Genomic DNA, 111,069 nt, shown 5'->3' on the forward strand with positions numbered 1-111,069 from the left:
GTTGTACACCGCGCCGAAGACGGCCATGAAGAGCAGCCCGAGTGCGTAGAGCCGGACCAGCAGCGGGTTGCGCAGGTGCCGGCCGACCGTGCGGGCCAGGGCACGGGTGTCCACCGGGGCCGGGGCGAAGTGCCGGGCGGCCGGGATCAGCAGCCGGAAGGCGAGCACCGCGGACAGGGCCAGGGCGGCCGAGGCGGCGAGGCCCCAGCGCCAGCCGAAACCGGCCGCGACCCAGCCGGAGAGCAGCCGGCCGCCCATGCCGCCGATGCTGTTGCCCGCCACGTACAGGCCCATCGCGGAGGCCAGTGCGGACGGGTGGACCTCCTCTGCGAGGTAGGCCATCGCAGTGGCGGGCAGCCCGGCGAGCGCGGCACCCTGGAGGGCGCGCAGCACGACCAGGGTGGTGAGGTCCGGGGCGAACGGCAGCGCCAGCGCGAGCACGGAGGCGGCCAGCACGGAGGCGGTCATCACCGCGGTCCGGCCGTACCGGTCGGAGAGCGCGCTGGCCGGGAGCAGGGCGAGCGCGAGGCCGAGGGTGGCGGCGGAGGCCGTCCAGCTGGCCTGGCCCGGGGTGAGGTCGAGATCGGCCGAGAGGATCGGCAGCAGGCCCTGCGTGGAGTAGAGGAGGACGAAGGTCGCGATGCCGGCGGCGAAGAGCGCGAGGTTGGCGCGGCGGAAGGCGCGCTGCCCGGGGCGGAGCCTGCCGTCGGCGGCGGTGGTGCCCGGCAGCGGCCGGGTGAGACCCGCCGGCCGCGTGTGCGGGGACGGCTGGATGCGGGCGGCGGCGGTGTGCGGGGACGGCTGGGTCAGGGCATCCGGAGTGACCACGGATGCCCCGGTACTTGAGGGCTGCATGGCTCCGACGTTAGGCCCGTCGCGGTTGATGCGTCCAATGCATGAACAGCCGATAATGCATACCGGAGTGCATGAGTAGAGGTCGGCGAGGGGGAAGGTGGCGCGGAGATGGCCGAGGGTGGACCGGAGCCCGAGCTTCCGCACCGGTTGGCCGAGTTGGGGCCGGAGCTGCCGGCCGCCCGACTCGCCCCCGGGCTGGCTCAGTTCGCGGCCGTGGCGCGGCTGGAGCACGTGACGCAGGCGGCCGCGCTGCTGGGCATGCCGCAGCCGACGCTGTCGCGTTCGGTGGCCCGGTTGGAGGCGGAGCTGGGGGTGGACCTGCTGGCCCGTCAGGGCCGGACCGTCCGGCTGACCCGGGCCGGCCGGCTGCTGCTGGCCTCGGTGGAGCGGGCGCTGGCCGAGGTCGAGCGCGGTACGGAGGCGGCCCGGGCGGAGGCGGACCCGGCCACCGGGCGGGTGGCGTTCGGCTTCCTCCACACCATGGGGACGGACGCCGTCCCGGCGCTGCTGCGCGACTTCCGGGCTGCGTACCCGCAGGTGCGGTTCCAACTGGTGCAGGACTACGTCGGCGCGATGCTGGAACGGCTGCGCGCCGGAGAGCTGGACCTCTGCCTGGTCGCGCCGGTGCCGGACGACGATCCTGCGCTGGTGGCACGGCGGTTGGACGAGCAGCGGCTGCACCTGGTGGTGCCGGCCGACCACCGGCTGGCCGGCCGGCGCCGGATCCGGCTGGCCGAGGTGGCCGAGGATCCGTTCGTCGGGCTGGAGCGCGGTTACGGGCTGCGGGCGATCACCGACGGGTTCTGTGAGGAAGCCGGGTTCGCGCCGCGGATCGCCTTCGAGGGGGAGGAGGCGGAGACGCTGCGCGGCCTGGTCGCGGCCGGGCTGGGAGTGGCGCTGCTGCCGCCCGCGCTGGTGCCGCGGCCCGGGGTGGTGGAGCTGGAGGTCACGGCGCCGCGCACCCGGCGGGCGATCGGCCTGGCCTGGGCGGCGGGCCGGCCGGCGACTCCGCCGGTGGCGGCGTTCCGGGACTTCGTCCTGTCGCGGCGGGGGCGGCTGCTGGAGCACGACTGAGCGGGGTGGGGCCGGGGCGCTCCGGGGGTGGGGCCGGGGTGGCAGCCACTCCGGCGCGGGGAGCGGCCGGAAGCGGTGACTGCGCGCGGCTTCGGCTGCGGCGCAACCGCCCGGCGGCCGGACTACCGGCCGGTAGGCCGGCCGGTAGCGAGCGGGTTCGTCCGATCGGTGGAATTACCGGTGCACATTGGCCGAACCCTCCGTGTGGACGGTGGCCTGTCTACGCGCGTAGGAGCTACACTCCCGCAATGGAGAAGCAGATCCCTGTCACCACCGCGGGCACCGGCCCCCGGATCCCCACCCCCGAGCAGATCGTCCGCGCCCCCAAGGTGCTGCTGCACGACCACCTGGACGGCGGGCTGCGCCCCGAGACCGTGGTCGAGCTGGCCGCCGCGGTCGGCTACGAGGGCCTGCCCACCACCGACCCGAAGGAACTCGGCGAGTGGTTCCGCGAGGCCGCCGACTCCGGCTCGCTGGTCCGCTACCTGGAGACCTTCGCGCACACCTGCGCGGTCATGCAGACCCGCGAGGCGCTGATCAAGGTCGCCGCCGACTGCGCCGAGGACCTGGCCGCCGACGGTGTCGTCTACGCCGAGGTCCGCTACGCCCCCGAGCAGCACCTGGAGGGCGGTCTGACCCTGGACGAGGTCGTCGAGGCCGTCCAGGAGGGCTTCCGCCTCGGTGAGCGCAACGCGCGCGACGCCGGCCACCGCATCCGCGTCGGCACCCTGATCACCGCGATGCGGCACGCCGCCCGCTCGCAGGAGATCGCCGAGCTGGCCAACCGCCACCGCGACAGCGGCGTGGTCGGGTTCGACATCGCGGGCGCCGAGGCCGGCTACCCCCCCACCCGCCACCAGGCCGCCTTCGACTACCTCAAGGGCGAGAACAACCACTTCACCATCCACGCCGGTGAGGCCTTCGGCCTGCCGTCGATCTGGGAGGCCCTGCAGTGCTGCGGCGCCGACCGGCTCGGCCACGGCGTGCGGATCGTCGACGACATCACCGTCAACGAGGACGGCAGCGTCGAGCTCGGCCGACTGGCCGCGTACGTGCGCGACAAGCGCATCCCGCTGGAGATGTGCCCCACCTCCAACCTCCAGACCGCCGCGGCCACGTCGTACGCCGAGCACCCGATCGGGCTGCTCAGCCGGCTGAAGTTCCGGGTGACGGTCAACACCGACAACCGCCTGATGAGCGGCACCAGCATGAGCCGGGAGTTCGGCCACCTGGTGGACGCCTTCGGCTACACCCTGGGCGACATGGAGTGGTTCACGGTCAACGCGATGAAGTCGGCGTTCCTGCCGTTCGACGAGCGGCTGGCGATGATCAACGACGTGATCAAGCCGGGCTACGCCGAGCTCAAGGCGGAGTGGCTGTTCAGCAGCGGCTCCTGAGGTCGTGCGGTGGCCGGTGCCGGAGGGCGTCGGCCCACGCCGACCCGAACGCCTGGACGGATGAACGCCGTTTTACCGCAGGTGAGTTGGCGTTCATCCGACTACCCACTCGTGTGGGTTAACCCCCTTTGATCCTCGTGCGATCCACTCACTACGGTGTGCCAGTCATCGCCGACCGGTCGTGACGGCGGAACCCGCCGTCCGGCCGTGGACGTCGGCCACCGACGAGGATCCAAGGGGACGAACATGAAGCAGGCCAAGCTCAAGGCCGCAGGCACTGCCGCGCTGGGTCTCGCCATCGCGGCGGTCGGCGCCGGCAGCGCCTCGGCCGACCCGGTCGCCGCCGGTGGCCTCGGGTCTCCCGCCGGCCTGGTGAGCAACCCGGCCGTGACCGGTGCGGTCGTCGACACCGCGGGCAAGCTGCCCGGCGGCGACAAGGTGACCGGCACCCTGGGCACCCTCGCCCCCACCGCGGGCCAGGCCACGGCCTCCGCTCCGATGGCCGACGCGGCTCCCCGGGCCGCCGTGCCGAGCGTGCCGGGCCTGGACAAGACCCCGCTCGGCGGGCTGACCGGCGCCCTCCCGCTCCCGGGCATCGGCGGCTGACGCGTTCCGCCTCGTACGGCGGGCCGCCCGCACCCCGGTGATCCCGGGGACGCGGGTGGCCCGCCGTCGTTGTCGGGGGCTGTGCAGCCCCCGCGGTCACGGCTCCTGGGGGAGCAGCAGCCAGAGCGCCAGGTAGATCAGGAACTGGGGGCCGGGCAGCAGGCAGGAGGCGAGGAAGATGATCCGGACGGTCCACGGGGACAGGCCGAAGCGCTCGGCGATCCCGGCGCAGACGCCGGCGATGACGCGGTTGTGGCGGGGGCGGGCGAGGCGGCTCATGGCGTTCTCCGTGTCGTAGCGCCTGGGGCCGGTCTCTCCGGCTGGCGTACTTCCATGGTCCGCCGTCGCGGCCGCCGAATCCTCAGCCTGGACGGCGATCCCGCCCCGGAGCTCCCTCACCGGGAAGACGGACGTGCTCTCGGGGTTCACCTCAGGGACGCCCCGGAGACGACTGCGGGAGGCGGGCCGCCCCGGCCGGTTGCGGGGGAGGGCTTCCGGGAGAGCGGGAACTCGGAGGGGCCGACTTCCCGTGCACAGCCCGCGCTGCACAGGGGCGCTTGCCTCTGCCCCTGGGGCAGGGGACAGAGTGGCGTCATGCACGAGGACTTGATCGGCATCGGGGAGCTCGCGGCCCGAACCGGGCTGAGCCACAAGGCGCTGCGGCTGTACGGGGACCGGGGGCTGCTGCCGCCCGCGTACGTCGATCCGCGGACCGGGTTCCGCCGCTACCTCCGGGAGCAGGTGGAGCGGGCCCGCCGGATCGCGCTGCTGCGCGCCGCAGGGATGCCGCTGGCGCTGGTCGCGGAGGTGCTCGACCCGGGAGGCGCCGAGTCCGTCCGGCTGCTCGACGCCTACTGGCGCGGGGAGCAGTCCGTGCACGAGGCCCGCCGGGAGGCGGTGGGCTATGCCCGAGCGGTGCTGGACGGAAGGAATCCCCGCATGTACGAGATGGCCGAACGCGACGTGCCCGAGCAGAAGGTGCTGTTCGTCCGGCGTCACGTCACCGCCGAGGGTCTGCTCGACTTCCTCGGTGAGGCGACGGATACGATCTTCGCGCACATGCGGACGACCGACGCCTGCCTGTCCGGACCGCTCTTCGCCGTCTACCACGGCATCGTGAGCGACGACTCGGACGGCCCGGTCGAGGTCTGCGTCCCGACGGCGAGCGCGGTGGAGCCGGCGGGGGAGATCGGGGTCCGGATCGAGCCCGCGCACCGCGAGGCGTACACGGAACTGGGCAAGGAGCGGCGGGACTTCGCGACGATGGTCGGCGTGCACGACGCGGTGCTCACCTGGATCCGCGAGCAGGGGTACGAGCGCGTCGGGGCCTCGCGCGAGGTGTACTACCCGAACTGGGAGACGGCCGGGGAGGGCGAGCACGTGGCGGACGTCGCCGGGGTGTTCACCGTCCCGGGCACGCAGGCCTGAGCCTCCGCGCAGCAGGGGGGCGTGCGTGCCAGGGGGGCCGAGCCGATGGCGGCTCGGCCCTCCGGAGGCGTTGAGCGGGGGCAGACTAGGGGCCGGCGAGCCGAACCGTGGATGGCAAGGATGCAACCGGAGGGCCGGCCGTGTGATCGGCGCCGACTTCCTAGGCGGGGTTGAGGCGGGCGGGGTGCCAGTCGGTGTTCCGGCCGGCGGCCTCGCGGTGGGCGATTCGCTGGACGGCGGTGAGCAGGCGGTAGAGGTTGAGGGTGGCGTCGGAGTGGTCGGCCTCGAAGCCGAGGCGGTGGACGAAGGCTTCGAGCTGTCGCCAGTCGAAGTCGTCGGGCGCGGGCGGCACGGGTGTGCCGCCCGTGTGGGCGTTGAAGGCGGCGGCCACGGCGTAGTGCGTGGCGGCGAGGGCGTTGGGGAGGAGGGGGTCGGGCATGGGTGTGCTGCCTTTGGGAGGGACCGTCAGCCGGGAGGGGTGTCACTGTCGTCGGGCCGGTGCACCTTGAGGGCGGTCACGACACCGAGGGCGACGATGAGGACCGCGAGCGCGAGAAGGGCGATGAAGGCGGTGGCGACGAGGAAGGTGCCGGTGCCGGTCCTCATCGGGTGATGCCGATGACGCGGTGGCCGAGGTGGGCGGCGAGGGTGTGGAGGAGGTCGTGGGCCTGGTCGCGGGTGAGGGGGAGCGCGAGGTGTTCACCCGAGGCGGCGTGGACGTCGAGGTCGACGGCGAAGCGGAGTTGGAGGGCGGCGTCGGGGACGTGCTCGACGGCGAGGTAGGCGGCGGTGGTCCGCTCGGTGTGGACCGCCTCGGTGGCGAGGGGGGTCAGGGCGCCCATGCCTGTGACCTCCGCGTGGGCGTCCGGCGGCGGTCGTGGCTCACGCGGCCGCGTCCAGCTCGAACCAGACGGATTTGCCGTTCTTGCGCGGGTCAGCGCCGAACCGGTGGGTGAGTGAGCGGACCAAGTGCAGTCCACGACCGGAGAGTTCGTACGGGCTGGAGGAGGCGCGGGGCTCGGGGAAGACGGGGCTGTCGTCCGTGACCGAGACCCGGAGGGTGCGGTTGAGGAGCAGGACGACGACGAGGGGCGCCTGACTGCCGGCGTGCTTCCACGCGTTGACGAAGAGTTCGTGCAAGGCGAGTTCGGCGTCGGCGATGGTGTCCGGCGGCCAGTTGGAGAGCGCGAGGGCCTCCCGCAGCTCGTGGCGGGCGGAGGACCAGTCGGGAGGGTTGAAGGCGCGCACGAAGAACCTCCGGGGGAGGAATAGGAGTTCGCGACGGGGGCGTGACCGTGAGCCAGGCCGCACATGGCTGCTCTGCGGCGCCCGGACAGGCATTACTGACGCTCCGTCGCGTGATCGATGCAACACTGAGAGTAGGGGGCTGGTAGGCATCGATGCAACCCAAGTTTCATCGTTGTTGGAACCTGAGGCGTCGAGGTGGCGTCGCGGTTGTTCTGTGCGAAACACTGCCCTGACAAGGAGGAGTCAGCGTGGGGTTCAGGGGCGGAATCAGTCAGCGGCAGCGCCGATTTGGCGATGAACTGCGCCGACTGCGGACAGAGGCCGGCTACTCCGCTCCGGAAGCGGGCGCGCTGGTGGGTATGAAGGGTCCGGCTGTCAGCCATACCGAGGCTGGGCGGATCAGTCTCAACGCAGAACGCCTGGAAGTGTGGCTGGACGCGTACGGCTGCACCGACCCCGTCTATCGGGCCAAGCTCGCCGACATGGCGCGTAGTACTGGCAAGGGCTGGTGGACGGACTTCGCCGATCGAGTTCCAGCGTTGTCACTCGACCTTGCGGAGGCGGAGGCGAGTGCGGCCGTCATCGACAACTACGAGACCTTCTATCTCCCTGGCTACCTTCAGCTACCCGCCTACGCGGAAGCCATCTACGAAGATTCCCACCACAACCGGAAGCTGGATGTAACCGCTGAGGTCGAGTTCCGATTGAAGCGGCAGCGGATTCTCACTGACATGCCGCGCCGGGAATTCCGGTTCGTGATTCACGAGACAGCCTTGCGCATGAGGTTCCCTGGTGATGCTGTGATGAGGGCACAGATGCTCCACCTGCTCGAAGTCTCGGAGCTGCCCAACGTCACCATTCAAGTTCTGCCGTTCACCGCAGCGAAGAAGCCACCTCACACCGGCCAGTTCCTGCTGCTCGCACCGGGAGCGGAAGAGCTCTCCACTGTCGTGGTCGATCATCCGAGCCACACCGAGTACCTCGGCGACCAGCACTCGATCGTGACGTATAGCCGGACCTTCAATCAGCTGAGCAACCTCGCACTGCCGCCCGTCGACACCAACCAGTCGATGGTTACGCTTTCTTCGCCTCGTGACTCCTGGGGACTCATCCGGCACCTTCTCTATCTGCTGCAGACCTGAAAGGCTTCACGATGTCCGAACTCCGCTGGCAGAAGTCGTCATTCAGCGGCTCCAACGAGGGCGGCAGCTGCGTCGAACTCGCCCTCGGTGCCGGCGACCTGCGCCACCTCCGCGAGTCGGACGACCCGAACGCCATCGTCACGACCAGCGCCTCGAAGCTCCGAGTCTTCATCCTCGGAGTGAAGGCCGGCGAGTTCGACCACCTGATCTGAGGGCAGTATCCAAGCAAGACGAGGCGGGGCGGCCACCGGCCGCCCCGCCTCGTCTTCACATCCTCAGCTGCGCAGCGACCAGCTGTGCGCCGGGTCGTCCAACCACATTCGGTGCTCCTCGCCGTTCACGGTGAGGCCGAAGCGTTCCGGGCCGGGACGCCCGTGCCCCTGCCACCACTGGTACGCCTCTTCGGCCTCATTCCACAGCCGCCGTGAGCCGTGCTGCCACACCGTGTATCGATCGGCCCGTTCCTCGCCGTGCCAGTCCACCGCGGCCCACGACGTACAGCCGGTCGTCGCGAGCCACAGCCGACGCCGCACGCCTTCCACGTTCGGGTCGTCGTGCCAGACGTACCAGACGTTGCCGAGCCGGTGGCCGATGGTGAAGTCGCTCGTCCATTCCCTCCCGGCCACGAGCCGGGGATCAAGGCCCGTCGACGACTCCTGAGGCCGGTGTTCGTCCCGCACCACGTCCCGGTAGATCCGCAGGTCCTTCCGCTGGGCGCGCAGGGTCATGAACGCGCTGTACGGACTGAACCGGCCCTCTGCGGTTCCGTCCTGCCGCACTGTGAGCCGGAGCAGTCCCCAGCAGATCCACGGGTTGTCCCACGGCGTGAGAATGACGCCCCCGACCCGTGTCTGCTCCAGCCAGGCCACTGGAACGCGGGTGACCGAGCAGGTCGCCGCTACCCGGTCGTACGGTGCCTGCCGCTCCCACCCCTCTTGGCCGTCCGCGCAGATCACCGTGGGCCGCAACGCGTTCGACTCCAGCGCCGCCCTCGCCCGTTCGGCGAGGGCGGCGTCGATCTCGACCGTCACCACATTGGCGTCACCCAGCCGACGGGCAAGGTAGGCCGCGGTGAGTCCGGTGCCCGTGCCGATCTCCAGCACCTTCATGCCGGCTTCGAGGTCGAGCGCTTCGAGCATGCGGAAGACCACAGACGGCGCGGAGGCGGAGGACGACGGCCACGGCTCGTCGTCCTCCGTCGGGTCCGCACCGTCGTTGACCTGGGTGACCACGGCGTCGTCCGTATACGCGGCGGCAAGCCAGGCCTCTGGTTGCGCCGACCGGTCACAGACCGCGTACCGGCCCTGCGCGTCCGGCAGCCAGACTCGCTCCGGCAGGAACCGGTGTCGCGGCGCGGCGAGTGCCGCTGCCTGCCACTCCGGGGCCACTTCGTGGCCGAGCTCGTCACGTACGCCGCGGAGCAGGCCGGGAACGCCGGCCTGCTCCGCGTGTTGCTGATCGCAAGTCACTTGTGCTTCGGCTCCGGCTTCGGCTTGCTGGTATCGGGATTGGGTGCGGACTTGCCCGGATCTCTGTTGCCCGCGTGTTTGCCCTGCCCGCCGTCGTTGGAGCCGCTTCCGCCGCCTGAGCTGCCGCCCTTGCCGGTTCCCCACGCCATGATTCGTCATCTCCCTGCGATTCGCTGGTGGTCGGTTCGACTCAGGCCGTGTGGCTCGGTCGCTGGGGCGGCATCGGCCCGGGCGGCCGGTCGGAGGGCTTGGGGCCTTCGCTGGGTGTGGTCATGGTGGATCCCTCTCGCGTGCTCGTCGATGGCTCGACACATCTGGCCATCGCCAAGCTAGGAGTCGTCCCATCGCCACCCCAACGAAGTTGCAGCAGATTGCATCGATGCGCCCCCGCGCCCGGCTTCGCTACGGTGCGCCAGGTAGTGGTCTTGACCCGCCCTCGGCAGGACGTGAACGCTGGTGGCGGAACGTGAGCCACTCGACACAAGGGAGGCGCCATGTCGCTCCGGTTCCTCGGCATCGACCCCAACTCGCAGACGGACGAATGCCCGACGATCTGGCAGGACGAGGTCACGGGTGACCTGATCATCCAGTCTTGGAAGGCTGATGAAGCAACGATCAGGGCAGCCCAGGACGTAGGCTCGATCCCGGGACACTCGACCGACATTCCGCAGCACGAGACCGTGATCCGGCTGCCCATGAACATGCTTCGGTTCATCCCACGACCGGAGGGAGAGGGAGAGAGTGCAACCGCCGGCACGTGAGGCGTTGGCCACGGCTCGGAGGTCGGCCGTTCACCTGGAGATGCGCGACAGCTACATGCGTGACGACCCTTCCTTCATCGCCTGGCAGCGAGGTCATCGGCCGGACCAGGCGGACCGGGGTTCCTGGTGGCTGTCCTGGCACGATGTGGTCAGTGCGGCCGTAGCCCGGGGCGTCACCGTGAGGCGTGCGCGCATCGTGTCCGAACCGATCAGCGACTACGTCCGGTACGAATACGACGGAACCTTCGCCAACCTGGCCGCCGGCGAACTCGTGCGCTGGTTGCCCAGGCGACAGGCACGCGATCTCGCCCTGCCGGGAATGGACTTCTGGCTCTTCGACGACGAGACGGTGCTGTTCCACCACTTCACCGGCGAGGGGCAACTCGACGCCGACGGCCGCGAGTACGTGACCGACAAGGTCCTGGCGGAACGGTGCGGCTCGGCGTTCGAATCGGTGTGGGACCGGGCCATTCCACACGAGGAGTACCGGCCGCGCTGAGCGACTGCCACCGTCATGTCCGACTCTGCCTCGTCGAGCGTGCGCCAGGCCCGCCGTGATCTCGCCGCCCGGCTCGGTGAGATCCGGCGGGAGGCAGGGCTGACCGGACGCGAACTCGCCGGGCGCTGTGGCTGGCACCCGTCGAAGTCCTCGCGGATCGAGAACGCGCGAACGGTGCCCTCACCCGAGGACGTCTTGGCGTGGTGCCGTGCCTGCGGTGCCTCCGACCGATCGCAGGACCTGGTGGCGTCACTGCGTGTGGTCGAGGGCATGTTCGTGGAATGGCGGCGAAAGGAACGCGACGGGCTGAAGCGGGTCCAGGAGGCTGTCCTACCGCTGTTCGAGCGGACGCGGCGCTTTCGGGCGTATTCGTCATGGCTGGTGCCGGGGCTGCTACAGACCCGGGCCTACACCGAGTCCGTCCTGCGGGCCGTGCAGCAGCGCAGGGTTGCGGTGGACGACGTCGAGGCCGCGGTCGAGGCACGGATGGAACGGCAGCGCGTCCTCCGCGAAGGCGATCGGCGCTTTGCCTTCCTGGTTGAGGAGTCCGTCCTGCGATCGAGCCTGGGCGGCCCTGACGTTCTGCGCGGCCAGCTCGACCACCTGCTCACGGTGGGCACGCGGCCGAACGTCAGCCTCGGTGTTGTCCCCATGAGCCCGGACCGCCTGCGGATGCCGGTGGAGGGCTTCTGGATCTACGACACCGCCCAGGTGAACGTGGAACTGGTCTCCGGCTACCTCACCATCAGCCAGCCCAGCGAGATCACCCTCTATGAGCAGGCCTTCTCCGAACTGGCCACCCAGGCGGTCCACGGTCCCGAGGCGTGGGCGCTGATCGCAGCGGCTGCTGCGGCATTGGGGTAGGCGAGGCGTAACTCCGTTGCGTGGGTTCCTGCACCCCGCCTAGCCTCTCCTGCAACGCGTTGAGGGAGACGAGTACCCCCGGGACCCGTGAGCCGAGAGAGCTGCCGGCAGCTGTGAAGGCGGTCCCGCGCCCCGGGGGGAAGACACTCCTGAGCGCGGGGAGGAAATGCCCCGCCGGTCGGCCCCCGTCATCGGGTCAGCGAACGAGGCCGCCGTTTCACCGACAGCGGCGGCGAAAGTGCGGTGGCACCGCGAGTCCCCTTCTCGCCCGCACTCCCAAGGGATCACGACGACGCCCCCGGAGGGCCGCGATGATCCACCCGACGACCGCCCGCGTCCTGGCCGCCGAACTACCCGGCCACATCGGCAAGTCCATCGAACTCTGCGGCTGGCTGCACCGCCGCCGCGCACTGAAGTCCGTCACCTTCCTGGTCCTCCGCGACCGCTCCGGGCTCGCCCAGGTGGTCACCGCAGAGGGGGAGGCCGACGTCCCGGAGGAGACAGTCCTGCGGATCCGCGGCACCGTGACCGCAAACCCGCAGGCACCGAACGGCGTCGAGCTGACCGGGCCCACCGTCGAGGTGCTCTCCAGCCTCGCTGAGGCACCGCCGTTCAGTCTCTACCGTCCGACCGTGCCCGCCACCCTGCCGGTCGTCCTCGACGGCGCGCCGGTCACCCTCCGGCACCCGCGACTTGCCGCACCGCACCGGATCTCCGCGGCCTCCGTGGCCGGCTTCCGGGCGGTGCTCGACGGGCTCGGCTTCACCGAGGTCCAGACGCCGAAGGTGGTCTCCTCGGCCACCGAGTCCGGCGCCGACGTCTTCGCCCTCGACTGGTTCGGCCGGCCCGCCTACCTCGCGCAGTCGCCGCAGTTCTTCAAGCAGGCCATGGTCGGCGTCTTCGAGCGGGTCTACGAGACCGGACCGGTCTTCCGTGCCGAACCGCACGACACCGCGCGTCACCTCGCCCAGTACACCAGCCTGGACGCCGAACTCGGTTTCATCACCGACCACCGCGACGTGATGGCCGTCGTCCGCGAGGCCGTCGCGGGCATGGTGACCGCGGTGGCGGGCCGGGTCGCCGCGGCCGTCGAGCTGCTGGACGTGGAACTGCCCGTCGTCCCGGCCGAGATCCCGCAGATCCACTTCGCCGAGGCGATGCGGCTGCTCGGTGCCGACGAGCCGGACCTCGCCCCCGCACACGAGCGGTGGCTCGGCGAGTGGGCGCTTCGCGAGTACGGCAGCGAGTTCCTCTTCGTGGTCGGCTACCCGATGCGTAAGCGCCCGTTCTACACCCACCCCGAGCCCGGCCGGCCGGCGTACTCCAACAGCTTCGACCTGCTCTTCCGGGGCCTGGAGCTGGTCACCGGCGGCCAACGGCTGCACCGGTACGAGGACTACCGTGGCGCCCTCGCCGCCCGCGGCGAGTCGCCGGAGCCGTACGCGGCGTACCTGCGTTCCTTCGCCCACGGCATGCCCCCGCACGGTGGCTTCGCCCTCGGGTTGGAGCGGTGGACGGCGCGGCTGACGGGGGCGGACAACATCCGCCGCACCACCCTCTTCCCGCGCGACCTCCACCGCCTCACACCGTGACGGAGCCCGACGCGCCCCGGCCCCAACGAGACGGGGCGCGTCGGGGCCGGGGGAGCTGTCGGCGACCGGTCAGGCGGACGGCTGCTGCGGCGCCGGCGCCTGGGCCGCGGCCTGCGGCGGGACCGCCTGACCGCCCTGCGGCGCGTTCGGGTCGTACGGCGCGGAGCCGTGGTACGGCGCGTTCGGGTTGTACGGCGCAGCGGACGGGACCGGCTGCGGGGCCGGGGTGTTGCGGGCCGCCAGGGACTTCACCGACCTGACTATCAGCACCACCGGGAGGATGAACGCCTGGAAGAACAGGCGGTACTCGCCGCCCTCGAAGACGAACGCCAGGTAGTAGGCGTAGCCGGCGAACGCGAGGCCGGCGATCACGTTGACGGCCCGCCAGCCGCCACTCAGCGAGCCGCTGACGGCCCCCAGGACGACCATGGCGAAGCCGCTGACGGCCAGCAGGACGACGTACCAGGAGAAGAGGGGCTCAGCGCTGAAGTCGAGGTTCACGGAGGTCCTGTGCTGTGAAGAAGGTGCTACTGATGGGGACGAGTGCGCACAGTATCGGAGTGCACCGACACCTGACCTCCCCTTTTCCCGCGGTACGGTCGGTGGACCGCGCGCACGGGTGCGCGGGTGGGCCCGGGACGACGGCAGGGGTGGGCGAGTGACGGACTACGAGGTGCTGCGGGTGTTCTGCGGGCCCGGCGGCGAGCACGGCAACGAGCTGGGAGTGGTGCGCGACGGCGCGTCCGTGCCCGACGAGGCGCGGCGCCAGGCCTTCGCCCGCGAACTCGGCTTCAGCGAGACGGTGTTCGTCGACGACCCCGAGCGGGGCGCGATCGACATCTACACCCCCGGCCTGCGCCTCCCCTTCGCCGGCCACCCCTGCGTCGGGGCCGCCTGGTTGCTCGGCGCGGACCGGCTCGTCACCGCGGCCGGCACCGTCCGGGTACGCCACGAGGGGGAGTTCACCCGGATCGAGGCCCGCCCGGAGTGGGCGCCCGCCCGGACGACCCGGCAGTACGGCTCGGCGGCCGAGGTGGACGCGCTGGAGGTCCCGCCCCCGGGCGAGTGGATCTACGCCTGGGCCTGGCAGGACGAGCCGGCCGGCACCGTCCGGGCGCGTGCCTTCCCCGGACGCGGGGACGGCATCGACGAGGACGAAGCCACCGGCGCCGCCGCCCTGCTGCTGACCGCCGAGCTCCAGCGGGACCTGACGATCACCCAGGGCCGCGGCTCGCAGATCGTCACGGCGCTCGGCGACGGCGGCCTCGTCGAGGTGGGCGGCCGGGTCCGGCGGGCCTGAGGGCGCAGGAGGGGGAGCGGGGAGTGCCGAGCGTGGACGTCTCGAACGCGATCAGCGGCGGCGAGTTCCAGAACGTCGTGATGGCGGACCACGCGCACGTCACCCTGGCGTCCGGCGGCGTACCCGCCGACCTGCCCGACCTGCCAGACCTGCCCGGACTCCCGCCCGTTCCAACGGGGTTCACCGGGCGCGCGACGGAGTCGGTCGAGCTGCTGGCGCTGCTCGACCCGGGGGCCGCGAGCGCCGAACCGGTCCTGGTGGCGTCGGTCGCGGGGCCGGGTGGCGTCGGCAGGACGACGCTCGCCCTGGCCGGGCTGGCCGCCACCGGCCTGCTCCGGCAGAGCCCGGAGGGCGGCCGGTGGAGCATGCACGACCTGGTGCGCGAGTACGCGGCCGGGCACGCCCGCGCGGCCGGCGACCGCTACGCGCCGCACCTGCGCGCCCTGCTGACCCACTACGCCGAGGCGCTTGAAGAGGCCCACTTCGGCCTCGACGAGGACGGCCACCCGGCCGCCGACGGCGTGGGCCGGGTGAGCGACGAGTGCTCCAACCCGCTGGCGGCGGCGCAGCTCGCCGAGTCGGTGGGCGAGTGGTCGATCGCCTTCAGGGTCGGCCACCTGCTCGCCTCCTACGGCCCGATGTACGGCGAGCGGGAGCGCCTGGAGACCGCCGCCACGACGCTCCGGGCCGCCCGGCGCCTCGGCGACCCCGACCAGGAGGCCGAGGGCTGGCACGGCCTCGGCCTGGCGCTGCAGGGGCTGGGCCGGTACCAGGAGGCCGCCGACGCACTGAGGTCCGCACTGCGCCTGTGGACCGGCCACCCGGTCTTCCGCGGCGTGGCCCTGTTCAACCTGGGCCGGGTCCTGATCGACCTCGGCGAGTTCCCCGGGGACGGCGGCGGTCGGGAGCCCGTCGAAACCGTCGAGGAGCCGTCGGAGGGGACCTGGGGCATTCCGGACCCGGTCTGGCGGTTCGCGGAGGCCGTGCGCGCCCACGAGGAGCGGCGGGCCGCCGGCAGCCCCGGCGTGAACCGCGCGGCGGCCCCCGCGGCCGGGCCTCAGCGCACGGGGGAGGAGACCGGGTCCGCGTAGACGGCCGGTGGGGCTGCGGGGGAAGGCGCCGCCGGAGCCGGGACGACCGGTGCGGGCGGCACGACCGGGCCGGCCGGGGCCGGCCGGGGGCGGTGGGCGTAACGCTGGAGCAGCGAGCGCGAGACGGGGACGACCGCCAGGTGGGTGCCGGTCACGCCGATCACCGCGAAGAGGATCCGGTCGACGTCGAGCACGTGGCCCGGCGTCCAGGAGGCGAGGAACTCCAGGGCGGTCGCCAGCAGGGCCGAGGCGCCGGTGGTGCGGAGGAAGGACGGGAACCAGCGGGCGTGGAGCCGGCCGCCGGCCAGCGGGAGCAGGACCCCGAGCGGGGCCAGGAGCAGCAGTTCACCCAGCACCTGCCAGGCGGTCGCGAAGCGGAGCGAGGCCAGCGGCGTCAGGTTGGCGTCGTAGACCCAGGCCACCGGCAACGGCCTCAGCACCAGCCAACCGGCCAGCGCCAGATGGACGGTGAGGGCGAAGAGCCCCACCAGGCGGAAGGGGCGGTGGACGCCCGTCGTCGGCCGGGTCTCGGTCCGCACGCCGGAACGCTCGTCGCGTGTCCTGGTGCCATGTCGCTGCACGGGGGGAAGGACGTGAGCCGGTGGCGCATCGGTTCCACGCCCGGCGCGAACATTCCGGCGTGCCCCCGGAACGCTGTCCGGGGGCACCCGGCGGGTTTACCGGCAGGTCGCCGTGGGCGTCGCCGTGGGCATCGCGCTGAACGCGTTGTCCGCCGGCGGGGTGGACGCCTTCGGGGTCGGCGAGAGCGTCCCCGACGGGGCCGCCGACGGCGACGGGCTCGCGCCCGCCTTGGCCGGCGGTGCGCCCTGGACGGTCGGCGCCGGCGCCGCCGGAGCGGTCGCCGAGGGCGTGGCGGGCGCGGTGGGTACGTGCACCACGGTCGGACAGGCGGTCCGGCTGGCCGGCGCGCCCGCGTCCACCGGGACGGCGGTCGGGCGGATGCCGCAGCCGGTCGCCAGCGCGAGCAGCAGCACCGCGCCCGCGGCGGGGCGCAGCAGCGGGCGGAAGGGCGTGGCGGCGCTCACTGCGCACTCTCCTCGGTGGCGGTTTCCGCCGGCGGGGGCGGCGGGGTCAGCGGCAGCGTCAGCGTGAACACCGCGCCCACCTCCCCGTTGGCGGCCGTGATCGTCCCCCCGTGGATCTGTGCGTTGGCCATCGCGATCGACAGGCCGAGCCCGCTGCCCTCCGACCGCGCCCTCCCCTTGTCGGCCTTGTAGAACCGGTCGAAGACGTGCGGCAGCACGTCCTCCGGGATGCCGGGGCCGCTGTCGGAGACCTCGACGACGACCACGTCGCCGCCCGGCTCGCCGCCCTGCTCGCGGGACTCCTCCCGGACCTTCACCCGCACCGGCGAGCCGCCGTGCTTGAGCGCGTTGCCGATCAGGTTGGCGAAGACGACGTCGAGCCGGCGCGGGTCGACCACCGCCCGGATGCCGCGCGGGGCGTCCACCTCGACCGCGTCGTACCAGGCCCGGCCGTCGATGCAGGACATGATCAGGTCGGCGATGTCCACCTCGTCGGCGACCAGCTTGGCCGTGCCGGCGTCGAAGCGGGTCACCTCCATCAGGTTCTCCACCAGGTCGGACAGGCGCCGGGTCTCACTGACCACCAGCCGGACGGCCGGCTCGATCATCGGGTCCAGCGACTCCGCCTCGTCCTCCAGGATGTCCGTCACGGCGGTCATCGCGGTCAGCGGCGTCCGCAGCTCGTGCGACATGTCGGCGACGAACCGCCGGCTCTGCGCCTCGCGCGCGCTCAGCTCCTCGACCTGCTCGTGCAGCGACTCCGCGGTCCGGTTGAACGTCCTGGCGAGGTCGGCCAGTTCGTCCGAGCCCTCGACTTCCAGCCGGGTGTCCAGGTGGCCCTCGCCGAGCCGGCGGGCGGCGTCGCCGAGGCGCTTGACCGGGCGCAGCACGGTCGCCGACGCCGCCTGGGCGAGCAGCGCCGAGCCGATCAGCGCCAGCAGCGTGGCGATCGCCAGCGACCAGCCGAGCGTGTTGAGGTCGGCCCGCTCGTTCTCCAGCGACTTGAACATGTACGCCGTCGGACCGGTGGGCACCACCTTGGTGCCGCCGATCACGAACGGCCGGCCCTCCAGGTTCTGCCGCTGCCAGTACAGGTGGTACGGGTACGGGTTGCTCTCGGTGACCTCGCGCGGCTTGGCGACCGTGTCCTGCAGCTTCGCCGGGACGTCGGCCAGCGTGAAGCCCGCCGGGTTCGACGAGGCGACGCAGTCCGGCCGCGCGGCGTCGCCGACCACCACCTGGTAGTTGAGGCCGCTGCTGGCGACGCTGGTGGCGAGCCTGACCAGGTCGTCGCAGGTCGCGTTCAGCGGCAGTTCGGAGACGTTGCGGCTGAGCGAGACGCGGAAGTCGTTGAGGGCGGTGTCCTGGGCGCGTTTGAGCACCGCGTCGCGGTTGAGCCAGTACGCGATGCCGGAGGCGGAGACGGCGGTGGTCAGGGCGACGGCGGCGAACACCGCGATCAGCCGCACCCGCAGGGAGCGCAGCCGTCGCCACGGGCCCGAGGAGAACCGGCTGGTCATCGTCTGGTGGTCAGTCACGGGAGCCTGTCGTAGCGGTAGTTCAGGAGAGCCGGGGTATCAGGGCGAGCGGGCGGTCGGCGGCGCTCATGCGGGCGGGTCCAGCCGGTAGCCGACCCCGCGCACGGTGCGGATCAGCGTCGGCGCCGAGGGGACGTCCTCGACCTTGGCCCGCAGCCGCTGAACGCACGCGTCCACCAGCCGGGAGTCGCCGAGGTAGTCGTGCTCCCAGACCAGGCGCAGCAGCTGCTGGCGGGAGAGCGCCTGACCGGGCCGGCGGCTGAGCTCCAGCAGCAGTCGCAGCTCGGTCGGGGTGAGCTGGAGGTCCTCGCCGTCCTTGGTGACGGTCATCGCCGCCCGGTCGATCACCACGCTGCCGAAGGCCGAGGAGTCCGAGCTCTCGCGCTCGCCGCGGCGCAGCACGGCCCGGATCCGGGCGTCCAGGACGCGCGGCTGGACGGGTTTGACCACGTAGTCGTCCGCACCGGACTCCAGGCCGACCACCACGTCGATGTCGTCGGACCGCGCGGTCAGCAGGATGATCGGCAGCTGGTCGGTCCGCCGGATCCGGCGGCAGACCTCGAAGCCGTCGATTCCGGGCAGCATGACGTCCAGCACGATCAGGTCCGGCCGCTGCTCCTTGAAGAGCCTCAGACCGTCCTCGCCGGAGGCGGCGGTGGCCACTTTGTGGCCCTGGCGGGTGAGGGCGAGTTCGAGGCCGGTGCGGATGGCGTCGTCGTCCTCGATCAGAAGGAGGAAAGGCACGGCCTCATTCTGGCTCACCCGGAGCGGCGAATCACCCCCCGGCACCGGTCACCGCCCGGGCGGGAACCGGAATGTTCGCCACCGGCGTCCGTGAGGGCGGGTGGGAGTGCGGGATGAAGGGCCCGGCCCTGTGACACCCCTGTGACAGTCGGCGGACAGGCCCATCACAACCGGCGGGCAGGATTTTCCATGTCGCCGCAGGACAGCGGGCCAACCGGCCGGCTGGAGGGCGGCAACAGGAACCGCTCGTACCGACCAAGGGGGCGCACGATGAACGCCACGCTTCAGACCCGGACCAACCCGGCTGTCCGCACCGCGCGTTCGTCAGCGACCACCCACCGGACCCGGTTCGAGGTCAGGACCGACGAGGCCTCCGGTGCCGTGACCGTACGGGGGTGCGCGCACAGCACCGGTGGAAACACTGCTGCCTGCCGGGTGAGCGGCGGCAGCAGGCCGGGGGAGCTTCACGGAATCGGCCGCATGGGGAGTGCGGTCGACTCCGCCAACACCCTCACGCTGCGGGGGATCCTCCCCGTCCGCGTCGAGGGCAAGGACACCCTGGGGGGGAACGGGGGAACCAGGGGGATCGGGGGGAGCGGTCTCCGGACGGTCGATTCGGGGGAATCGGCCGGCCGTGAGGCCGCGGGCGCGACGCTGCTGCGACTGAACCCCGCAGCGGCCCGTGCCACCGAGGCGGGACAGGGAGGCGCGCAGGGGGAGCACCCGGCCGTCGCGGCGGACCACGTCAACGAGTTCACCACGTACGTGCGCGAGCGCCGCGCCTCCCTGTACGCCACGGCGTACCACCTCACCGGTGACCGCTACGAGGCCGAGGACCTGCTGCAGAGCGCGCTCTTCAGCACCTACCGGGCCTGGGGCCGGATCACCGACAAGGCCGCGGTCGGGGGCTACCTCCGCCGCACCATGACCAACCTGCACATCTCCGCCTGGCGGCGCCGCAAGGTCAACGAGTACCCGACCGAGGAGCTGCCGGAGACGGCCGGCGACACCGACGCGATGGGCGGCACCGAGCTGCGCGCCGTGCTCTGGCAGGCGCTGGCCAAGCTGCCGGAGAACCAGCGGACCATGCTGGTGCTGCGGTACTACGAGGGCAAGACCGACCCGGAGATCGCCGATGTGCTCGGCATCAGCGTCGGCACGGTGAAGAGCAGCATCTGGCGCGCCCTGCGCAGGATGCGCGAGGACGAGCACCTGAACAAGTCGGGCGACACCGCCCGTGCGTTCGGTGAGCTGGTCGCGTAACGGCGACCGGCCGGCCGCGGGGGACGCGGCCACGGGAGCTCCCGTCGGGGGACGGGTAGCGGACGGTCAGCGGATCGGTGGCGCCGGCTCGGGGGAGCGGCGCCGTCGGGGGAGTCCGGCGGCCGTCCAGGAGGGACGGCGGGCCCGGTGCGGGGGAGACGCACTCGGCCCGTCGTCGTTTCGTCGTGCACGGGCCCGGCGCGAGGCCGGGGGAGCGGCGAGCGGGCGGGGTCGCCGCTCAGACCGCGGAGTACTCCGCCGCCCGGGCCGCCGCGGTGATCCGGCGCGCGGCCTCCACCCCGGCGCACGGGTACGAGCCGAGGGCCACCTGACGATCGACGATCGAGCGCTCGGCGCGCATCAGGCGCCAGCCGCGGCGCACCAGCACCGGCAGCGACTTGCGGCCCTCGCGGACGTCCCGGCGCAGTCGGCGCCAGGCGGTGGTGAGGGCGCCGTTGCGCAGGCACAGCGCGTCGCCGAGCAGGCCCTCGGCGGCGCACTCGGCGGTGATCTCGGCGGCGAAGATGCCCTCGGCGATGAACGCGGGGGCGCCGGCGAGGTCGAGCACCCGGGTGTCGATCCGGCCGTTGTGCGGGATCGAGTACACCGGGACGTCGGCGCGGCCGGTCTCGTACAGGCTGCGGATGGCGGCGACGGCCTGGTCGCGGTGCCAGGCGAGCGGGGAGTCCCAGTCCACCGCGCCGTCGGGCAGCAGCGGCAGGGTCGGGTCGTCCCCGTCCTTGTAGAAGTCGTCGAGCTGGAGCACCGGAAGGCCGCTGCGCTCGGCGAGCGAGGACTTCCCCGAACCGGAGGGGCCGGACAGCAGGACCACCCGGGCGCGGGTCGTCGGCACAGGGTTCAGCGGGGAGTCACTCACGAGACACCAGTCTGACGCATCCGGACCCGATGCCGAAACCGGGCGGATCAGCCTTTCCGAACGGCCCGGGGGTCGGTGAGGGCGGCCTGGACCAGCGGCAGGTACCGGGTGTCGACCTGGAGGTGGACCGGGTGCCCGTCCCCGGGCGGCAGGTAGGTGGTGGCGGCCCAGTCCTGGTCGTACCAGGTGTCGGGCGCGGGCTCGTGGAAGGTGCCGCCGCAGGCCAGTTCGATGTGGCCGAGGACACGCGAGCCGAAGCCGACGCCGGCGGCTCCCGGGGCGATGTGCAGCCGGCCGTTGACGTACTCGCGCCGCCAGCCGGGGCGGTCGGAGCGGGCCGAGCAGGGCACCCGGACGGGGCGCCCGGCGGCCAGCCGGCGGCGGGTGCGGGCCACGTGCAGTCTGCGCAGGAACCCGTCCGCGAACAGCGTCATCAGTTCGGCTGTGAGATCCCCCACGGCGTCCTCCCCCTCGATCGTCTCCGGTACGGACGATTCTTCCCGGGCCGGATCCGCGCCGGGATCGCCGAAAGGCGGAACCGCGCGGCGACGAAAGTCGACGGACCCGCACCAGGGGGGGGGAGAGGTGCGGGTCCGTCCAATGACCGTCCGGGCCCTGGGGGGGAGAGGGCGTTGGGGACGGCCAGTCTGTGGAGTTGTTCGGTCAGCGGGTGACGGGAACGGTCAGATCCCCATCGGGTGCCAGACCGTCTTCGTCTCCAGGAACGAGAGTAGCCGGTCGGTACCGGGCGCATTGGTCCAGTCCTGGGCGAACGGGTCCAGCTCCGGACGGACCACCCGCTTCAGGGTATCCGCGGCAGAGGCCTCCAGGACACCCGCCGCGCCGGGTCCGTCGGCGGCGATGGCCCCGGTGAGGTCCAGCGCGTTGACGTCCTGGTGCGAGGCCAGGGTCGGCGCGATGTCGACGGTACGGCCGGAGATGATGTTGACCACGCCGCCGGGGACGTCCGAGGTGGCCAGCACCTCGCCCAGCGACAGGGCCGGCAGCGGGGCGTCCGCGGCCGCCGCGACCACCACGGTGTTGCCGGTGGCGATGGCGGGCGCGATCACCGAGACCAGGCCGAGCAGCGAGTGCCCGTAGCCGGCCTGCGGGGCGACGATCCCGACCACGCCGGTCGGCTCCGGGGTGGAGAGGTTGAAGTACGGCCCGGCGACCGGGTTGGCCCCGCCCGCGATCTGGGCGACCTTGTCGGTCCAGCCCGCGTACCAGACCCAGCGGTCGATCGCCGCGTCCACCAGGGCAGCGGCCTTCTTCGGGCCGATGCCCTCGGACAGCGCCACCTCGGCGGCGAACTGCTCGCGCCGGCCCTGCAGCATCTCGGCCACCCGGTACAGCACCTGGCCGCGGTTGTACGCGGTGGTGCCGGCCCAGCCCTTGACCGCGGCGCGGGCCGCGAGCACGGCGTCGCGGGTGTCCTTGCGGGTGCCGAGCGGGGCGTTGGCGAGCCACTCGCCGTTGGAGTCCGTCACCTCGTACACCCGCCCGCTCTCGGAGCGCGGGAACTTCCCGCCGACGTACAGCTTGTAGGTCTTGAGGACGTCAAGACGCGTCACGACATCAGACATCGAGGTAGGCCTCCAGACCGTGGCGGCCACCCTCGCGGCCGTAGCCCGACTCCTTGTAGCCGCCGAACGGCGAGGTCGGGTCGAACTTGTTGAAGGTGTTGGCCCAGATCACGCCGGCCTTGAGCTTGTCGGCCATCCAGAGGATCCGCGAGCCCTTCTCCGTCCAGATGCCGGCGGAGAGGCCGTACGGGGTGTTGTTGGCCTTCGCGACCGCCTCGTCGGGGGTGCGGAAGGTCAGCACCGACAGGACCGGGCCGAAGATCTCCTCCTGGGCGATCCGGTGGGCCTGGCTGACGCCGGTGAACAGGGTCGGCTTGAACCAGAAGCCGGTGCCCGGCAGCTCGCAGGCGGGCGACCAGCGCTCGGCGCCCTCGGCCTCGCCGGCCTCGGTCAGCGCGGTGATCCGGGCCAGCTGCTCGGCGGAGTTGATCGCGCCGATGTCGGTGTTCTTGTCCAGCGGGTCGCCGACCCGCAGGGTGGCCATCCGGCGCTTCAGGGCGTCCAGCAGTTCGTCCTGCACCGACTCCTGGACCAGCAGGCGCGAGCCCGCGCAGCAGACGTGGCCCTGGTTGAAGAAGATGCCGTTGACGATGCCCTCGACCGCCTGGTCGATCGGCGCGTCGTCGAAGACGATGTTGGCGGCCTTGCCGCCCAGCTCCAGGGAGAGCTTCTTGCGGGTGCCGGCCAGCTGCTTGGCGATCGCCCGGCCGACCGGGGTGGAGCCGGTGAAGGCGACCTTGTTGACGTCCGGGTGCGCGGTGAGCGCGGCACCGGTGCGGCCGTCGCCGGTGACGATGTTGACGACGCCCTTCGGCAGGCCCGCCTGGCGGCAGATCTCGGCGAAGCGCAGCGCGGTCAGCGGGGTGGTCTCGGCCGGCTTGAGCACGACCGTGTTGCCCGTCGCCAGCGCCGGGGCGATCTTCCACGCCAGCATCAGCAGCGGGAAGTTCCACGGGATGACCTGGCCGGCCACGCCCAGCGGCTTCGGGTTCGCGCCGAAGCCGGCGTAGTCCAGCTTGTCGGCCCAGCCCGCGTAGTAGAAGAAGTGCGCGGCGACCAGCGGCAGGTCGACGTCGCGGGTCTCGCGGATCGGCTTGCCGTTGTCGATCGACTCCAGCACGGCCAGCTCGCGGCTGCGCTCCTGGATGATCCGGGCGATCCGGAACAGGTACTTGGCGCGCTCGCTGCCCGGCAGCGCCGACCAGTCGGTGAAGGCCTTGCGGGCGGCGGCGACGGCACGCTCGACGTCCTCGTCGGTGCCCTGGGCGAACTCGGCGAGCACCTGCTCGGTGGCCGGGTTGACCGTCTTCAGGGCCTCGCTGCCGGAGGAGTCGACGAACTCGCCGCCGATGAAGTGGCCGTACGAGGTGGCGATGTCACCCGCGGCGGCGGGCGACTCGGGGGCCGGGGCGTACTCGAAGAGGGCGCCGCGCTTCTCGGTCACGGGCTCCTCGGTGTTCTTCTTCTTGGCCATGGTGATCAGTCCACCGTCACGTAGTCGGGACCGGAGTACCGTCCGGTGGTCAGCTTCTGACGCTGCATCAGCAGGTCGTTGAGCAGGCTGGAGGCGCCGAAGCGGAACCAGTGCGGGGTGAGCCAGTCGTCGCCGAGCGTCTCGTTGACCATCACCAGGTACTTCATGGCGTCCTTGGTGGTCTTGATGCCGCCGGCGGGCTTCACACCGACCTGGACGCCGGTCTGCGCGCGGAAGTCGCGGACCGCCTCCAGCATCAGCAGGGTGACCGGCGGGGTCGCGTTGACGGCGACCTTGCCGGTGGAGGTCTTGATGAAGTCGGCACCCGCGAGCATCGCCAGCCACGAGGCGCGACGCACGTTGTCGTACGTCTGCAGCTCGCCGGTCTCGAAGATCACCTTGAGGTGGGCGTAGGTGCCGTCCGCGCGCTTGCACGCTTCCTTGACGGCGACGATCTCGTTGAAGACGTCGAGGTAGCGGCCGGAGAGGAAGGCGCCCCGGTCGATCACCATGTCGATCTCGTCGGCGCCCGCCGCGACCGCGTCGGCGGTGTCGGCGAGCTTCACCGGGAGGGCGGCGCGGCCGGCCGGGAAGGCGGTGGCGACGGAGGCGACCTGGATGTCGGTGCCCTGCAGCGCCGCCTTCGCGGTGGCGACCATGTCCGGATAGACACAGATGGCGGCGACGCGGGGGGTGGTCGGGTCGGTCGGGTCGGGGGTCCTGCCCTTGGTGCAGAGTGCGCGCACCTTGCCGACCGTGTCCGCGCCCTCCAGCGTGGTCAGGTCGATCATCGAGATGGCGAGGTCGATGGCGTACGCCTTCGCCGTGGTCTTGATGGAGCGGGTACCGAGAGTGGCGGCACGCGCCTCCAGGCCGACCTGGTCGACGCCGGGCAGGCCGTGCAGGAAGCGGCGGAGCGAGGCCTCGGACGCCGCGACGTCCTGGAGACCGCCGCCCGCAGCGCCTGGGGGTACCTCCCGGCCGCCAGGCTGGGGGAGGGCGTTGGCTGCAAGAGTGGACATAGTCACCAGACCAGCATATCTACGCGCGTAGTCAACCGCTAGGGCCGCGACCTTTCGATGCCGGACCGATATCTGCGAACCCCTCCCGCCCCACTCGCCCCCCCTGTGGATCGGCCGGGTCATGCGGCAGAATCGTCGGCATGACCGAATCCGACGGCAAGCCCCACCAGGGCCCTGCCGGTTCCGCCGACGAGCCCGTGTACGCCGACCGCGTGTACCGCTCCATTCCCGGGGTGATCTCCGGTGTGCTGTTGCTGGCCGTGGCCGCCTGGCTGATCGGGGACGCGGCGCTGACCGGGACCGGGAAGACGCCGTACGTGGCGCTGGCCGCCGTCCCGGTGTTCGCCTTCCCGGTGATCGCCTACACCCTGCGGCCGGCCGTGCTGGCCAACGACCGCCGGCTGGTGGTGCGCAACCCGCTGCGGACCATCACGGCGCCGTGGGCCGCGGTGGACGCGCTGCGGGCCGGGTACTCGGTCGAGCTGCTGGCGGACGGCCGGAAGTTCCAGGTCTGGGCCGTCCCGGTCTCGCTGCGCCAGCGCAAGCGGGCCAACCGCGTCCGCGACCGCGGCGGCGCCGAGCACGTGTCCCGGCTGGGCATGGTCGTGGGCAAGCAGCCCACCCCGGTGGTGGCCGGTGCGTCGGACCCGACCCGCGCCTGGTCCGACCAGGTGGTCGGCATCCTCCAGGAGATGGCCGAGCGGAACTCCTCGCGCCCCGACGCCTCCGGCCCGGTGACCGTGTCGTGGTGCTGGTGGATCATCGCGCCGACCCTGGTCGGCCTGATCGCGCTGATCACCGTGATCGCGGCCTGACCCGCAGCCGCAGCCGTCCTCGGGTCCGGTCCGACCGGTCCCGCCGCTCGCGTGGCCGGACAGGCCGGACAGCACCGAAGGGGCCCGCCTCGGGAACGGCGGGCCCCTTCGTCGTCGGCGCGGGCGAACCCCGCGGCGCCTCAGGCCTCGATGCCGGCGGCGGTGGCGAGGTCGCGCTTGATGGCGGCGAGCAGCTCGGCCGCCCGGTCGCGGGCGCCGGTCAGGTCGGCGGCGGAGGCGACCGGGAGGACGACCTCCAGGTAGCACTTCAGCTTGGGCTCGGTCCCGGACGGGCGGACCACGATCCGGGCCGAGCGGACGGCCTCCCCGGCCAGGTAGTAGCGCAGGCCGTCGGTGGGCGGCAGGTCCGGGGAGCCGGCGGTCAGGTCGTCGGCCCTGGTGACGGCGAGCCCGGCCAGCACGGTCGGCGGCTGCTCGCGCAGCGTCCGCATCGCGTCGGCGATCAGCGAGAGGTCCTGGACCCGGACGGAGAGCTGGTCCGTGGCGTGCAGGCCGTGCTCCAGCGCCAGGTCGTCCAGCAGGTCGTTCAGGGTGCGGCCGGACTGCTTGAGGGTGGCGGCCAGCTCGGCCACCAGCAGGGCGGCGGTGATGCCGTCCTTGTCGCGCACGCCCTGCGGGTCGACGCAGTAGCCGAGCGCCTCCTCGTAGCCGTAGCGCAGGCCGTCGGCGCGGGCGATCCACTTGAAGCCGGTCAGCGTCTCCGCGTAGCCCAGGCCGGCCGCCTCGGCGATCCGGCCGAGCAGGGTGGAGGAGACGATGGTGGTGGCGAACGTGCCGGCGGCCTTCTTGGCGACCAGCGCGGCGCCGAGCAGGGCGCCCACCTCGTCGCCGCGGAGCATCCGCCAGCCGGTGCCGTTGCCGGCCCCGACGGCGTTGCCGTTGGCCGGGACGGCCACCGCGCAGCGGTCGGCGTCGGGGTCGTTGGCGATGACGATGTCCGGACCGGTCGCGGCGGCGGTGCGGAAGGCGAGGTCCATCGCCCCCGGCTCCTCCGGGTTGGGGAAGGCCACGGTCGGGAAGTCCGGGTCCGGCTCGGCCTGCTCGGCGACCACCGTCGGGGCCGGGAAGCCGGCCCGGTGGAAGGCAGCCACCAGGGTGTCGCGGCCGACGCCGTGCATCGGGGTGTAGACGACGGAGAGGTCGCGCGGACTGTGCTCGTCCACGATCGACGCGGCGCGGGTCAGGTACGCCTCGACGACCTCCTCGCCGACCACCTCCCAGCCGTCCGCGGCCAGCGGGACGTCGGCGAGCGCGCCGATCGCGTCGATCTCGGCGGCGATCCCGGCGTCGGCCGGCGGCACGATCTGCGAGCCGTCGCCCAGGTAGACCTTGTAGCCGTTGTCCTGCGGCGGGTTGTGGCTGGCCGTCACGGTGACGCCGGCGGCCGCGCCCAGGTGGCGGACGGCGAAGGCGAGCACCGGGGTGGGCAGGGCGCGCGGCAGCAGTGCGGCGCGCAGGCCGGCGCCGACCACGACGGCCGCGGTGTCGCGGGCGAAGTCGTAGGACTTGTGCCGGGCGTCGTAGCCGATGACGACCAGGTCGCCCAGGTTCTCCTTCTTCACGTACGCGACCAGGCCGGCGGCGGCCCGGATCACCACCGCGCGGTTCATCCGCATCGGGCCCGCGCCCAGCTCACCGCGCAGGCCGGCGGTGCCGAACTGGAGGCGGTCGGCGAACCGCTCGGCCAGCTGGGCCCAGGCGAGCTTGCTCTCGGACTCGGCCTCCGGAGCCTCGGCGGCGGCCAGCAGCGCGGCCAGCTCAGCGCGGGTCTGCGGGTCGGGGTCCTCGGCCAGCCAGGCCCGCGCGCGGGCGAGGAGGTCGGTGGTGGGTGCCTGCGTCATGCCAGCTCCGATGGAAGAGGTTCCGCAAAGTGGTGGGGGTGCGCATGCGGACGGGGCCCGCAGGCGGGTGTGATCAGCGGATCACAGCCGCCCGCGGACCCCGTCGCTCATGATTGTGCGCCGGATCCGGGTCAGATCCGCTCAAGGACCTTCGCCAGCAGCGCGCCCATGCGCTCGGCGGAGGCCTTGCCGGCCTCCAGCACCTCGGCGTGGTTGAGCGGCTCGCCGGTGATGCCCGCGGCCAGGTTGGTGACCAGCGAGATGCCGAGCACCTCGGCGCCGGCCTCGCGGGCGGCGATGGCCTCCAGGGTGGTGGACATGCCGACCAGCTCGCCGCCGATCACCCGGGCCATGTTGACCTCGGCCGGGGTCTCGTAGTGCGGCCCGCGGAACTGCACGTAGACGGCCTCGTCCAGGGTGGAGTCGACCTCGCGGCAGAGGTCGCGCAGGCGCTTGGAGTAGAGGTCCGTCAGGTCGACGAAGTTCGCGCCGACGATCGGGGAGTCCGCGGTCAGGTTGATGTGGTCGCTGATCAGGACCGGCTGGCCGGGGACCCAGCCCTCGCGCAGACCGCCGCAGCCGTTGGTCAGCACGATGATGCCGCAGCCGGCCGCGGCGGCGGTGCGCACGCCGTGGACGACGGTGGCCACGCCGTGGCCCTCGTAGTAGTGGTTGCGGCCCAGGAAGATCAGGGCGCGCTTCTCGCCGATCTTGACCGAGCGGATCGTGCCGGCGTGGCCGGCCACGGCGGGGGCGGGGAAGCCCGGGAGTTCGGTGACCGGGAACTCCGCCACGGTCTCGCCGAGGGCGTCGGCGGCCGGCACCCAGCCGGAGCCCATCACCAGGGCGACGTCGTGGCGCTCGGCACCGGTCAGCTCGCGCAGGCGCTCGGCGGCGGCCTGGGCGGCGGCGTAGGGGTCGGCGGAGACGACCGACTGAGGAGATGCGTTCACGCATCCGAGGATAGACGGGAAATGGCTACGCGCGTAGAAGATCCGGGTGCGACGTGCCGGATCGTTACCCGGATGGCGTGAAAGTACAGCTCGGAGGGCGTGCCCGTGCAGTACGACCCGGAGCAATCTACAGCCGCTTGGCGCTCCGTAGGCCCTTGGCGTACATGCCGTTGTCGTCCAGCCGGGCGGTGCCCCCCTTGTCGCCGAAGGTCGGGCCGTCCGCCTCTTCGCGGCTGGAGATGTAGCGCGGGTGGCCGTCGGTGTCCAGGCCCAGGTAGATGCCGGTGTGGTCGAGCCGGGCGCCGGTGCGGGCGTCGATCTCGAAGAAGACCAGGTCGCCGGGGAGCAGGAGGTCGATCGAGGTGGGCCGCAGGGTGGTGTCCGAGCCGGGGGCGGTGGTCAGCGGCAGCACCGGCACGCCGGGGCCCAGCCGGGCCAGGCCGTTGGCGGTGCGCGGCAGGCCGTTGCCGGCCACGTCCTTGGAGAGCAGCGGGTAGCCGGAGCGGTAGCCGTAGACCATGCGGACGAAGCCGGAGCAGTCGAACGCGCCGTAGCGGGTCCGGTCGGGCTGCTTGGTGACCTTGTCGGCGAAGGTGTAGGCGGTGCCGAGGTAGTCGACGAAGTCGGACTGCTCCAGCCGCAGGTCGTTGCCGACCGAGCCGTTGGGGTTGAGCGGGCCGAACGAGGCGTCGCCCTTGATCCGCACGCCCTTCGCGTCCCTGCCCTCGGGCGCGCCCGCCAGGTACTGGGTGGCCACGGCGAGCACGTCGTCGGCGGTGGAACCGAGCGACTGCTGGAACCAGGTGCGGAACCAGCCCTCGTTCTCGGCGCCGGCCTTCCAGGCCTGCGGCATCAGCCGGACCCAGCTGTCGGTGACCAGGGTGGCCGTGGTGGTGCCCGGCTCGGCGAAGGTGCGGCTCGGGCCGGCCAGGACCGCGGTGCGGGCGCCGTCGGTCAGGGCGGCGACCACGTCGCCGAGCGGGTCCCGGACGATCGTCCGGTCCGGGCCGGTCAGCCGCTCGTACCGGTAGCCGGCCGCGGCCTTCGCGGTGGCCCGGCCGGCGTCCGGGGCCGGCCGGGCGGCGGCGATCAGCGGCGCGGTGCCGCCGGCCTCGGCGGGCCGGCGCTCGCGGTCGCGCAGCTGGACGGTGAGGTAGCCGCTGGTGGCCAGCAGGGTGACGGCGAGGCCGCCGCTGAGCAGGGACTTCCGGGTGATGGGCATGACGCCTCCTCCTGGAGCGGGGACGGGGTCGGGTACCGGGATCAGGTACCGGGGAGGGCACCGAGCAGCACGCCGGCGGTGAGGACCACGTAGTTGGCGAGCGTCACCGTGCTGGTGGCCATCAGGGTGGCGGCCCGGGGCTGGCGGACCAGCTGGTAGGCGATCAGGCCGGGGACGATGAAGCCCAGGGTCTGGTTGGCGTACAGGGTGGGCAGTTCGTGCTGGAGGGCCAGCATCACGGTGGCCTGGAGCAGCACACCGACCAGCACCACGGCGGCGAACAGCCGCTTGCCGTAGAGGATCACCAGCTTCTGGAGCACCCGGGTGGCGAGGAAGGTCAGCACCGTCACGCCGATCACGATGGCCACCCGCTGGAGGTCCTCGACCAGGGTGAGGGCCAGCCAGCCGGGGGTGATCATGCCGCCGGGCGAGAGGTTGGTCGTCAGGTAGCAGACGAGTGAGAAGACCAGACCGAGCGCGATGCCGATGGCGGCGATGTCGGGGGTGAGCTCGGTGGGGATCACGGCTGGTCTCCGTACGGGAAGGGCTGGCGGTGGCGGGCGGGAGCCGGTTCGAACCAGGAGTCGGGCAGCGGCTCCGGGACGTCGGCGGGCCAGGGCGGCGCGGGGCTGACGGCGTGGGAGCGGCCCCGGTGGTCGAAGCCGACGGCGGGCTCGCCGTACGCGGGGTGGGCGGGCTCGTCGTACGCGGGGTGGGCGGGCTCGTCGTACGCGAAGTGGGCGGGGGCGGGCTCGCCGTACGCGGGGTGCGCGGGGGCGTCCGGCTCGTCCGGCGCCTCGTCCGGGACCAGGCGGGCCAGCTCCTCCAGGAACAGCTCGCCCTGGCCGTGGATGTTGCCGACCGCGACCAGCGAGGAGTCCGGGCCCAGGTGGCCCAGCAGCTCGGCGGTGAGTGCCGCCGGGTCGCGCCGGTCGCCGCCGAGGTCGACCACCCGGCCCGACCAGCCGCCGGGTATGCCGTCCCGGGCGCTCCTGGTCGGGTGGCCGATCAGGAAGACCGTGTCCGGGTCGAGGTCCGGCACGATCTGCCCCATCTGGCCGTTGCGTTCGACGCGGTCCGGCCGGCAGTTGATCACCACGCTGAGCGGTCGGTGGATGGCACCGAGGCCCTCCAGCTGGCGGACGTTCATCAGGGTGGACTCGGGGTCGTTGGCGGCGAAGACGTTGGCGAACCGCAGCCGCTTGCCGTCCTCGGTGCGGTAGCGCTCGACCGAGAGCACCCCCGGGTCCGGCGGGGCCTGCCACATGCCCTGCAGGGCCGTCCGCCGTTCCACGCCGAGCAGCTCGGCGACGGCGAGGGCGATCGCGACGTTCTCCTTGAAGGTGAACCAGCTGAACCCGCGCAGCTCCTCGTCGGTGACCGACTCGGGGTCGACCACGATCAGCTCGCAGTTCCTCTTCGCGGCCTCCTCGCGCAGGATGTGCGCCCGTTCCTGCTCGGCGGTGACGCAGACGCCGCCGACCGGCATCGAGCGGGACAGCGAGCGGGCGACGTCGTCCAGGGTGGGGCCCATCTCGGCGAGGTGGTCCTCGCGGACGTTGCAGAGCACGCCGATGGTGGAGCGGATCAGCTTGGTCTGGTTGACCTCCTGGAGCGCCGGCATCACCGCCATGCACTCGATCACCAGCGCGTCCGGCCGGTAGGTCGCGGCGCGGCGGACGATGCCGATCTGCTCCACCACGTTGGCGATGCCGAACTTGCGGTAGACCGGTTCCTCGGTGGCGTCCGGGTGGATGAACCGGGCCGCGGTGCCGGTGGTCTTGGCGACCGTGACCAGCCCGCCGCCGCGCAACGCGCCCGCGCAGAGCCGGGTGATGGAGCTCTTGCCGCGGATGCCGTTGACCAGCACACGGGTGGGGATCTGCTCCAGCGCGGAGAAGTGCCGGCGCTGCTCGACGACGCCCGCCACCAGCAGGACGGCGCAGCACGCCAACAGCACGAAGTAGAGGAAGAGCACGGCGGGTCCTTATCCGTGGGATCCGTGAGCGGTCGGCGTGCGGCGAGCGGCGCGTTCCAGGTCCTGGCGGAGCAGCTCCAGGCTGCGGGCGACGGCGCCCACCTCGTCGTGGTGGACGGGGTAGAGCACGGTGCGGCGGTCCCCGGCGGCCAGCGCCTCGGCGCTCGCGGCGAGCCGGCGCAGCGGCAGGCCGACGACGACGTGGAGCCAGCCGAGGCAGAGCGCGGCCGCGGCCAGGCCGAGCACGCCGGCCAGTACGGCGCGCCGGTCGGCCCGGTTCTGGTCGAGGTGGAGCCAGGCCACGGGGGATGCGGTGACCACGGACCAGCCGAGCTTGGCGACGGTGCCGTTGCCGCCGAGCGGGGCGGCGGCCAGCACGACCGGGTCGCCTCCGGAGCGGACCACGTCGGCGGCGGCGTTCTTCCCGGCGCCGGCCAGCACCGCCCCGGCCCGGTCGTCCGGGAGCGCCCCGAAGGAGCTGTAGCCCTCGTTCGCGGCGAGCACGCGCCGGCGGTCGTCGACCAGCCAGACCCGGCCGAGGCCGGGGCGGGTGAGCAGGCTGTTCAGGAAGTCGGTCCTGAACTCGCCGATCAGCACCGGCCCCTCGGCCGGCCGGGCGTCGTCCCCCTCGGGCTCGGCGGCGGAGAGCGCCGTGCGGGCGGCGATCCGGGGCTCCTTGCCGGACGTGTTGAGCAGCAGGACGCCGCTCGCGCCGAGGGAATCCGGCCCGGTGCGGTGCGGCTCCTCGCCGACCCGGACGAGCACCTTGCCGTCGGCACCGAGGACGTAGAGCGAGCGGTACCGCTCGTGCTCGTCGAGGGTGGTGCGCAGCAGCGCCTCCGCCTTGCCGACCGAGGCGTCGGTGAGTGCGGGCGCGATGGAGCGCAGGTCGGCGTAGCCCTCGTTCAGCGCCTGGCGGATCCGGTCGGCGGCGGTGTCGGTGCGGTCCCGCTGGCCTGCCACCACCTGGGTGGGGACACGGACCGAGTCGTCGACGCCGCCGAGCAGCAGCAGCGGGCCGGACCAGCTGAGGACGACCACCGCGCACAGGGCGAGCGGCAGCGCGGTGCCCGGGCGGGCCGGGTCGAGCAGCTGGAGCCGGAGCTCCTCCAGGGCGCGGCCGATCCGGCCGGCCTCGCCGCGGCGGGGCCCGCGGACCGGTTCGTCCAGCTCGCCGCGGTTGAGCCGGCGGGCGTCCAGGAAGAGCCGGAGCAGGGGGCGCTGGAGGACGCGGACCAGGAACCAGGCGATCAGCAGCGCGACCAGCAGCAGCGCGCCGGCGGCGGTCAGGCCGAGGGCCGGATGGCGCAGGCTGCCGGGCTTGCCCTCGACGCTGCCGAGGGAGACGACGGCCAGGCCGAGCGGGGCGGCGAGGTCGTGTCCGTCGGCGGTGGCGACCGCCGCGTAGCCGGCCACCCGGCGCACGCCCTTGGCGTCCGGGGTGCCGGCCAGGCTGCCGGAGGCGGTCTCGCCGGGTGCCGGACGGGCGCGGGCGGCGCGCTGCCGGGCGAGGGCGACCAGCTGCTCGTCGGACTCGTCGGCCGGCGCGGCGCCGGTGGAGTCCAGGACGGCGCCGGTGGAGTCCAGGACCTCGATGGTCTGCTCTTTGCGGGTGGCGATGCGGGGCAGCCGCAGGTTGTCGGAGGCGACCAGCAGGGCGCGGCCGTCCGCCTCGGTGGTGACCACGGCGAAGGTGAGCAGCCGGGTGCCGGCGGTGGAGGGCACGAGCAGCGGCGCGGGCGCGGTGTCGGTGACCTTGGTGAGGTCGAGGCCGGCCAGCGGGACGGTCTCACCGCGGGCGGCGAGCAGCCGGCCGGTGTCGGGCCGGACGACCACCGTGCCGCGCCACTTGCGGTACGCCTGGCCGAGCGCGAGGAGTACGGCGTCGGGCGTGGCGGGTGCGCCGTCGTAGCGGGCGGCGGCGCGGCGCAGGTCGGTGGCGCTCTCCTGGATGCCGGCGCGGAGCGAGGCGGCGGTGTCCTCGGCGGCGTACTGGTGGGACTCGCGGACGGCCTGCGGGGTGTCGTCCACCCGGAGGCCGCCGACGGCCAGCGCGGTGATGGCGGCGACGGCCAGCAGCAGGATCAGCAGCAGCGCGATCGGCGGGCGGATGCCCCCGAGCAGCGGCATGTCGGCCCGGCGGCGATGGCGGTGCTGTCGCGGCTGGAATGTTGCCGTGCTCACGGAGGCCTCGCCATCGGTTCGGGGTGGGGGGGGGGGTGGCAGTGCGCCCCCTCCCCTGGTGCCCCGCCGTGACCTGTGGGTCAGACCCTGGTCAAACCTGAACAGGTTACGTAGCCACCTTCAATATGCTGTCTCGTTTGGGTCTCGCAACGGAGAAGCTTTGGTATCGATAGGCCATGGCCTTGGAAAGGTGACTTGCGCGATAGGTTCTGGCCCCATGGAGAGACGGGGAGCGAACCGGCCCGGCGCGCGGCGCGCGGCGGCGCTGCCGGTGGCGGCGCTGCTGGTGCTGCTGGCGCTGGCGGTCGGGCTGACGGTCGCGGCGCGCGGCTCGGGCGGGCGTCCGGCGGGGCCGGCGGCGGGCGCGGCCGTGGGCGTGCCCGATCCGGGTGGACCGCAGCCGGTCGACCTGGCGGCCGAGGTCGACGCGTACACCGCGGGCCTGGCCCCCTCCGGGCCGTACCTGGTGCCGGACGCGGCGCAGCGGCGTGCCGTCGCGGACGGCGTGCTCGCGGTCCTCGACGGGCGGCCCGACCGGGCCGGGCAGGCGCTGGCACCGGTGGGCTACCGGCTGACCGAGTTCACCGAGGCGGGCAGCGGGCGTCGGGTGGCCGAGATCGCGGAGGAGCGCCCGGAGGGCTCCGCGGACGGGCGTGGCTGGGGCCGGGTCTACCTGGACCTCTCGTCGAAGTCCGCCTGGTCGGTGCAGGTGCCGCACCCGGTCTCGGACAGCCGGACCGAGCTGATCGGGGTGGACCTCTTCCGGGCCGTGCCGGGCGGCGTGCTGGTGCTCGCCGGGGCGCACCGCCGGGCCGGCGCCGACGGCGCCTCGGATCCGGCGCACCGCGGCGACACCGTCTTCGCCGCGGTGGTCGAGACGCTGACCGGCCGCGGGCTGCCTGGCATCCAGGTGCACGGTTTCGACGAGGGCAGCCTGCCGGGGGCGGACGCGGTGGTCTCCAGCGGCGCCGGGGCGGCCGGGCCGGCCGCCGAGCTGACCGCCGACGGGTTCGGCCGGGCGGGGTTCGCCGTCTGCCGGGCCTGGCGGGAGAAGTGCGGTCAGCTGGAGGGCACCACCAACGTCGAGGGCCGGTTCGCGGCCGGGCTCGGCGTGCCGTGGCTCCACGTCGAGCTGGCCAACGCGCTGCGCACCGAGCCGGCCCGCCGCGCCCGGGTGGCCGCGGTGCTCGCCGGGACCGCGCGCGGTTGGGCGGCGGGTTCGTGAGTCCGGCCTCAGCAGGGGCGGCGGCGGAGGTCCAGGACGTAGTCGTGCGGCGCGCCCGCGCTCTCCGCCGCGTCGGCGATCAGCCCGAGGTAGCGGGCCGCGGGCAGGCCGCCCTCGTAGTCGTTGAGCACGTACGTCCACACCGGGATGTCGCCGTCCAGGGTGTGCGCGCGCAGCTTGATCTTGCGGTAGATGCCGAGCTGGACGCCCTCCCAGCGGTCCAGGCCCTCCTCGTCCACCGGCGACACGTCGTACAGCGAGACGAAGACCTGGTCCTTGCCGTCCTCGACCACGGTCGCCAGCGACCCCTCCCAGCCGAGGTGCTCGCCGCCGAAGGTGAGGCGCCAGCCGTCCAGCCACCCGGTGCCGCGCAGCGGGGAGTGCGGGGCGCGGCGGGTCATCTGCCGGGCATCGAGGTTGGTGGCATACGCGGCGTAAAGGGGCATGGGGCGAAGCCTAGACCGTCGGCCGGCGCTCCCGGGTGACCGGGCGATCGCACGGAAGCCCCGACCCCGGCGTGGCGGTGCTCGCGGCGTGCGGGACAATGGGGGGCGTGACTCGGATCGTGATCATCGGTGGCGGACCCGGCGGCTACGAGGCGGCGCTGGTCGCTGCTCAGCTCGGCGCGGAGGTGACCGTCGTCGACCGCGACGGTCTGGGCGGATCGGCGGTGCTCACGGACTGCGTGCCGTCGAAGACGCTGATCGCGACCGCGGAGGTGATGACGACCTTCGACAGCTCGTACGAGGAGCTGGGCATCATCGTCGCCGACGACACCCCGCCGCTGGAACGGCAGGCCCGGGTGGTCGGCGTGGACCTCGGCAAGGTCAACCGGCGTGTGAAGCGGCTCGCCATCGCCCAGTCCCACGACATCACCCAGTCGGTGACCCGGGCGGGCGTCACCGTGCTGCGCGGCCGCGGCCGGCTCGGCGCCGGCGGCCAGGCCGTGGACGGCTCCCGCGAGGTCCTGGTGGACGCGCCCGACGGCAGCGTCCAGTCGCTGCGCGCGGACGCCGTGCTGATCGCCACCGGCGCCCACCCCCGCGAGCTGCCGGACGCCCAGCCGGACGGCGAGCGGATCCTGACCTGGACCCAGGTGTACGACCTGGAGGAGCTGCCCCGCGAGCTGATCGTGGTCGGCTCCGGCGTCACCGGCGCCGAGTTCGCCGGCGCCTACCAGGCGATCGGCTCCAAGGTCACCCTGGTCTCCAGCCGCGACCGGGTGCTGCCGGGCGAGGACCCGGACGCCGCCGAGGTGCTGGAGGAGGTCTTCCGCCGCCGCGGCATGAACGTGATGAGCCGCTCCCGGGCCGAGGGCGCCAAGCGGGTGGGCGACCACGTCGAGGTGACCCTCTCCGACGGCACGGTGATCAAGGGCACGCACTGCCTGATGGCGGTCGGCTCGATCCCCAACACCGCGGAGATGGGCCTGGAGGAGGCCGGGGTCAAGCTCAACGACTGGGGTCAGATCCAGGTCGACCGGGTCTCCCGTACCACCGCCCCCGGCGTGTACGCGGCCGGCGACTGCACCGGCGTCTTCATGCTCGCCTCGGTGGCGGCCATGCAGGGCCGGATCGCGATGTACCACGCGCTGGGCGACGCCGTGCAGCCGCTGAACCTGAAGACCGTGGCCTCCAACGTCTTCACCGACCCGGAGATCGCCACCGTCGGCTACACCGCCGCCGACGTGAAGTGCGGCAAGATGGACGCGGTCGAGGTGAAGCTGCCGCTGCGCGGCAACCCGCGGGCGAAGATGCAGGGCATCCGGGACGGCTTCGTGAAGCTGTTCTGCCGCCCGGGCACCGGCATCGTGGTCGGCGGCGTGGTGGTCGCGCCGCGCGCCAGCGAGCTGATCCACCCGATCTCGCTCGCGGTGGACGCCAATCTGACGGTCGAACAGGTGGCCAGCGCCTTCACCGTCTACCCGTCCGTCTCCGGCTCGACCGCCGAGGCCGCCCGTCAGCTGCACATCCGGAAGCGGGCCGACGGCGAAAGCTGAGCGTCCGACGCGAAGTTGAGGGCGGCCGCCGACCGGTGGCCGCCCTTCGCGCACCCGGGGTGTCACCCGGACGGCGGGCGCAGTCCCGGGTTGCTGACGGCGCGTATTGTACGGTCACGCGCCGCTCCGGTGCGAGCAATTCCGGCTACCAGCTGCAAACGCCTGAAAGCAGACGGTCACGCAGGTTACCGTCGGTTCTGTGTTTGCTGCAGAACGTCGCCAGTTGATCCTCGAAATGGTGCGCGCCAACGGAGCCGTGTCGCTCCGCGAGCTGGCCCGCGTCGTCCAGACCTCCGAAGTGACCGTGCGCCGAGACGTGCGGGCGCTGGAGGCAGAAGGGCTCCTCGACCGCCGGCACGGCGGCGCGGTGCTCCCCGGCGGCTTCAGCCGCGAACCCGGCTACCCGCAGAAGACCCACCTCTCCGCGGCCGAGAAGAGCGCCATCGCCGACCTCGCCGCGGGCCTGGTGGAGGAGGGGGACGCCGTGGTGGTCGGCGCCGGCACCACCACCCAGGAGCTGGCCCGCCGGCTGGCCCGGGTGCCCGGCCTGACGGTGGTGACCAACTCGCTGCTGGTGGCGCAGGCGCTGGCGCACGCCAACCGGGTCGAGGTGGTGATGACCGGCGGCACCCTGCGGGGCTCCAACTACGCCCTGGTGGGCAGCGGGGCCGAGCAGTCGCTGCACGGGCTGCGGGTCTCCAAGGCGTTCATCTCCGGCAGCGGGCTGACGGCCGAGCGCGGCCTGTCGACCACGAACATGCTCTCCGCGAGCGTGGACCGGGCTCTGGTGCAGTCGGCCGCCGAGGTCATCGTCCTCGCCGACCACACCAAGCTCGGCGCGGACACCATGTTCCAGACCGTCCCGACCGAGACCATCACCCGCCTGGTCACCGACGAGCACGCCACCTCCGAGGACACCACCGCGCGCGAGCTGGACGCGCTCGCCGACTGCGGGGTGCAGATCGACCTGGCGCCGCTCGGCGCCGCCCCGGCCGGCGACGCACCGGTGCACGGCACCGGCAGCGGCCCCCTCCACCAGACCCAGCCCGGCCCGCTGGCGCGCCGCGCCGCGCCGCCGCCCGGCGGGGCCCCGCTGCCCGGCCAGCGCCGCCCCGGAACGCACGGCGGCCCCGCGGGGCCGGGCGGGCCGGTCCCGGTCCGCCTCGCCGAGCTGGGCGGCCTTCCGCGGGCCCGCTGAGCCCGGCGAGGCGGCCGGTCCGGGCACGCCGTCCGGCGAGGCGGCGCCTCCGGCGGCCCCGCGTGGCCGCCGGGGGCGCAAACGGAACCGGTCCGCACACCCACGAGGGGCGTACGGACCGGTTCGGAGCACTCGGTGCCCGTCAGGCCCGGGCCTGGACCGTTCAGTCCTTGATCTCGCAGAGCGCGGCGCCGCTGCTGACGCTCGCGCCGACCTCGGCCTTGAGGCCGACCACGGTGCCGGCCTTGTGCGCGTTCAGCGGCTGCTCCATCTTCATCGCCTCCAGGACGACGATCAGCTCGCCCTCGGCGACGACCTGACCCTCCTCGACGGCGACCTTCACGATGGTGCCCTGCATCGGCGAGGCCAGCGTGTCACCGCTGACCGCCGAGCCGGCCTTCTTGGCACCCACCCGGCGCTTGGCCTTGGCGGCGCCGCCGGTCGTGGCCGCCGGGGCGGCGGAGACGCCCAGCGAGGACGGCAGCGAGACCTCGATCCGCTTGCCCCCGACCTCGACCACGACGGTCTCGCGGCCCTCGGCCTCCTCGCCCTCGCCGGCAGCGCCCGCGAACGCCGGGATGGTGTTCTGGAACTCGGTCTCGATCCAGCGGGTGAAGACCTTGAACGGCTCGTCGCTGCCGTGCACCTCGGGCGCGAACGCCGGGTCGGTGACGACCGCCTGGTGGAACGGGATGGCGGTGGCCATGCCCTCCACCTTGAACTCGTTCAGCGCCCGCCTGGCCCGCTCCAGGGCCTGCTTGCGGTCCCGGCCGCTGACGATCAGCTTGGCGAGCAGCGAGTCCCAGGCGGGGCCGATGACCGAGCCGGTCTCCACGCCGGAGTCCAGCCGGACGCCCGGGCCGGACGGCGGGGCGAACAGCGTCACCGTGCCGGGCGCAGGCAGGAAGTTGCGGCCCGGGTCCTCGCCGTTGATGCGGAACTCGAAGGAGTGGCCGCGAACCTCCGGGTCGCCGTAGCCCAGCTCCTCGCCGTCGGCGATCCGGAACATCTCGCGGACCAGGTCGAGTCCGGTGACCTCCTCGGTGACCGGGTGCTCCACCTGCAGACGGGTGTTGACCTCCAGGAAGGAGATCGTGCCGTCGAGCGCCACCAGGAACTCACAGGTCCCGGCGCCGACGTAGCCGGCCTCCTTCAGGATGGCCTTGGACGCCCGGTACAGCTCGGCGTTCTGCTCGGGGGTGAGGAACGGCGCGGGCGCCTCCTCGACGAGCTTCTGGTGCCGGCGCTGCAGCGAGCAGTCGCGGGTCGAGACGACCACCACGTTGCCGTGCTGGTCGGCCAGGCACTGGGTCTCGACGTGGCGCGGGTTGTCCAGGTAGCGCTCGACGAAGCACTCGCCGCGCCCGAAGGCGGCGACCGCCTCGCGCACCGCGGAGTCGTACAGCTCCGGGATCTCCTCCAGGGTGCGGGCGACCTTCAGACCGCGGCCGCCGCCGCCGAAGGCCGCCTTGATGGCGACCGGCAGGCCGTGCTCCTGCGCGAAGACGACGACCTCGTCGGCGCCCGAGACCGGGTCCGGCGTGCCGGCCACCAGCGGGGCACCGGCGCGCTGCGCCACGTGCCGGGCGGTGACCTTGTCACCGAGGTCGCGGATGGCCTGCGGCGGCGGGCCGATCCAGGTGAGGCCCGCGTCGAGGACGGCCTGGGCGAAGTCGGCGTTCTCCGACAGGAAGCCGTAGCCGGGGTGGACGGCGTCCGCGCCCGAGTCGGCGGCCGCCTTCAGTACCTTGGCGATGTCCAGGTAACTGGTGCCGGGGGTGTCGCCGCCCAGCGCGTAAGCCTCGTCGGCCGCGCGGACGTGCAGCGCATCCCGGTCCGGCTCGGCGTAGACGGCGACGCTGGCGATACCGGCGTCCGAGCAGGCACGGGCGACGCGGACGGCGATTTCCCCGCGGTTGGCGATGAGCACCTTGCGCACTGTGGCTCCCTTCTTGAACCTGGTCGAGTTTATGGATTTCTGGGCGGTACCGGCGAGTAGCCCCAGCTTGTGAACTATCCCACACGCAGGGTGATGTATTCCGGGAGCCGGTCCGCGGTCGGACGGGGGTCTCTGCAGGTGGCCGCGGGTGCCGTGATCCGCACGAGGTTCGTGCGGACGGTGACGGGGCGGCGTGGCGAAGCGGTGGCCTTGGCCACACTCAGCCGGCGGGGGTCGCAGCGGGCGGCCGTTCGAGTGCCCGGGCGGTCACGTCGGCGGCGAGCTCCACCACGTCCGGCCCGTACGCCTTGGGGTTGGCGACCCGCAGCACGAGCGCGAAGGTGCCGTCCTCGCCGTACCGCCGGGCGAGCTGCCGGTGGTTGGCGGCCAGGTAGCGCACGGCGGCGTGGTTGGCGACGGCGCTCTGCCCGGCGACCAGGAAGGCCGGTCGGTTGCCGGGCGCCCGGTGCACGCGGGCGAGCAGGGCGAAGACCTGGCCGCCGGACGGCTCGGACTCGCTCTCGGACCGGAACTCCTCGCCGCCCACCGACAGGGTGAACACCGGGGCCGCCCCCGCGAGGTCCTGGTGGAACGCCACCCCGGGCAGCCAGGACGCCAGGTGGGCCGCCGTCCGGTCGTTGCTGACCGGGCCGCCCAGGCAGAACTCGGCCTTGTGGCCCAGCCCCTGGCGGACCTCGTCGTGGACGACCAGGTCGGCCTCGGCGCCGCACTCCCTGACCAGCGCGGCGATCTCCATCAGCGCGAAGACGTCGTTGCGCGAGACGCTCTTCCCGCTGGTCGAGGCGGCGTGCCGGTTCACCACGATCAGGCACTCGTTGCCCGCCGGCAGGCCGAGGAAGGAGCGGACCCGCTCCAACCGCCGTCTCCGCCGCAGGTTCTGCGCGAGCCAGCCCAGACCGGCGCTGATCGCGCTGGCCACCAGGCCCAGCAGCACGTTGAGCAGACTGTCGGTCATCCGCTCGCCCTCCTCCCCGTCGGAACGGCGGTCAGCCTAGCCGTGGTGCTCGACCGCAGCCATGGACGGTCTCCACAGCCGCTCCCGGCCCGCGTCGGGCGACCCGGACAACGGCGGGACGGCCGCGGGGTGCTACGGCGGCGGGAGCCGCCGCCCCCGCGGAGCGCGACGGTTCGGGTGCGAAGGAGGCCAAGGCCCGGCCGGCGGTCGGCCGTCAGTCCGGGAGCTCGTCAGGCCCAGAGGTCGGTGATGCGGACGCCGAGGTCGGCCAGTAGCGAGCGCAGCAGCGGCAGCGAGAGGCCGATGACGTTGCCGGGGTCGCCGTCGATGCCCTCGACGAACGGGGCCGAGCGGCCGTCCAGTGTGAACGCGCCGGCCACGTGCAGCGGCTCGCCGGAGGCCACGTAGGCGGCGATCTCGGCGTCGTCCGGGGTGCCGAAGCGGACGGTGGTGGAGGCGGTGGCCGAGGACTGCTCGCCGGTGACGGTGTCGATCACGCAGTGCCCGGTGCGCAGCACGCCGGCGCGGCCGCGCATGGACTGCCAGCGGGCCAGCGCCTCGGCGGCGTCGGCGGGCTTGCCGAGCGCCTGCCCGTCCAGCTCCAGCACTGAGTCGCAGCCGATCACCAGCTCGCCGCCGGCGAGTTCGGCGGCGACGGCCTTGGCCTTGGCCTCGGCGAGGACGAGCGCGAGCTCGGCGGGGGTGGCGGCGGTGATCGCGTCCTCGTCGACCCCGCTGACCATCACCTGCGGGTCGAGGCCCGCCTGGCGGAGCAGCCCGAGGCGGGCGGGGGAGGCGGAGGCGAGGACGAGGGCGCGGCGGTCGGTCATGCCCACCAGGGTAGGGGGTGGTGTCCGCCGGTCAGGTGAAGAAGCGGGTCACCATCAGCAGGACGGAGCCCACCAGCATGATGGCGGCCAGCACCCGGCCCGCCTGCTGCATCCGCTTCTGCATCTGCTGGGCCTCGGGTGAGGGTTCGTCGCGTGGATCTGACCAGAGCACGTTTCCAGGGTGCGCCGCGTCCGGCGCCGCCCGCCTGAGTACGCGTACTCAGGTTTCGCACGGCCCGGGGCGGGGCCCGGCGGTGCGCGGAGCGGGCAGCGGAGTGGGCAGCGGAGTGGGACGTCGGACGGGCCGACTTCCCACTCCGCGGGTGGTGCGTGGGCGGCGGCTCAGCCCGCCCAGCCCGAGGTGCGCCAGACGTTGACGCCGGGGCGCGGGGTGGCCCGCAGCCGGCGGGCGCGGTCGTTCCAGGGGGAGTCCGGGCCGGCGCCCGCGCGGCGGGCCGCCTCGGCGGCGGCCTGCGCGGCGGCGGCCCGGGACTGGACCACCGCCAGGACGGTGGCCAGCTCCTCGGGGGTCGGCTGCCCGTGCAGCACGTGGATCGGGGCCATGGCTCAATCCTCTCGCGACGGCCGCTGCTGGGTGGGGGCGATCACAGCGGGATGTTGCCGTGCTTCTTGGGCGGCAGCACCTCGCGCTTGCCGCGCAGCGCCCGCAGGCCGCGGACGATGTGCCGGCGGGTCTCGCTCGGGGCGATGACGGCGTCCACGTAGCCGCGCTCGGCCGCCAGGTAGGGGTTGAGCAGCGTGTCCTCGTAGGAGGCGATCAGCTCGGCCCGCTTCTCCTCGACGTTGCCGGCGGCCTCCGCCTCGGCGATCTCGCGCCGGTGCAGGATGTTGACCGCGCCCTGCGCGCCCATGACGGCGATCTGCGCGGTCGGCCAGGCGAGGTTGAGGTCGGCGCCCAGGTGCTTGGAGCCCATGACGTCGTACGCGCCGCCGAAGGCCTTGCGGGTGATCACGGTGATCAGCGGCACGGTGGCCTCGGCGTAGGCGTAGATCAGCTTGGCGCCGCGGCGGATGATGCCGTCCCACTCCTGCTCGGTGCCGGGCAGGAAGCCGGGCACGTCGACGAAGGTCAGCACCGGGATGTTGAAGGAGTCGCAGGTGCGGATGAACCGGGCGGCCTTCTCGCTGGCGGCGATGTCCAGGCAGCCGGCCAGGTCCATCGGCTGGTTGCCGACGATGCCGACCGAGTGGCCCTCGACCCGGCCGAAGCCGGTGATGATGTTGCCCGCGTACAGCGGCTGCGTCTCCAGGAACTCGCCGTCGTCCAGGACGTGCTCGATCACCTTGTGCATGTCGTACGGCTGGTTCGCCGAGTCCGGCACCAGGGTGTCGAGTTCGAGGTCCTCGTCGGTGACCGAGAGGTCCGCCTCCTCGGGGAAGGAGGGCGCGTCGGAGAGGTTGTTGGAGGGCAGGTACGAGAGCAGGCTCTTGACGTACTCGATCGCCTCCTTCTCGTCCGTGGCCAGGTAGTGCGCGTTCCCGGACTTGGTGTTGTGGGTGCGCGCGCCGCCCAGCTCCTCCATGCCGACGTCCTCGCCGGTGACGGTCTTGATGACGTCCGGGCCGGTGATGAACATGTGCGAGGTCTGGTCGGCCATCACCACGAAGTCGGTGATCGCGGGGGAGTAGACCGCGCCGCCCGCGCAGGGGCCCATGATCAGCGAGATCTGCGGGATCACCCCGGAGGCGTGCACGTTGCGGCGGAAGATCTCGCCGTACAGGCCGAGCGAGACCACGCCCTCCTGGATGCGGGCGCCGCCGGAGTCGTTGATGCCGATGACCGGGCAGCCGGTCTTCAGCGCGAAGTCCATCACCTTGACGATCTTCTCGCCGAAGACCTCGCCGAGCGAGCCGCCGAAGACCGTGAAGTCCTGGGCGAAGACCGCGACCTGGCGGCCGTCGACGGTGCCGTAGCCGGTGACGACGCCGTCGCCGTACGGGCGGTTCCTCTCCTGCCCGAAGTTGGTCGAGCGGTGCCGGGCGAACTCGTCGAACTCGACGAAGGAGTCCTCGTCCAGCAGTTCCACCACGCGCTCGCGGGCCGTCAGCTTGCCCTTGGCGTGCTGCTTCTCCACGGCCTTGGCGGAGCCGGAGTGCACCGCCTCGTCGATCCTGCGGCGCAGGTCGGCGAGCTTTCCGGCAGTGGTGTGGGGGTCGTACGGCGCCTCGGTCATCCGGTGGGCTCTCCCTGATCCAATGGGCCGCGACCTGTTGAGTGCTGCGCGGACCGGAAGGAGGACCGCGCACGAGGGCAGGGCGGCGCAACGAACTACCGTTGAGTAGCGTAGCCAGCACGGAGGGCCAGACGTAACGTCCTGCCGTTATGGTCAGCGACACAGTGTGTTGACGCGCGTTCTGCGGGACGATGGGGCGGACTGCGCCGTCCGGGGCGCTTCCGGCAATCCCCGCCGCACGGCCTGGCAGCGCCTAGGCTCGGGACCATGACCGAACCCGTCACCCCCCGCCGTAGTGGACTGCGCGGCTTCGGCCACGCCGGCCCGTCGCCCTGGACCGATCTGGACCGGCCCCCGCTGGACGCCGCGGCGCTCCAGCACGACCTGGTGCTGCCGGGCGGGCTCTGGACCTCGGTGGACGTCGTCACCGAGACCGGCTCCACCAACAGCGACCTGGCCGCGCGGGCCGCGGAGGGCGCGCCGCAGGGCGCCGTACTGGTGGCCGAGCAGCAGAACGCCGGCCGCGGGCGGCTGGAGCGGCAGTGGACGGCCCCGGCCCGCTCCGGTCTCTTCCTCTCCGTCCTGCTCCGCCCGGACGGGGTACCCGTCGAGCGGTACGGCTGGTTGCCGATCCTGGTCGGCGTCGCCGCGGCGAGCACGCTGAACCGGGTCGCCGAGGTCGAGGTCGGCCTGAAGTGGCCGAACGACCTCCAGGTCGAGATCGCCGGTGCGGAGCGCAAGATCGGCGGCATCCTCACCGAGCTCGGCGGGGGAGCGGTGGTGGCCGGCCTCGGCCTCAACGTCTCGCTGCGCGAGGCCGAGCTTCCCGTCCCCACCGCGGGCTCGCTGGTGCTGGCGGGTGCCGCGGTGACCGACCGGTCCATCCTGCTGCGCGCCCTGCTGCGCGAGTTCGCCGGGCTGTACGAGGAGTGGACGGCCGCCGCCGGCGACCCGCAGGCCAGCGGTCTGCTGCCGGCCTACCTGGACCGCTGCACCACACTGGGCCGCCAGGTCAGGGTGCACCTGCCGGGCGGCCGCGAGCTGCTGGGCGAGGCCGTGGCGGTGGACGGCGACGGCCGGCTGGTGGTCCGCACTCCCGACGGCGCCCGGCGGGCGGTGGGCGCGGGGGACGTCGTCCACGTGCGCCCGGAGCCGCGCTGAACGGCACTCTTCACCTCCCCTTGACCCGGGCGGATGCCCCGGATCGCGGGATTCCGTGCGAATATTCCACCTGGCAGGAGTGTGAGGCGCGCCACTGCCCGCGGGGCGGCGGGCGCGCCCGGACAGGCAGGACACGAGGCGAGTGCGGCGACCGCACGGGGACGGACCGGTGGCAGAGGACGGCAGCAAGGGCGGAACGGCGGGCACCCACGACCAGACGGTCGCGCTCGACCTCGAACGCCTGATCCTGGACGCGCCGCGCCGCTACACCCCGTACCAGGCCGCGCGTGCCGCCGACGTCCCGATGGAGCTGGCCACCAGGTTCTGGCGGGCGATGGGCTTCCCCGACATCGGGCAGTCCCGGGCCCTCACCGACGGCGACGTGATCGCACTGCGCCGACTGGCCGGCCTGGTGGAGTCGGGCCTGCTCAGCGAGTCGATGGCGATCCAGGTGGCGCGCTCCACCGGCCAGACCACCGCCCGGCTGGCGGGCTGGCAGATGGACACCTTCCTGGAGAACCTCACCCAGTCCGTCGAGCCCGGACTGACCCGGGCCGAGGTGGCCTACCCGCTCGTCGAGCTGCTGCTGCCGGAGCTGGAGCAGTTCCTGGTCTACGTCTGGCGCCGGCAGCTGGCCGCCGTCACCGGCCGGGTGGTGCAGGCCGCCGAGGACACCGAGATCACCAGCGGCCGGCTGGCGGTGGGCTTCGCCGACCTGGTCGGCTTCACCCGGCTCTCCCGCCGGCTGGAGGAGGAGGAGCTCGGCGAGCTGGTCGAGACCTTCGAGAACACCTGCTCCGACCTGATCGCCGGCCAGGGCGGCCGGGTGATCAAGACCCTCGGCGACGAGATCCTCTACGTCTCCGAGGACCCGGTGACCGCCGCCGAGATCGCGCTCGGCCTGATCGAGGCGCTGGCCGAGGACGACACCATCCCGGCCCTTCGGGTCGGCATGGCCTTCGGCACCGTCACCTCGCGGATGGGCGACGTCTTCGGCACCACCGTCAACCTGGCCAGCCGGCTCACCTCCATCGCACCCAAGGACGCCGTGCTGATCGACGGCGAGTTCGCCATCGCGCTGGAGCAGAACGGCAGCGTCGCCCCGGCGGATGCGGACGGTCCCGGGCTCGCCGACGCGCTGTCGGCCGCCGCCGGGATGCCGGCGTCCGGCCTGCCGGTACCGGGGCCGGACTCCGGGCGCCGCTTCAACCTCCAGCCGATGTGGCGCCGCCCGGTCCGCGGACTCGGGCTGGTCGAGCCCTGGCTGCTGTCGCGGCGGCTGCGTACGGAGTAGCCCGCGCCCGGCCCACGCCCCGCGCTCGGCGCGGGGTGCGCCCGCTCGGCGCACTCGGCCCGGCATGCGCCCCGGCCCGGTCGGCGTGGCGTTCGCGCGGTTGCGGCCCGGCGGTGGGGCGTACGCCGGCGTACGTGGTGGAACGGTGGCCGAACGGTGGAAACCCGTCCGGGGGCACGGATCGATCTCGGCAAACGGGGCATAACCGAACGAAACCGCCATAGTCTTGGTGCAAGCGGATGCGAGCGGTACGGCCCCGGCGCGGTCCGAGCCCCCGGTGGTGGCTGCGCGCCCAGGGCGGGGAGCGGGCGTCCCCGGCGGGCGGCGCTGCGCGGGACCGAGCAGGACCGGGCACAGGGAACGAGGCGAGCCGGTGAGCAGTGAGGCGACCATGGCGGACCGCGGCTGCGACTGCGGCGGGTCGGATCGGCCGCCCGCCGCCCCCGACCTGCGGCTGAAGTCCGTGGTCGAGCTCGCGCAGGACATGTCGGCCGCGCTCACCCCCCTGGAGGCCGTACGGGCCGCCGCCGCCCGCGCCACCGGGGCGCTCGGCGCGTCCATGGCCGCCGTCTCGGTCTGGGACCGGGAGTCCGGCCGGCTGCGGGTGCTGGTCAACCACGGCGCGCTGGCCCCGGGGGAGGAGGAGCTGCCGGAGGACGAGTCCTACCCGGTCGCCGACTTCCCCGAGATCGTCACCTACCTGGAGGAGCGCTGGACCACCGGCCGGCTGCCGCGCGCCTGGGTGCAGACGGCCGAGGACTCCGAGCCGCACGCCGGACACTCGCACCCGACCGCCGGCGCGTACTGCCAGGAGCGCGCCGCGGCGCTGCGCAGGCGCGGGCGGGCCTGCTGCGTGGTCGCCCCGATCGTGCTGCACGGCCAGGCCTGGGGCGAGCTCTACCTGGCCCGGTCCGTCGGGATGCCCGAGTTCACCGAGGCCGACGCCGGCTACGCCACCCTGCTGGCGGCCCAGATCTCGGCCGGTCTGGCCCAGACCGAGCGCCTCGCCGACCTGCGCAAACTCGCCTTCTCCGACCCGCTGACCGGCCTGGCCAACCGGCGCGCGGTGGACGCCCGGCTGGAGGGCGCGCTGGAGGCGCACAACCGGGACAACACCGTCGTCTCGCTGGTGGTCTGCGACGTCAACGGCCTCAAGCGGGTCAACGACCAGCTCGGCCACGAGATGGGCGACCGGCTGCTGGAGCGTTTCGCCCACCAGCTCTCGCTGGCCGCCGCCCGGCTTCCCGGCAGTCTGGCCGCCCGGCTCGGCGGCGACGAGTTCTGCCTGCTGGTCGAGGGCCAGAAGGCGGACGAGGTGGTGGCCGTCGCCGAGGAGCTGTGCGCACGGGCGCTGGCGCTGGCCGAGGGCGAGGGCGTGGCCTGCGGGGTCGCCTCCACCGGGGACTCGATCGGCCCGGTCACCACGCCCGACCGGCTGTTCCGGCTCGCCGACGCCGCGCAGTACCGGGCCAAGGCCGCCCGCTCGGCCCATCCCGTGGTGGCCGGGCGCAGCCACGGCCCCGGCTTCGCCCCCGACCCGACCGTGTTGCTCGCCGACGCCGCCGACCCGCACCACCGGGCCGACGCCCGGGGCCGCAGCGGCCGGGCCGGAGCCGGTGACCGGCGGCGGTTCCGCGGCGCGGCGCACAGCGCAGACCCGGGCCAGCTGCTCACCGCGGTGCTGGCCGCGCTCGACCGTCACGGCGAGGCCCGCTCGGTCCACCCGGCCGACACCATCGGCAAGCTGGTGGTGGTCGCGGAGACCTCGGCCCGGCTGCTGGACGCGGTCGGCTGGTGGGTGTCGTACGTCCCGCCCGGTTCGCCGCTGATGCGCACCACCCAGCACGCGGTGTACCGGATGACCAGCGGCCCGAGCAGCTCGCGCGCGGAGACCCAGCGGGCGCAGATCGAGGCCCCGGACGCGGTCTTCGACCTGCGGCACTACCCGCTGACCCGGGGGGCGGTCCGCGGTGGCGCCTTCGCGCTGCGGGCGGGCGCGGCCGGGAACGACCCGGCGGAGGAGGCCGTGCTGGTGGTCTCCGGCTACCGCGGCATGCTTGCGGCCGGCGGCCAGAACCCGGCGGGCGGCTGGCTGGTCGAGCTGTTCGCCGACGACGCCACCCTGCCGCTCGGCCAGGTGGCCTCGGCCCTGCGCGCTCTGGTCTCGGTCGCCCTCGCCGGTCCCTCCTCCGCACCGCCGGCCTGACGGCGGCGCCGGGGAACCGCCGTCGGACCCCCGCCTGCGCGACGTTCCCCGTGTCGACGGCTCCGGGCCCTTCGGCCGGGAGGCGCCCGCGCCCCCGTCATGCGGTGCACGCACCCGCCGCCGCCCGCGCGGCCGGCGCGCCGCCCCGGCGGGTTGTGTCGGTTCGGTGACCGGCGTGTCCCGAGCGGGTCGCGGTCCGGGGCGGACCTTGCCGGAGGGCTGGGCGGCGCGGGTCGTGCGTGGGATGGTGTTCGGCGGTCGGCGGGCCCACCGGGGCCGGACCGGATGGGGGTTCACAGCATGCGTGCTCGTCTGACGGGCCTTGTCCTCTCCGCGGTGCTCGCGTTCGGCGGCACCGCGCTCGCCGCCGCTCCGGCGGCCCAGGCCGCGCCGCGCGCGGCCGCGGCCAGCGTCGCCTCGGCCGCCTCGGCCGGATCGGTCCAGGCGGGCACCGCCGGCGCGGGCGCGCAGGCGGCCCCGGCCGCCGGGGTGGCCGCCGACCGGCACGACAGCACCCGGCTGGCCGCCTCCAAGGACAAGTCCAAGAAAAAGAAGAAGAAGGGCCTCGGCAAGCTGATCGGCGTGATCATCGGCGTCGTGGTGGTGCTGGTGGTGATCGCCGTGATCATCGCGGTGATCGTCATGCTCCGCCGCCGCAACCGCAGCTGACGGCTGGCAGGCGGTCAGCCGGTCGAAGCCCCGAGCGCGCGCAGGACCGTCTCGACGAGGCGGTCCGCGTACGCGTGGTCGAGCGGGCCGAGGCCGTGCAGCCAGCGGTAGTACATCGGGCCGTAGAGCAGCTCGACGGCGAGGTCGAGGTCGGCGTCGGCGCGGACCAGCCCGGCCGTGCGGGCGGCCCGAAGGCGTGCGCGGGTGACCTCCAGCAGCGGGTCGAGCAGTCGCTCGCGGTACTCGCGCAGCAGGTCCGGGTCGTTGAGGACCTCGGCGGTGAGGGCGCGGCCGGTGCGGTCGAAGCCCGGGTCGGCCAGCTCGTCGGCGGTGGGGCGCAGCACGGCCCGCAGGTCGGCGGCGAGGTCGCCGGTGTCGGGGAGGTCGTAACCGCCGCCGGCGTCCTGGCTGGCGGCCAGGAAGGCGTCGAAGACCACCGCGCCCTTGGAGGGCCACCAGCGGTAGATGGTCTGCTTGCCGACGCCGGCGCGGGCGGCGATCTTCTCGATGGTGAGCTTGCCGAAGCCCGCCTCGGCGACCAGCTCGGCGGCGGCGGTGAGGATCGCGGCGCGGCTCTGTTCGTTGCGGCGGGTCGGGTCGGGGGCGGTGTGGCGGGCCATGGGGTTCATCGTATCCGGATTGCGAGACGGAACGTATCGTCTTGATACGGGTGTCGGTGCGGCCGGCCCGGGTCCGGTCCGGAGGGCTGTACGTGGCGGGCCGCCCACCCGGCCGCGAGCCTGCCTGTCGGGTCGGTCGGGTGGTGTGGTGCGGCCGGATGGCCCCGGACGGTTGTCATATCTCCATTCACCTGATGAGATGGTGTATATGGATATGCACAGTGCTGCGGCCCCCCACGCGCCGCTCGTCCAGGTCGGCAAGGCCGACGTCAGCGCCGAGGACGTGCTGGCCGTCGCCCGTGGCAACGCCAAGGTCGAGCTCGGCCCCGACGCGCTCTCCGAGATGGCGACCGCGCGCGCCCGGATCGACGCCCTCGCGGCCGAGCCGCGCCCGGTCTACGGCGTCTCCACCGGTTTCGGCGCGCTCGCCGTGCGCCACATCAGCCCCGAGCTGCGCGCCCAGCTGCAGCGCTCGCTGGTGCGCTCGCACGCCGCCGGCATGGGCCCCGTCGTCGAGCGCGAGGTGGTCCGCGCGCTGATGTTCCTGCGGATGAAGACGCTGGCCTCCGGCCGGACCGGCGTGCGCCCGGTGGTCGCCCAGACCATGGCCGCCATCCTCAACGCCGGCATCACCCCGGTGGTCCGCGAGTTCGGCTCGCTCGGCTGCTCCGGCGACCTCGCTCCGCTGTCGCACTGCGCGCTCGTGCTGATGGGCGAGGGCGTGGCGACCGGTCCGGACGGCGTCGAGAGGCCCGCCGGCGAGCTGCTCGCCGAGGCCGGCATCGAGCCGGTCGAGCTGCTGGAGAAGGAGGGCCTGGCCCTCATCAACGGCACCGACGGCATGCTCGGCATGCTGGTCATGGCCATCGCCGACCTGTCGCGGCTCTTCACCACCGCCGACATCACCGCCGCGATGACCCTGGAGGCGCTGCTCGGCTCCGACAAGGTGCTCGCCCCCGAGCTGCACGCTCCGATCCGCCCGCACCCGGGCCAGGCGCTGTCCGCGGCCAACATGCTCGCCGTCCTCAAGGACTCCGGTCTCACCGGCCACCACCAGGACGACGCGCCGCGGGTCCAGGACGCCTACTCCATCCGCTGCGCCCCGCAGGTTGCCGGTGCCGGCCGCGACACGCTCGCCCACGCCACCCTGGTCGCCTCCCGCGAGCTGGCCGCCTCGGTCGACAACCCGGTGGTGCTGCCGGACGGCCGGGTCGAGTCCAACGGCAACTTCCACGGTGCCCCGGTCGCCTACGTGCTGGACTTCCTCGCGATCGCCGCCGCGGACCTCGGCTCGATCTCCGAGCGCCGCACCGACCGGCTGCTCGACAAGGCCCGCTCGCACGGCCTGCCGGCCTTCCTGGCGGACGACCCGGGTGTGGACTCCGGCCTGATGATCGCCCAGTACACCCAGGCCGCGCTGGTCAGCGAGAACAAGCGGCTCGCCGTCCCGGCCTCGGTCGACTCGATCCCGTCCTCCGCGATGCAGGAGGACCACGTCTCGATGGGCTGGTCCGCCGCCCGCAAGCTGCGCCAGGCGGTCGAGAACCTCGGCCGGGTCCTGGCCGTCGAACTGACCGCCGCCGCCCGCGCGCTGGAGATCCGCCAGCAGGCCGACTCCGGCGGCCGGGTCGCGCCCGCCACCGCGGCCGCGATGGCCGCAGCCCGGGAGGCCGGGGTCGGCGGGGCCGGCCGGGACCGCTTCCTCTCGCCGGACCTGGAGGCCGCCGCCGCGCTGGTCGCGTCCGGAGAGCTGGTCCGGGCGGTCGAGCAGGTCACCGGCCCGCTGGCCTGACGCCCGACGCCGTGGGAGCGGGTGGGACTCAGTCCCACTCGCTCCGCGACGGCTTCGAGCGGCGCTCATCGCGCCGGTCGCCCAGCACGGCCGCGACGTTGACCCCGACGATGCCGGCCCAGCAGACCACCAGGCCCATGAGGCCGGAGAATCCGCCGTTCCCGCCGTCGGTCGCGATCGCGGTCAGCGGGATGCCCAGCACCAGCGAGGCCAGTGGCAGCTTGGAGCGGCCGAAGCCGCGGTGGTGACGGAGGTGGGGGGCCGGACCGTAGTCCTCCATCCGCTCCGCCACCCGGCGCTCCACCCGGGAGTCGAGGCGCGCGTCCAGCCGGGAGTCCAGCCGGGCCAGGAACGAGTCGACCAACTCCGACTCGTACTCCTTGCCCAGATCCTTGCGGGCCTGCAGGGTGGCGTCGAGGTCGCGCCTCAGTTCGTCCTGGCGAGTGTCCATGAGATCCAGCCTGGCTCCCGGTACCCCGCGGGTCCATCGGTTCGCACGGGAATCGGGGCGGGCTCAGGGGGAAATCAGGGTTACCCCGAGAGCCCTCCCGACCCGGACCGCGGTGTACCCGCGGCCGCCCCGGCCGGCGGGGCCGTCTCACCGGACGTCCCGCTGGACGAGACGTCTTTGCCAGTCGCGACGTGCTGCTGCACAGTCGTCGTCCGAACAGCTCGCACCCGGAGGTATCGCTGATGACCGCCACCGACGAAACCGGCACCGTCGGCCCCTCCGCCCGGCTGCTCCAGCTCTTCGAGGGGCACCGGCTGACCCCCACCCAGCGGCGGATCGCCCACTCGCTGGTCCGGCACGCGAACGAGGCGCCCTTCCTCTCCAGCGTCGAGGTGGCCGAACTCGCCGGGGTCAGCCAGCCCTCCGTCACCCGCTTCGCGGTCGCTCTCGGCTACGACGGCTACCCGGCGCTGCGCAAGCAGTTGCGCGAGCTGGGCGCCGGCGAGCCGGTCGCACCGGAGACCCCGGACGACGCGGTGCGCAACGAGCACCAGCAGGCCGTGCTCGCCGAGATCGAACACCTGCGTCACCTCGCCGAGCTGCTGGCCGACCCCGAGCCGATCGCCCGAGCCGCCCGGCTGCTGGCGGCCTCCCGGCCGCTTCCGGTGCTCGGTCTGCGGGCCGCCTCGGCGCAGGCCCGTGGCTTCGCCTACTTCGCCGCCAAGGTGCACCCGGACATCCGGCTGCTCGACGAGGGCGGCAGCATGCTGGCCGACCGCCTCGAACAGGCCGCCGCGGCCGGTGCCACCGCGCTGCTCTGCTTCGCGCTGCCGCGCTACCCGCGCGAGCTGATGGACGCCCTGGCGGTGGCCCGGGAGTGCGGGCTGACGGTGCTGACCGTCGCCGACAGCGCCTTCGCGCCGGTGGCCAAGCTCTCCGACCTGATGCTGCCGGCCGCCGTCGGCACCGGGCTGGTCTTCGACACCGCCTGTGCGCCGATGATGCTCGGCCGGGTGCTGCTGCAGACCATGTGCGACGAACTCCCCGGTGCGGAGGCCCGGCTGGAGGCGATCGAGCAGTCGGCGGCGGCCCGCGGGCTGTTCCTGGAGTGAGCGGGGCCCGCAGCGGGCGGGCCCGGGGTGCGGCTTCGAGCGGCCGAGTCCGGGGCCCGGCCGGTCAGGCGTCGAGCGCCTGCCGGAGCCGGCCCAGGGTGGCGCGCATGCCGACCCGGTTGGCCTGCGCCCGCCGTTCCGGGGCGACCCCGGTGAAGACCCTGCCGAGCAACTCGGCGAACGGCGCGCCCCGACCGGTCCGCAGGTCCCGCCAGTACTCGGTGACGGTCGTGCCGCCGTCGCCGTCCGGCTCGAAGCGGTAGCCCCACTCGGCGATCGGCAGCCCGAACGACCCCACCCGGAAGGCGAATTCGCGGTCCTGGTCGGCGACCGTGACCCGGGAGGTGGTGAACCAGACGTAGAGCCCGCGGCGGTTGAAGCCGACGAACCGCTCACCCCTGTGCAGCGGGCCGCGGCGCGCCCACACCGCACGGCACTCCGGGCTCCACTCGCCCATCCGGCGCACCTCGCTGACGGCGCGGTACACCGCCGCCGGCGCGGCGGCCATGCTGATGCTCTCCTCGACACTCCACTCGCGGTCCATCCCGACCCCTCCCCGTTCGCTGCCGACGCCCGTCGACCCGTCAGCGACCGTACCTGCAGGTTGTCGATCCGCCCAGAACGGGCATAGCTTCCAGTAGGGGGTGCCCTCATGCGCGTGATCCACGAGATGAAGTTCGTCGGCCGGCTCGCCTCCGGCGCCGACGAGTGGTCCTGCCCGGCCTGCGGACGCCGCGTCACCGTGCGCCGCCTGCCCGAACCCGAACTCACCGTCCTCGACCCGGGTGACGAGACCGCCGTCCACGTCGGCGTCATCGAGCCCGACGCGCGCGCGGCCGCGGCCGCCGACAAGTACGGCCTCGGCCCGGTCCAGGAGATCCCCCGCCCGCCCCGCCCGGCCGCCCCCGCCGTCCCGGACGAGGAGGACCGCCGCTGGCTCGCCGAGATCGGCATCGACTGGGACGGCGGCGCAGCGGCCTGAGCGTTCGGCACGGTGATCGAGGAGACCTCGTAGGCGCCGAAGCCGGTCGGGAGCCCGCTGTCGAGCTGGCGGAACGGGCGCTCGACCGTCCCCGCATGCTTGATCCGGACACGGAGACCTGCGCTCCGCCCGATCTCCTCCGCCACGTCCCGAAGCCTGCCGGGTCGCGGCCGATGGCCGTCACCGTGTCCTCCGCTCCCCGACACTGGGCCGAGTGGCTGGTGTTCGCCTGATTCGGGGTAGCGCTCGGGGATCCGGCGCACCGGCGCTGATCGGATGGCCCCGAGGTCTGGTCGCGGGCTGATTGTTTGGATATATTCAGCCGAACCAAGACTGAATGAATTCATCCGCAGGGAGGCCAGGACATGGTGCAGCAGCAGACGAGCGGACCGCGCGAGGTGCGTGCGGCGCGGGGGACGGGGCTCACGACGCAGGGGTGGCAGCAGGAGGCGGCCCTGCGGATGCTCATGAACAACCTCGACCCCGAGGTGGCGGAGCACCCGTCGAAGCTCGTCGTCTACGGCGGCACCGGCAAGGCCGCGCGGGACTGGCGCTCCTTCGACGCCATGGTGAAGACGCTGCAGGGCCTGAAGCAGGACGAGACCATGCTGGTCCAGTCCGGCCGCCCGGTCGGCGTGATGCAGACCCACGAGTGGGCGCCGCGCGTGCTGATCGCCAACTCCAACCTGGTCGGCGACTGGGCCAACTGGGAGGAGTTCCGCCGGCTGGAGAGCCTCGGTCTCACCATGTACGGCCAGATGACCGCCGGGTCGTGGATCTACATCGGTACCCAGGGCATCCTCCAGGGCACCTACGAGACCTTCGCCGCCGTCGCCAACAAGCGCTTCGACGGCACCCTGGAGGGGACGATCACCCTCACCGCCGGCCTCGGCGGGATGGGCGGCGCCCAGCCGCTCGCCGTCACCATGAACGGCGGCGTGGCGATCTGCATCGACTGCGACCCGTCCCGGATCGCCCGCCGGATCGAGCACCGCTACCTGGACGTCGAGGCCAAGAACCTCTCCCACGCCCTGGAGCTGGCCACCGCCGCCCGCGACAAGAAGCAGCCGCTCTCCATCGGCCTGCTGGGCAACGCCGCCGAGCTGTTCCCGCAGCTGCTCGCGATGGACGCGCCGATCGACATCGTCACCGACCAGACCAGCGCCCACGACCCGCTGAGCTACCTGCCGCTCGGCGTCGCCTTCGACGACATGGCCACCTACGCGGCCGAGAAGCCCGCCGAGTTCACCCAGCGCTCGCGCGAGTCGATGGCCAAGCACGTCGAGGCCATGGTCGGCTTCCAGGACCGCGGCGCCGAGGTGTTCGACTACGGCAACTCGATCCGCGGCGAGGCCCAGCTGGCCGGCTACGACCGTGCCTTCGCCTTCCCCGGCTTCGTCCCCGCCTACATCCGCCCGCTGTTCTGCGAGGGCAAGGGCCCGTTCCGCTGGGCGGCGCTCTCCGGCGACCCGCAGGACATCCACAAGACCGACAAGGCCGTGCTCGACCTCTTCCCGGAGAACGAGTCGCTGGCCCGCTGGATCAAGATGGCCCAGGAGAAGGTGCACTTCCAGGGCCTGCCCGCGCGCATCTGCTGGCTCGGCTACGGCGAGCGTGACAAGGCCGGCGAGCGCTTCAACGACATGGTCGCCTCCGGCGAGCTCTCCGCCCCGATCGTGATCGGCCGCGACCACCTGGACTGCGGCTCGGTCGCCTCCCCGTACCGGGAGACCGAGGCGATGCTGGACGGCTCGGACGCGATCGCCGACTGGCCGCTGCTCAACGCCATGGTCAACGTCGCCTCCGGCGCTTCCTGGGTCTCCATCCACCACGGCGGCGGCGTCGGCATCGGCCGCTCGATCCACGCCGGCCAGGTCACGGTGGCCGACGGCACGCCGCTGGCCGGCGAGAAGATCCGCCGGGTGCTCACCAACGACCCGGGCATGGGCGTCATCCGGCACGTCGACGCCGGCTACGACCGGGCCGACGAGGTCGCCGCCGAGCGCGGGGTGCGCATCCCGATGGGTGAGCTGTGAGCGACTCCTTCCTGGAGATGTGGGCGGAGCTGCTCCCCGTGGGCCGCTCCGCCTCCTCCGGCGGTTACCGCCGCTTCGCCTGGAACTCCGCGGACGCCGAGTGCCGGGCCTGGTTCGAGGAGCAGGCCCGCAAGCGCGGCCTGACCTACGAGCTGGACCGCAACGGCAACCAGTGGGCCTGGCTGGGCGACCCGCAGGGCGAGGGCGCCGTCGTCACCGGCTCGCACCTGGACTCCGTCCCGGACGGCGGCGCCTTCGACGGCCCGCTCGGCGTGGTCTCCTCCTTCGCCGCGCTGGACGAACTGCGCTCGCGCGGCACCGGGTTCAGCAAGCCGCTGGCGATCGTCAACTTCGGCGACGAGGAGGGCGCCCGGTTCGGCGTGGCCTGCATCGGCTCCCGGCTGACCGCCGGCGTGCTCGGCAGGGAGGCCGCGTACGAGCTGCGCGACGCCGACGGCGTCCGGCTGCCGGACGCGATGGAGCGGGCCGGCTACGACCCCGCCGCCATCGGCGCGGACGGCGACCGGCTGGCCCGGATCGGCGCCTTCGTCGAGCTGCACGTCGAGCAGGGCCGTTACCTTGCCGAGGACCAGCCGGTCGGCGTGGCCAGCGCGATCTGGCCGCACGGCCGCTGGCGCTTCGACTTCCACGGCGAGGCCAACCACGCCGGCACCACCCGGATCGAGGACCGTCGCGACCCGATGCTCACCTACGCCAACACCGTGCTCTCGGCCCGGAAGAAGGCGAAGCTGGCGGGCGCCCTGGCCACCTTCGGCAAGGTCGCGGTGGAGCCCAACGGCACCAACGCGATCGCCTCCCTGGTCCGCGGGTGGCTGGACTCCCGGGCCGCCGACGAGGCGACCCTCACCGCGCTGGTCGAGGAGATCGAGCGGGCCGCGTACGAACGCGGCGAGCGCGACGGCGTCCGGGTCGAGCTGACCCGCGAGTCCTACACCCCGGTGGTGGACTTCGACGGCCCGCTGCGCGACCGCCTGGCCCGCAGGCTGGGGCGCGACGGGGCACCCGGCGGCGTGCCGATCCTGCCGACCGGTGCGGGACACGACGCCGGAATCCTGGCATCGGCGATCCCGACCGCCATGCTGTTCGTGCGGAACCCGAGCGGCGTCTCGCACTCCCCGGCCGAGCACGCCGAGACCGCAGACTGCCTGGCCGGGGTCGCCGCGCTCGCCGACGTACTGGAGGACCTGGCGTGTCAGTAACCTACTGGGCGCAGTACGCCTGGCTGCCCCACGTCAACGGTCCGGTGGTCGAGCAGGACGTGCTGATCGCCACCGGGACCGGCGGCAAGATCTCCAAGGTGACGCCGGACAGCGGGCCCTGCCCGCCCGGCGCGGTCCGGCTGGAGGGGCTGCTGCTGCCCGGCCAGGCCAACGCCCACTCGCACGCCTTCCACCGGGCGCTGCGCGGCAACGTCCAGGTCGGCTCCGGCACCTTCTGGACCTGGCGCGACACCATGTACCGGTTCGCCACCGCGCTGGACCCGGACAGCTACCTGGCGCTCGCCACCGCCGTCTACGCCGAGATGGCGCTCGCCGGCATCACCGCGGTCGGGGAGTTCCACTACCTGCACCACGCGCCCGGCGGCGCCCGCTACGACGACCCGAACGCGATGGGTGAGGCGCTGATCGAGGCGGCCGGCCGGGCCGGAATCCGGATCACCCTGCTGGACACCTGCTACCTCTCCTCCGGCTTCGGCGCCGAGCCGACCAAGCCGCAGCGACGGTTCAGCGACGGCGACGCCGACGCCTGGGCCGAGCGCGCCGCCGCGCTGCGCCCGCGCGAGCACGCCAGGATCGGCGCGGCGATCCACTCGGTCCGGGCGGTGCCCGCCGAGCAGCTCGGCACCGTCGCGCACTGGGCGTCGATGCGCAAGGCGCCGCTGCACGTCCACCTCTCCGAGCAGACCGCCGAGAACGACGCCTGCCTCACCGCGCACGGCGTCACCCCGACCCGGCTGCTCGCCGACCACGGCGCGCTCGGCCCGCGCACGTCCGCGGTGCACGCCACCCACCTCACGGAGGAGGACATCAAGCTCCTCACCGACTCCTCCACCACCATCTGCATGTGTCCCACCACCGAGCGGGACCTCGCGGACGGCATCGGCCCGGCCCGCCAACTGGCTTCGGCCGGCTGCCCGGTGACGCTCGGCAGCGACAGCCACGCCGTCATCGACCCGTTCGAGGAGGCGCGCGCGCTGGAGCTGGACGAGCGGCTGCGCACCCGCACCCGCGGCCACTGGACGGCCAACCTGCTCCTGCGGGCCGGCACCGAGGACGGACACGCCTCGCTCGGCTGGCCGGAGGCCGGGCGGATCGAGGCCGGTTCGCTGGCCGACTTCACCGTGATCGCGCTGGACTCCGTGCGCACCGCCGGCCCGCCCTCCCGACTCGGCGCCGAGATCGCGGTCTTCGCCGCCTCGGCCGCCGACGTGCGACACCTGGTGGTCGGAGGCCGGCACGTGGTCAAGGACGGCGTGCACCAGCTGGTGCCGGACGTCCCTGGCGCGCTGCACTCCTCGATCGCCGCACTGAGCTGCTGAGAGATCCCGTTGACCCCCGGGGCGGGGCGGGCGCCGAGCCCGCCCCGCCCCTCGTCCGTACCGAAAGGCCTGACGTGAGCACCCCCAGCACTCCCAAGAGCGACGGCATGCCGAGCACCCTGATCGCCGGCATCGGCAGCCTGGTCACCAACGACCCCGCGCAGGGCACCGGGCCGCTGGGCCTGCTCACCGACGCGGCCGTGGTGGTGGACGGCGGCACGATCGCCTGGGTCGGCCCGGCCGCCGAGGCGCCGGCCGCCGACGAGCGGTTCGACGCGGCGGGGCGGACGCTGCTGCCGGGCTTCGTCGACTCGCACGCCCACCTGGTCTTCGCGGGCGACCGCACCGCCGAGTTCAACGCCCGGATGTCCGGCCAGTCGTACACCGCCGGCGGCATCCGCACCACGGTGGCCGCCACCCGGGCCGCGAGCGACGCCGAGCTGGACGCCAACCTGGCCCGGTTCGTCCGCGAGGCGCTTCGCCAGGGGACGACCTCGATCGAGTGCAAGTCCGGCTACGGGCTGACCGTGCCGGACGAGGCGCGGGCACTGCGGATCGCCTCCTCGTACACTCCCGAGACCACCTACCTCGGCGCCCACGTGGTCGCCCCCGAGTACGCCCAGGACCCGGCCGGGTACGTCGACCTGGTCACCGGCGAGATGCTGGACGCCTGCGCGCCGTACGCCCGCTGGGTGGACGTGTTCTGCGAGGACGGCGCCTTCGACGGGGACCAGGCGCGGGCGATCCTGACCGCCGGCGTCGAGCGCGGCCTCACCCCCCGGGTGCACGCCAACCAGCTCTCCTACGGTCCCGGTGTGCAGCTCGCCGTCGAGCTGGGCGCGGCCTCCGCCGACCACTGCACCCACCTGACCGACGAGGACGTGGCGGCGCTGGCCGGCTCGGCCACGGTGGCGACGCTGCTGCCCGGCGCGGAGTTCTCCACCCGCGCCGCCTACCCGGACGCGCGCCGGCTGCTCGACGCGGGCGCCGTGGTGGCGCTCTCGACCGACTGCAACCCGGGTTCCAGCTTCACCAGCTCGATGGCGTTCTGCATCGCGGTCGCGGTGCGGGAGATGGGGATGACGCCGGACGAGGCGGTCTGGGCGGCGACCGCGGGCGGCGCGCACGCCCTGCGGCGGACGGACGTCGGCACGGTGGCCGTGGGCGCCCGGGCCGACCTCCAGCTGCTGGAGGCCCCCTCGCACGTGCACCTCGCGTACCGGCCGGGCGTGCCGCTGACGGCGGCCGTCTGGCGGGCGGGCGTGCGCGAGGTCTGACCGGGCGCACCGGAGCCCCCCCGTCCCGTGCCGGGGACGCGGGGGGCTCCCTCCCGTTCGGGCGGTGTCCCGGGCAGGACGTCGGGTGGGCCCTGGCTGCGGCCGGCGTCAGGCGAGGCCGAGCGAGCGCTTCAGGAAGTCCAACTGGTGGTGGTGCAGGTTCTCCGTCACCGCTTCGTCGGTGGGCGTGTGGCTGGTGCCGCTGAGCGGCAGCACCTCGTGCGGGCGCCCGGCCGCGAGCAGGGCACCGGAGAGCCGCAGGGCGTGGACCGGGAAGACGTTGTCGTCGGCGAGGCCGTGGACCAGCAGCAGCGGGCGGCGCAGCCGCGGCGCGTCGGCGATCAGCGAGCAGGCGTCGTAGCGCTCGGGGTGCTCGCCGGGGTGGCCGAGGAACCGCTCCTGCCAGTGGGTGTCGTAGAGCCGCTGGTCGGTGGGGGCGGCGCCGGCGACGGCGGCGTGGAAGACGTCCGGCCGCCGCAGCACGGCGAGCGCGGCGAGGTAGCCGCCGTAGGACCAGCCGCGGATCGCGACCCGGTCGAGGTCGAGCAGCCCGGGCCGCAGCCGGGCGGCCTCGTGCAGCCCCTCGACCTGGTCCTCCAGGGCCGGGGTGGCCTTGTCCCCGAAGACCTCCTTGTCCCAGCGAGGCCCGCGGCCGGGGGTGCCGCGGCCGTCGACGGCCAGCACGGCGAAGCCCTGGTCGGCGAACCACTGCGAGACCAGCTCCGGCCAGCCGCCGCCGGTGGTGACCTTCTGCAGCGCCGGCCCGCCGTACGGGTCGAGCAGGACGGGCAGCGGTCCGTCCCCGGGGCGGTGGCCGGCGGGCAGGAAGAGCGCGGCGCACAGCCCGCGCGGGCCGAGCCGGAGCAGCTCCGGCCGGGCGGTGAGGACGGGCACCTGCGCGTGCGAGGCCAGCGGGAGCGCCGGGCGGCCCTCGGGCAGCACGGTGGTCCGGCCGGCCGGGGCGCCGGCGGCCCGGGTGGTGAGCACGAGCGTGCCGCCGCGCCGCACACCGCTGTGCAGTCCGGGACCCTCGCTCAGCCGGCGCAGTCCGGTGGCGGGCCCGTACAGCCAGAGGTGGGTCTCGGTGGGCTCCTCGGTGGCGGTGAACAGCACCTGCCCGCCCTCGGCCCCGAGAACCGCGCGAAGCTGCAGCCCGGCCGGGGTGACGGGTTCGCCGGCCACGGTGAGGTGGCGGGTCCCGCCGAGGTCGGCGGAGCCGACCAGGGCACCGGACGCCGTGCGGACCGGCAGGCCGGGGACCAGCTCGACCCAGTGCTCGTCGCGCTGCTCGGCCAGGGCGCTCGTGGCGCCGTCCGGGGCGATCGCCAGGGTGCGGACGGTGCGCTGGTCGCGGCTCTGCACGGCGGCGTACGGACCGTGGTCGTCCCAGCCGGCGGCGGTGAGGTACTCGTAGCCGGCCCGGTCCCACCGGACCTCGGTGCGACCCCCGGGACGGTCCGGGTCGAGGGGGAGCAGCCAGAGCGAGACGTCGGAGTTGGCGGTCCCGGCCAGCGGGTAGCGGACCGTCCGCGGCGGCCGCTGCGGCTCGGCCGGGTCGGCGAGGTGGAGTCGGCTCAGCGGGCGGTCGTCGACGCGGGCGGCGAGCAGTGCGGTGCCGTCCGGGGCCCACCAGTGACCGCGGGTCCGGTACATCGACTCGGCGGCGGCGTGCTCGGCGATCCCGTACGCCACCTCCGCGTGCTCGGGCTCGGCGAGCGCCCGGTCGCCGCGGCCGTCGGTGCCGACCACGCGCAGGGCGCCCCCGCCGACGTAGGCGATCCGGCGGCCGGCCGGGTCGAGGCGCGGGTCGTACACCGGGGCGGCGGTGGGGACGTTGCGGACGGCGCCGTCGGCGGAGTCCACGAGCCAGAGCGCGCCGTGGAGGGCGAAGACGGCGAGCCGGCCGGTGCCGTCGGTGCCGAAGGCGGTGATGCCGGTGGTCAGCACGCGGGCGCGCTCGCGGCGGATCCGCTCGGCCTCGGGGAGGGCGGCGTCGTCGGCGCCGAGCGCGACGGGGTCGGCGAGCAGCCGCTCCGTGCCGGTGGCGGTGTCGAGCGCCCAGAGGCAGGAGACCGGGTCGTCGCCGGCCCGGCTGCGCAGGAACAGCACGGTGCGGCCGTCGGCGGAGACGGCCGGTGCGGAGGGGGCGCCGAGGGTGAAGCGCCGGGTGCGGGCGAGCTGACGGGGGAGTGAGTCGGTGGGCATCCCGTCACCCTCGCACGGCGGGGGCCGGGAACGCGGCGGGGGCCGGGAACGCGGCCGGGGCCGCTGCGGATCTCAGGAATCCACAGCGGCCCCGGAGCCGGTGCCAGGTCGGCTGGGCGTCAGTGCACGTCGCCCATCAGCCTCACGACCTTCTTGCGGTACATCGCCAGGCCGATGCCGGCCACGATGGCCATCGCACCCTGGAAGGCGAAGTACCCGGTGGATCCGACCACCTCGTCGCCGAGGACCAGCTGGAAGATGGCCGCGACGCAGTCACCCGCGGTGACGGCGAGGAACCAGACACCCATCATCTGGCTGGCGTACTTCGCCGGGGCGAGCTTGGTGGTGACGGAGAGGCCGACCGGGGAGAGGGTCAGCTCGCCGACGGTCTGGACCAGGTAGACCATGGCCAGCCAGAGCGGGGTGACCTGGGTGCCGCCCGCGGCGGCGCCCATCGCCAGCATCATGACCAGGAAGGAGCCGCCGATCATCAGCAGACCGAAGGCGAACTTCACGGTGGTGCTGGGGTTCTTGCCCCGGCGGGACAGGGCCACCCAGAGCCAGGCGAAGACCGGGGCCAGCGCCATGATGTACAGCGGGTTCAGCGACTGGAACCAGGTCGACGGGAAGTCGAACCCGAACAGCGTGGACGCGGTGTTCTCGTCCGCGAAGATGCTCAGCGTCGAGCCGGACTGGTCGTAGATCATCCAGAACACGGCGGCGGCGACGAAGAACCAGATGTAGCCGCTCATCCGGGACTGCTCGGTCTCGTCGAGGTCCTTGTCCCGCTTGACCTTCGAGAAGACGAAGACCGGGATCGCGATGCCCGCGATCGACAACGGCCAGATCGCCCAGTTGATGGTGAAGTGGCCGGTCAGCGTGACGATCGCGTAGAAGACGGCGGCCAGGCCCAGCCAGATGCCGGCCTTCTTGAAGATCGCGCTCTTCTCGGCGGCCGAGATCGGCGACGTGACCACGTCGCTCTTCGGGCTCAGGTGGCGGGTACCCAGCAGGAACTGGATCAGGCCGAGCGCCATGCCGACGCCGGCGAGCGCGAAGCCGAGGTGCCAGTTCACGCTCTGGCCGACGGTGCCGATGACCAGCGGGGCGGCGAAGGCACCGAGGTTGATGCCCATGTAGAAGATCGTGAAGCCGCCGTCGCGACGCGGGTCGTTCGGGCCGTCGTACAGGTGGCCGACCATCGTCGAGATGTTGGCCTTCAGCAGACCGGAGCCGATCGCGATGAACGCCAGACCGACGAAGAACGACGCGCTCATCGGAACGGCCAGCAGGAAGTGGCCGATCATGATGATCACACCGCCGACGGCGACGGTCTTGCGGGCACCGAGGAAGCGGTCCGCGATCCAGCCGCCCGGGAGGGCGAGCAGGTAGACCATCGCCGTGTACACGCTGTAGACGGCGGCGGCGACGGCCGCCTTCATGCCGAGGCCGCCCTCTGCGACGGAAGCCGTCATGTAGAGGACCAGCAGGGCGCGCATGCCGTAGTAGCTGAAGCGCTCCCACATCTCGCTCATGAAGAGAGTGGCGAGTCCACGGGGGTGCCCGAGGAAGGTCTTGCCGCTGGGAGAGGCCGGCTTGAGGCCGGCGTCCAGGGTCGTAGACGCCATGTGTAGGGGTTCCTTGCCTGACAGCGTCCGCCAAGGGGGGTGGAGGCGGACGTGGACGGAACCACTGTACGTGGCGATATTTGGCGACATCGGCTGACAAAACGCGGCAATTAGGTATGTCGATGGTAAAGCCTGCGACAGGCTAGCTTGTTCGATCCATGGTCTGGCCGCGGTAATTCCTTCGGATTGAAGATCGAAAGGCGGAATCTTCGCCGAACGCGCGGTCGGGGGTGGTTCGTTGAGCGGTGCTCGCTGTCCGTATAACGATCACGCTCTGTGAACTACCTCACAGCGGCAGCGGCCATACCCCGGCGGACTACCATCACCACATGACCTGTGTGCTGCTCGCCGAGGACGATCCGGCGATCTCCGAACCCCTCGCCCGGGCCCTTCGACGCGAGGGGTATGAGGTGCTCGTCCGGGAGGACGGCCCGACCGCGCTGGCCGCCGGGCTCACCGAGGAGGTCGACCTCGTCGTTCTGGACCTCGGCCTGCCGGAGATGGACGGCCTGGAGGTCTGCCGGCGCCTGCGCGCCGACGGCAAGAGCTGCCCCGTCCTGGTGCTCACCGCCCGGGCCGACGAGGTGGACACGGTGGTCGGCCTCGACGCGGGCGCCGACGACTACGTCACCAAGCCGTTCCGCCTCGCCGAGCTGCTGGCCCGGGTCCGGGCCCTGCTCCGGCGCGGCAACGTCGACCAGCTCACCACCGGCGCGCACGGGGTGAAGATCGACATCGAGTCGCACCGCGCCTGGCTCGGCGAGGAGGAGCTCACCCTCTCCGCCAAGGAGTTCGAGCTGCTGCGGGTGCTGGTCCGGGACGCCGGCCGGGTGGTCACCCGAGAGGAGATCATGCGCCAGGTCTGGGACACCACCTGGTGGACCTCCACCAAGACGCTGGACATGCACATCTCGTGGCTGCGCAAGAAGCTCGGCGACGACGCGGCCAACCCCCGGTACATCGCCACCGTGCGCGGGGTGGGTTTCCGGTTCGAGAAGAATTAGGGCCGATCCACAAGACAGAACCCGGGCCCGGCCAGGGGCACCCGCCCCGGCCCGGTTCCACAGCACCACGGGGAGCGGCAGCGTGAAACGCCGGATGATCAACTCGCTGCTGGGCGTCGTCCTGGTGGTGGTCGTCGTGTTCTGCGTGCCGCTCGCCCTGGTCGAGAAGCGCACCATCGTCAACGCCGCCCAGGACCGCGTCGACGCCGAGGCCGTCCGGGTGCTCGCCCTGGTGGAGAACCGGCTCGCGGCCGGCGAACCGGTCACCGGGGACAAGTTCGCCAACCAGGTGACCGACGGCCAGTACGTCGAGGTGGACATCCCCGGTCAGCCGATCGTCTCCAGCGGCACCCGGCCGGAGGGGGACCACCTGCTGAAGGCCGTCGAGCAGGGCGCCAGCGGCGAGACCGTCACCGTGGAGCAGTCGCGGGCCGCGGTCGACCACGAGATCGCCAACATGCTGCTGCTGCTCGGCGTGGTCGCCCTGCTCGCCGTCCAGGCCGCCGTCGCCCTCGCCGTCTGGCAGGCCAAGCGGCTCGCCCGCCCGCTCACCGACCTCGCCGAGACCGCCGAGCGGCTCGGCTCCGGCGACCCCCGCCCCCGTGACCGCCGCTACGGAGTCCCGGAGCTCGACCGGGTCGCCGAGGTCCTGGACGTCAGCGCCGAGCGGATCGCCCGGATGCTCACCGCCGAGCGGCGGCTCGCCGCCGACGCCTCGCACCAGCTGCGCACCCCGCTCACCGCGCTCTCGATGCGGCTGGAGGAGATCACCGCGCTCGCCGAGGAGCCGGACACCGTGAAGGAGGAGGCGACCATCGCCCTCCAGCAGGTCGAGCGCCTCACCGACGTCGTCCAGCGGCTGCTCACCACCCAGCGGGACCCGCGCAGCCCCACCGCGGTCGCCTTCGACCTCGACGACGTGATCAAGCAGCAGGTGGAGGAGTGGGGACCGTCGCTCCGCGGCACCGGCCGGGTGCTCCAGGTGGAGGGCCTGCACGGGGTCACCGCGGTCGGCACGCCGGGCACGGTGGCGCAGGTGCTGGCCACCCTGATCGAGAACTCGCTGATGCACGGCGCCGGGACGATCACGCTGCGCGTGCGGCCGTCCGGGACGTCGTTGGTGGTCGAGGTGCAGGACCAGGGTGCGGGGGTGCCGCCGGAGCTGGGCAACCGGGTCTTCGAACGCGCGGTCAGCGGCCGCAACTCGACCGGCATCGGGCTGGCCGTCGCCCGCGACCTGGCGGAGGCGGACGGCGGCCGGCTCGAACTGCTCTCACTGAAGCCGCCGGTGTTCGCGCTCTTCCTGGGGCGGAGCCACCGGAAGGATTAGCGGGGCCTGGGGCGGAGCCACCGGAAGGATTAGCGGGGCCTGGGGCGGAGCCACCGGAAGGATCAGCGGGGCCTGGGGCGCAGTCACCGGAGGGGCTAGGACGGCATCATGCCGAGCTGGCGCATCACACCCATCACGTCCCAGTGCCACCAGCCTTCCTTGATCTTCCCGTCCTCGAACCGGAAGGTCGTCGTGCCGCCGCCGGTCACCGTCTTCCCGGTGGCCGGGATCCCCATGAAGTCGCCCTTGTGACGGGCCGTCCAGCTCCACCGGGTGGCCACCTCGTCGCCGTCGGCGAGCTGGCGTTCGACGGTGAAGGTGAAGTCGAAGGCCGCCAGGTAGCCGGCGGCCTCGGCCTTGATCGCGGCCAGGCCCACGGTGTCCCGCTGGTTGGCGAAGTCGTGGTCGTGGTAGTCCTCCGCCACCAGCTCGTCCATGACGTCCACGTTGCCCTTGGACATCTCCGCGAACATCCGGGCCGCGACCGCCTTGTTGAACTGGGTGTCGCGGACCACGTCGAGGTCGGTGAAGGTCGGCGGCTCCTCGCAGAGCGCCACCATCTCCCGGAAGATCCGGTCGGTCTCGGGCAGGTTGGAGTTCCGCATGGCCTCCTCGTAGGAGGGGAACTCCACGATCTCCACGACGTGCTTGGTGTCCGCGCGGTCCGTGGCGACCACTGCGTGGCCCGCCGTCCGCCTGCCCCTGGTCTGCTCGGCCCATGTGTCCATGAGCCGGTTGAGGTCGTCCAACCGGTCGGTCTTGCAGTCGATGATCTGGACGAACGTCATGGCGAGCCTCCTGGATGTCCCCCCGGCCTCGATCGTCCGCCGGCCGTGCTCGCGCTCGGTAAGACCACTGTCCTCTCGTCCGGGCGGCCCGGGCAAGTGGACGCCGGCGCCTACTCGGCCTTGGCGTACCGGATCTCCTCGGTGGCCAGCATCAGCTCGGCCTGAGCGACCAGGCCGGGCGCCTCGCCCCCGGCGGCCTCCGGCTCGGGGAGCGCCTTGAACACCCAGGTCCGGTACGAGAAGAAGCGGAACACCGTGGCCACCGCGAGGCCGGCGACCTTCGCAGCCAGCTGCTCGAAGTGCGAGTCCAGCCCCAGCGCGTAGACCGAGAAGCCCAGCACACCGGTCTCGATCAGCATGCCGGCGCCGCTGAACAGCAGGAAGAGCGTGATCTCGCGCTTGCGCGAGGCCGCGTCGCGGTCGCGGTACAGCCAGTAGCGGTAGCCGAGGTAGTTGGTGGCGATGGCCACCAGCGTGGCGGCGATGTTCGACCGCAGCGAGGCCAGGTGGAGCCCGTTGATGCAGATCCAGAACACGGCGAAGTTGACCACCACGCCGCTCAGGCCGACGATGGCGAACTTCACCACCTCGCCCGACAGTCCGCGCAGCTTCTGCGCCAGCGAGGGGTTCGACGCCGTGGTCGTCGCCATACCGGGCTGCCTCCATGTACCTGCCGACGAGGGGGTCCGGAGCGGGTGCGCGGCTGACCCCTGAAGCCCTGCGTGCACGCACATGATCCGACCACGCGTACCAGGGCCTGGCGGACCAGGCTACCCGCTTCAGCCGATCGGCTCAGCCCCGAGGGCGCCGGCTTGACATCTACGCGCGTCCGCCACCTCGGCCGCGGCGGCGGTTCCACCGCCCCCGACCGGCCCGGATATCCTGGGCCGCGTGACTTCCCCGGGCAATGTGAATTTTCCAGTGGTGGGCATGATCGGCGGTGGGCAACTGGCCCGCATGGCACACCAGGCGGGCGTCCCGCTCGGGGTCAGGTTCAAGCTCCTCGCCGACACGCCCCAGGACTCCGCCGCGCAGGTGGTCTCCGAGGTCGTCCTCGGTGACTACCGCGACCTCGACACGCTCCGCCGCTTCGCGGCCGGCTGCGATGTCGTCACCTTCGACCACGAGCACGTGCCGACCGAGCACCTGCGGGCTCTGGAGGCCGACGGCATCGCCGTCCGCCCCGGCCCGGACGCGCTGGTGAACGCTCAGGACAAGGGCGTCATGCGGGCCCGGCTCGACGCCATCGGCGTCCCCTGCCCGCGGCACCGGATCGTCGCCGACCCGGCCGACGTCACCGCCTTCGCCGACGAGGGCTCCGGCTACCCGGTCGTGCTGAAGACCGTCCGCGGCGGCTACGACGGCAAGGGCGTCTGGGTCGTCGACGACGAGCAGCAGGCGCAGGCGCCGTTCCTGGCCGGCGTGCCGGTGCTGGCCGAGGAGAAGGTCGACTTCGTCCGCGAGCTGGCCGCCAACGTGGTCCGTTCGCCCAGCGGCCAGGCCGTCGCCTACCCGGTGGTGGAGAGCGTCCAGGAGAACGGCGTCTGCGCCGAGGTCACCGCGCCGGCGCCCGGCCTCGACCCGGCCCTCTCCGACGAGGCCCAGCAGCTGGCCCTGCGGATCGCCGGTGAGCTCGGCATCACCGGCCACCTCGCGGTCGAGCTGTTCCAGACCCGGGACGGCCGGATCCTGGTCAACGAACTGGCCATGCGCCCGCACAACTCCGGGCACTGGAGCCAGGACGGCGCGGTCACCTCGCAGTTCGAGAACCACCTGCGGGCCGTGCTCGACCTGCCGCTCGGCGACCCCCGCCCGCGCGCCAAGTGGACCGTCATGGTCAACGTCCTCGGCGGCGACTACCCGGACATGTACCACGCCTTCCTGCACTGCATGGCCCGCGACCCGGGCCTGAAGATCCACATGTACGGGAAGGACGTGAAGCCCGGCCGCAAGGTCGGCCACGTCAACGTCTTCGGGGACGACCTCGACGACGTCCGCGAGCGCGCCCGTCACGCGGCCGCCTACCTGCGAGGAACGATCACCGAATGACCCACCCGTCGCCCGGCCACCACTCCTCTTCGAACGCCGACGCGCGCACCCCCCTCGTCGGCATCGTGATGGGCTCGGACTCCGACTGGCCCGTGATGGAGGCCGCCGCCCAGGCCCTCGACGAGTTCGAGATCCCGTACGAGGTGGACGTGGTCTCCGCCCACCGGATGCCGCGCGAGATGGTCGCCTACGGCGAGAACGCCCACGCGCGCGGACTGAAGGCGATCATCGCGGGCGCCGGCGGTGCCGCCCACCTGCCGGGCATGCTCGCCTCGGTCACCCCGCTGCCGGTCATCGGCGTTCCGGTGCCGCTGCGCTACCTGGACGGCATGGACAGCCTGCTGTCGATCGTCCAGATGCCGGCCGGTGTGCCGGTGGCGACCGTCTCGGTCGCGGGCGCCCGCAACGCGGGCCTGCTGGCGGTGCGGATGCTCGCCGCTTTCGACCCGGAGCTGACCGAGCGGATGACCGACTTCCAGGCCGAGCTGAACAGCCAGGCCACGGAGAAGGGCAAGAAGCTCAGGGCCAAGGTGGCGGGTTCCTCCTCCTTCGGCTTTGGAAAGTAGTTCTATCGGATACAACAGCTCGTATGACCTCTGAGCTGCTGGATCCCTCCTCCGCCACCGCCCTGCTGGAGCGCGCCCGGGCCCTGCTCCGCGCCGCGCCGGTGGTGGACGGGCACAACGACCTGCCGTGGGCGATGCGCGAGCAGGTCGGCTACGACCTCGACGCGGTCGATCTGGCCGCCGACCAGAGCGCCCGCCTGCACACCGACCTCGCCCGCCTCACCGCGGGCGGGGTCGGCGCGCAGTTCTGGTCCGTCTACGTCCCCTCCCGGCTGGCCGGCGACCACGCGGTCAGCGCCACGCTGGAGCAGATCGACTTCGTCCGGGCGCTGGCCGAGCGCTTCCCCGACCGGCTCCGGCTCGCCCGCACCGCGGACGACATGGAGGCCGCCCGCGCCGAGGGCCGGATCGCCTCCCTGATGGGTGCCGAGGGGGGCCACTCCATCGACTGCTCGCTCGCCACCCTGCGGGCCCTGTACGACCTCGGCGTCCGCTACCTGACGCTGACCCACAACGACAACACCCCGTGGGCCGACTCGGCCACCGACAAGCCGGCCGCCGGCGGGCTCACCGCCTTCGGCGAGGAGGTCGTCCGGGAGATGAACCGGCTCGGCATGCTGGTCGACCTCTCGCACGTCTCCGCCGACACCATGCGCGACGCGCTGCGCGTCACCGAGGCGCCGGTGGTCTTCTCGCACTCCTCCGCGCGGGCCGTCTGCGGCCACCCGCGCAACGTCCCGGACGACGTGCTCGCCGCGCTCGCCGGCAACGGCGGCGTGGCGATGGCCACCTTCGTGCCCAAGTTCATCCTGCCCGCGGCCATCGAGTGGACCGCCGCGGCGGACGAGAACATGCGCGCCCACGGCTTCGACCACCTCGACACCACCCCGGCCGCGATGGCCTGCCAGCGCGCCTTCGAGCAGGCGACCCCGCGCCCGGTCGCCACCCCGGCCACCGTGGCCGACCACCTCGACCACATGCGCGAGGTGGCCGGCGTCGACCACATCGGCATCGGCGGGGACTTCGACGGCACCGCCTTCCTCCCGGCCGGCCTGGACTCGGTGGCTGGCTACCCGAACCTGATCGCCGAACTGCTGCGCCGCGGCTGGTCGGAGGCCGACCTCGCCAAGCTCACCTGGCACAACGCCGTCCGCGTCCTGCGCGACGCCGAGGGGGTCGCGGCCCGCTTGCACGCCGAGGGTCGCCGGCCGTCCATCGCCACCCTCGCGCAGCTCGACGGCCGATGAGGCCCGGGCTCCGGCTCCCGGCCCCCGGGCGGGAATGGCCCGGCGTCCACCGGTGCTGGAGCTGACGAGTTTCCCGGACGCGAGGAGGCAGGGCATGTACGGCGACCCGGACACGGTCCGCAGGATCCTGACCGAGCTGGGCGACACCTGGGCCGTGGTCGGCCTCTCGTCGAACCAGCGGCGTGCGGCGTACGGCGTGGCCGACGTGCTGCAGCGCTACGGCAAGCGGATCGTGCCGGTGCACCCGAAGGCGGAGACGGTCCACGGTGAGAAGGGCTACGCCTCCCTGGCGGAGATCCCCTTCGAGGTCGACGTGGTGGACGTGTTCGTCCGCTCCGACCTGGCCGGCGAGGTCGCCGACGAGGCCGCCGCCATCGGGGCCAAGGCCGTCTGGTTCCAGCTCGACGTGGTCGACGAGGCCGCGTACGAGCGGACCAGGGCCGCCGGCCTGGAGATGGTGATGGACAAGTGCCCCGCCATCGAGATCCCCCGGCTCGGCCCGGCCCGCCGGTAGCGGGGCGGACAGCCGGGGCGAGGCCCGCCGGCCGCGGACGAGCGGCACGGCGGGCCTTCGCCGTGCGCCGGCCCCGCCCGGTTCACCCGGTCCCACCCTGTGATCACATCCGGTGGGCCAGGCTCGCGACCGCGTCGACGGTGCACGACCGGGCGGCACCGGGGGACGTGCACCTGTGGGGCCGACCTCGTACAGCCGTCCCCGGCCGGGTGCTGCCCGGCCGGGGACGGGCGCGGCTCAGCTCGGGCGGCCGAGGGCCCGGTACGTCCAGCCGGCCGCCCGCCAGGCGTCGGCGTCCAGCGCGTTGCGGCCGTCGAGAAGACGGCGCTCGGCCACGACCTCGCCCAGCTCGGCCGGGTCCAGCTCGCGGAACTCCTGCCATTCGGTGAGGTGCAGGACGACGTGCGCCCCCTCGGCGGCCTCCAGCGCGGACTCGGCGTAGGCCAGGCCGGGGAACATCTTGCGGGCGTTGTCCGTCGCCTTCGGGTCGTACACCGTGACCTGGGCGCCCTGGAGCTGGATCTGGGCGGCCACGTTGAGCGCGGGGGAGTCCCGGATGTCGTCGGAGTTCGGCTTGAACGCGGCGCCGAGGACGGCCACCCGGCGGCCCAGGAAGCCGCCGTCGCACTGCTCGCGGGCTAGCTCGACCATCCGGGAGCGACGGCGCATGTTGATCGAGTCGACCTCGCGCAGGAAGGTCAGCGCCTGGTCGGCGCCGAGCTCGCCGGCCCGGGCCATGAACGCGCGGATGTCCTTGGGCAGGCAGCCGCCGCCGAAGCCGAGGCCGGCGTTGAGGAACTTGCGGCCGATCCGCTCGTCGTAGCCGAGCGCGTCGGAGAGCAGCGTGACGTCCGCCCCGGCCGCCTCGCAGACCTCGGCCATCGCGTTGATGAACGAGATCTTGGTGGCGAGGAAGGAGTTGGCGGCGGCCTTGACCAGCTCGGCGGTGGCGAAGTCGGTGACCACGAACGGCACCCCGGCCGCGATCGGGTCCGCGTACACCTCGCGCAGCAGCTGCTCGGCGCGCTCGCTGCGGACGCCGACCACGATCCGGTCGGCGCGCAGGGTGTCCTGGACGGCGAAGCCCTCGCGCAGGAACTCCGGGTTCCAGGCGAGCTCGGCGCCCTCGCCGACCGGCGCCTGGGCGGCCAGCCGCTCGGCCAGCCGGCCTGCCGAACCGACCGGGACGGTGGACTTGCCGACCACCAGCACCGGGCGGGTCAGGTGCGGGGCGAGCGCGTCGATCGCGGCGTCCACGTACGACATGTCGGCGGCGAACTCGCCCTTGCGCTGAGGGGTGTTGACGCAGATGAAGTGCACGTCGCCGAACTCCGCGGCCTCCTGGGCGGAGGTGGTGAAGCGCAGCCGCCCGGTCGAGCCCTCGTGGCCGGCCACGTGCTTCAGCAGCAGTTCGGACAGGCCCGGCTCGTACATCGGGACCCGGCCGGCGGTCAGCATGGCGATCTTGTCGGGGTCGATGTCCAGGCCCAGCACCTCGAAGCCGAACTCCGCCATGGCAGCGGCGTGGGTGGCGCCGAGGTAACCGGTGCCGATCACGGAGATGCGGAGGGTCACGGGTTCCCCTTTGCAGGATGTCGACCGGGGGGCCTGGTCGGCTGGACGGACAGGACGTGCGACCCCGATGCTATCCGCCGCCCTCTACCCCGCCCAGGCCGTCCCAGCAGGACCGATGTTCCGGCCGACGGGGGCTCCGTCTCCGGCCCGGCGCCGGAGTTGCGCGGCGATCCGGCCGGAAGCCCGGCGCGGCGGGTGTGACCGACGGCACAATGCGCGCATGGATCCGAAGCCCGAACGCCAGGCCGGGCCGCCGCGCCCGGACCAGCCGCCGCACGCGGACGAGCCGCAGCGCCCGAGCGAACCGCAGGGCCCGGAGGTATCGGCGCACCCGGAGGAGCCCGCGCTCCCCCCGGAGCCCGCGCGCCCCGGGGCCGGCCTGAGCCTCTTCGGGCCGGGGCGCGGCGAGGACGACGCCGCGGACGGCCCCGAGGAGGAGGACGGTCCCGAGCCGCCGGCCCGGCGCCGCCGCACCCGCCGAGCCCTGCTCTGGACGCTCTCCGCCCTGCTGGTGCTGGCCCTCGGTGCCGGCGGCACCGTGTACTGGGTGGCCCAGCACTACGCCTCCTCGGTCACCCGCATCCCGGGCGCCTTCCCCAGCGCGCCGGAGTCCGCCCAGCCGCAACCCGTCCCGGCGAGCGGCCTCAACCTGCTGCTGGTCGGCCTGGACGCCCGGTCCGACGTCCCGACCACCGGGAGTGCGGCCAAGGCCCCTGCCTGGCGGGTGGGGGCGGCCCGCAGCGACACCATGATGCTGCTGCACCTCTCCGAGGACCGCCGCAGCGCCTCCCTGGTCTCGTTGCCCCGCGACACCTGGGCGGACGTCCCCGGCCACGGTCAGGCCAAGCTGAACGCCGCCTACTCCTGGGGCGGCCCGGCGCTGATGACCGAGACCGTGCAGAACCTCACCGGCATCAGGGTCGACCACCTCGCCGTGATCGACTGGAACGGCTTCCGCGCACTGACCGACGCCGTCGGCGGGGTGGACATCACCGTCCCGCGCACCATCGAGGCGGTCGGCGAGGCCCGCGCCTGGGAGGCCGGCACCCACCACATGGACGGTGCCCAGGCCCTGCTCTACGTCCGCGAGCGCTACGGCCTGCCCGGCGGGGACCTCGACCGCACCAAGCGGCAGCAGAACTTCCTCCGTTCGCTGATGCTGCGCATCATGGGCTCCGGCACCCTGACCAGCCCGGCCAGGCTCGGCGGCCTGCTGCAGTCGGTCGGCGAGGTGGTCAGCGTCGACGACCGGCTCTCCAACGCCGATCTGTTCCGACTCGCCTGGAGCCTGCGCTCGCTGCGCCCGGACGACGTCCGGTTCATGAACGCGCCGTTCGGCGGCTTCGACACCCGGGACGGGCAGAGCGTGGTGCTGCTGGACGAGCGCCCGGCCGCGCAGCTCTGGGAGGCGATGCGCAACGACCGGATGCCGCAGTACTTCCGCGACCACCGGGCCGGCGACACCCTCGGCGCGGACGTCGACTGATCTAGGCAGCCGCAGGTCGGAGCCCTAGGATCTCTACTTAACGGTAATTAACCGGGACTTCACGGCACCATCCGAACTCGACGAGGCGGGCATCATGGCGGGCAGCGCAGGGGCGGCGGACTTCGATCTCTTCCGGATCTCCGAGGAGCACGAGATGCTCCGTGAGGCGGTGCGTTCGCTGGCCGAGGCGAAGATCGCTCCGTTCGCGGCGGAGGTGGACGAGCAGGGCCGGTTCCCGCAGGAGGCGTTGGACGCGCTGCAGGGCAATGATCTGCACGCGGTGCACGTGCCGGAGGAGTTCGGTGGTGCGGGGGCGGACGCGCTGGCGACGGTGATCGTGATCGAGGAGGTGGCGCGGGTGTGCGCCTCGTCGTCGCTGATCCCGGCGGTGAACAAGCTGGGGTCGTTGCCGGTGCAGTTGTCGGGGTCGGAGGAGTTGAAGGCGAAGTACCTGGGGGCGTTGGCCCGGGGTGAGGGGATGTTCTCGTACTGCCTGTCGGAGCCGGAGGCGGGTTCGGACGCGGCGGGGATGAAGACCCGGGCGGTGCGGGACGGGGACTTCTGGGTGCTGAACGGGGTGAAGCGCTGGATCACCAACGCCGGGGTCTCGGAGTTCTACACGGTGATGGCGGTGACGGATCCGCAGGCCCGGTCGCGGGGGATCTCGGCGTTCGTGGTGGAGAAGGGCGATGCGGGGGTGTCGTTCGGGGCGCCGGAGAAGAAGCTGGGGATCAAGGGGTCGCCGACGCGTGAGGTGTACTTCGACAATGTGCGGATTCCGGCGGACCGGATGATCGGTGCGGAGGGGACGGGGTTCGCGACGGCGATGCGGACGCTGGACCACACGCGGGTGACGATCGCGGCGCAGGCGCTGGGGATCGCGCAGGGGGCGCTGGACTACGCGAAGGGCTATGTGCGGGAGCGCAAGCAGTTCGGGAAGCCGATCGGGGACTTCCAGGGGGTTCAGTTCATGCTGGCGGACATGGCGATGAAGCTGGAGGCGGCGCGGCAGCTGACGTACGCGGCGGCGGCGAAGTCGCAGCGTTCGGACGGGGACCTGACGTTCTTCGGGGCGGCGGCGAAGTGCTTCGCGTCGGACGCGGCGATGGAGATCACGACGGACGCGGTGCAGTTGCTGGGTGGGTACGGGTACACCCGGGACTACCCGCTGGAGCGGATGATGCGGGACGCGAAGATCACGCAGATCTACGAGGGCACCAACCAGATCCAGCGCATCGTCATGGCCCGCAACCTGCCGTAGGGCAGCGCCCGACTGCTCCGGCGCGAGCTGCGCTCCCGGCTCTTCCGGCCCCCGACCGCCCCTCCGCGGTCGGGGGCCGGCCGCGTTCCGGACCGGACCGGCCGTCGGTCGACAGGGGCGGAACCCTCCGAGGACTTCGCGTCCGAATCGGATGGCTGGCACACCGGACCGGTCGTCAGTTCCCCGGCAGGGTGGCGTGGGAGGCGAACGGTCGCCGGGCTCTCTCGTGCGGCGGGGTTGTGCCTCGTCCACAAGCTCCAAGCACCTCAGGGGGTTCGTTCGATGGCTTTCGACAACAGCGCCGTGCTGGTCGCCGGGCTCGGGGCGACCACGCCGCTCGGAGGGGACGCCGACTCGACCTGGGCGGCCATGCTGGCCGGGGAGTCCGGCATCGGCCCGATCGAGGAGGAGTGGGCCGCGGGGCTGCCGGTCCGCATCGCCGGGCGGCTCAAGGTCGAGCCCTCCGGGGTGCTCGACCGGGTGCGGGCCCGCCGGCTGGACCGCTGCGAGCAGGTGGCGCTGATCGCCGCCCGGCAGGCCTGGGCCGACGCCGGGGCGCCCGGGGTGGACCCGGAGCGGCTGGCCGTGGTGATCGGCACCGGCACCGGCGGCGCGCTCACCATGCTCGGGCAGGACGACGTGCTGGAGGCGTCCGGCGTGCGGAAGGTCTCCCCGCACACGGTCCCGATGCTGATGGCCAACGGGCCGGCGGCCTGGGTCTCCATCGAGCTGGGTGCGCGGGCCGGCGCGCACACCAACTCCTTCGGGTTCGGCGGGCACAACGCCTCGCTGGTCTTCACCCCGGCGCCGCGACGGCCGGGGGGGCACGACGTCCCGAGCGCCGCGCGGCGCCCGGACGGGAGGAAACCCGGGCGACCCGGCCGGGGAGTTGTGGGTAGGGTCGGCGACATGTCTGCGCCATCCCCCACCCTGCGGCTGGAGCCGGTCACACCGGCCACGATCGACGCGGCGCTCGCCCTCAAGGTGCGACCGGACCAGGAGCGACTGGTGTCCCCGGTGGTCAAGTCGCTGGCCGAGGCCTACGTGCACGGTGACAGCGCCTGGCCCCGGCTGATCTTCGACGGCGATCGGCTGGTCGGGTTCGTGATGGCGTTCTTCGACATCACCTTCTACCCCGACCGTCCGGACGACCGCCCCCGCTCCGGTCTCTGGCGCCTCAACATCGCCGCCGGGGAACAGGGCGGCGGCTACGGCCGGTTCGCCGTCGAGCAGGTCGCCGCCGAGATCCGCCGCCGTGGCGGCCGCCGGGCGACGGTCACCTACGTCCCCGGCGGCGACGGCCCGGCCGGCTTCTACGCCCGCCTGGGCTTCCGGCCGACCGGGGAGCTCAGCGGGGACCAGGTGGTCGCGGAGCTCGACCTCGCGGACGCCTGACGGCCGGCCGCCCGGGGCGGCTGCCGGAGCACCGGCGCGGAGCAGGACGCGGGACCGGCCGACGTCCTGCGCCGCGCCGGACGATCGGCCCGGCACCGCCGGTCGGCGGCCCCGGCGGTCAGCGCGACGACCGCCGTCCACTCCCGCCCCGGCCGGTCCTCCGGCCCTGCTCAGTCGAGCAGCGCGGCGGCCGCCTGCCGTGCCTGGTGCAGCCACTGCGTGCGGGCGGCCTCGGCGGAGTCGGTCACGGTGCGGAAGACCAGCCGACGGACGTCCGCCACGCCCACGTACGGCAGCACGCAGGCCGCCCAGATCCGCTCCAGCGGGTCGCCGAACTCGCCGTGCTCGCGTTCCTCCGGGGTGTCCGAGGTGTTCAGGACCAGCGCCCGGCCGGCCCGCAGCAGTCCGGCCGGCTCCCCGTCCGCCGTGCCCAGCTTGTACGCCACCCCGGGCGCCAGCACCCGCTGCACCCACCCGGCCAGGACGGCCGGCGGCATGCCCCACCAGTTGGGGTGGACCAGGACCAGTGCGTCGAGCGTGGCCACCTCCCCGCGGTGCAGGGCGAGTTGCGGATCGGTGGGCGCGGCGGCCGGGTCGACCGTTCCGGTCTCCTCGGCGGTGAGCGCCGGGGCGAACCCCTCCGCGCACAGGTCGTGCGCCACCACCTCGCAGCCGCGCCCGCGCAGTTCGTCCACCACGGCCCCGTACAGCGCGTGGTTGAAGCTCCCCGGCCGCGGATGCGCCAGGTACACCCCGACCCGTTGAACGTCCATCTGTCGTTCCCCCCAGCTCTGTTGGCCTCCGCCCATCCTAGGCGGGCAAGGGGCCGGGGGCCTTGGGCCGAGGGTGGTCGGCGGGTAGGGTTCCGGGTCGTGACCGAGCCCGAATTCCTTTCCGAAACCCGGGCGTTCTACGACGCCATCGCCGTCGACTACGCCGCGCGCTTCCGTGACGTTTCGGCGGACGACCCGCTGGATCGTGCGATGCTGGCCGCCTTCGCCGACCTGGTCCGGGCCGATGGTGGTGGGCCGGTGGCGGAACTCGGCTGCGGCACCGGCCGGGTGACGGCCCACCTGCACCGGCTCGGGCTGGACGTCCTCGGCATCGACCTCTCCCCGGGGATGCTCGCGACGGCCCGCGCGGAGTACCCGGAGCTGCGCTTCGAGGTCGGCTCGCTGCTCGACCTCCCGCTGGGCGACGCCGTGCTGGCCGGCGCGGTGGCCTGGTACTCGATCATCCACACCCCGCGGGAGCGGCTGCCGGAGGTCTTCGCGGAGCTCCACCGCGTGCTCGCCCCGGGCGGCCACCTGCTGCTCGCCTTCCAGGTGGGCGACGGGCCGCTGCGGATCGAGCAGCCCTTCGGGATCCCGGTCGCCCTGGACTTCCGCCGCCGGCGGCCCGAGCTGGTCGCGGAGCTGGCGGCGGGCGCCGGGCTGGAGGTCACCACCCGGCTGGTCCGCGAGCGCGGCCGGGAGGAGACGGCCCCGCAGGCCGTGCTCCTCGCCCGCCGCCCGGCGTAGGGTCCGGGAGCCGGGTCCGGGGTTGTCGCGCACCAGCCCGCCCGGCATGCCATGATCCCTGCATGGGTTCCAACGTTTACTTCGACATCACCATCAACGACGAGCCGGCCGGCCGGATCGTCTTCACGCTGTTCGACGACATCGTCCCGAAGACCGCCCGCAACTTCCGCGAGCTGGCCACCGGTGAGCACGGTTTCGGCTACGCCGGCTCGTCGTTCCACCGCGTCATCCCCGACTTCATGCTGCAGGGCGGTGACTTCACCCGCGGTGACGGCACCGGCGGCAAGAGCATCTACGGCGAGAAGTTCGCGGACGAGAACTTCCAGCTCAAGCACACCAAGCCGGGCCAGCTGTCGATGGCCAACGCCGGCCGCAACACCAACGGCTCGCAGTTCTTCATCACCACCATCGTGACCAACTGGCTGGACGGCAAGCACGTCGTCTTCGGCGAGGTCGTCGAGGGCATGGACCTGGTGAAGAAGATCGAGTCGCTGGGCTCGCAGAGCGGCCGCACCAAGGCGAAGATCACCATCGCCGCGTCGGGCATCGTGGAGTGACGAACGACCACACCGCGGCGGTACCGCCGCGGGCGTGAGCGCAGCGAGGGGCGGGGAGTCGGATCGACCGACTCCCCGCCCCTCGCGCGTCCGCGGCAGGCCCCGGGCCCGGCGCCGGTGGCCGTCACACCGCCGCGGCGACGGCGGCGGCGACGAACAGCGCCTGCAGCGCGGTCCGGGCGGGCAGCGGGGTGACCGGCTTGCCGGCGAGGGTGAGCCCGCGCCGGGCCGCGGAGACGTTGGCCGGGAACATCGCCAGCATCAGCAGGGCGAGGCCGCCGGCCGCGAACGGCGCGAGCGGGGGTACCACGAGCCCCCCGGCGCCGGCGAGCTCCAGGACGCCGGTGAGGGTGACCAGCAGGGCGGGGCGGGGGAACGCGGGCGGCACCATCGCGGCGAACTCGCGCCGCCAGGACGGGATGAAGTGCGGCACGCCGGTGGTGGCGAACATCAGCGCGAGGCCGCCGCGAAGGGCGGGCTGCCAGGCGTCGAGCCCGTCCACGGCGAACAGGCCGAGCAGCCGGAGGACGGCGAACCCTCCGACGAGGGCGATGAGCGGGGCCATCTCTGTTCTCCAATCTTGTCGCTGGAAAGATTGCTGCCCGGGAAGCTATCTTGTCAATGACTAGATATGGTGGAGGAACGAACGAGAGTGGAGGTGGGACAGATCAGCCAGTCGAGCTATCACCACGGGAACCTGCGGCGGGCCGTCCTGGACGCGGCCCTGGAGGCCATCGGCGAGTCAGGCCCGTCGGGGTGGAGCCTGCGCGAGCTGGCCCGGCGGGCGGGCGTCTCGCACGCGGCGCCGGCGCACCACTTCGGGGACAAGACCGGAGTGCTGACGGCGGTCGCGGCCGAGGGCTTCGCACTCTTCGCGGACAGTCTGGAGCGTGCCGCGGGCGACCCGTACGGCGCCGGGGTGGCGTACGTGCGCTTCGCCGTCGACCACCGGGCGTACTTCGAGGTGATGTTCCGGCCCGAGCTCTACCGGACGGACGACCCCGAGGCCGCCGCGGCCCGGGACCGCGCGGGTGCGGTGCTCGCCGCTAGCGCCCGCAAGCTCGCACCGGGCGGGAGGGTGGAGCGGGCGACCACGCTCGCCGCCTGGTCGGTGGCCCACGGCTTCGCCGCTCTCTGGCTGAACGGCGCGCTGCCGGAGAGTGCGGAGGGGGACGTCGAGGAGGTCGCCCGTTCGGTTCTGGAGCTGGTCTTCCGGCGCGACCGACAGCGGGACGGATAGCGCGACCGACGGTGCGACGGCGGGTGCGGCGGATGGCGTGTCCGGCAGGCGGCCGGGCGGCCGGAGGGGGAAGTCGGCGGGTCCGACCTCCCCCTCCGGGCACCCCGGTCCGCGCCGGCCGCGGAAGCGGTCAGCGGCGCTCGACGACCACGGATTCGAGGACGACGTCCTCGACCGGCCGGTCGTCGGCCCCGGTGGGCACGGCGGCGATCGCGTCGACCACCTGCTGCGAGGCGGCGTCGGCGACCTCGCCGAAGACGGTGTGCTTGCGGTTCAGGTGCGGCGTGGCCTTCACGGTGATGAAGAACTGCGAACCGTTGGTGCCGGGGCCGGAGTTGGCCATCGCCAGCAGGTAGGGGCGGCCGAAGAAGAGCTCCGGGTGGAACTCGTCCGGGAACTCGTAGCCCGGCCCGCCGGTGCCGTCACCCAGCGGGTCGCCGCCCTGGATCATGAAGCCGGAGATCACCCGGTGGAACCGGGTGCCGTCGTAGAGCCGGTCGGTGCTCGGCTCGCCGGTCCCGGGTCGGGTCCACTCGCGCCGGCCCTCGGCGAGCTCGACGAAGTTGCGGACGGTCCTGGGCGCCTGGAACTCGAAGAGCCGGACGGTGATGTCGCCGTGGTTGGTCTTGAGGACGGCGTAGAGCTGCTGGGCCACGATCTGCCTTCGGTAGCCGGACGGGGTCCCTGCCGATCCTGCCACGGCCCGGGACCGGAGGCCGGGCGCTGCTCGGACCGGCGGCCCAGGTCCGATGTCCGATGACAGGCCGTCCGTGGTCCGGGTGGAATGGGTGCATGGATCGCCCCACGCCGTTCGACGGCCTCACCGACACCCAGCGCGACGCCTACCTGGCCCGGATCGGCGTACCGGCGCCCGGCGGCCGGCCGTCCCCGGAGGCGCTGGCGGAGCTCCAGCTCGCCCACCTGCAGGCGGTGCCCTTCGAGAACCTCAGCATCCACCTCGGCGAGCCCGTGGTGCTCGAACCAGGCGCACTGGTCGAGAAGGTCGTGACCCGTCGCCGCGGTGGCTTCTGCTACGAACTCAACGGTTCCTTCGCCGAGTTGCTGCGCTCCCTCGGCTACGGGGTGAGCCTGCTGTCGGCCCGCGTCTTCGACGGCGACCGGCCGGGCCCGCCGTTCGACCACCTCGCGCTGCGGGTGGACCTCGACGAGCCGTGGCTGGTCGACGTCGGCTTCGGCCGCTTCAGCCGGCAGCCGCTCCGCCTCGACGAGCGCGGCCCGCAGGCCGATCCGGCCGGCGAGTTCGCCCTGGTGCCGAGCGGCGACGACGAGCTGGACGTGCTGATGGGCGGCAAGCCGCAGTACCGGCTGAACCTGCGGCCGTACCCGCTGGCGGACTTCGTGCCGACCTGCTGGTGGCAGACCACCTCGCCGGACTCGCACTTCACCCGCTCGACCACTTGCACGCTGCCGACCGCCGGGGGCGGCCGGGTCACGCTCAGCGGCACACGGCTGATCCGCACCGCCGCCGACGGCACCCGCAGCGAGGAACTCCTGGACGAGGCCGGCGCGTCGGCGGCCTACCGCACGCTCTTCGGCATCACCCTCGACCGCCTCCCCGTCGCCCCCGCCGACCGGGCGCGGTAACCGCCGCGCGCGGTCCGTCCGCCCACGGCAGCGGCGTGCGGCGGGGGCGCGGGGGAACGCGGGAACGGGGGCGGGGCCGGGCAGCAGCCCGGCCCCGCCCCCGTTCCCCCGTCGCTCCGGGGACTACTTCACGTCCGGCACGGCGGTGTCGTTCTTGAACGCGTCGAAGACCTGCTTGGCCTTGGCGCTGTCCCACTTGACCGCGGACTCGCCGGTGCTGGTCCGGAAGTCCGGGTTGGCGATCGGGACGGTGATGCTCTTGCCGCCGCCGCCGTTGACGTCCTTCATCGCGAGGAAGAGGGAGCCGAGGTCGGTCAGCCCGGCGTCCTCGTCGACGATCAGGGTGCCGAGGCCCGAGTCCACCAGCGGGTAGAAGGTGAACGGGTTCAGCAGCGTGGTGGGCGAGGCGGCCTGCTTGGCCAGCGCGCCGAGGAACTTCTGCTGGTTGCGCATCCGGCCGAGGTCCTGGTCGGCCATCTGGTGGCGCTGGCGGACGAAGGCGAGCGCCTGGGTGCCGGTCAGGGTCTGGCAGCCGGCCTTGAGGTCGAGACCGGAGTCCCTGTCCTTGACGTCCTGCTCGATGCACATGTCCACGCCGCCGACCGAGTCCACGATGCCGACGAACCCGGCGAAGCCGATCTCGGCGTAGTGGTCGATCCGGATGCCGGTGTTCAGCTCGACGGTCTGGGTGAGCAGCTTGCCGCCGCCCGCCGCGAACGCAGAGTTGATCTTCGAGGTGGTGGCCTTGACGGTCTTCCCGTTGTCGCCCGGGTGCTCGGGGATCGGCACCCAGGAGTCGCGCGGGATGCTCATCAGGGTGTTCCCGTTGTCCCCGATGTGCAGGATCATCATCGAGTCGCTGCGCTTGCCGCCCGCGTGGCCGGTGTGCAGGTCCTCCTCCTGCGAGTCGGTGAGCCCGTTGCGGCTGTCGGAGCCGACGATCAGCCAGTTGGTGCCCTTGCCCGCGGCCGGGCGCCCGGCGTAGTCGGTGAGCACGTTCTCGTGGTTGAGCTTGGAGTCGGCCCAGAACCACGTGGAGACGGCGGTGACCATCAGCGCGATCACCACGCCGAAGACCGACCACTTGACGATCCTGCGCCGCGGCCAGCGCGAAGAGCGGGCGGCGGTGGCCGGCCGGCCGGCGCCCGGGCCCCCCGGCCCGCCGGGCGCACCGGGGCCGCCGGGGCCGCCGGGCGCACCCGGTGCCTGCTGCGGCGGCACTCCCGGACGGCCGTCCGGCTGTCCGTAGGTCTGCGGCCGGCCGTAGCCGGGGTCGGCGTAGCCCTGCTGCCCGCCGTAGCCGGGGGCCTGCCCCGGTGCGTTCCCGCGGGCCGCGTGCTCGTGGCCCTGTGGCTGCCGCGGCGCCGGGGCGCCCGGCCCACGCGGGTTCAGCGCCGGGGGGAGCGGCGGCTCGGCCGCCGTACCGCCCCCGCCCTGCCCGTACGCGCCGCCGCCGCTGCCGCTGCCGTACGGGGTCCCGCCGCCGCTCGGGCGGCCCTCCTGCCACGTGTTCATGTGGGAGAGGATGCCCGACGCCGGTTGCGGTGACTCCCCCCGGGGCCCCCACCAGGCGCCTTGTAGCAGATTTGATGCACGTGCCGGATCGTTCCGGGGCAACGTCCCGCGGAGGTCCGCACGCCGCCCGTCCCCCTGCCCACTCCCGCCCCCTCAGTCCCGAGACCGTCTCAGCATGCGTCGCGGCCGGTGTTCGCCTGCCGGAACGATCCTTGACCGCCCGGAACGCAGCGTGTTTGCATGACCGCCATGGATCAGCGACGGACCCTCACGCGTCGGCGGCACGTCGACCTCCAGCGTGTGTCCTGTTCGCTCTGTCGTGGCTGACGCGCGCCCGTAGGTCCTGTCCGGCCGAGCCCCTCCCGGCCGAGAACCCTCCTCCCGCTCCGCCTCCGCTCCGCGGTGGCGTCGGCGCCGCGCCGTCTCCACGTACCGCCGCCCCCCGCGGCGCCGATCCACTCGCCCGGCGCCGTCGTCCCGCTCCCGCGGCGCGCCCGGCCCTTCGGCGCTGCCCCGCTTCCCGCCCCGAGGTGAACCCATGGCCACCGTCCTGTCCGTCTCCGGCTCCCCGTCCGCGACCTCCCGCACCACCCGCCTGCTGCGCCACGTCGACGCGCAGCTGACGGCCCGCGGCCACCGCGTCGTCCCCTTCGAGGCACGCAGCCTGCCCGCGCACGCCCTGCTCTCGGGGGACTTCGCGCACCCCGCGATCGTCGCCGCCGCCGAGCTGTTCGCCGAGGCGGACGGCGTGGTCATCGGTACGCCGGTCTACAAGGCGGCCTACTCGGGCCTGCTGAAGACCCTGCTGGACGTGCTGCCGCAGTACGCGCTGACCGGCAAGGCCGTGCTGCCGCTGGCCACCGGCGGCTCCACCGCGCACGTGCTCGCGGTGGACTACGCGCTGCGCCCGGTGCTCAGCTCGATGGGCGCCGGCCACGTCACCCAGGGCTGGTTCGTGCTCGACCGCCACATCACCGTCCGGGAGGACGGCGCCACGGCCGTCGAGCGCGAGACGGACGCGCTGCTGACGCCGGTGGTCGACGGGTTCGCGACGGCACTGGAGCGCCTCGCCGCGCCCGTCCTGACCTGCTGACGGGGGCCTGCGCGGGCCCCCGTACGGGCCGACCCCGAGGAGGGCGGTGGCTACCCCTAGGGGGAGGGGTACCCCGCCCCGTACAACTACGGTTGTGCGGCTTCATACCGGCGGATGACGAGCTGTTCGCCCGGTACTCCTAACGTGGATCACATCCCCGCCCGTCCGAACGGGGCCCGGTTCTGCCGGGTCGGACACCCCGGTCTACCGGGAGGGTGGGGTCAACTCCCGGTCGAGGACTATCCCCTTCACCATGTCGCAGCACAGGTGGGGTCGGCGAGGCTGGGGGCGACGGGTGGGCCCACTTCTTAGGAGACTCCAGTGACGACGGCAGCAGCAGCCGTGTACGACTCCCAGCTTCCCGGCGGCAACTGTGCCGCCGCCGCCTCGGCACGCCAGGTCACCAAGGCCTACGGCAGTGGCGAGACCAGGGTCACCGCGCTGAACGCGGTCGACGTCGACATCCAGCGCGGCCGTTTCACCGCGATCATGGGCCCGTCGGGCTCCGGCAAGTCGACCCTGATGCACTGCCTGGCCGGGCTGGACACCGTGACCGAGGGCCGGATCTGGATCGGCGAGACCGAGATCACCGGCCTGAAGGACAAGCAGCTCACCAAGCTGCGCCGGGACAAGATCGGTTTCATCTTCCAGGCCTTCAACCTGCTTCCCACGCTGAACGCGCTGGAGAACATCACGCTCCCGATGGACATCGCCGGCCGCAAGCCGGACACCGCGTGGCTGGATCAGGTCGTCGAGACGGTCGGCCTGGCCGGCCGGCTCAAGCACCGCCCGACCCAGCTGTCCGGCGGCCAGCAGCAGCGCGTCGCAGTGGCCCGGGCGCTGGCGGCCCGGCCCGAGATCATCTTCGGGGACGAGCCCACCGGGAACCTCGACTCCCGGGCCGGTGCCGAGGTGCTCACCTTCCTGCGCCGCTCGGTCGACGAGCTGGGCCAGACCATCGTCATGGTCACCCACGACCCGGTCGCCGCAGGCTACGCGGACCGCGTGCTCTTCCTCGCCGACGGCGTGATCGTCGACGAGATGCACGCCCCGACCGCCGACTCCGTCCTTGAGCGCATGCGCCGTTTCGACGGCAAGCGCACCAGCTGAGCGGGCGGGCAAAGGATCATGCTGCTCAAGACGTCACTGCGGAGCTTCCTCGCCCACAAGGGGCGGATGGTGCTCTCGCTGATCGCGGTCGTGCTGTCGGTCGCGTTCGTGTCCGGCACCCTGGTGTTCTCCAACACCGCGACCAGCACCTTCGACCGCCTGTTCGCGTCGACGGCCTCCGACATCGCCGTCCAGCCCGCCAAGACCGGGCTCGACGGCGAGGACGACGACGACCGCCCGGCCGGCAGGGTCGCCACGGTGCCGGCCGACACGGTCGAGCGGGTCTCCGCCATCGCCGGGGTCAAGCAGGCCCTCGGCCAGGTCTTCGTCTCCAACGCCGTGCTGGTCAACCCGGTCACCAACAAGGCCATCGGCCCGACCGGCGGTGCCCCGACCCTGACCGGGAACTGGACCGACACCCCGCGCAACTCGGTGGAGATCACCAGCGGCCACGTGCCGCAGGGCTCCGACCAGGTGGTGCTCGACGCCGACACCGCCAAGAAGGCCAAGCTCGGCCTCGGCGACAGGATCCGGGTCATCACCGCGACCAACGGCACCCACGAGTTCACCCTCGCCGGCATCGCCACCTTCAAGACCACCAACCCGGGTGCCGCGCTCGCCTTCCTGGACACCCCGACCGCACAGAAGGACCTCCTCGGCAAGGCCGAGTTCACCTCGGTCGAGGCCTTCGGCGACGGCAGCCGCACCGACGAGCAGCTCAAGGCCGACGCCCTCGGCAAGCTCGGCGGCGGCTTCCAGGTGAAGACGGCCGCGGAGCAGAAGGAGGAGAACAGCAAGGGCGTCGGCTCCTTCCTCAACTTCATGAAGTACGCGATGCTCGGCTTCGCCGGCATCTCGCTGCTGGTCGGCGGCTTCCTGATCATCAACACCTTCTCGATGCTGGTCGCCCAGCGCACCCGCGAGATCGGTCTGCTGCGGGCCATCGGCGGCAGCCGCCGGCAGGTGAACCGCTCGGTGCTGGTGGAGGCGCTGATCCTCGGCGTGCTCGGCTCCACCCTCGGCCTCGGCGCCGGCCTGGGCCTGGCGGTGGGTCTGATCGGCCTGATGAACGCGGTCGGCATGAACCTCGACGCCGGCGACCTGCAGATCGGGCTGAACGTGCCGATCGCGGCCTACGCGGTGGGCATCGTGATCACCGTGCTGGCCGCCTGGATACCGGCCCGCCGGGCCAGCCGGATCGCCCCGATGGCCGCCCTGCGCGACCACGGCACGCCCGCCGAGGCCCGCTCCAACGTGGTCCGGACGATCGCCGGCCTGGTGCTGACCGCCGGTGGCGGCGGCCTGCTGGTGCTCGCGGCCTCGGCGGACAAGGCGGCGACCGGCGGGCAGTACCTCGGCCTCGGCGTGCTGCTCACCCTGATCGGCTTCGTCGTCCTCGGCCCGCTGCTGGCCACCACCGTGGTCCGGGTGCTCGGCGCGGCCCTGCCGGCCGTGTTCGGCCCGTCCGGCAAGCTGGCCCAGCGCAACGCGATGCGCAGCCCGCGTCGTACCGGTGCCACCGCGGCCGCGCTGATGATCGGCCTGGCGCTGGTCATCGGGGCCTCGGTCTTCACCTCGTCCATGATCGAGTCCACCAACCAGCAGATCGACAAGTCGGTCGGCGCCGACTATGTGATCTCCAGCAGCCAGGGGATCGTCAACCCCGACATGGTCAAGGCCGCCGCGGGGACGCCGGGGCTCGCCCACGTCACCGAGCACAAGAACCTGCCGGCGCTGCTGACCCTGCCGGGCGGCGGCACGTTCAAGAAGCACGTCTCCGCGGTCTCGGCGACCTTCGGCGACGACTTCCGGCTGGAGCTGAAGTCCGGGGCGGTCGAGTCGCTGAAGCAGGGGGCGCTGGCGGTCGGCGAGGAGTTCGCCACCGAGCAGAAGCTCAAGGTCGGTGACGCCGTCAAGGTCGACTACGGCAACGGCCACACCCAGTCCGTCCCGGTCGGGGCCGTCCTGGCCAAGGGCGACTCGCTCTTCGCCGGCGCGACCTTCGTCGGCATCGACACCCTGGCCAAGGCCGTTCCGGCCGCCGACATGCCGCTCGACGTGCAGCTCTACGGCAAGGCCGCGGCCGGTGCCGACGTCGCCAAGACGCTCGGTGCACTGGAGGAATCGCTCAAGGACTACCCGCAGCTCACGGTCCGGGACCAGGCCGGCTACAAGGAGCTGGTCCAGGACCAGGTCAACACCCTGCTCTACATGATCTACGGCCTGCTCGCCCTGGCGATCGTGGTCGCGGTGCTCGGCGTGGTCAACACCCTGGCGCTCTCGGTGGTCGAGCGGACCCGCGAGATCGGCCTGCTGCGGGCGATCGGGCTCTCCCGCCGCCAGCTGCGCCGCATGATCCGGCTGGAGTCGGTGGTGATCGCCCTCTTCGGCGCCGTCCTCGGCACCGGGCTCGGCCTGGCCTGGGGCATCACCGGGCAGCAGGTCCTGAAGGAGCAGGGCCTGGCGGTGCTGTCCGTGCCGACCGGCACGATCGCCGTCACGTTGGTCGCCTCGGTGGTGATCGGCCTGGTGGCCGCCCTCGTCCCGGCCTTCCGGGCCGGGCGGATGAACGTCCTCGCGGCCATCGCGACGGACTGACCCCGGGATCCGGGGGGATCGGGGTCGAACGGGGGGCCGCAGGGGCCGGGTGCGAACCAGCACCCGGCCCCTGCGGCGTGCCCGGCAGGATCCGTGAGGCGCTCCCTACGGGCAGATGATCTCCGCCGCCGTCTCCGCGGCGATCCCGGCGCCGCCCGGCGCCGCACCCGACGGGGCCGCCGCGGCCGGCGGGGCGGGCGCCTGGCCCTGGCCCGGGCCCGCCGCGGCACCGCCCGCCCCCGGCTGGTCGGCGCCCGCGTACACCTGAAGGGTGGGCCCGAGTCCCGGGACGGCCGTGAGCTCCGCGCCCGGCAGCGCAGCCGCCAGGACCCGGGCCGACTCGGCCCACCGCGGGTCGTACCGGACCGCCGTCCGGCCGGGCGGTGTGCCCGCCGGGGCGTTGGACGGCGCACCGGTGGTGGCGAACCCCGCCCGCCGCAGGTCGCCGTCGACCCGGGCGCCCAGTCCGGGCACGCCGGTCGCGTTGAACACCTGGACGTGCACCTGCTCCGGTGCGACGGAGGGCTCCCGGGCCGGGGCGGCCGGGGGCGAGCCGGCGGCCGGGACGGCGGTGGCCTCCGGGGCCGTCTCCGCCAGCGGCCGCCCGGACCGCACCGCGTCGAACAGGGCCCGCGCCCCCGCCTGGTCCCAGAGCACGGTCGAGCCCCAGCCGGGCACCTGGTGGTCCACCTGTGCCAGCGGTACGGTCGCGAAGTCGGCCCGGCCGTCGGTGAGGTCCTTCATCCGGGTCGCCAGCGTGACCAGGTCGTCCGCGCCGAGGTCCTTGTCGGCCTTCACCGAGCCGAGCACGCTGTCCGTCACCCGGGCCAGCCGGACCGGGTTGAGCAGGGTGCCGCTGCCGGTCACCTGGTGCAGCAGCTGGGCGACGAACTTCTGCTGCCGGTGCATCCGCCCCAGGTCGGAGCTGCCGTCCACGTGCCGGGCACGGACGTACTTGAGCGCCCCGGCGCCGTCCAGCGTGCTGGTGCCCGCGGGCAGGTCGAGGCCGGAGTACTCGTCCCTGAGCGGCTTGGCGGTGCAGACCCGCACCCCGCCGACGGCGTCCACGGCGGAGACGAAGGCGGTGAAGTTCACCTGCAGGTAGTGGTCGATCCGCAGCCCGGTGTTCTGCTCCACGGTGGCGACGGTGAGTTGCGGCCCGCCCAACCCGTAGGCCGCGTTGATCTTCCCCTTGCCCGCCGGGACCTCCCTGCGGGTGACCCGGTCCCGGTGGGCGGGGATGTCCACGTACGAGTCGCGCGGGATGCTGATCACACTGGCCCGGGCACCGTCCCCGGCGAGCCGGACGATCATCATGGTGTCGGTGCAGTGGCAGGACTCGCCCCCCGCGTGCAGCACGTCCTTGAGCGTCTTCTCCGGGATGCCGTCCCGCTCGTCGGTGCCGACCACGAGGAAGGTGGTGGAGCCGTCGTCGGCGGGCCGGGCCTGGTCGCTGCTGAAGGCGTCGACCCGGTCGATCGAGCCGAGGCCGTCCAGGACCGCCCAGCCGCCGCAGGAGGTGGCGAGGACGCCGAGGGCGACGCCCGCGGCCAGCCGTCGGGGCCAGGAGCGGCGCCGTTCGGGCTGGGCGGTGAGGGGGGAGACGGGCATCTCTCGGATGGTAGGGGCGGCCTGTGCCGGGCCGGGTGAGGGCGCGCCGGGGGTGGCGGGTACGGTGGGCGCGACCGATGAAACGTTCCTCCAACGCAGGGTGCGCGGAGCTGCCCAGACCGGGACAAGACGGAGACCCGTCCTCACCGGTACGGTTGGCCCCGATGAACACCAAGGCTGCTGAGGAGCTGCCGGCGGTCTCCGTGATCATGCCGGTGCTCAACGAGGAACGACACCTGCGTACGGCCGTCCGGCACATCCTGGAACAGGACTACGCCGGGCCGATGGAGGTGGTCATCGCCCTCGGTCCGTCCTCCGACCGCACTGCGCAGATCGCCGCCGAGCTGGCCGCCGAGGACCCGCGGGTCCGGACCGTGGAGAACCCCACCGGTCGCACACCCGCCGGGCTGAACGCCGCCATCCGCGGCTCCAGCCATCCGATAGTGGTCCGCGTCGACGGGCACGGCCTGCTGACCCCGGGGTACATCACCACGGCGGTCCGGCTGCTCGGCGAGATGGAGGCGGCCAACGTCGGCGGCATCATGCACGCCGAGGGCGAGACCGAGTGGGAGAACGCGGTCGCCGCCGCGATGACCTCCAAGATCGGTGTCGGGAACGCGGCCTTCCACACCGGCGGCCTGGCGGGCCCGGCCGACACCGTCTACCTCGGGGTGTTCCGGCGCGAGGTGCTGGAGAAGCTCGGCGGCTACAACGAGGAGTTCGTCCGAGCCCAGGACTGGGAGCTCAACTACCGCATCCGCCAGGACGGCGGGCTGGTCTGGTTCACCCCGCAGCTGCGGGTCACCTACCGGCCGCGCCCCAGCGTTCGGGCGCTGGCCAAGCAGTACAAGGACTACGGCCGCTGGCGCCGGGTGGTCACCCGCTACCACCGGGGCTCGGTCAACCTGCGCTACCTCGCCCCGCCGGCCGCGTTCCTGGCCGTGACGATCGGGCTGCTGCTCGGTGCCGCCGTCCACCCGGCCTTCCTCGCGGTGCCCGGCGCCTACCTGGCGGGGATCGTCGGCGGCGCGCTGGTCGAGGGGCGCGGCCTCTCGTTCCGGGCGAAGGCCCTCCTGCCGGTGGCCTTCGCCACCATGCACCTCAGCTGGGGCTTCGGCTTCCTCACCTCGCCGCGCTCGCTCGCCCGCCGGGTGATCGGCAGCCGTGCGCCGTCGCCGGCCAACGTGGTCACCGAGGCCCGCTGACCCGATCCGGCCAATCCCACGGTCCCGCCCTCCCGTCCCCCGCTCCGCCGCTATCGTCGGGCGCCATGGGGACAGTTGAGGGCGGGTCCGTCGTCGGTGCCCGGGTCGAGCCGAGCGCGGACGTGGACGAACGGGCGGTGCTCGGCGCCGGGACGACCGTCTGGCACCTGGCCCAGGTGCGCGAGGACGCGGTGATCGGCGCGGACTGCATCGTCGGGCGCGGCGCCTACGTCGGCCCGGGCGTGCGGATCGGGGACCGGGTCAAGCTGCAGAACCACGCGCTGGTGTACGAGCCCGCCGTGCTGGAGGACGGGGTGTTCGTCGGCCCGGCGGCCGTGCTCACCAACGACCTCTACCCGCGCTCGGTCGACGTCGACGGCCGCCTCAAGCGCGGTGACGACTGGCAGGCCCGCGGGGTGACGCTCCGCCGGGGCTGCTCGATCGGCGGCCGCGCCGTCCTGGTCGCCGGGGTGACGGTGGGCCGCTGGGCCCTCGTCGCCGCGGGTGCCGTCGTCCACCGGGACGTGCCGGACTTCGCGCTGGTCGCCGGCGTCCCGGCGCGTCGGATCAAGTGGGTCGGCCGGGCCGGCGAACCGCTGGAGCCGGCCGGCCCGGACCGTTGGCACTGCCCGCGCACCGGTGAGGACTACCGCGAGACCGACGGCACGCTCGCCCTGCTCTGACGGACCGGGCCGCGAGCCCGCGGGCCACGGCAACGCGGCGCCGGACGGCGCTACTTGGCGCAGACGTCGGTGTCGTCCGCCTGGACGCGCTGGAGGTCCTCGGGCGCCTCGGTCGGCACCGCGCCGGGTGACGCAGCCGCCGCCACCGCGTCCTTGCCGAGGACCACCGCCAGCCCGTCCCCGGCACCTGCCTTCGGATTCTCCTCGACGGCGTCGTCCGGCACGCCGAGCACGGCGGCCAGGGCGGCTGCCGCGGCGGCCTTCCCTGCCGGATAGGTGATCGAAGTGGCAGCTGCGGCGGGCGCGTTGGCGGCGGTCGCGGCCCGGGTGAAGCCCTTGGTCCGGAGCCGGTCGACGGTCTGCTGCGCCCGCCCGGGCGTCCCGCTGCCGTTGCGCACCGTCACCCGGAGGCCCTTGGCGTCGTCCGCCGCGGCGGAGACCGTCGGTGAGGCGGACGCGGCGGAGGCCGTCGGCGCGGCGGGCGCAGCGGTCTCGGTCAGCGAACGGTCGTTGGCCACCAGCGAGAACAGCTGCCCCGCGTCGGGCTGCTTGAGCATCAGCCGGTTCTTGTTCCTCGCGTCGTCCGCGACCGGCACGGTGGCGAAGGTGATGTTCCCGGTGTCCACCTTGCTGACGTCCAGCGCGAGGTCCTTCAGCTTGTCGACGCTGCCGATGCCGTCGTCCACGGTGAGCGCCTTGGTCGCGGCGTCCGCCAGCTTCCACAGCTTGGTCGGGCTGGTCAGGGTGTCACCGCTCTTGACCGAGCGGATCATCGAGCTGATGAACTGCTGCTGCAGCGGGATCCGGGTGAGGTCGCCGCCCAGGCCGACGGCGTGCCGGGTACGGACGAAGGCCAGCGCCTCGTCGCCCTGCACCACGTGCCGGCCCTTGCTCATCCTCAGGTGGGAATCCGGGTCGTTGATGTCCTTGGCCGCGCACACCTCGACCCCGCCGACGGCGGTGGAGAGCGTCTTCACGGCCTCGAAGTTGACCATCACGAAGTGGTCGACCCGGATTCCGGTCAGCTTTTCCACGGTCTTCCAGGTGCAGCCCGGATCGCGGCCCTCCTGGCCGAGGCTCTCGTTGAACATCGCCCGCGACGTACCGGGGATCGCCTTCCCGGTGCTGGTCCGGCACTCCGGGATCGGCACCATCAGGTCGCGCGGGAGACTCACCACCGTCGCATTGCTGCGGTCCTTGGCGACGTGGAAGAGCAGGGTCGTGTCGGCGTGCCCGGCGCTGCCCTCGTCGCCGTACTCGCGGCCGAGGCCCTCCCGGCTGTCGGTGCCGATGACCAGGATGTTGAGGGCGTCGCCGGCCGGCTTGGGCCGCTCGGCCTCGTCGCCCAACTGCACCTTGACGGCGGTGATGTTGCTGTTGAAGTGCTGGTACGCGTAGTACGCGCCGCCACAGCCGGCCGCCAGGACCAGCGCTCCCACGCCGGCCGTCCACTTCAGCGCCCGCCGGCGGCTGCGCCGGGTGAGCGCCCTGCGGCGGGCGGCCCGTCCGCCCGGGTGCACGGACCCGGCGGCGGTGGCCGGCTCGGGTGCGGGCCCGGCGGCCGGCTCGGGGGCCGCCCCCCGGCGGCGCTGGGCCGGGATGCCGGTGGCCGGGTCGAGCCGGTACGGCCCGGTGTCCTGCCTGTCCTGCTGCACGGGTTCCCTCCCTCCGGCCGGTCCGCGGATCGGTGCGTCCGCTCGCGCACCGACCCGGACACCCTAGACGAGCCGGGTGGGGGAATTGTTCCTGGTGTGATCTCCGCCATGTCCGGAGAATGCAATTCGGCAGGCGGCCGGGCCGGCCGGGAATTCCCGGGGAATACCTCCCAAGATCATGATCTGTACACGAAAGGGTGACCTGGCGGGACGTCAATGAACGGCACAGGCATCCACGTCGGCGGTTCGGCCCTCGAAGGACGGCGGCGTGGTGGAGGCCGGTGTCGCGGCGGTCGGCGACGGCCCCGTGGCCCGGTCCGAACCGGGCGCGGCGGACGGCCCGCCGGACGCGCTCGCCGACGCGCTCGACCGCGCGCTCGCCGAGGCCCGCGCGGACGTGCCCGCCGGGGCCGACGGGTTCGGCGGCCGGACGGTGACCGGGCGGTCGTCGCGCAGCGCCGTGAACAGCTGGGTGGTCTGCGGCTGCACGAACTCGTCCCGGTCCGAGTCGAAGCGGTACGGCCGGCGCGGTGCGGTCAGGAACACCACGTCGGCGGACGGGATGCCCCGCAGCTCCTGGGTCAGGTCGTAGAGCGCGCCCAGTGAGGAGAGCCCGCCGTCGGCCTGGATCGAGGAGGTCGCCGCGTCCAGTACCGGCCAGAGCCGGGCCGGGTTGAGCAGCACGTCCTGCGACTGCACCTTGCGGATCAGGGCGGCCAGGAACTGCTGTTGGCGGCCCATCCGCTGGGTGTCGCTGCCGTCGCCGAGGGTCTCCCGGGCCCGGACGTAGCCGAGCGCCTGCTCGCCGTGCAGGGTCTGCCGCCCGGCCGCCAGGTCGAGCTTGGCGTCCTTGTCGTGGATCGCCTGCGGGACGCAGACCTCGACCCCGTCGACGGCGTCCACCATGGCCTTGAACCCCGTGAAGTCGAGGATCACGTAGTGGTCCATCCGGATGCCGCTGAGCTGCTCGACGGTCCGGATCGAGCAGGCCGGACCTCCGGTCTCGAACGCGGCGTTGAACTGCAGCAGCGCAGGCCGGCTCCGGGTGCCGTCCGGCTTCTCGCAGGCCGGGACGGTGACCATGACGTCGCGCGGGATGGAGACCGCGGTCGCGTGCCGCCGGTCGGCCGCGAGGTGCAGCAGGATCGTGGTGTCCGAGCGCCGGCCGCCGACCTCGCCGTACGAGGAGTTGGCCCCGGTGCGGTCGTCGCTGCCGATCAGCAGGATGTTCTCCGCCCCCTTGGCGCCGGCGGTGCGGCTGGGCCGTTCGGCCTCCAGTCTGGCCAGCAGTTGGTCGGTGGCCGAGTCGGTCCGGATGTTGCCGTCCAGCTTGCGGTAGGCGATCCAGAGCAGTGTGCCGCAGGCGATCAGGAGGAAGGCGAGAGCGCCGGCGGTGATCATCAGCCACCGCCGGCGTCTGCGCTTCGGTGTGCGCGGGAGGTCCGGGTCCTGGTCCGGGTGAGTGCCCGGGGGAGGCGTTCCCCCGGGTGGTGAGCTGTCGGTCGGGGGGTGCTCGGTGTCGTCCTCGGCCATGGCAGGGATCCCTACCCGCCGGGCCCGAGCCGGGGGTTACCCGAGGCGCAGTGTCACCCGTTCGGACTCGACGCGCTTCTCCCACTGCTCGGCGCTCAGCCCCTCGGAGTTACGGCAGAGCACCACCGAGGCGCCGGCTGCCAGCGGCGCGAGCAGGCCGGCCTCCAGGCCCGCCCAGTCGTCGTACGAGAGGGTGGAGAGCACCCGGTCGCCGGTGTCGACGCCCAGTCGGGTGGCGCCCTCCCGGGCGAGTTGGACGGTCTGGTCACCGGTCAGCTTCAGCGGCAGGCCGTCGACCAGGGTCTCCAGCGCCGGGGCGTCCGGCGTGACGGGGGAGTACGGCGCGAAGCGGTCGCCCTGGCCCGGCACCTCGGCGGCGTAGTCCAGGAAGCCGTCCGGGCGCTGCGGGAAGCGGCCGCCGAGCGGGCGCAGTGCGAGGGCCACCCGTTCGCCCTCGCACGCCTGGGCGGCCTCCAGGCCGTCGGGGCCGCTGACCACCAGGTCGGCGGCGGCCGGGTCGCCGCCCGGAACCGCGGCGACCCCGACCGACCAGCAGGCCAGCAGCCAGACGGCGCTCTGCCAGTGGGCGGGCAGCAGCAGGGCGGCGCGGTCGCCGGGGCCGGCGTTCAGTTCGTCCTGGAGCAGGTTGGCGGTCTTGGCCACCCAGTTGTCGAAGGTCCGGGCGGAGAGCTCCACCCGTTCGCCGGTGGCGTCGTCGTAGAAGGTGACCAGCGGGGCCGCGGGGTCGACTGAGGGAGAGCCACCTCGCAGGTAAGCGTGCAGCAGCTCGACGGGGGTGCGGGCATCGGCAGCGAAAGGCGAAGTCATGGTGCGCCCCAGCCTACGGCCTCCGGGCGGGCGACCGGGAGGGGCGCCGGACCGGGGTGAACTGGCGTGGCGTCAGAAGCGGTTTGTCGTCAATATCCTTTTTATGCGTATCTCACTTCTCGCCGGTGCCGCCGCTGGCTGCACCGCCGCCCTGCTCCTGCAACCACTCGCCGTCGGCGCCACGACCGAGCCGGCCCCGACCCGGCAAGCCTCGGCCGGCGGCGGATCGGTGACGACCGTCCCGCTCGCCCACACCGAGCACGGGTCCTCGACCCGCTCCACCAAGCCCTTCTCACTCGTCGGGGTCAGCTGGGACGACCCCCGGGGCTCGCTGGAAGGCGCCTCGGTCCGCGTCCGCACCCGCAGCATCGCCACCGGCGCCTGGAGCACGTGGCACGAACTGGACGTCGACGGCGAGGACGCGCCCGACGAGCGCGACGGCCGGTCCGGGGCTCGGGGCGCCTCGGCGCCGCTGTGGACCGGCCCCAGCGACGGCCTGTCCGTCGAGATCACCCCCGGTCCGCGCGGACTGCCCGCCGGGCTGCGGGCCGAGCTGGTCGACCCCGGCCACGGCGCCACCGCCGTACCCACCGCCCCGCGCACCCTTCCGGCGGAATCGCCACCCGCGCGGAGGGCCGACCACGAGGCACCGCGGCCGGGCATCGTCACCCGGGCCGGCTGGGGCGCCGACGAGTCGCTGCGCGACCCGGGCTTCGTCTACACCGGGCAGGTCCGGGCGGTCTTCGTCCACCACACCGCCACCGTCACCGACTACTCGTGCAGCGACGCGCCGCAGATGATCCGGGCGATCTACCAGTACCACGTCCAGAGCAACGGCTGGCGGGACATCGGCTACAACTTCCTGGTCGACCGCTGCGGCACCATCTACGAGGGCCGGGCCGGTGGGGTCGACCAGCCCGTGTTCGGCGCGCACACCCTCGGCTTCAACACCGACAGCGCGGGCGTCGCCGCGCTGGGCACCTTCACCTCGAACAGCCCGGAGCAGACCCTGGTCGACGGCGTCAGCAAGATCGCCGCCTGGAAGCTCGGCCTCACCGGCCAGGACGCCGGCGGCACCACCGACCTGACCTCCGGTTCCTCACAGAGCCGCTACCCGAAGGGCACGGTCGTCTCCTTCGCCACCATCTCCGGCCACCGGGACGCCTTCGCCACCGACTGCCCCGGCGGCGCCCTCTACCAGCGGCTCGGCGACATCCGCTCCTGGGCCGCCCACCTCCAGGGGCGCTGACCCCGCCACCGCACCCGCTGCCCCGCTACACCGGCCCCGGCCCTCGCCCTATCAAGGACCGCAGTTCCGCGGTCAGCGCCCGGGCGAGGTCCGGCCGGAGGTCGTAGCGGGCCGGGGTGGTCTGCATCAGCGCGATCCGCCAACCCGCGCCCGCGTCGACCGCGATCATCGTCTGCAGCGCGTTGAGCGCCGGGTCGATGTCCTCGGCCTCGTCCGGCACCATCCCGGCGACGGCGTCCAACTGCACCACGCCGGGCCCGAGCGCCCGAACCCGCCGCACCTTGGCGACGAACTCGGGCGGCACGTGGTCCGTGAAGATCCGCCCCAGTTCGGCGGCGATCACCGAGCGCCCGCTGTGCCGGGTGCCGTCGAAACCGATCACCTCCCCGTCCTCGGTGAACGGACCGGCGAAGGCCGCGCCGTCCTGCAGGTTCCAGCCGTCCAGCGCCCGGCGGTAGAGCGCCCGTACCGCGCTCTCGTCCGCCGAGGACAGCTCCGGCAGCCGCGTATCGTTCATAGTCCCATCGTCGGCGAAGGCGGTGGAGCCGGACAGCGGAGGCGAGGCGGGCGGTGACGGGCGAGGCCGCGAGCGGGCCGGCGGCGGTGCGCCGCTGGCGGCCGGGCTACCCCCTGGACGTGGCCCGCACCCTGCTGCCGCTGCGCCGCGGCCCGGCCGACCCGGCGTACCGGACCACAGGCGACGGCGCGGTGTGGCGGGCCTCCCGGACACCGGCCGGCATCGGCACTCTGCGGGTGCTGCCCCGACCGGCCGAGGGCGCGGTCGAGGCGAGTGCCTGGGGTCCGGGCGCGCAGTGGCTGCTGGACCGGCTTCCGGCGCTGCTCGGCGCGGAGGACGACCCGGCGGGCCTGGTCCTCCCGCCCGGCCCGCTGCGGGACGCCCAGCGGCGGACCGCCGGGATCCGGCTCACCAGCACCGGGCTGGTCCTGGAGTCGCTGGTACCCGCGATCCTGGAGCAGAAGGTCACCACCGGCGAGGCGTACCGAGCCTGGCGCACCCTGCTGCGCGACTTCGGCACCCGGGCGCCGGGCCCGGCCGAGGGCATGAGGGTGGCGCCGTCGGCCCGCGAGTGGGCGATGGTCCCGAGCTGGGAGTGGCACCGCGCGGGCGTCGACCCGAAGCGCTCGGCGACGGTCGTGCGCGCCGTCCGGCTGGCTCCCCGGTTGGAGGAGGCCTCGGCGATGGACCGGGCCGCCGCGTTCGCCCGGCTCACCGCGGTCCCGGGCATCGGCGTCTGGACGGCCGCCGAGACGCTGCAACGCAGCAACGGCGACCCGGACGCCGTCTCGGTGGGCGACTTCCACCTCCCCAACCTGGTCGGCTGGGCCCTGGGAGGTCGCCCGCGCAGCGACGACGCCCAGATGCTCGCGCTGCTTGAGCCCTATCGCCCCCACCGCCACCGTCTCTGCCGGCTGCTGTTGTCCACCGGTACCCACGCCCCGCGCTACGGACCGCGCCTCGCCCCCGAGGACCACCGGGGACGGTGAGCCGGGCCCGACCGGGTGCACCCGGTCGGGCGGGCCGCCGGCTCGTGCCGCTAACGCACCTCGATGAAGGCGTCCGCGCTGCGCTCGGGGCGCTCGCGGGGCGGTTCGGCCGGACGGCCGACGGCGACGGCGCCCATCGGGTCCCAGGTGGGCGGCAGGTCCAGGGCGGCACGGACGGTGTCGCGGCAGAACATGGTGGAGGAGACCCAGGCCGAGCCGTAGCCCTCACCGGTGAGTGCGACCAGGAAGTTCTCCACGGCCGCGCCGACGGCGATGGTGAACATCTCGCGTTCGGCGGTGGCCCGGCGCGCGTCCGGGTAGTCGTGCGAGCCGTCCGTCACCAGGCAGGGGACGACCAGGTACGGCGCGTCGCGCAGGACGTTCCCGCGCGCGGTGCGGCGGGCGATCCGGGCCTCGTCCCAGCCGTCGAGCTCGCGCAGGTCGCGCTGCCAGGCGGCGAGCATGGCGTCCAGCAGCGCCGTCCGGGTCCCGGCCGACTCCAGCAGGACGAACCGCCAGGGCGTGGTGTGGTGCGGGGCCGGCGCGGTGACCGCGGCGGCGACGGCCCGGCGGACGGCGCCCGGGTCGACCGGCTCCGGGGTGAAGGACCGGATGGTGCGCCGCAGGGTGACGGCCTGCCGCAGTGCCTCGGAGGTGCCGAGCCGGAACATGTCGTCGGCGGCGGGGCGCACGAGCGGCCGGGCGCCGGCGCCGTCGTCGGCCGTGACCAGGTGGCCGAGGCCGCGGACCACGGCGACCGGGGTGCCGGTGGCCTTGCCCTTCACCAGGTCGGCGGCGGCGGCGAGCTCGTCGGCGGTGGCGGTGACGGTGAGGGCCAGCTCGTTGCCGTGGCCGTCGCGGCGGCCCCGGTGGTCCTCCAGCACGTCCAGCCCGGCGGCGCCGATGGCGACGTCGGTGAGGCCGTTGCGCCAGGGCCGGCCGAAGGTGTCGGTGACCACGACGGCGAGCCGGCGCCCGGTCAGCCGGCGGAGTCCGGCGCGCAGCGCGCGGGCCGAGGCGTCCGGGTCCGAGGGGAGCAGCAGGACGGTGCCGGGGGCGGTGTTGGAGGCGTCCACCCCGGCGGCCGCCATGACGAAGCCGCTGCGGTTCTCGACGATCCGGACCGGTCCGCGGCGGGCCACCACCCGGACGGTCTCGGCGTCGATCGCGGCCTCCCGGTCGGCGGCGTGCAGGAGCCGTCCCTCCGCCTTGGAGACGATCTTCGAGGTGACCAGCAGGATGTCGCCGTCCTCGTAGGCGCCGGCCTTGGCGATCAGCTCGGCGAGGTCGGCGCCGGCGTCGACCTCCGGCAGGCCCTCGACCGGGAGGACCTGCAGGGCGGCCGGGTTCACGCCCGTACCTGCTCGGCGAGGGTGAGCGCGGCCCGGGCCATCTCGGCGGTGGCGGCGACGTCGGTCATCAGCAGCGGGACGGCCCGGCAGGCGATCCCGTCGGCCTCGACCGCGGCGACCGCGGCCTCGTCCGCGGTGTCCACCAGCCAGCCGTCCAACAGCTCGGAGCCGTAGTCCAGCGCGACCGCCGCCGCGGTGGCCTCGACGCCGACGGCGGCCAGCACCTTGTCGGCCATGCCGCGCACCGGCGCCCCGCCGATGATCGGGGAGAGGCCGACCACGGGTGCGGGGGCCGCGGTCAGCGCGGCCCGGATGCCGGGGACCGCGAGGATGGTGCCGATCGAGACGACGGGGTTGGACGGCGGGAGGAGGATCACGTCGGCGGCGGCGACCGCCTCCAGCACCCCGGGCGCCGGCTTGGCGGTGTCGGCGCCGACCGGGATGATCGCCTCGGCGTCGACGGCCGCGTGCAGCCGGACCCAGTACTCCTGGAAGTGGACCGCCCGGGTGCCGTTCTCGTCCGTGATCCGCACGTGCGTCTCGACCCGGTCGTCGCTCATCGGCAGCAGCCGCACGCCCGGCTTCCAGCGGACGCAGAGCGCCTCGGTGACCTGGCTGAGGGTGTACCCGGCGGTGAGCATCTGGCTGCGGACGAGGTGGGTGGCGAAGTCGCGGTCGCCGAGGCCGAACCACTCCGGCCCGATGCCGTACTCCTTCATCTCGGCCTTGATCGACCAGGTCTCGTCGGCCCGGCCCCAGCCCTGCTCCTCGTGGATGCCGCCGCCGAGGGTGTACATGAGGGTGTCGAGGTCGGGGCAGACCTTCAGCCCGTAGAGGTGGATGTCGTCACCGGTGTTGCCGATGACGGTGATCTCGTCCTCCGGACCGATGGCCTCCCGGAGTCCGCGCAGGAAACGCGCTCCGCCGATCCCGCCTGCCAGTGCCACGATGCGCATGCGCCCATCCTGCCACGCGGCGACGGGTCGTCAGCCCGACCGCCGACCGGCCGCGCCGGGGCCGTGCTCACCGGGCGTCGGCCTGCTCGGCGGCCTGCTCGGCGGCCTGCTCGGTGGTGTGCTCGGGGACGGCCGGGGCGCCGTACTGGTTCATCTCGGTCAGGCCCGGCGTGTAGAGGTGGATGGAGACCGCGGGCTCCAGCGCGCCGTTGACCACCTCGTGCAGGTAGCCGGATGAGAACACCCTCCGCCCGCCGGGGCGCAGGGTGCGCACGCCCTCGCCCGCGCCGGTGAGCGAACGCTCGACCAGCTCGCCCTGGACGACCGTCATCACGCCCGAGGAGGCGCCGTGGTCGTGGAAACCGCTGCTCTGGCCGGGCAGCCAGCTGAGCAGCCAGACCTCGTAGCCGGGCCCGGTCTCCAGCCGGGCGTACCAGCGGGTGAGGGCGTCGTAGCGGACCAGCGGCTCCCAGCGGGCCCGGTCGGCGGCGATCTCGCGGACCAGCCGGGCGTATCCGGCGACGGTGGTGGGGTGGCCCGGCAGGTCGGTGCGGGCCAGGTGCGGGAAAGCGAGCGGGTCGCCGGCGATGGAGACGTCGCTCAGGCCGTCGGCCCAGGGCAGCGCGGCGCGGGCGGGAGCGGCGGCGGGTGCGAGGCCGTGGCGGGCGGGCTTGTTGCGGTCGCGGTTGCGCTTGCGGATGCGGATGCGGGTCGTTCGCACGGGAGTCGTCCTCGGATATACGGCTGGTTCGTCGGGGGATCAGCCGGATCCGGGATGTCCTGGGGCGGGAATCGCGGGCGGCCTCTGTGCTTCCTGGGCGGCGCGCGGTGGGACGCGGGCGCCTAGATACAGCAGGAACAGAGGCGACAACAGGAGTTCATGGCACGGCGGAGCGCGGAACCGCTCCGGGGGCTGGCGAACTCTGACATGGGGGAAAGGAGACCGCACCCGAGGGGCCGGTGTCAACTTCGGAGCCGGGGCAATCGGGTCTTATAGGGCACGAACCACACGATGGGGTGATAAATCACCCTCTATGTTTCGATGAGAAGATCGCCGGGAAGGCAGGCCGATGACCGGCCTGTGATGGTGACTGCGTGTCACTCGGCGGGTGGTTACGAATGGTTCGAAGCGATCCGGTCGGAAAGTCCGATGTGTCCGGATATGTACACTATTCGTAACGGCTTGGTGCCGAGGAGTGAATCCTGGCCCCAATACCAGAGCTCGGCTTGACTGGGCCAGAGTGACGCAACTGTAATTTCACTCGTGTCGTCGGCCGCACGAGGCAACGGCAACCACGGGGACGCCAAATAGGGGCAGAGGAGGCGCGCCACATGAGCGAGCTCTTTGAGCTGTTGATCGGTGACGGCATCGAGGAGGACGAAGAGGAACTCGGTTGGCAGGAGCGCGCGCTGTGCGCCCAGACCGACCCCGAGTCCTTCTTCCCGGAGAAGGGCGGCTCCACCCGCGAGGCCAAGAAGGTCTGCCTCGCCTGTGAGGTCCGCTCCGAGTGCCTGGAGTACGCCCTCGCCAACGACGAGCGGTTCGGCATCTGGGGCGGCCTCTCCGAGCGCGAGCGCCGCCGGCTCAAGAAGAGCGCGGTCTGACCGGGTCGGCCCCTGACCCGACCGGCCCTGCCGACCCTTCGACAACCGCAGAGCAGTTACGGGCGCCTCACCGCAGCGGTGGGGCGCTTTCGTGTTCCCCGGGCCCGTCGCGGCCCGCCCCGCGAGCTCGTGTCCACAGCCTCTCCACGGCACCGCGGACGAAGGCGCCATCCGGAGCCGTTAGTGTGGTGCGCCATCCGGTTGCCGTTCACCGGCTGTGTCCACCGAGAACTGGGGCCCGCGCACTCGATGACCGTCTACAGCCACCAGAGCGGCTTCACCGCTGCCAGGCCACCCGCCTACCCGCGTCACCTGGTCACCGCCGTGATCGTCTCGCACGACGGCGCCCGCTGGCTGCCGCAGGCCCTGGCCGGCCTGCTCGGCCAGGACCGCCAGGTCCAGCGGGTGCTCGCCGTCGACACCGGCTCCACGGACAACTCCCCGCAGCTGCTCGCCGACACCCTCGCCGACTGGCTGCCCGAGAGCGGTCCGACCGTCCTGAGCCGCCGGGCCGGCTTCGGCACCGCCGTCGCCGAGGCCGTCTTCAACAGCCCTCCGCTGCGCCCGGAGGACCTCTCCTACCGGCTCGACCCCTCCGGGTACGACCCGGTCACCGGCGGCTGGGACGACTTCGGCGACCCGCTCGGCCACGAGGACGACCTCGGCCGCGGCGGCCCCCGCGAGACCCAGCCCGTCGAGTGGCTCTGGCTGCTCCACGACGACTGCGAGCCGCAGACCGACGCCCTGCGCCGCCTGCTCCAGGTCGCCGACTCAACCCCCAGCGCCGCCGTGGTCGGCCCCAAGCTGCGCAGCTGGTACGACCGCCGCCAGCTGCTGGAGGTCGGCGTCACGATCGCCCGCTCCGGCCGCCGGTGGACCGGCCTCGACCGCCGCGAGCAGGACCAGGGCCAGCACGACCAGGTCCGCCCGGTGCTCGCCGTCTCCAGCGCCGGCATGCTGGTGCGCCGAGACGTCTTCGAGGAGCTCGGCGGCTTCGACCGGGCGCTGCCCCTGATGCGCGACGACGCCGACTTCTGCTGGCGGGTCAACGCCGCCGGCCACCGCGTGGTGATCGCCCCCGACGCGGTGCTGCGGCACGCCGAGGCGGCCAGCCGCGAACGCCGCGCCATCGACTGCGCCGCCTCCCACCCGCACCGGGTGGACAAGGCCGGCGCCGTCTACACCCTGCTCGCCAACTCCAAGGGCGTGCTGTTCCCCTATGTCCTGCTCCGGCTGGTGCTCGGCACCCTGCTCCGGGTCGTCACCAACCTCCTCGGCAAGGACCCGAAGCAGGCCTTCGACGAGCTCGCCGGCCTCGGCCACGAGCTGGTCCGGCTGCCCCGCCTGCTGGCCGCCCGTAAACGCCGCTCCCGGACCAGGGCCGCCGACGCGCTGGACGACCGCACGCTCTTCCCGGCGCCCGGCGCCACTGCACGGCTCGCCGTCGAAGGCGTCATCAGCTCGCTCGGCATAGGAGGCAGCGACGACGCCGGCGCCGGACGGCACGGCTCGGTCGAGGCCGGACCGGGAGACGAGGACGCCGAGGACCTGGTCGTCGAGCAGTTCGCGCTGATCAAGAAGCTGGCCCGGCGCCCGGCCCCGGTGCTGTTCGCCGCCCTGCTGGTCTTCGCCCTGGTCGCCTGCCGGAGCCTGCTCGGCAGCGGCGAGCTCTTCGGAGGCGCGCTGCTGCCCGCCACCGGCGGTGCCGGCGGCCTCTGGTCGATGTACGCGGATGCCTGGCACCCCGTCGGCACCGGCTCCACCGCCGCCGCCCCGCCCTACCTCGGCGTGCTGGCGGTGCTCTCCTGGATCCTGTTCGACCACGCGGACCTCGCGGTCACGCTGCTGGTCGTCCTCTCGGTGCCGCTCGCCGCCGTCAGCGCCTACCTGGTCTCCCGGCCGCTGATCGACTCCAAGCTGGTCCGCGCCTGGGCCGCCGCCGCGTACGCGCTGCTGCCCGCCGCCACCGGCGCGCTCGCCCAGGGCCGGATCGGCACCGCCGTCCTCGCCGTGCTGCTTCCGCCGCTGGCCCGCGCCGCCGCGATCACCGCCGGCCTCGGCATCCGCGCCGAGAGCGCGGCCAAGGGCGCCCGGCCCGGCTGGCGACCGGTCTGGATGACCGTCCTGCTGCTCACCCTGGCCACCGCCTTCGTCCCGCTGGCCTGGGCGCTGGCCGTGCCGCTCTGCCTGGCCGCGCTGGTCGCCGCGGTGGTGCGCGGCGGGGCCTTCGGCTCCGGCGGGACCGCGCTGCGCCTGCTCGGGCTGCGCGTCCTGGTGATCCTCGCCGTCCCGGTGCTGGTGCTCGCGCCCTGGTCGCTGCAGGTGCTGACGCACCCCCAGCGGCTGCTGATGGAGGCCGGCCTGCCCGGGCTGCACGGCGGCGGCGCGAGCGCATTGGGCCTGGTCCTGGTCAACCCCGGTGGCGCCGGCGTACCGCCGGTCTGGCTCTCGGCGGGCGTCGTGCTCGCCGCGCTGGCCGCCCTGCTGCGCGCCGACCGCCGCCGCGCGGTGCTGGCGGCCTGGGGCGCGGCCGGCGCCGGCCTGGTCTTCACGGTCCTGGTGGCCGGCCTCTCGGTGACCCCCGCCTCCGGCGGTCCGGCGGTGCCCGCGTGGTCCGGCCCGGCCTCCCTGCTGGCCGGCGTCGCGCTGCTGGCCGCCGCCGCGATCGGCGCGGACGGCGCCAACGCCCGTGTGGCCGGCATCGCCTTCGGCTGGCGCCAGCCGGTCGCCGCGCTCGTGGTGGCCGCCGCCGTGCTGGCCCCGATCGGCACCGGTGTCTGGTGGGCCGTCACCGGCGCCGACGGCCCGCTGCAGCGGGGCCGGTCCGCCCAGGTGCCCGCCTTCATCGCGGAGGAGGCCGGCACCACCGACCGCTCCCGCACCCTGGCCGTCACCGGCGACCCCAAGGGCGGTTCGGTCCGCTACACGCTGGTGCGCGGCGCCGGGCTGACGCTCGGCCAGGCCGAGTCCACCGTGGACCCGGCCACCGGTACCACCGAGGGCCTGAACAAGGTCGTCGGCAGCCTGCTGGCCGGCTCCGGCGCCGACCAGGCCGGCGCCCTGGCCGGCTACGGCATCGCCTACGTGCTGGTGGACCAGCCGGCGATCGCCGCGTTCAAGGACGTCCTGGACACCACCCCCGGCCTGGTCAAGGCCAACCAGGACGGCGGCGCCGCGCTCTGGCAGGTCACCGGCACCCCGGCGACCCGCGCCATGGTCACCTCCCCCGGCGCCACGCCCGTGGTGGTCCCGGCCGGCGAGCGCGACATCGACACCGCCGTCCCGGCCGGCCCGGACGGCCGGGTGCTGCGCCTCGCCGAGGTCGCCGCCCCCGAGTGGAAGGCCACCCTGGACGGCACCGCGCTGGAGCCGGTCACCGTCGACGGCTGGGCACAGGGCTTCAAACTCCCCGCCGGGGCCGGCCGCCTGGTCGTCACCCGGGAGGGCAGCCTGGCGCACGCCGGCTGGATCTGGGCCCAGGTGCTGCTCGGCCTCACCGTCCTGGTGCTGGCCCTGCCCGGCCGCCGCAGCCACAAGGACGACGACCTGCCGGAGGAGGTGGTCGCCGCCGCCGCGCTGGCGGCCGCCGCCCAGGCGCAGGCGCCCGCCCCGGGAAGCCGCCGGGCCCGCCGGATGGCCGAGCGCGAGGGCGGCGAGCCCGGCGACGGCGACGGCGGGGTGTACGAGGGGGCGCCGGGCGCGATCCCGCAGCAGCCCGCCGGCGCGCCGCCGGTCGAGCCGGTCCACGCGGCCGCGGCCGCCCAGGAGGCCGAGCCGTACGCCGATCCCTACCAGGCGTACCAGCAGGGCGACCCGTACAGCTACGAGTACGACCCCTACGCCCAGCAGCCGGCCGCCGCGCCGTACGGCGGCGGCCAGGGCTACGACGCCGGCCAGGGCTACCAGCCGGAGGGCTACCCGCAGGGCGGACAGCCCGGCTACGAGCAGTACCCGCAGGACGCGCAGTACGGCTACGCCCCCTACCCGCAGGACGGGGCGCAGCCGTGGGTACCGGGGCAGCCGCAGGGCGAGACCCACTACGACCCCAATGACCCGGACAACACCAACGGGCCGGGCCGGTACCCGCACCACCACGGATCGGGGAGCTGACCCGCGATGAAGAAGCCCGCGTTCAAGAAGCGGTCGAAGGCCGCCGACGAGCCCCTGGGCCCGGCCGACGACACCTTCGGCGGCGCCGAGGGGACGGACGGTCCCGGGGCGTACGGGAGCACCGGTGCCGCGGACCCCGGTTCCCGGGGCGGCTCCTTCGGGGGCGGCTCCGGGGGGACGAAGACCACCCAGTCGCTGCTGGCCGCCGCCGCCGTGCTCGCCGTGGTGTTCGGCATCGCCGAGCTGCGCCCGCCGGCCGCCCCGGCCGGCGCCGACCAGGGCGCCGCGGCCTCGGCGCAGGTCGAGCGGACGGCCGTGGTCTGCCCGCAGCCGCTCCAGAGCCTGACCGGCTCCACCAGCCTCACCGCGTACACCCCGCCCGGCGGTGCCGCCGGCGAGGGCGCGGCGGCCGGGGCCGGCTGGATCTCCGACGCGGCCGCCCCGGCCACCCCGCCGTCGGCCGCACCCTCGGCCGCGCCGTCCTCCGCTCCGCCGTCCTCCGCTCCGCCGTCGTCGGCTCCCGCGCCGACCGCCACCGGCAAGCCCGCCGCCGACAAGGACGCCGCGCCCGCCGATGCCCGGCTGACCCTGGCCAAGCCCGGTACCCCGGTGGTCGCCCCCGCGGCCAACGGCGACACCGCCCCCGGCACCGGGGCCGTCGCCACCGGCGCGTTCGCCCCCGGCTTCACCGTCACCCAGACCACCACCGTCACCGAGCAGCGCGGCCTGGGGCTCTCCGGCATCACCTGCACCCCGGCCGGCACCAGCTTCTGGTTCGCCGGCGCCAGCACCGCAGAGAACCGCACCGACTACGTCAGCCTGGTCAATCCCGAGGCGACCGCCGCCGTCGTCGACATCAAGCTGTACGGCGACAAGGGCCTGATCGAGAACGACGCCGCCAACGGCATCACCGTGGCCCCCGGCAGCTCGCAGTCGATCCTGCTGCCGACCATCAGCAAGGGCCAGGTCGCCGACCTCGCCGTGCACGTGGTCGCCCGCAGCGGCCGGGTCGGCGCCGCGCTGCACGCCGCCGACGGCAACAAGGGCGCCGACTGGGTGCCCGCCTCCGCCGAACCGGCGCCCACCCAGGTGATGCCCGGCCTGCCCGCCGACACCGCCGGCGCCCGTCTGGTGGTCTGGGCGCCGCCGGAGGACGACGCCGACCTGAAGATCCAGCTCTCCGGCAAGAACGGCTGGTTCACCCCGGCCGGCAACGAGTCGATCCACGTCAAGGCCGGCATGGTGGCCTCGGTCGACCTCGGCAAGGTCACCCGCGACGAGGTGGCCGGCCTGCGGGTGTCGCCCAGTGACGACAAGCACCCCACCCCGGTCGTGGCCGGCCTCCGGGTCGACCGCGCCGCCCAGAACGGCAAGTCGGACGCCGCCTGGCTCGCCGGCACCGTTCCGGTCGGCGCCCGGGCCACCGTGGCCGACAACCGCGGCGGCGGCGCCTCGACGCTCTTCCTGACCTCCACCGGCGAGGCCGCCACCGTCCGGGTCACCGCCTCGGCGGGCAGCGGCGGCGGCACCCCCGCCACCAAGGAGGTCCAGCTGCCGGCGGGCGGCACGGTCGCCCTCCCGGCGCCCGAGCCGGCCGGTCTGAAGGACACCTTCGCGCTCACCGTGGAGACCGTCTCCGGCGGCCCGGTCGCGGCCGCCCGGATGCTCGCGATCACCACCAAGGACGTTCCGATGTTCACCGTCCAGTCGCTGCGCGACGACCGCAGCACCGTCAAGGTGCCGCAGGCCGCCCAGGATCCGGGCATCGTCCTGCGCTGACCGCGCGCCGACGCCGAGGGGCGGCACCCAGGACCACCGGGTGCCGCCCCTCGGGCGTACGCGCGGACGCGCCGCCCGCGCCGCGCCGGTCCTCGGTCAGTCCTCGTCGTAGCGGGGGTCGATGGCGTCCGGCGACAGCCCCAGCAGCTCCGCCACCTGCTCGATCAGGATCTCGTGCACCAGCGCCGCGCGGTCCTCGCGTGACTTCGCCCGGATCTCCACCGGCCGCCGGTACACCACGATCTGGCTCTTCCGCCCCTGGCGCCCGGGTGACACCCGGCCCAGCGGCACGCCGCCGTCCCCGTCCGGGCCGTCCGCCTCGTGCAGCGGAACCTCCTGGACGGCGAACTCCACCTCGATCAGCTGCGGCCAGCGCCGCTCCAGCCGTTCCACCGACTCGCGCACGTAGTCGTCGAACAACTCGGAGCGGGTGAGCGAGATCGGCACCTGCGGAGGCGCCAGCGGGCCGCGCAGACCCCTGCCGTGCCGGTCGCGGTGCCGGGGGCGGCGCGAAGGTCCCGTCGATGACTGCGGTGCAGAGCTGTCCATATCACTGCCGAGGGTAGTCCTTGGACGGTCGGAAGTGGACCACTCCGGAGGGGAATCGCCCGGGGCGGAGGGCGCACGGACGGCGCGCGGAGCGCGACACGGCACACCCTCCGGACAGGCGGTCTTCGCTCCCCGGCGAGGAGTGCTGTACCGTCCACCCTCGTGAGCTCTGTACGTCGTTGTTCGCGGACCGCGTGCGGCCGGCCGGCCGTCGCGACGCTGACGTACGTCTACGCGGACTCCACCGCCGTCCTCGGCCCGCTCGCGACCTACGCCGAGCCGCACTGCTACGACCTCTGCGCCGAGCACGCCGAGCGCCTCACCGCGCCGCGCGGCTGGGAGGTGGTCCGGCTCGCCGCCGAAGCCGGCCCGCTGCGCAGAAGCAGCGACGACCTCGAAGCGCTCGCCAACGCCGTCCGCGAGGCCGCGCGCCCGCAGACGCCCCGTCAGGGCCGTTCCCCCGAGGGCGAGTCCACCGAGGCGGGTCGCCGCGGACACCTGCGGGTGCTGCGCTCGCCCGACAACTGACCCGGACCCCGTTCCCCACCCCGAACCGGCCGATCTCCGCCTGCCGGTACGCTGCCCACCTGTCCGGGTGCCGAGCGGTGCCGTCCGCGGACGTATCGTGACCATGGGCGACCAGCCCGCCGATTCAGCCAGAGAACCAGGGTGGAGCCGCAGTGCGCGACCTCAAGCAGCTCGTGAAGGCGTACGACGTACGAGGCGTGGTCCCGGACCAGTGGGACGAGAGCCTCGCGCGCGCCTTCGGCGCCGCGTTCACGCAGGTCACCGGAGCGACCGCGATCGTGGTCGGCCACGACATGCGGCCCACTTCGCCGTCGCTCAGCCGGTCCTTCGCCGAGGGCGCGGCCGCCTACGGCGCCGACGTGGTCGAGATCGGCCTCTGCTCGACCGACCAGCTCTACTACGCCAGCGGCAAGCTCGACCTGCCCGGCGCGATGTTCACCGCCAGCCACAACCCGGCGCAGTACAACGGCATCAAGCTCTGCCGGGCCGGCGCCGCCCCGGTCGGCCAGGACACCGGCCTGGCCGAGATCCGCGAGCTGGTCGAGTCGTGGACCGCGGAGGACGACACCGTCACCGTCCCGGCGAGGGACGTCAAGCCCGGCGCCCTCTCCACCGAGGAGACCCTGCGCGGCTACGCGGACCACCTGCTCGGCCTGGTCGACCTCACCGCGATCCGCCCGCTCAAGGTGGCCGTCGACGCCGGCAACGGCATGGGCGGCCACACCGTGCCGACCGTGTTCGACGGCCTGCCGATCGACCTCGTCCCGATGTACTTCGAGCTGGACGGCACCTTCCCCAACCACGAGGCCAACCCGCTCGACCCGAAGAACCTGGTCGACCTGCAGGCCAAGGTCCGCGAGGTCGGCGCCGACATCGGCCTCGCCTTCGACGGCGACGCCGACCGCTGCTTCGTCGTGGACGAGCGTGGCGAGCCGGTCTCCCCGTCCGCGATCACCGCCCTGGTCGCGGCCCGCGAGATCGCCCGCGCCAAGGCCGCCGGCGAGGCCGAGCCGACCATCATCCACAACCTGATCACCTCCTGGACCGTCCCCGAGGTGGTCCGCGAGCTCGGCGGCACCCCGGTCCGCACCCGGGTCGGCCACTCCTTCATCAAGCAGGAGATGGCCGAGACCGACGCCGTCTTCGGCGGCGAGCACTCCGCGCACTACTACTTCCGCGACTTCTGGCGCGCCGACACCGGCATGCTCGCCGCGCTGCACGT

General features: G+C 73.4%; 105 protein-coding genes and 2 pseudogenes (2 of these 107 only partly in view). 55 read left to right on the forward strand and 52 right to left on the reverse strand.

The features are described 5' to 3' along the window. Window positions 1-855, reverse strand: partial view of an MFS transporter gene (locus ACF9IK_RS22090; protein WP_395295865.1) — the 5' portion only. 504 nt of this gene lie to the left of the window's left edge; the window shows 855 of its 1,359 coding nt (coding positions 1-855); it begins with the start codon at window positions 853-855; the stop codon falls past the left edge of the window. A 108-nt stretch (window positions 856-963) separates the two neighbouring features. Here ACF9IK_RS22090 and ACF9IK_RS22095 point away from each other — a divergent pair, with 108 nt between their 5' ends. From ACF9IK_RS22095 to ACF9IK_RS22105, 3 genes are all read left to right on the forward strand, one after another. Further along, the gene (locus tag ACF9IK_RS22095; RefSeq protein WP_395295866.1) at window positions 964-1,929 is read left to right on the forward strand and encodes a LysR family transcriptional regulator; all 966 of its coding nucleotides are present in this window, start codon (window positions 964-966) and stop codon (window positions 1,927-1,929) included. 248 nt (window positions 1,930-2,177) lie between these two features. Then, window positions 2,178-3,326, forward strand: coding sequence for an adenosine deaminase (locus ACF9IK_RS22100; RefSeq protein WP_395295867.1), 1,149 nt, complete (start codon window positions 2,178-2,180; stop codon window positions 3,324-3,326). A 246-nt stretch (window positions 3,327-3,572) separates the two neighbouring features. After that, entirely contained in the window at window positions 3,573-3,932 is a 360-nt protein-coding gene (locus ACF9IK_RS22105) for a hypothetical protein (RefSeq protein ID WP_395295868.1), read from the forward strand. A 96-nt stretch (window positions 3,933-4,028) separates the two neighbouring features. Here the strand turns inward: ACF9IK_RS22105 and ACF9IK_RS22110 are convergent, their stop codons facing one another. Further along, the gene (locus tag ACF9IK_RS22110) at window positions 4,029-4,211 is read right to left on the reverse strand and encodes a PspC domain-containing protein (protein WP_238862903.1); all 183 of its coding nucleotides are present in this window, start codon (window positions 4,209-4,211) and stop codon (window positions 4,029-4,031) included. A gap of 315 nt (window positions 4,212-4,526) precedes the next feature. Here ACF9IK_RS22110 and ACF9IK_RS22115 point away from each other — a divergent pair, with 315 nt between their 5' ends. Beyond that, on the forward strand, window positions 4,527-5,360 hold the full coding sequence (locus ACF9IK_RS22115) for a MerR family transcriptional regulator (RefSeq protein WP_395295869.1): 834 nt from the start codon (window positions 4,527-4,529) through the stop codon (window positions 5,358-5,360). A gap of 160 nt (window positions 5,361-5,520) precedes the next feature. Here the strand turns inward: ACF9IK_RS22115 and ACF9IK_RS22120 are convergent, their stop codons facing one another. Genes ACF9IK_RS22120 through ACF9IK_RS22135 form a run of 4 tightly spaced genes read right to left on the reverse strand, consistent with a single transcriptional unit; the run spans window position 5,521 to window position 6,608 of the window. Continuing rightward, window positions 5,521-5,799 (reverse strand): hypothetical protein, encoded by a 279-nt coding sequence (locus ACF9IK_RS22120; protein ID WP_395295870.1) that lies wholly within the window; start codon window positions 5,797-5,799, stop codon window positions 5,521-5,523. Between the two features lie 26 nt (window positions 5,800-5,825). After that, complete coding sequence (locus tag ACF9IK_RS22125) at window positions 5,826-5,966, reverse strand: hypothetical protein (protein ID WP_395295871.1); 141 nt, start codon at window positions 5,964-5,966, stop codon at window positions 5,826-5,828. Next, window positions 5,963-6,202, reverse strand: a complete 240-nt coding sequence (locus tag ACF9IK_RS22130) for a hypothetical protein (RefSeq protein WP_395295872.1) — start codon at window positions 6,200-6,202, stop codon at window positions 5,963-5,965. Before ACF9IK_RS22130 ends, ACF9IK_RS22125 begins: the two co-directional genes overlap by 4 nt. Before the next feature lie 40 nt (window positions 6,203-6,242). Next, on the reverse strand, window positions 6,243-6,608 hold the full coding sequence (locus ACF9IK_RS22135) for an ATP-binding protein (protein WP_395295873.1): 366 nt from the start codon (window positions 6,606-6,608) through the stop codon (window positions 6,243-6,245). Window positions 6,609-6,856: 248 nt separating this feature from the next. Between ACF9IK_RS22135 and ACF9IK_RS22140 the strand changes: the two genes are divergently transcribed. Next, on the forward strand, window positions 6,857-7,750 hold the full coding sequence (locus ACF9IK_RS22140) for a helix-turn-helix domain-containing protein (protein ID WP_395295874.1): 894 nt from the start codon (window positions 6,857-6,859) through the stop codon (window positions 7,748-7,750). 11 nt (window positions 7,751-7,761) lie between these two features. Beyond that, window positions 7,762-7,962 (forward strand): DUF397 domain-containing protein, encoded by a 201-nt coding sequence (locus ACF9IK_RS22145; protein ID WP_395295875.1) that lies wholly within the window; start codon window positions 7,762-7,764, stop codon window positions 7,960-7,962. 63 nt (window positions 7,963-8,025) lie between these two features. Here the strand turns inward: ACF9IK_RS22145 and ACF9IK_RS22150 are convergent, their stop codons facing one another. Continuing rightward, window positions 8,026-9,219 (reverse strand): methyltransferase domain-containing protein, encoded by a 1,194-nt coding sequence (locus ACF9IK_RS22150; RefSeq protein WP_395295876.1) that lies wholly within the window; start codon window positions 9,217-9,219, stop codon window positions 8,026-8,028. Then, the gene (locus ACF9IK_RS22155) at window positions 9,216-9,368 is read right to left on the reverse strand and encodes a hypothetical protein (protein WP_395295877.1); all 153 of its coding nucleotides are present in this window, start codon (window positions 9,366-9,368) and stop codon (window positions 9,216-9,218) included. Before ACF9IK_RS22155 ends, ACF9IK_RS22150 begins: the two co-directional genes overlap by 4 nt. A 345-nt stretch (window positions 9,369-9,713) precedes the next feature. Here ACF9IK_RS22155 and ACF9IK_RS22160 point away from each other — a divergent pair, with 345 nt between their 5' ends. The 4 genes from ACF9IK_RS22160 to aspS all read left to right on the forward strand — a co-directional run bounded on the left by ACF9IK_RS22160 (window position 9,714) and on the right by aspS (window position 12,935). Then, the gene (locus tag ACF9IK_RS22160; protein WP_395295878.1) at window positions 9,714-9,980 is read left to right on the forward strand and encodes a hypothetical protein; all 267 of its coding nucleotides are present in this window, start codon (window positions 9,714-9,716) and stop codon (window positions 9,978-9,980) included. Beyond that, the gene (locus ACF9IK_RS22165; RefSeq protein WP_395295879.1) at window positions 9,961-10,479 is read left to right on the forward strand and encodes a DUF6879 family protein; all 519 of its coding nucleotides are present in this window, start codon (window positions 9,961-9,963) and stop codon (window positions 10,477-10,479) included. Before ACF9IK_RS22160 ends, ACF9IK_RS22165 begins: the two co-directional genes overlap by 20 nt. Before the next feature lie 15 nt (window positions 10,480-10,494). Continuing rightward, window positions 10,495-11,343, forward strand: a complete 849-nt coding sequence (locus tag ACF9IK_RS22170; protein ID WP_395295880.1) for a helix-turn-helix domain-containing protein — start codon at window positions 10,495-10,497, stop codon at window positions 11,341-11,343. A 311-nt stretch (window positions 11,344-11,654) separates the two neighbouring features. Continuing rightward, entirely contained in the window at window positions 11,655-12,935 is a 1,281-nt protein-coding gene (gene aspS / locus ACF9IK_RS22175) for an aspartate--tRNA(Asn) ligase (protein ID WP_395295881.1), read from the forward strand. A 69-nt stretch (window positions 12,936-13,004) separates the two neighbouring features. On the opposite strand, the gene ACF9IK_RS22180 is transcribed toward aspS, so the two are convergent. Then, window positions 13,005-13,436: a hypothetical protein gene (locus ACF9IK_RS22180; protein WP_395295882.1), complete on the reverse strand. Its 432-nt coding sequence runs from the start codon at window positions 13,434-13,436 to the stop codon at window positions 13,005-13,007. A 157-nt stretch (window positions 13,437-13,593) separates the two neighbouring features. On the opposite strand from ACF9IK_RS22180, the gene ACF9IK_RS22185 reads away from it, so the two are divergent. Next, a complete protein-coding gene (locus tag ACF9IK_RS22185) occupies window positions 13,594-14,235 on the forward strand; it encodes a PhzF family phenazine biosynthesis protein (RefSeq protein ID WP_395295883.1) in 642 nt (213 codons plus the stop codon). 32 nt (window positions 14,236-14,267) lie between these two features. Next, the gene (locus ACF9IK_RS22190) at window positions 14,268-15,326 is read left to right on the forward strand and encodes a tetratricopeptide repeat protein (RefSeq protein WP_395295884.1); all 1,059 of its coding nucleotides are present in this window, start codon (window positions 14,268-14,270) and stop codon (window positions 15,324-15,326) included. On the opposite strand, the gene ACF9IK_RS22195 is transcribed toward ACF9IK_RS22190, so the two are convergent. The 4 genes from ACF9IK_RS22195 to ACF9IK_RS22210 all read right to left on the reverse strand — a co-directional run bounded on the left by ACF9IK_RS22195 (window position 15,293) and on the right by ACF9IK_RS22210 (window position 18,654). After that, window positions 15,293-15,865 carry a VanZ family protein gene (locus ACF9IK_RS22195; RefSeq protein ID WP_395295885.1) on the reverse strand — a complete coding sequence of 191 codons (573 nt, stop codon included), beginning with the start codon at window positions 15,863-15,865 and terminating at the stop codon, window positions 15,293-15,295. The two genes, ACF9IK_RS22190 and ACF9IK_RS22195, sit on opposite strands and share 34 nt — an antisense overlap. A 138-nt stretch (window positions 15,866-16,003) precedes the next feature. After that, window positions 16,004-16,372 carry a hypothetical protein gene (locus ACF9IK_RS22200; RefSeq protein ID WP_395295886.1) on the reverse strand — a complete coding sequence of 123 codons (369 nt, stop codon included), beginning with the start codon at window positions 16,370-16,372 and terminating at the stop codon, window positions 16,004-16,006. Next, window positions 16,369-17,892 carry an ATP-binding protein gene (locus ACF9IK_RS22205; RefSeq protein WP_395298647.1) on the reverse strand — a complete coding sequence of 508 codons (1,524 nt, stop codon included), beginning with the start codon at window positions 17,890-17,892 and terminating at the stop codon, window positions 16,369-16,371. The genes ACF9IK_RS22200 and ACF9IK_RS22205 overlap by 4 nt, the downstream gene beginning before the upstream one ends. An 84-nt stretch (window positions 17,893-17,976) precedes the next feature. Continuing rightward, complete coding sequence (locus ACF9IK_RS22210; RefSeq protein ID WP_238862898.1) at window positions 17,977-18,654, reverse strand: response regulator transcription factor; 678 nt, start codon at window positions 18,652-18,654, stop codon at window positions 17,977-17,979. A gap of 480 nt (window positions 18,655-19,134) precedes the next feature. Here ACF9IK_RS22210 and ACF9IK_RS22215 point away from each other — a divergent pair, with 480 nt between their 5' ends. After that, a complete protein-coding gene (locus ACF9IK_RS22215; RefSeq protein WP_395295887.1) occupies window positions 19,135-19,917 on the forward strand; it encodes a SigE family RNA polymerase sigma factor in 783 nt (260 codons plus the stop codon). Between the two features lie 238 nt (window positions 19,918-20,155). Here the strand turns inward: ACF9IK_RS22215 and ACF9IK_RS22220 are convergent, their stop codons facing one another. From ACF9IK_RS22220 to deoC, 5 genes are all read right to left on the reverse strand, one after another. Beyond that, window positions 20,156-20,794, reverse strand: a complete 639-nt coding sequence (locus tag ACF9IK_RS22220; RefSeq protein ID WP_395295888.1) for an ATP-binding protein — start codon at window positions 20,792-20,794, stop codon at window positions 20,156-20,158. A gap of 47 nt (window positions 20,795-20,841) precedes the next feature. Further along, window positions 20,842-21,252, reverse strand: a complete 411-nt coding sequence (locus tag ACF9IK_RS22225) for a hypothetical protein (RefSeq protein WP_395295889.1) — start codon at window positions 21,250-21,252, stop codon at window positions 20,842-20,844. Between the two features lie 225 nt (window positions 21,253-21,477). Beyond that, window positions 21,478-22,380: an aldehyde dehydrogenase family protein gene (locus tag ACF9IK_RS22230; RefSeq protein ID WP_395295890.1), complete on the reverse strand. Its 903-nt coding sequence runs from the start codon at window positions 22,378-22,380 to the stop codon at window positions 21,478-21,480. Further along, window positions 22,373-23,854, reverse strand: coding sequence for an aldehyde dehydrogenase family protein (locus ACF9IK_RS22235; RefSeq protein WP_395295891.1), 1,482 nt, complete (start codon window positions 23,852-23,854; stop codon window positions 22,373-22,375). Before ACF9IK_RS22235 ends, ACF9IK_RS22230 begins: the two co-directional genes overlap by 8 nt. A gap of 5 nt (window positions 23,855-23,859) precedes the next feature. Further along, window positions 23,860-24,876, reverse strand: a complete 1,017-nt coding sequence (gene deoC / locus ACF9IK_RS22240) for a deoxyribose-phosphate aldolase (protein WP_395295892.1) — start codon at window positions 24,874-24,876, stop codon at window positions 23,860-23,862. Between the two features lie 140 nt (window positions 24,877-25,016). Between deoC and ACF9IK_RS22245 the strand changes: the two genes are divergently transcribed. Continuing rightward, window positions 25,017-25,691 (forward strand): PH domain-containing protein, encoded by a 675-nt coding sequence (locus ACF9IK_RS22245; RefSeq protein ID WP_395295893.1) that lies wholly within the window; start codon window positions 25,017-25,019, stop codon window positions 25,689-25,691. Between the two features lie 140 nt (window positions 25,692-25,831). On the opposite strand, the gene ACF9IK_RS22250 is transcribed toward ACF9IK_RS22245, so the two are convergent. From ACF9IK_RS22250 to ACF9IK_RS22275, 6 genes are all read right to left on the reverse strand, one after another. Beyond that, a complete protein-coding gene (locus ACF9IK_RS22250) occupies window positions 25,832-27,553 on the reverse strand; it encodes a phospho-sugar mutase (protein ID WP_395295894.1) in 1,722 nt (573 codons plus the stop codon). Between the two features lie 131 nt (window positions 27,554-27,684). Beyond that, a complete protein-coding gene (locus ACF9IK_RS22255) occupies window positions 27,685-28,506 on the reverse strand; it encodes a purine-nucleoside phosphorylase (RefSeq protein WP_313764083.1) in 822 nt (273 codons plus the stop codon). A gap of 127 nt (window positions 28,507-28,633) precedes the next feature. Continuing rightward, window positions 28,634-29,728, reverse strand: a complete 1,095-nt coding sequence (locus ACF9IK_RS22260; RefSeq protein ID WP_395295895.1) for an NlpC/P60 family protein — start codon at window positions 29,726-29,728, stop codon at window positions 28,634-28,636. A 41-nt stretch (window positions 29,729-29,769) separates the two neighbouring features. Further along, entirely contained in the window at window positions 29,770-30,252 is a 483-nt protein-coding gene (locus ACF9IK_RS22265) for a poly-gamma-glutamate biosynthesis protein PgsC/CapC (RefSeq protein ID WP_395295896.1), read from the reverse strand. Beyond that, window positions 30,249-31,706 carry a poly-gamma-glutamate synthase PgsB gene (pgsB, locus tag ACF9IK_RS22270; RefSeq protein ID WP_395295897.1) on the reverse strand — a complete coding sequence of 486 codons (1,458 nt, stop codon included), beginning with the start codon at window positions 31,704-31,706 and terminating at the stop codon, window positions 30,249-30,251. The genes ACF9IK_RS22265 and pgsB overlap by 4 nt, the downstream gene beginning before the upstream one ends. A 9-nt stretch (window positions 31,707-31,715) precedes the next feature. Further along, window positions 31,716-33,890 (reverse strand): cache domain-containing protein, encoded by a 2,175-nt coding sequence (locus tag ACF9IK_RS22275; protein ID WP_395295898.1) that lies wholly within the window; start codon window positions 33,888-33,890, stop codon window positions 31,716-31,718. Window positions 33,891-34,107: 217 nt separating this feature from the next. Here ACF9IK_RS22275 and ACF9IK_RS22280 point away from each other — a divergent pair, with 217 nt between their 5' ends. Then, complete coding sequence (locus tag ACF9IK_RS22280; protein WP_395295899.1) at window positions 34,108-35,115, forward strand: hypothetical protein; 1,008 nt, start codon at window positions 34,108-34,110, stop codon at window positions 35,113-35,115. A gap of 8 nt (window positions 35,116-35,123) precedes the next feature. Here the strand turns inward: ACF9IK_RS22280 and ACF9IK_RS22285 are convergent, their stop codons facing one another. After that, window positions 35,124-35,561 (reverse strand): gamma-glutamylcyclotransferase, encoded by a 438-nt coding sequence (locus tag ACF9IK_RS22285; RefSeq protein WP_395295900.1) that lies wholly within the window; start codon window positions 35,559-35,561, stop codon window positions 35,124-35,126. 98 nt (window positions 35,562-35,659) lie between these two features. Here ACF9IK_RS22285 and ACF9IK_RS22290 point away from each other — a divergent pair, with 98 nt between their 5' ends. Further along, window positions 35,660-37,114 carry an NAD(P)H-quinone dehydrogenase gene (locus ACF9IK_RS22290; protein ID WP_395295901.1) on the forward strand — a complete coding sequence of 485 codons (1,455 nt, stop codon included), beginning with the start codon at window positions 35,660-35,662 and terminating at the stop codon, window positions 37,112-37,114. Window positions 37,115-37,349: 235 nt separating this feature from the next. Further along, window positions 37,350-38,312 (forward strand): DeoR/GlpR family DNA-binding transcription regulator, encoded by a 963-nt coding sequence (locus tag ACF9IK_RS22295; RefSeq protein ID WP_395298648.1) that lies wholly within the window; start codon window positions 37,350-37,352, stop codon window positions 38,310-38,312. 163 nt (window positions 38,313-38,475) lie between these two features. Here the strand turns inward: ACF9IK_RS22295 and ACF9IK_RS22300 are convergent, their stop codons facing one another. The 6 genes from ACF9IK_RS22300 to ACF9IK_RS22325 all read right to left on the reverse strand — a co-directional run bounded on the left by ACF9IK_RS22300 (window position 38,476) and on the right by ACF9IK_RS22325 (window position 44,252). Further along, window positions 38,476-40,251, reverse strand: coding sequence for an acetyl/propionyl/methylcrotonyl-CoA carboxylase subunit alpha (locus tag ACF9IK_RS22300; protein WP_395295902.1), 1,776 nt, complete (start codon window positions 40,249-40,251; stop codon window positions 38,476-38,478). Between the two features lie 220 nt (window positions 40,252-40,471). Further along, window positions 40,472-41,227 carry a hypothetical protein gene (locus tag ACF9IK_RS22305; RefSeq protein WP_395295903.1) on the reverse strand — a complete coding sequence of 252 codons (756 nt, stop codon included), beginning with the start codon at window positions 41,225-41,227 and terminating at the stop codon, window positions 40,472-40,474. A 230-nt stretch (window positions 41,228-41,457) separates the two neighbouring features. Beyond that, a complete protein-coding gene (locus ACF9IK_RS22310; RefSeq protein ID WP_395295904.1) occupies window positions 41,458-42,057 on the reverse strand; it encodes a nucleoside triphosphate pyrophosphatase in 600 nt (199 codons plus the stop codon). Window positions 42,058-42,088: 31 nt separating this feature from the next. Then, window positions 42,089-42,229, reverse strand: a complete 141-nt coding sequence (gene mmpB, locus ACF9IK_RS22315) for a morphogenic membrane protein MmpB (RefSeq protein WP_395295905.1) — start codon at window positions 42,227-42,229, stop codon at window positions 42,089-42,091. Between the two features lie 170 nt (window positions 42,230-42,399). Beyond that, a complete protein-coding gene (locus ACF9IK_RS22320) occupies window positions 42,400-42,621 on the reverse strand; it encodes an acyl-CoA carboxylase subunit epsilon (protein ID WP_238862883.1) in 222 nt (73 codons plus the stop codon). Between the two features lie 41 nt (window positions 42,622-42,662). Further along, complete coding sequence (locus ACF9IK_RS22325; protein WP_395295906.1) at window positions 42,663-44,252, reverse strand: acyl-CoA carboxylase subunit beta; 1,590 nt, start codon at window positions 44,250-44,252, stop codon at window positions 42,663-42,665. A gap of 267 nt (window positions 44,253-44,519) precedes the next feature. On the opposite strand from ACF9IK_RS22325, the gene ACF9IK_RS22330 reads away from it, so the two are divergent. The 4 genes and pseudogenes from ACF9IK_RS22330 to ACF9IK_RS22345 all read left to right on the forward strand — a co-directional run bounded on the left by ACF9IK_RS22330 (window position 44,520) and on the right by ACF9IK_RS22345 (window position 49,582). Further along, entirely contained in the window at window positions 44,520-45,413 is an 894-nt protein-coding gene (locus tag ACF9IK_RS22330; RefSeq protein ID WP_395295907.1) for a biotin--[acetyl-CoA-carboxylase] ligase, read from the forward strand. Between the two features lie 169 nt (window positions 45,414-45,582). Continuing rightward, window positions 45,583-46,707, forward strand: a complete 1,125-nt coding sequence (locus ACF9IK_RS22335; RefSeq protein ID WP_395295908.1) for an adenylate/guanylate cyclase domain-containing protein — start codon at window positions 45,583-45,585, stop codon at window positions 46,705-46,707. 484 nt (window positions 46,708-47,191) lie between these two features. Next, window positions 47,192-48,319, forward strand: a pseudogene (locus ACF9IK_RS22340) (diguanylate cyclase domain-containing protein); the annotation flags it as partial. 894 nt (window positions 48,320-49,213) lie between these two features. After that, window positions 49,214-49,582, forward strand: coding sequence for a hypothetical protein (locus ACF9IK_RS22345; RefSeq protein WP_395295909.1), 369 nt, complete (start codon window positions 49,214-49,216; stop codon window positions 49,580-49,582). Between the two features lie 14 nt (window positions 49,583-49,596). Here the strand turns inward: ACF9IK_RS22345 and ACF9IK_RS22350 are convergent, their stop codons facing one another. After that, window positions 49,597-50,202 (reverse strand): TetR/AcrR family transcriptional regulator, encoded by a 606-nt coding sequence (locus ACF9IK_RS22350; RefSeq protein WP_395295910.1) that lies wholly within the window; start codon window positions 50,200-50,202, stop codon window positions 49,597-49,599. A 214-nt stretch (window positions 50,203-50,416) separates the two neighbouring features. Between ACF9IK_RS22350 and hutH the strand changes: the two genes are divergently transcribed. After that, on the forward strand, window positions 50,417-51,994 hold the full coding sequence (gene hutH, locus ACF9IK_RS22355) for a histidine ammonia-lyase (protein WP_395295911.1): 1,578 nt from the start codon (window positions 50,417-50,419) through the stop codon (window positions 51,992-51,994). Between the two features lie 28 nt (window positions 51,995-52,022). Here the strand turns inward: hutH and ACF9IK_RS22360 are convergent, their stop codons facing one another. Next, a complete protein-coding gene (locus ACF9IK_RS22360) occupies window positions 52,023-52,445 on the reverse strand; it encodes a hypothetical protein (RefSeq protein ID WP_395295912.1) in 423 nt (140 codons plus the stop codon). Window positions 52,446-52,687: 242 nt separating this feature from the next. On the opposite strand from ACF9IK_RS22360, the gene ACF9IK_RS22365 reads away from it, so the two are divergent. Continuing rightward, window positions 52,688-53,557: a MurR/RpiR family transcriptional regulator gene (locus tag ACF9IK_RS22365; RefSeq protein ID WP_395295913.1), complete on the forward strand. Its 870-nt coding sequence runs from the start codon at window positions 52,688-52,690 to the stop codon at window positions 53,555-53,557. Window positions 53,558-53,621: 64 nt separating this feature from the next. Here the strand turns inward: ACF9IK_RS22365 and ACF9IK_RS22370 are convergent, their stop codons facing one another. After that, window positions 53,622-54,101, reverse strand: a complete 480-nt coding sequence (locus ACF9IK_RS22370) for an SRPBCC family protein (RefSeq protein WP_395295914.1) — start codon at window positions 54,099-54,101, stop codon at window positions 53,622-53,624. A 108-nt stretch (window positions 54,102-54,209) separates the two neighbouring features. On the opposite strand from ACF9IK_RS22370, the gene ACF9IK_RS22375 reads away from it, so the two are divergent. The 5 genes from ACF9IK_RS22375 to hutI all read left to right on the forward strand — a co-directional run bounded on the left by ACF9IK_RS22375 (window position 54,210) and on the right by hutI (window position 60,412). After that, window positions 54,210-54,539 carry a hypothetical protein gene (locus tag ACF9IK_RS22375; RefSeq protein WP_395295915.1) on the forward strand — a complete coding sequence of 110 codons (330 nt, stop codon included), beginning with the start codon at window positions 54,210-54,212 and terminating at the stop codon, window positions 54,537-54,539. Between the two features lie 365 nt (window positions 54,540-54,904). Beyond that, window positions 54,905-56,575, forward strand: a complete 1,671-nt coding sequence (gene hutU, locus ACF9IK_RS22380) for a urocanate hydratase (protein WP_395295916.1) — start codon at window positions 54,905-54,907, stop codon at window positions 56,573-56,575. A 17-nt stretch (window positions 56,576-56,592) separates the two neighbouring features. Then, window positions 56,593-57,795: an allantoate amidohydrolase gene (locus ACF9IK_RS22385; protein WP_395298649.1), complete on the forward strand. Its 1,203-nt coding sequence runs from the start codon at window positions 56,593-56,595 to the stop codon at window positions 57,793-57,795. Continuing rightward, window positions 57,786-59,135, forward strand: a complete 1,350-nt coding sequence (locus ACF9IK_RS22390) for a formimidoylglutamate deiminase (protein WP_395295917.1) — start codon at window positions 57,786-57,788, stop codon at window positions 59,133-59,135. The genes ACF9IK_RS22385 and ACF9IK_RS22390 overlap by 10 nt, the downstream gene beginning before the upstream one ends. A 107-nt stretch (window positions 59,136-59,242) precedes the next feature. Next, the gene (gene hutI, locus ACF9IK_RS22395; RefSeq protein ID WP_395298650.1) at window positions 59,243-60,412 is read left to right on the forward strand and encodes an imidazolonepropionase; all 1,170 of its coding nucleotides are present in this window, start codon (window positions 59,243-59,245) and stop codon (window positions 60,410-60,412) included. A gap of 108 nt (window positions 60,413-60,520) precedes the next feature. Here the strand turns inward: hutI and ACF9IK_RS22400 are convergent, their stop codons facing one another. Together ACF9IK_RS22400 and ACF9IK_RS22405 are read right to left on the reverse strand one after the other, a co-directional pair. Then, entirely contained in the window at window positions 60,521-62,617 is a 2,097-nt protein-coding gene (locus ACF9IK_RS22400; RefSeq protein WP_395295918.1) for a S9 family peptidase, read from the reverse strand. Between the two features lie 119 nt (window positions 62,618-62,736). Continuing rightward, on the reverse strand, window positions 62,737-64,245 hold the full coding sequence (locus tag ACF9IK_RS22405; RefSeq protein ID WP_395295919.1) for a peptide MFS transporter: 1,509 nt from the start codon (window positions 64,243-64,245) through the stop codon (window positions 62,737-62,739). A 329-nt stretch (window positions 64,246-64,574) separates the two neighbouring features. On the opposite strand from ACF9IK_RS22405, the gene ACF9IK_RS22410 reads away from it, so the two are divergent. Both ACF9IK_RS22410 and ACF9IK_RS22415 read left to right on the forward strand, forming a co-directional pair. Then, entirely contained in the window at window positions 64,575-65,249 is a 675-nt protein-coding gene (locus ACF9IK_RS22410) for a response regulator transcription factor (RefSeq protein WP_030290974.1), read from the forward strand. Between the two features lie 82 nt (window positions 65,250-65,331). After that, the gene (locus tag ACF9IK_RS22415; protein WP_395295920.1) at window positions 65,332-66,579 is read left to right on the forward strand and encodes an ATP-binding protein; all 1,248 of its coding nucleotides are present in this window, start codon (window positions 65,332-65,334) and stop codon (window positions 66,577-66,579) included. 95 nt (window positions 66,580-66,674) lie between these two features. On the opposite strand, the gene ACF9IK_RS22420 is transcribed toward ACF9IK_RS22415, so the two are convergent. Both ACF9IK_RS22420 and ACF9IK_RS22425 read right to left on the reverse strand, forming a co-directional pair. Beyond that, window positions 66,675-67,367 (reverse strand): ester cyclase, encoded by a 693-nt coding sequence (locus ACF9IK_RS22420; protein WP_395295921.1) that lies wholly within the window; start codon window positions 67,365-67,367, stop codon window positions 66,675-66,677. A gap of 110 nt (window positions 67,368-67,477) precedes the next feature. Continuing rightward, on the reverse strand, window positions 67,478-68,017 hold the full coding sequence (locus ACF9IK_RS22425; protein ID WP_395295922.1) for a GtrA family protein: 540 nt from the start codon (window positions 68,015-68,017) through the stop codon (window positions 67,478-67,480). 259 nt (window positions 68,018-68,276) lie between these two features. Here ACF9IK_RS22425 and ACF9IK_RS22430 point away from each other — a divergent pair, with 259 nt between their 5' ends. From ACF9IK_RS22430 to ACF9IK_RS22445, 4 genes are all read left to right on the forward strand, one after another. Then, complete coding sequence (locus tag ACF9IK_RS22430) at window positions 68,277-69,416, forward strand: 5-(carboxyamino)imidazole ribonucleotide synthase (RefSeq protein ID WP_395295923.1); 1,140 nt, start codon at window positions 68,277-68,279, stop codon at window positions 69,414-69,416. Then, window positions 69,413-69,982 (forward strand): 5-(carboxyamino)imidazole ribonucleotide mutase, encoded by a 570-nt coding sequence (purE, locus tag ACF9IK_RS22435; protein WP_395295924.1) that lies wholly within the window; start codon window positions 69,413-69,415, stop codon window positions 69,980-69,982. The genes ACF9IK_RS22430 and purE overlap by 4 nt, the downstream gene beginning before the upstream one ends. 23 nt (window positions 69,983-70,005) lie before the next feature. Beyond that, the gene (locus tag ACF9IK_RS22440; RefSeq protein ID WP_395295925.1) at window positions 70,006-71,229 is read left to right on the forward strand and encodes a dipeptidase; all 1,224 of its coding nucleotides are present in this window, start codon (window positions 70,006-70,008) and stop codon (window positions 71,227-71,229) included. A 94-nt stretch (window positions 71,230-71,323) separates the two neighbouring features. Continuing rightward, window positions 71,324-71,743 carry a CoA-binding protein gene (locus tag ACF9IK_RS22445; protein WP_395295926.1) on the forward strand — a complete coding sequence of 140 codons (420 nt, stop codon included), beginning with the start codon at window positions 71,324-71,326 and terminating at the stop codon, window positions 71,741-71,743. Window positions 71,744-71,980: 237 nt separating this feature from the next. Here the strand turns inward: ACF9IK_RS22445 and ACF9IK_RS22450 are convergent, their stop codons facing one another. Continuing rightward, window positions 71,981-73,318 carry a UDP-glucose dehydrogenase family protein gene (locus ACF9IK_RS22450; protein WP_395295927.1) on the reverse strand — a complete coding sequence of 446 codons (1,338 nt, stop codon included), beginning with the start codon at window positions 73,316-73,318 and terminating at the stop codon, window positions 71,981-71,983. 220 nt (window positions 73,319-73,538) lie between these two features. Here ACF9IK_RS22450 and ACF9IK_RS22455 point away from each other — a divergent pair, with 220 nt between their 5' ends. The 4 genes and pseudogenes from ACF9IK_RS22455 to ACF9IK_RS22470 all read left to right on the forward strand — a co-directional run bounded on the left by ACF9IK_RS22455 (window position 73,539) and on the right by ACF9IK_RS22470 (window position 77,460). After that, complete coding sequence (locus ACF9IK_RS22455) at window positions 73,539-74,804, forward strand: LCP family protein (protein WP_395295928.1); 1,266 nt, start codon at window positions 73,539-73,541, stop codon at window positions 74,802-74,804. Between the two features lie 94 nt (window positions 74,805-74,898). Then, window positions 74,899-76,065: an acyl-CoA dehydrogenase family protein gene (locus ACF9IK_RS22460; RefSeq protein ID WP_395295929.1), complete on the forward strand. Its 1,167-nt coding sequence runs from the start codon at window positions 74,899-74,901 to the stop codon at window positions 76,063-76,065. Window positions 76,066-76,347: 282 nt separating this feature from the next. Beyond that, window positions 76,348-76,809 (forward strand): annotated as a pseudogene (locus ACF9IK_RS22465) (beta-ketoacyl synthase N-terminal-like domain-containing protein); the annotation flags it as partial. Window positions 76,810-76,974: 165 nt separating this feature from the next. Continuing rightward, a complete protein-coding gene (locus ACF9IK_RS22470; RefSeq protein WP_395298651.1) occupies window positions 76,975-77,460 on the forward strand; it encodes a GNAT family N-acetyltransferase in 486 nt (161 codons plus the stop codon). A 170-nt stretch (window positions 77,461-77,630) separates the two neighbouring features. On the opposite strand, the gene ACF9IK_RS22475 is transcribed toward ACF9IK_RS22470, so the two are convergent. Beyond that, window positions 77,631-78,233, reverse strand: a complete 603-nt coding sequence (locus tag ACF9IK_RS22475) for an NAD(P)H-dependent oxidoreductase (protein ID WP_395295930.1) — start codon at window positions 78,231-78,233, stop codon at window positions 77,631-77,633. Between the two features lie 99 nt (window positions 78,234-78,332). Between ACF9IK_RS22475 and ACF9IK_RS22480 the strand changes: the two genes are divergently transcribed. After that, the gene (locus ACF9IK_RS22480; RefSeq protein ID WP_395295931.1) at window positions 78,333-78,980 is read left to right on the forward strand and encodes a class I SAM-dependent DNA methyltransferase; all 648 of its coding nucleotides are present in this window, start codon (window positions 78,333-78,335) and stop codon (window positions 78,978-78,980) included. Window positions 78,981-79,042: 62 nt separating this feature from the next. Beyond that, a complete protein-coding gene (locus tag ACF9IK_RS22485; RefSeq protein WP_395295932.1) occupies window positions 79,043-79,537 on the forward strand; it encodes a peptidylprolyl isomerase in 495 nt (164 codons plus the stop codon). Between the two features lie 124 nt (window positions 79,538-79,661). Here the strand turns inward: ACF9IK_RS22485 and ACF9IK_RS22490 are convergent, their stop codons facing one another. After that, window positions 79,662-80,102 carry a DoxX family protein gene (locus tag ACF9IK_RS22490; protein ID WP_395295933.1) on the reverse strand — a complete coding sequence of 147 codons (441 nt, stop codon included), beginning with the start codon at window positions 80,100-80,102 and terminating at the stop codon, window positions 79,662-79,664. Between the two features lie 102 nt (window positions 80,103-80,204). On the opposite strand from ACF9IK_RS22490, the gene ACF9IK_RS22495 reads away from it, so the two are divergent. Continuing rightward, entirely contained in the window at window positions 80,205-80,777 is a 573-nt protein-coding gene (locus ACF9IK_RS22495) for a TetR/AcrR family transcriptional regulator (RefSeq protein WP_395298652.1), read from the forward strand. Between the two features lie 130 nt (window positions 80,778-80,907). On the opposite strand, the gene ACF9IK_RS22500 is transcribed toward ACF9IK_RS22495, so the two are convergent. Continuing rightward, the gene (locus ACF9IK_RS22500; protein ID WP_395295934.1) at window positions 80,908-81,432 is read right to left on the reverse strand and encodes a peptidylprolyl isomerase; all 525 of its coding nucleotides are present in this window, start codon (window positions 81,430-81,432) and stop codon (window positions 80,908-80,910) included. 137 nt (window positions 81,433-81,569) lie between these two features. Here ACF9IK_RS22500 and ACF9IK_RS22505 point away from each other — a divergent pair, with 137 nt between their 5' ends. Then, on the forward strand, window positions 81,570-82,382 hold the full coding sequence (locus ACF9IK_RS22505; RefSeq protein ID WP_395295935.1) for an arylamine N-acetyltransferase family protein: 813 nt from the start codon (window positions 81,570-81,572) through the stop codon (window positions 82,380-82,382). Between the two features lie 123 nt (window positions 82,383-82,505). Here the strand turns inward: ACF9IK_RS22505 and ACF9IK_RS22510 are convergent, their stop codons facing one another. Continuing rightward, window positions 82,506-83,897 carry an LCP family protein gene (locus ACF9IK_RS22510; RefSeq protein WP_395295936.1) on the reverse strand — a complete coding sequence of 464 codons (1,392 nt, stop codon included), beginning with the start codon at window positions 83,895-83,897 and terminating at the stop codon, window positions 82,506-82,508. 249 nt (window positions 83,898-84,146) lie between these two features. Between ACF9IK_RS22510 and ACF9IK_RS22515 the strand changes: the two genes are divergently transcribed. The 4 genes from ACF9IK_RS22515 to ACF9IK_RS22530 all read left to right on the forward strand — a co-directional run bounded on the left by ACF9IK_RS22515 (window position 84,147) and on the right by ACF9IK_RS22530 (window position 88,698). Next, complete coding sequence (locus ACF9IK_RS22515) at window positions 84,147-84,224, forward strand: putative leader peptide (RefSeq protein WP_380237219.1); 78 nt, start codon at window positions 84,147-84,149, stop codon at window positions 84,222-84,224. 211 nt (window positions 84,225-84,435) lie between these two features. Further along, window positions 84,436-84,990 (forward strand): NADPH-dependent FMN reductase, encoded by a 555-nt coding sequence (ssuE, locus tag ACF9IK_RS22520; RefSeq protein ID WP_395295937.1) that lies wholly within the window; start codon window positions 84,436-84,438, stop codon window positions 84,988-84,990. A gap of 321 nt (window positions 84,991-85,311) precedes the next feature. Next, on the forward strand, window positions 85,312-86,100 hold the full coding sequence (locus tag ACF9IK_RS22525) for an ABC transporter ATP-binding protein (protein WP_395295938.1): 789 nt from the start codon (window positions 85,312-85,314) through the stop codon (window positions 86,098-86,100). 15 nt (window positions 86,101-86,115) lie between these two features. Continuing rightward, window positions 86,116-88,698, forward strand: a complete 2,583-nt coding sequence (locus ACF9IK_RS22530; protein WP_395298653.1) for an ABC transporter permease — start codon at window positions 86,116-86,118, stop codon at window positions 88,696-88,698. 105 nt (window positions 88,699-88,803) lie between these two features. On the opposite strand, the gene ACF9IK_RS22535 is transcribed toward ACF9IK_RS22530, so the two are convergent. Next, complete coding sequence (locus tag ACF9IK_RS22535) at window positions 88,804-90,309, reverse strand: LCP family protein (protein WP_395295939.1); 1,506 nt, start codon at window positions 90,307-90,309, stop codon at window positions 88,804-88,806. 164 nt (window positions 90,310-90,473) lie between these two features. Between ACF9IK_RS22535 and ACF9IK_RS22540 the strand changes: the two genes are divergently transcribed. Together ACF9IK_RS22540 and ACF9IK_RS22545 are read left to right on the forward strand one after the other, a co-directional pair. Next, complete coding sequence (locus ACF9IK_RS22540) at window positions 90,474-91,514, forward strand: glycosyltransferase family 2 protein (RefSeq protein WP_395295940.1); 1,041 nt, start codon at window positions 90,474-90,476, stop codon at window positions 91,512-91,514. 65 nt (window positions 91,515-91,579) lie between these two features. Then, window positions 91,580-92,197 (forward strand): acyltransferase, encoded by a 618-nt coding sequence (locus tag ACF9IK_RS22545; RefSeq protein ID WP_395295941.1) that lies wholly within the window; start codon window positions 91,580-91,582, stop codon window positions 92,195-92,197. Between the two features lie 50 nt (window positions 92,198-92,247). Here the strand turns inward: ACF9IK_RS22545 and ACF9IK_RS22550 are convergent, their stop codons facing one another. The 3 genes from ACF9IK_RS22550 to ACF9IK_RS22560 all read right to left on the reverse strand — a co-directional run bounded on the left by ACF9IK_RS22550 (window position 92,248) and on the right by ACF9IK_RS22560 (window position 96,213). Then, a complete protein-coding gene (locus ACF9IK_RS22550) occupies window positions 92,248-93,852 on the reverse strand; it encodes an LCP family protein (RefSeq protein ID WP_395295942.1) in 1,605 nt (534 codons plus the stop codon). Window positions 93,853-94,065: 213 nt separating this feature from the next. After that, window positions 94,066-95,385, reverse strand: coding sequence for an LCP family protein (locus tag ACF9IK_RS22555; RefSeq protein WP_395295943.1), 1,320 nt, complete (start codon window positions 95,383-95,385; stop codon window positions 94,066-94,068). Between the two features lie 36 nt (window positions 95,386-95,421). Continuing rightward, window positions 95,422-96,213, reverse strand: coding sequence for a TIGR03089 family protein (locus ACF9IK_RS22560; RefSeq protein ID WP_395295944.1), 792 nt, complete (start codon window positions 96,211-96,213; stop codon window positions 95,422-95,424). Between the two features lie 103 nt (window positions 96,214-96,316). Here ACF9IK_RS22560 and ACF9IK_RS22565 point away from each other — a divergent pair, with 103 nt between their 5' ends. Further along, window positions 96,317-97,462 carry a peptidoglycan recognition protein family protein gene (locus tag ACF9IK_RS22565; RefSeq protein ID WP_395295945.1) on the forward strand — a complete coding sequence of 382 codons (1,146 nt, stop codon included), beginning with the start codon at window positions 96,317-96,319 and terminating at the stop codon, window positions 97,460-97,462. A gap of 25 nt (window positions 97,463-97,487) precedes the next feature. Here ACF9IK_RS22565 and ACF9IK_RS22570 read toward each other — a convergent pair whose 3' ends face one another. Next, on the reverse strand, window positions 97,488-97,979 hold the full coding sequence (locus tag ACF9IK_RS22570) for an SgcJ/EcaC family oxidoreductase (RefSeq protein ID WP_395295946.1): 492 nt from the start codon (window positions 97,977-97,979) through the stop codon (window positions 97,488-97,490). 53 nt (window positions 97,980-98,032) lie between these two features. Between ACF9IK_RS22570 and ACF9IK_RS22575 the strand changes: the two genes are divergently transcribed. Next, on the forward strand, window positions 98,033-98,968 hold the full coding sequence (locus ACF9IK_RS22575) for a DNA-3-methyladenine glycosylase family protein (RefSeq protein WP_395295947.1): 936 nt from the start codon (window positions 98,033-98,035) through the stop codon (window positions 98,966-98,968). A gap of 50 nt (window positions 98,969-99,018) precedes the next feature. Here the strand turns inward: ACF9IK_RS22575 and ACF9IK_RS22580 are convergent, their stop codons facing one another. The 3 genes from ACF9IK_RS22580 to ACF9IK_RS22590 form a co-directional block, all read right to left on the reverse strand. Beyond that, window positions 99,019-100,320, reverse strand: a complete 1,302-nt coding sequence (locus ACF9IK_RS22580) for a coenzyme F420-0:L-glutamate ligase (RefSeq protein WP_395295948.1) — start codon at window positions 100,318-100,320, stop codon at window positions 99,019-99,021. Further along, entirely contained in the window at window positions 100,317-101,276 is a 960-nt protein-coding gene (gene cofD / locus ACF9IK_RS22585) for a 2-phospho-L-lactate transferase (RefSeq protein WP_395295949.1), read from the reverse strand. The genes ACF9IK_RS22580 and cofD overlap by 4 nt, the downstream gene beginning before the upstream one ends. 67 nt (window positions 101,277-101,343) lie before the next feature. Beyond that, on the reverse strand, window positions 101,344-101,880 hold the full coding sequence (locus tag ACF9IK_RS22590; protein WP_395298654.1) for a cysteine dioxygenase: 537 nt from the start codon (window positions 101,878-101,880) through the stop codon (window positions 101,344-101,346). Between the two features lie 728 nt (window positions 101,881-102,608). On the opposite strand from ACF9IK_RS22590, the gene ACF9IK_RS22595 reads away from it, so the two are divergent. The 3 genes from ACF9IK_RS22595 (at window position 102,609) to ACF9IK_RS22605 (ending at window position 108,770) form a co-directional block, all read left to right on the forward strand. Further along, window positions 102,609-102,881 (forward strand): WhiB family transcriptional regulator, encoded by a 273-nt coding sequence (locus tag ACF9IK_RS22595; protein ID WP_238862849.1) that lies wholly within the window; start codon window positions 102,609-102,611, stop codon window positions 102,879-102,881. Window positions 102,882-103,130: 249 nt separating this feature from the next. After that, entirely contained in the window at window positions 103,131-106,991 is a 3,861-nt protein-coding gene (locus tag ACF9IK_RS22600) for a glycosyltransferase (protein ID WP_395295950.1), read from the forward strand. Window positions 106,992-106,997: 6 nt separating this feature from the next. Then, window positions 106,998-108,770, forward strand: a complete 1,773-nt coding sequence (locus tag ACF9IK_RS22605) for a DUF5719 family protein (RefSeq protein WP_395295951.1) — start codon at window positions 106,998-107,000, stop codon at window positions 108,768-108,770. A gap of 96 nt (window positions 108,771-108,866) precedes the next feature. Here the strand turns inward: ACF9IK_RS22605 and ACF9IK_RS22610 are convergent, their stop codons facing one another. After that, window positions 108,867-109,319 (reverse strand): metallopeptidase family protein, encoded by a 453-nt coding sequence (locus ACF9IK_RS22610; protein ID WP_395295952.1) that lies wholly within the window; start codon window positions 109,317-109,319, stop codon window positions 108,867-108,869. Between the two features lie 162 nt (window positions 109,320-109,481). On the opposite strand from ACF9IK_RS22610, the gene ACF9IK_RS22615 reads away from it, so the two are divergent. Continuing rightward, window positions 109,482-109,847: a DUF3499 domain-containing protein gene (locus tag ACF9IK_RS22615; RefSeq protein ID WP_395295953.1), complete on the forward strand. Its 366-nt coding sequence runs from the start codon at window positions 109,482-109,484 to the stop codon at window positions 109,845-109,847. A gap of 152 nt (window positions 109,848-109,999) precedes the next feature. Beyond that, window positions 110,000-111,069, forward strand: the 5' portion of a protein-coding gene (locus ACF9IK_RS22620) for a phosphomannomutase/phosphoglucomutase (RefSeq protein WP_395295954.1). It continues 316 nt past the right edge of the window; 1,070 of the gene's 1,386 nt are visible here — the first part of the coding sequence; it begins with the start codon at window positions 110,000-110,002; the stop codon falls past the right edge of the window.

The sequence above is a fragment of the Kitasatospora hibisci genome (assembly GCF_043950205.1).
In the GTDB taxonomy this organism is placed as follows: Bacteria; Actinomycetota; Actinomycetes; order Streptomycetales; family Streptomycetaceae; genus Kitasatospora; species Kitasatospora hibisci.

Coding starts and splice junctions, on each gene's coding strand:
- ACF9IK_RS22260 (WP_395295895.1), bottom strand. CDS start 29,728: ATGCCCATCACCCGGAAGTCCCTGCTCAGCGGCGGCCTCGCCGTCACC.
- ACF9IK_RS22470 (WP_395298651.1), top strand. CDS start 76,975: ATGTCTGCGCCATCCCCCACCCTGCGGCTGGAGCCGGTCACACCGGCC.
- ACF9IK_RS22510 (WP_395295936.1), bottom strand. CDS start 83,897: ATGAACACGTGGCAGGAGGGCCGCCCGAGCGGCGGCGGGACCCCGTAC.
- ACF9IK_RS22365 (WP_395295913.1), top strand. CDS start 52,688: ATGACCGCCACCGACGAAACCGGCACCGTCGGCCCCTCCGCCCGGCTG.
- ACF9IK_RS22155 (WP_395295877.1), bottom strand. CDS start 9,368: ATGGCGTGGGGAACCGGCAAGGGCGGCAGCTCAGGCGGCGGAAGCGGC.
- ACF9IK_RS22115 (WP_395295869.1), top strand. CDS start 4,527: ATGCACGAGGACTTGATCGGCATCGGGGAGCTCGCGGCCCGAACCGGG.
- ACF9IK_RS22385 (WP_395298649.1), top strand. CDS start 56,593: ATGTGGGCGGAGCTGCTCCCCGTGGGCCGCTCCGCCTCCTCCGGCGGT.
- ACF9IK_RS22145 (WP_395295875.1), top strand. CDS start 7,762: ATGTCCGAACTCCGCTGGCAGAAGTCGTCATTCAGCGGCTCCAACGAG.
- ACF9IK_RS22560 (WP_395295944.1), bottom strand. CDS start 96,213: ATGACTTCGCCTTTCGCTGCCGATGCCCGCACCCCCGTCGAGCTGCTG.
- ACF9IK_RS22515 (WP_380237219.1), top strand. CDS start 84,147: ATGGATCAGCGACGGACCCTCACGCGTCGGCGGCACGTCGACCTCCAG.
- ACF9IK_RS22320 (WP_238862883.1), bottom strand. CDS start 42,621: ATGGCCCCGATCCACGTGCTGCACGGGCAGCCGACCCCCGAGGAGCTG.
- ACF9IK_RS22425 (WP_395295922.1), bottom strand. CDS start 68,017: ATGGCGACGACCACGGCGTCGAACCCCTCGCTGGCGCAGAAGCTGCGC.
- aspS (WP_395295881.1), top strand. CDS start 11,655: ATGATCCACCCGACGACCGCCCGCGTCCTGGCCGCCGAACTACCCGGC.
- purE (WP_395295924.1), top strand. CDS start 69,413: ATGACCCACCCGTCGCCCGGCCACCACTCCTCTTCGAACGCCGACGCG.
- ACF9IK_RS22455 (WP_395295928.1), top strand. CDS start 73,539: ATGGATCCGAAGCCCGAACGCCAGGCCGGGCCGCCGCGCCCGGACCAG.
- ACF9IK_RS22100 (WP_395295867.1), top strand. CDS start 2,178: ATGGAGAAGCAGATCCCTGTCACCACCGCGGGCACCGGCCCCCGGATC.
- ACF9IK_RS22230 (WP_395295890.1), bottom strand. CDS start 22,380: ATGTCTGATGTCGTGACGCGTCTTGACGTCCTCAAGACCTACAAGCTG.
- ACF9IK_RS22310 (WP_395295904.1), bottom strand. CDS start 42,057: ATGACCGACCGCCGCGCCCTCGTCCTCGCCTCCGCCTCCCCCGCCCGC.
- ACF9IK_RS22160 (WP_395295878.1), top strand. CDS start 9,714: ATGTCGCTCCGGTTCCTCGGCATCGACCCCAACTCGCAGACGGACGAA.
- ACF9IK_RS22110 (WP_238862903.1), bottom strand. CDS start 4,211: ATGAGCCGCCTCGCCCGCCCCCGCCACAACCGCGTCATCGCCGGCGTC.
- ACF9IK_RS22345 (WP_395295909.1), top strand. CDS start 49,214: ATGCGTGCTCGTCTGACGGGCCTTGTCCTCTCCGCGGTGCTCGCGTTC.
- cofD (WP_395295949.1), bottom strand. CDS start 101,276: ATGCGCATCGTGGCACTGGCAGGCGGGATCGGCGGAGCGCGTTTCCTG.
- ACF9IK_RS22105 (WP_395295868.1), top strand. CDS start 3,573: ATGAAGCAGGCCAAGCTCAAGGCCGCAGGCACTGCCGCGCTGGGTCTC.
- hutH (WP_395295911.1), top strand. CDS start 50,417: ATGCACAGTGCTGCGGCCCCCCACGCGCCGCTCGTCCAGGTCGGCAAG.
- ACF9IK_RS22125 (WP_395295871.1), bottom strand. CDS start 5,966: ATGAGGACCGGCACCGGCACCTTCCTCGTCGCCACCGCCTTCATCGCC.
- ACF9IK_RS22205 (WP_395298647.1), bottom strand. CDS start 17,892: ATGACCAGCCGGTTCTCCTCGGGCCCGTGGCGACGGCTGCGCTCCCTG.
- ACF9IK_RS22445 (WP_395295926.1), top strand. CDS start 71,324: ATGTACGGCGACCCGGACACGGTCCGCAGGATCCTGACCGAGCTGGGC.
- ACF9IK_RS22120 (WP_395295870.1), bottom strand. CDS start 5,799: ATGCCCGACCCCCTCCTCCCCAACGCCCTCGCCGCCACGCACTACGCC.
- ACF9IK_RS22605 (WP_395295951.1), top strand. CDS start 106,998: ATGAAGAAGCCCGCGTTCAAGAAGCGGTCGAAGGCCGCCGACGAGCCC.
- ACF9IK_RS22440 (WP_395295925.1), top strand. CDS start 70,006: ATGACCTCTGAGCTGCTGGATCCCTCCTCCGCCACCGCCCTGCTGGAG.
- ACF9IK_RS22350 (WP_395295910.1), bottom strand. CDS start 50,202: ATGGCCCGCCACACCGCCCCCGACCCGACCCGCCGCAACGAACAGAGC.
- ACF9IK_RS22305 (WP_395295903.1), bottom strand. CDS start 41,227: ATGACCGACAGTCTGCTCAACGTGCTGCTGGGCCTGGTGGCCAGCGCG.
- ACF9IK_RS22400 (WP_395295918.1), bottom strand. CDS start 62,617: ATGCCCACCGACTCACTCCCCCGTCAGCTCGCCCGCACCCGGCGCTTC.
- ACF9IK_RS22235 (WP_395295891.1), bottom strand. CDS start 23,854: ATGGCCAAGAAGAAGAACACCGAGGAGCCCGTGACCGAGAAGCGCGGC.
- ACF9IK_RS22410 (WP_030290974.1), top strand. CDS start 64,575: ATGACCTGTGTGCTGCTCGCCGAGGACGATCCGGCGATCTCCGAACCC.
- ACF9IK_RS22505 (WP_395295935.1), top strand. CDS start 81,570: ATGGATCGCCCCACGCCGTTCGACGGCCTCACCGACACCCAGCGCGAC.
- ACF9IK_RS22370 (WP_395295914.1), bottom strand. CDS start 54,101: ATGGACCGCGAGTGGAGTGTCGAGGAGAGCATCAGCATGGCCGCCGCG.
- ACF9IK_RS22545 (WP_395295941.1), top strand. CDS start 91,580: ATGGGGACAGTTGAGGGCGGGTCCGTCGTCGGTGCCCGGGTCGAGCCG.
- ACF9IK_RS22540 (WP_395295940.1), top strand. CDS start 90,474: ATGAACACCAAGGCTGCTGAGGAGCTGCCGGCGGTCTCCGTGATCATG.
- ACF9IK_RS22250 (WP_395295894.1), bottom strand. CDS start 27,553: ATGACGCAGGCACCCACCACCGACCTCCTCGCCCGCGCGCGGGCCTGG.
- ACF9IK_RS22215 (WP_395295887.1), top strand. CDS start 19,135: ATGGGGAGTGCGGTCGACTCCGCCAACACCCTCACGCTGCGGGGGATC.
- ACF9IK_RS22285 (WP_395295900.1), bottom strand. CDS start 35,561: ATGCCCCTTTACGCCGCGTATGCCACCAACCTCGATGCCCGGCAGATG.
- ACF9IK_RS22295 (WP_395298648.1), top strand. CDS start 37,350: ATGGTGCGCGCCAACGGAGCCGTGTCGCTCCGCGAGCTGGCCCGCGTC.
- hutI (WP_395298650.1), top strand. CDS start 59,243: ATGCCGAGCACCCTGATCGCCGGCATCGGCAGCCTGGTCACCAACGAC.
- ACF9IK_RS22170 (WP_395295880.1), top strand. CDS start 10,495: ATGTCCGACTCTGCCTCGTCGAGCGTGCGCCAGGCCCGCCGTGATCTC.
- ssuE (WP_395295937.1), top strand. CDS start 84,436: ATGGCCACCGTCCTGTCCGTCTCCGGCTCCCCGTCCGCGACCTCCCGC.
- deoC (WP_395295892.1), bottom strand. CDS start 24,876: ATGTCCACTCTTGCAGCCAACGCCCTCCCCCAGCCTGGCGGCCGGGAG.
- ACF9IK_RS22570 (WP_395295946.1), bottom strand. CDS start 97,979: ATGAACGATACGCGGCTGCCGGAGCTGTCCTCGGCGGACGAGAGCGCG.
- ACF9IK_RS22535 (WP_395295939.1), bottom strand. CDS start 90,309: ATGCCCGTCTCCCCCCTCACCGCCCAGCCCGAACGGCGCCGCTCCTGG.
- ACF9IK_RS22460 (WP_395295929.1), top strand. CDS start 74,899: ATGGCGGGCAGCGCAGGGGCGGCGGACTTCGATCTCTTCCGGATCTCC.
- ACF9IK_RS22610 (WP_395295952.1), bottom strand. CDS start 109,319: ATGGACAGCTCTGCACCGCAGTCATCGACGGGACCTTCGCGCCGCCCC.
- ACF9IK_RS22360 (WP_395295912.1), bottom strand. CDS start 52,445: ATGGACACTCGCCAGGACGAACTGAGGCGCGACCTCGACGCCACCCTG.
- ACF9IK_RS22290 (WP_395295901.1), top strand. CDS start 35,660: ATGGGGGGCGTGACTCGGATCGTGATCATCGGTGGCGGACCCGGCGGC.
- ACF9IK_RS22485 (WP_395295932.1), top strand. CDS start 79,043: ATGGGTTCCAACGTTTACTTCGACATCACCATCAACGACGAGCCGGCC.
- ACF9IK_RS22595 (WP_238862849.1), top strand. CDS start 102,609: ATGAGCGAGCTCTTTGAGCTGTTGATCGGTGACGGCATCGAGGAGGAC.
- ACF9IK_RS22555 (WP_395295943.1), bottom strand. CDS start 95,385: ATGGCCGAGGACGACACCGAGCACCCCCCGACCGACAGCTCACCACCC.
- ACF9IK_RS22405 (WP_395295919.1), bottom strand. CDS start 64,245: ATGGCGTCTACGACCCTGGACGCCGGCCTCAAGCCGGCCTCTCCCAGC.
- ACF9IK_RS22420 (WP_395295921.1), bottom strand. CDS start 67,367: ATGACGTTCGTCCAGATCATCGACTGCAAGACCGACCGGTTGGACGAC.
- ACF9IK_RS22095 (WP_395295866.1), top strand. CDS start 964: ATGGCCGAGGGTGGACCGGAGCCCGAGCTTCCGCACCGGTTGGCCGAG.
- hutU (WP_395295916.1), top strand. CDS start 54,905: ATGGTGCAGCAGCAGACGAGCGGACCGCGCGAGGTGCGTGCGGCGCGG.
- ACF9IK_RS22490 (WP_395295933.1), bottom strand. CDS start 80,102: ATGGCCCCGCTCATCGCCCTCGTCGGAGGGTTCGCCGTCCTCCGGCTG.
- ACF9IK_RS22600 (WP_395295950.1), top strand. CDS start 103,131: ATGACCGTCTACAGCCACCAGAGCGGCTTCACCGCTGCCAGGCCACCC.
- ACF9IK_RS22245 (WP_395295893.1), top strand. CDS start 25,017: ATGACCGAATCCGACGGCAAGCCCCACCAGGGCCCTGCCGGTTCCGCC.
- ACF9IK_RS22565 (WP_395295945.1), top strand. CDS start 96,317: ATGCGTATCTCACTTCTCGCCGGTGCCGCCGCTGGCTGCACCGCCGCC.
- ACF9IK_RS22475 (WP_395295930.1), bottom strand. CDS start 78,233: ATGGACGTTCAACGGGTCGGGGTGTACCTGGCGCATCCGCGGCCGGGG.
- ACF9IK_RS22375 (WP_395295915.1), top strand. CDS start 54,210: ATGCGCGTGATCCACGAGATGAAGTTCGTCGGCCGGCTCGCCTCCGGC.
- ACF9IK_RS22280 (WP_395295899.1), top strand. CDS start 34,108: ATGGAGAGACGGGGAGCGAACCGGCCCGGCGCGCGGCGCGCGGCGGCG.
- ACF9IK_RS22130 (WP_395295872.1), bottom strand. CDS start 6,202: ATGGGCGCCCTGACCCCCCTCGCCACCGAGGCGGTCCACACCGAGCGG.
- ACF9IK_RS22330 (WP_395295907.1), top strand. CDS start 44,520: ATGACCGAACCCGTCACCCCCCGCCGTAGTGGACTGCGCGGCTTCGGC.
- ACF9IK_RS22325 (WP_395295906.1), bottom strand. CDS start 44,252: ATGACCGAGGCGCCGTACGACCCCCACACCACTGCCGGAAAGCTCGCC.